A 115343-nucleotide genomic window follows, 5' to 3' on the forward strand; every position below is an offset into this window, starting at 1 on the left:
TCTGGGCCGTGTCTCAGTCCCAGTGTGGCCGATCACCCTCTCAGGTCGGCTACGCATCGTCGCCTTGGTGAGCCGTTACCTCACCAACTAGCTAATGCGCCGCGGGCCCATCTGTAAGTGACAGCTTGCGCCGCCTTTCATCTTCTTACCATGTGATAAAAAGTATTATCCGGTATTAGCTCGCGTTTCCGCGAGTTATCCCAGTCTTACAGGCAGGTTGCCCACGTGTTACTCACCCGTCCGCCGCTCGATCCACTAATTTCACCCCGAAGGGATCCGTTAGTTTCACGCGCTCGACTTGCATGTATTAGGCACGCCGCCAGCGTTCGTCCTGAGCCAAGATCAAACTCTCCAAAAAAAGTTTGTTTATCATAATTGAACGAGTCAATTACATTCTTAGCTACTAAAAGCACGCTAGCTTTTAGATTATTAATAGAAAAAACAGGGTATGTTTTTTCCTTACATACTGGTTGTTTTGTTCAGTTTTCAAGGAGCAAATAATTCATTGTCTTTTGTTTGCGACAACTTTTATAGTTTATCACATCGTAAATATGATGTCAATAACTTTTTTCATCTTTTTTAGATGATGGGCCTGAGTGGACTCGAACCACCGACCTCACGCTTATCAGGCGTGCGCTCTAACCAGCTGAGCTACAGGCCCATAATTATTGGAGCGGGTGAAGGGAATCGAACCCTCGACATCAGCTTGGAAGGCTGGAGTTTTACCATTAAACTACACCCGCATAAAAATCAAGATATTAATCTACTTATTGAAGTATCAACTTTTTAGCACTGGTCGGGAAGACAGGATTTGAACCTGCGACCCCATGGTCCCAAACCATGTGCTCTACCAAGCTGAGCTACTTCCCGAGACATATGGCGCGCCCGAGAGGAGTCGAACCCCTAACCTTTTGATCCGTAGTCAAACGCTCTATCCAATTGAGCTACGGGCGCAAAAAGCGACGTATTTAAATATAACACATCAGCTAAACTAAAGCAAGAGTTTTTTGTTCCAATTATCCGGAACTAAGTGCGGCCGAGAGGACTTGAACCTCCACGGGATTAACTCCCACTAGGCCCTCAACCTAGCGCGTCTGCCATTCCGCCACGACCGCATAAAGAATACAACGTATTACATTAATTGGTGCGGGTGAAGGGAGTCGAACCCCCACATCCGAAGATACTAGATCCTAAGTCTAGCGCGTCTGCCAATTCCGCCACACCCGCATTATCTAATGGTGAGCCATGCAGGATTCGAACCTGCGACCCTCTGATTAAAAGTCAGATGCTCTACCGACTGAGCTAATGGCTCATGATTGTTAGCGATACTAATTTCACATGATAGTTCATCAAGATGACCCCTGCATCTACAAGTATATCCAAAGAAGTTACATGCTTCGGGGTTACTCGTAGCAGATTCGGTGGAAGTAATGCTCGTTGCTCTACCGACTGAGCTAATGGCTCATGATTGTTAGCGATACTAATTTCACATGATAGTTCATGGAGGTTTACCAGCGAAAGTGCTCGTCGCTGAAGATAACTCGAAGTAGCAATGCTCCTCGCAAGCCTGTACATAGCTGCTCATTCAAAAATGATAACGGCTAGCTAATGGCTCATTTATAGTTTGTTAATCTTCTCACAAACAAAAAATTGGCTGGGCTACTAGGATTCGAACCTAGGAATGACGGGACCAAAACCCGTTGCCTTACCGCTTGGCTATAGCCCAACAAATTTAAATGGCGGTCCGGACGGGACTCGAACCCGCGACCTCCTGCGTGACAGGCAGGCATTCTAACCAACTGAACTACCGGACCTTTGCTATTTAATTTTTTTAAAAAAATGACCCGTACGGGATTCGAACCCGTGTTACCGCCGTGAAAGGGCGGTGTCTTAACCGCTTGACCAACGGGCCATAACAGAATGGCGGAGAAGGAGGGATTTGAACCCTCGCGCCGGTTACCCGACCTACACCCTTAGCAGGGGCGCCTCTTCAGCCACTTGAGTACTTCTCCATTTGGCTCCACAGGTAGGATTCGAACCTACGACCGATCGGTTAACAGCCGATTGCTCTACCACTGAGCTACTGTGGAATAATTAAGATTTAATAATCAACTGAGTTATTGCGTGTTAATTCAATAATGTTGACCCCTGCATCTTCAAGTTCAGGCAAAGATGTCTATTGCTTCGGGGTTACTCGTAGCGGATTCGGTAGAAGTAATGCTCGTTGCTCTACCACTGAGCTACTGTGGAATAATAATTTTTCAGTGACGAAAAATATCATACAACAAATTAGAATTGATGTCAAGATTTTTTTAACTTAACTTCAGATGATTCTTTATCCGTTTCTCTGAAACAAGTTTTTCTTAAGACTTTATATAATTTATCATGCTTAAGGCATTTCGTCAATCTATTTTCTAGGTCTAAATTTTTAAACTTTTTATCGCTATATCACTTCCTTAATTTCTTAATCTTTCTATCTTTAAGCGATTTATTTCGTTAATCTCTTTAACTCTCCCCTACAAATCCCACAACGAAACTTTCTTATATTAACCTTTCTAACTCTATTATAGATATGACCACATTGTTGACATTTGTATTGATGCTTTTTTTGATTTAAATTAGAAGGAAGTGGTTTACAGTGTCTTGGAGAACCTGTTTGTTTTAATAGAATTTTAAACTCTTTATCACCATGTTTATATCCTTTTCCTTCTATATGTAAATGATAGTGACATAGTTCATGCTTTATAATACCTATAAATTCACTGTGTTCCATTTCATAAAAATATTTTGGGTTCAATTCAATAAGTCTTTCCATTGGCAAATATCTCCCGCCAGTAGTACGAAGACGACTATTAAACACTACCCTATCAACAAAGGGTTTATTAAAGAATTGCAGCGATAGTTGGTTTACTAATTCCTCCAGCTCTTTCTCATTTAAAAGTTTCATTTGCGAAAATCACCCTCGACATTAACTGTTTTACAACCCCTATACCTACTAATTACCCATATGGACCAACATTCTACCATGTTATTTAAAATAATTATAATTAAAAATTGATTTTTATGTTTAATCCATTATAATATAAGTAGTGTGATTGATTAAATTACTTTCGAAAGGAGGAGAATCTAGTATATCTTTATCCTTTAGATAGGATTTTTTTAATCAAACTACCTATTTAGTAATCTCACTATAACTATGATACTATACTTTATGTATATTAAAACAGGAGGGACATATTCAATGAGTGAAAATAAGAAAAAAATGACCACTGCATTTGGAGCTCCAGTACCAAATGATGATGATGTTAAAACAGCAGGTCCAAGAGGTCCGCTATTAATGGAAGACTTCTGGTTCTTAGAGAAGCTTGCACATTTTGACCGTGAAGTTATTCCTGAGCGTCGTATGCACGCAAAAGGTTCTGGTGCGTACGGAACTTTTACTGTAACTCATGACATTACGAAATATACAAAAGCAGCTATGTTCTCAGAAGTAGGTAAGAAAACAGATATGTTCTTACGTTTCTCTACTGTTGCTGGTGAGCGTGGAGCAGCTGATGCTGAACGCGACATTCGTGGTACAGCACTTAAATTCTATACAGAGGAAGGTAACTGGGATTTAGTTGGTAACAACACACCTGTATTCTTCTTCAGAGATCCTAAACGCTTCCCTGATTTAAACCACGTAGTTAAACGTGATCCAAAAACAAACATGCATAGTGCACAAGCAAACTGGGATTTCTGGACTGGTATACCAGAAGCACTTCACCAAGTAACTATTGTTATGAGTGACCGTGGAATTCCTGCTACTTACAGACATATGCATTTATTCGGAAGTCATACTTACAGCTTAATTAATGCTGATAACGAACGCGTATGGGTAAAATTCCACTTCCGTACACAGCAAGGAATTAAAAACCTAACAGACCAAGAAGCAGAAGCTTTAATTGGTAAGGATCGCGAAAGCCACCAAAGAGATCTTTATGAATCAATTGAAAATGGAGACTTCCCTAAATGGACGCTTTACATTCAAGTAATGACAGAAGAAGAAGCGAAACAAGTACCATACAATCCATTTGATTTAACAAAAGTATGGCCTAAAGGTGATTTCCCTCTTATCGAGGTTGGTGAGCTTGAGCTTAACCGTAACCCTGAGAACTATTTTGAAGAGGTTGAGCAAGCAGCATTTGCTCCGACTAATATTGTTCCTGGCATTGGTTTCTCACCAGATAAAATGCTTCAAGGTCGTCTATTCTCATATGGTGATACACAACGCTATCGTTTAGGTGTAAACCACTGGCAAATTCCAGTTAACTACCCTAAAAATGCGAAGAACTTTAACCCATACCATCGTGATGGTGCTATGCGCGTAATTCCTCATGGAAACCAAGTTTCTTACAGCCCTAACAGTTACGGGGAATGGCAAGATAGCAAAGAACATCAAGAGCCTGCATTACAGCTTGGAGCAGATGTAGATTATTATGATTTCGATAAAGATGATGATAAATACTTCGAGCAACCAGGTAACCTATTCCGTTTAATGACTGCTGAAGAACAACAAAGATTGTTCGAAAATACAGCTCGTGCAATGGAAGGTACTACGAAAGAGGTTCAATTAAGACATATTAATCATTGCTATAAAGCAGACCCAGCTTATGGTGAAGGTGTTGCAAATGCACTTGGAATTTCTATGAGTGAAGTTGAAGCTGCTAGTGATGTAGAATAATAATTTCTCATATAAAAAGCACTGCGGAGGTAATACTCCGTAGTGCTTTTTAGCTTATTCCTTAATCATAGATAAAGCTACTCTACCTTTATTTAAATCAACACTCTCAACCCAAACTGTTACAACATCCCCAACAGAGGCAATATCCATTGGATGCTTCACAAAGGAATTAGACATTTTAGAGATATGGACTAAGCCATCTTGTTTCACTCCAACATCAACAAACACACCAAAATCTACTACATTTCTTACCGTTCCTTGGAGTTCCATTCCTGGCTTTAAGTCTTCTAGTGACAATACATTTTTCTTAAGTAAAGGCTGCGGGTATTCATCACGTGGATCTCTCTCCGGCTTACTAAGAGCTTGAATAATATCTTCTAGGGTTGGTTCACCAATATTCAATTGAACAGCTGTTTCCTTCTTATCAAGTGTTGCTAGTTTTTCCCCTAATTTATCAGATCCTATATCATTAATCGTACAATCTAGCATTTTTAGCAATTTTTCAGTATGACTATAGCTTTCTGGATGAATAGGAGTACGGTCAAGTGGATTATCACCATCAATTATTCTTAAAAAGCCAATCGCTTGTTCGTACGTCTTAGCTCCAAGGCGAGGAATTTTTTTAAGCTGATTACGATTTGTAAATTTACCATTCTCATTTCGCATCTTCACAACATTCCCGGCTACGGTTTTGCTTAAACCAGAAACATACTGTAACAATGATCTTGATGCCGTGTTAACATTAACCCCTACTTGGTTAACCGCTGTTTCCACAACAAATGATAATGATTCATTCAATGATTTTTGACTAACATCATGTTGGTACTGACCTACGCCAATTGATTTAGGATCAATTTTTACTAGCTCTGCTAATGGATCTTGAACCCTACGTGCGATGGATGCAGCACTTCTTTCTTCAACATGTAATTCTGGAAATTCTTCTCGTGCTAATTCAGAAGCAGAATACACACTCGCACCCGCTTCATTAACAATGATGTAAGGAATATCTAGATTGTTTTTAGTGATAACATCTGAGATAAACTGTTCCGTTTCCCTAGATGCGGTGCCATTTCCTATTGCGATTAATTCCACGGAATATTTACGAATAAACTCTAATACTAGCTTCTCCGCACCAACTACATCATTTTTTGGTGCTGTAGGATACATAACACCGACTTGAAGTAGTTTACCGGTTTCGTCGATAGCAGCTAATTTACAGCCTGTTCGATATGCAGGATCAACCCCTAATACAGTTCTTCCTTTTAATGGTGGCTGTAATAGCAGATTCTTAAGGTTTGTAGCAAAAACAGATATAGCTTGTTCTTCTGCTTTTTCCGTTAGTCCTGTTCTTATTTCCCGTTCAATGGAAGGTTCAATCAAACGTTTGTAACTATCTGCTATAGCGGCCTTCAATATTGCCGAAATCTCTTCAGTAGCTTTCGGTTGAATAATTTTCCTTTCTAAATAGGTAATAATCGTTTCAACTGGAGGATTAATCGATACCTTCAGTACCTCCTCTTTTTCACCACGATTGAGAGCCAGTATTCGGTGAGATACAATTGACCGTACGGCTTCACTATAGTCATAGTACATTTCATAAACACTTTTTTCATCTTTTTCTTTATTTTTGACTTCTGATTGGATTAACCCACGCTTAAAGGTCTCATTCCGAATATATTCACGGTATTCCGCTTCATCAGAAATCCACTCTGCAATAATATCATTAGCTCCTGCAAGAACTTCTTCCACCGTAAGTAATTCATGCTCTTCTGATATATATTTTTCCGCTTCCTGAGAAACAGCAAACGGATTCTGCTTCCATATTTCTATTGCAAGTGGCTCTAAACCCTTTTCTTTTGCAATTGTTGCTTTCGTTCTTCTTTTTTGTTTATATGGACGATATAAATCCTCCACCCGTTGAAGCTGAGTGGCTTTACGTATTTCGTCTTCTAATTCCGGTGTAAGCTTTCCTTGTTCATCTATTAACCGGATTACCTCTTCTTTTCGCTGTGATAAATTATAAGCGTACTGCCACTTATCCTGAATTGCCTTTATTTGCACTTCATCCAGTCCACCTGTTACCTCTTTACGGTAACGGGCAATAAATGGAACTGTATTTCCTTCATCCAATAACGCAATAACCTTGTTAACTATATTCGAATGAACTGCGGTTTCTTTTGCTACCCACTGGGATAATTCTTGTTTTAAATTATCTGACACTGTACTTCCTCCTTTACATCTCCCTTATTTTATCAAAATCACGTGTAGAACAACAAACATTCTCTTAAATTGAATCGCGATTGGGGCAGAATCATATGTGGTATTACCTAATGAATTTACAATATTAAAATAGGAAGTTTACTAGATTGATGATATAATAGCCTAAAAAATAGGGAGGAACAAAATGGAAGTTAAAAAACGAACCCCTTCAAGAGAGTTGCAAATCCTTAATAGTTTATCTTATCGAAGTAATCTTTCAGAATAGGAAAATTATCACTACCTCAATCTAAAAAAGGGATATGAAGGTGAGTTATTATTCGATCGAGTACTGGATCAACATCTCCACAGTGAATGCCTCATCATAAAAGATTTACTCCTAACTGTCTACAACACTACTTTTCAAATTGATACGCTGATTATTTTCCCTAATACGATTGAGCTCTTCGAAATTAAAAATTATCAGGGTGAATACACCTACGATAAAGACAAATTTTATAAAAATGCCGATTATAAAATAACAAATCCCGAGCATCAAACAGAACGTGCAGAGACCCTCTTACGTCAATTGCTTCAAAGCCATGGTTTTAGCTCCTCGATCAATGCAACAGTAGTTTTTATCAATCCCGAGTTCACTTTATTTAATGCCCCCACAGACAAACCATTCATCCTGCCATCTCAAATCAATACCTTATTAAATAAGTTAAATTCTAATCCATCAAAGTTATCTGCTCAAAACAAAAGACTAGCAGAAAAACTAATCGCTCTTCATCAGAAAACCTCTCCACGACAAATACTACCAAAATATAATTATGATCAGCTTCGAAAAGGTATAAGCTGCCATCATTGTAATTCATTTTCCCTAGTAGCAAAGGGACATTATTGTATCTGTAATAAATGTGGCGGGAGAGAAATATTGTCAAACGCGATTATTCGCAGCACTCGAGAATTAAAACTACTTTTTCCTGACATGCGGGTTACCACTAGTAACATATTTGATTGGTGCAGTATTATTCCTTCAAAGCAACGAATAAGAAGAATATTAATGAAGCATTTCAAGCTAATTAGTAACGGACGCTGGTCTTATTTTGAATGAGAAGAACCTGGTAAGGTAGTTCTTACCAGGTTCTTCTCATTGCACGGTATTCGAGAATATAACCTAACAAGCTGCACTATGCTTCATTTCGAACCTCAAACATAGCTCGAAATGATGTTTATACCCTCTCTATGATTCATTTCGTACACCCAACTTGGACCAAAATGATGTTTATACCTGCTCTACGCTTCATTTCACACCTCTGACTGGATTGAAATGATGTTTATACCTCATCTATGCTTCATTTTACATCCCTTACTAGGGCTGAAATGATGCTTATTCCCGTTCTATGCGTCATTTCACATCCCTTACTAGGACTGAAATGATGCTTACACCCGCTCTATGATTCATTTTAAACCCTTGACTCGGTTCAAATGATGCTTATTCCTGCTCTATGCTTCATTTCAAGCCCTGAGTCTGGCCAAATGATGCTTACACCCGCTCTACGCTTCATTTCGCACCTCTAACTAGATTGAAATGATGCTTATGCCTACTCTATGCTTCATTTCAAGCCCCTAGGCAAGACCAAATGATGCTTATTCCCGCTCTATGATTCATTTCACATCCCTAACTAGGACTGAAATGATGTTTATACCCACTCTTCCTCCAGCCCTCCTCAAACAAAATGATGTTTATCCCCTCTAATCAAAGCCACGTCCTTCTGAATCAACCACAATTCTATAGATAAAAAAATAAGACTAGCACTTTGCCAGCCTATTTATGCTCATATCGAATTGCAATTAAGGTCGTATCGTCTTTTCTTGGGCGGTTACTTTTTAATTCGAAAGTCTGTGTGATTCTTTCAACATCTTTATCAAAAAAGTAGCTTTCTGATAAATCTTTATTGGTTACTCCGTCCGTATAGAGTATAAAATTCATCTCGTCCTCAAGTGGTTCATGGATGAGTTTAATTTTTGTGTGATAGCCAGCTAAGTAACCTGCAGTTGGAATGCTGCGTTTCTTTTCATTTTCACCTGTAACAGTCATTACTCCTACATTTCCGATAGATGAAATAGAGTAGCTCTCCATCTCATAGTTAATTTTTAATAATGCTAGGACGGAGCCACGCTTTCCAAGTAGCTTCTCGTTACACTTTACTATGATTTGTTCAACAGAATCAGAGTTATTTTCCTTAATGGTATCTATGACAATTTTGGATGACTCTTTTGCAAATTCTCCACTACCTAAGCCATCTGCGAGCGCACAAATAAATCCATGTTTTGTTTCTAGATAGTAATAGCTATCTCCACATTCAGAATTCCCGTCCTTTGCTTGCTGAAAAACTGATACGTTAATACGGTTCATAATTATTACAATACCTCCGCACTATCTGAATTTATTGCTTCACGGAGTTTTTTTAAAGACCTACGCTGTAAACGTGAAACATGCATTTGTGAAATTCCTAATCGTTCACCTGTTTCTTTTTGACTCAAATTCTCGAAATAAGTATACCTAATAATCTGTTGTTCACGTTCCGTTAGAATAGGTAGTACTTTCTCGATAAGCATTTTATAATCAATTTGTGTGTAACCTGATTCATTAGCCCCAATCATATCGATTATCGCAACTGTACTACCGTCTGATGTACCTTCGATATTTTTATCTACTGATATGGCCTTGTAGCTCTTGTTCATTTCCATCGTCTCTAGTATTTCTTCCTCAGAGACCTCCAGATACTCAGCAATTTCTTGTACTGTCGGTGAGGTTTGCTTAATTGTAGTTAGTTCGTCAACGGCTTTCTTAATTTTCGGACCCAATTCCTTTATTCTTCTTGGTACGTGAACACTCCATGTTTTATCTCGAATAAACCGTTTTATTTCTCCGACTATCGTAGGGATTGCAAAGGATTCGAATGTTTTACCAAATGAGGCATCGAAGCGTTTAATAGCTGCCAAAAGCCCTATCATTCCGACTTGAACTAAATCTTCATGAATCATACTATTCTTAGAGTATTTTCTGGCAATGGATTCAACAAGATCTTGGTAGGTATGGATAATTTTCTGCTGTGTCACTTCATCAGAAGGGTTTTCTTGAAGATATTTAATCCACTCGTAAACCTCATCTCTTCCTTTATTGTCCGGTTGAGACGTGGTCGTCATTTAACCCCACCCCTAGTTTCTCAAGGTACTTTGTCATGAGGACAATAACACCAGAGTCATTTTTTATTTCAACCTTATCCATTAAAGCATTAATCAAAAATAATCCAAAACCTCCTTCTCGAAGGTTTTCAATTGATTCTTCGTTAGCCTGGGGACCAATATCTTCTTTTATATCTTGTAAGTCAAAGCTCCCTCCACGATCTGCAACCATTATTTCTAAACGATTATCATATACACCAAACCCAATCGTTACTTCACCTTGCTCTTCAGCGCGATATGCATGGTTAACCACGTTCGTCACCGCTTCTGAAATTGAAATCTTCAAGTCCTCAATATCTTCATATGTGAAGCCCATTCGATTTGCTATACCAGACAGGCTCAAACGTATAACACCTACATATTCTGGCTTTGCAGGAAACCTCATTTCAATAAAATCAAACGATTCCATTTATCCATCCACACCTCGAATCGTAGTGTTAATATCCATTACCTCATTTAATCCCGTTATTTGAAACAAACGATGCACCCTATCCTGCAAGTTTACTAGCTTTAGATTACTAGCATGCTCTTTTGCAGATTTTAGCGCATTAATAAATATTCCCAGACCCGTTGAGTCCATATAACTCACATTCTCTAAATTAATTTCTAGTAAATGTCCTTTTTTCATTGTTAGTGGGAGTAATGCTTCTTTTAACTCCGATGCTGTATAAACATCAATTTCACCGGATAAATGAACAAACGATTCATTGTTCTTTTCATCTATTTGAATTTGTAGATTCATAACTAACCCTCCATTACCCCAAATCAAATAGTATTATTTTAATCCATTTGTATATCCCTTACCCCTTGCAAACCTAAGCTAAACCTGTTTTTTTATCATAATCAGCGTAAAATCATCCCTTAGCTGAAAATTTTGCAAGCGTTCAAAATGGCGATATACATGATTAACAGCTTCCTGAGATGGTAGATGAATATATTTTTTGATTACATCAATCACTTCAGTTCTGTCAATAAATTGGTTATCCCTACGACATTCTGTTACTCCATCCGTAAGAAGTATAATAATGTCACCCTTTTCGAGATTCAGTTCGTCCTGGACATAACTAGCATCCGGATTGACACCGAGAACCAATCCTTTTGATTCAATATCCTTAAATTTTTGTAGCCTACTGCTGTAATAAAAGCCTGGTTCGTGCCCCGCCGAAGAATAGTACAACTTTCCTGTATCCGGTTTATATTGCGCATAGAACATCGTAATGAACATACTTGGATCGACATTTCTTTCTACAACACGATTTATGCTTGCAAGAACAGTATCAGTCGTCATAATATTCTCCGGAAAACTATCCATCGCATATTTTATCATAGACATAGAAAGGGCAGCCGGAATGCCTTTTCCGATTACATCCGCAATGGTAATACTAATTGTACCATCCTTCCCCTTCACAAAATGATGGTAATCTCCATTCATTTGATTGGCCGGCACACTTATTACACCGATATCCAATTCATCTGTCTCAGGTATTTTAGACTGTAGTAGCATTTTTTGCATTCGCGCTGCTACTAATATTTCTGATTTTATCGCTAGCTGTTTTTCTCGAAGATTTTGAAACTCCTGATGTGCAAGCCCATAGGAAATCATTGCCTCTAACAAAAAATGCATAGAAGGCTTAATTTTATCATGTAAATCTGGGTAAATTTCGAGTAGTGCCTGGATATGTAGATTAACAAACTCCTCTGGCAAAATATTTTTTTTTATAAAAGACTTAGAGATTTGTTCTGCGCCATATAGTGCCTGCTCGTCTTGTGTTTCAATATATTTTTTTAATAAAGCTGTATAATTCCGTGTATCTATTTCTCTTGTATCCATAGTGAACTCTCCTATTTTTATTAGGAATCTCATTAGACTATAAACAAACCTCTTTAGAAGTTCATAAAGCGTATCGTATAAGTCCCAGTTCTTATCTAAGCCATTTGACAGTGACAATGGTTGTTCCCTTATTCACCTCGGATATAATATCAAAATCATCCATTAATCTTCTAACACCTGGCAAACCTGCACCTAATCCACCAGAGGTTGAGAAACCGTCTTCCATTACTTGACTTAAATCTTTGATCCCAGGTCCCTTATCTTCTGCCTTAATGGAAATCCCTTTTGTATCTAGTGATTGCACTATATTAAAAGAAATTTTTCCTTCCCCGGCATATAAATAAATATTTCGAGCAAGTTCAGATATAGCTGTCGTAATACGTGCCTGATCGACAGTACCAAAGCCTATATTTTTGGCAATCTCGCGTCCCATTTGACGTGCTGCAACAATATCCCATTCTTTTAAAATGGTTACACAGGATTGGGAATTCATCATATTACTCCCCCAGTTCCTGATGTAATTTCAATAGGCCTTGTTCTAAATCCAATGCGGTAGGGACATTCTGTAAATGAATACCCAATTCAATTAGGGTCATCGCAACCGCTGGTTGAATTCCAGTTAAGACAACTTTCGCCCCCATAAGGTCTGACATCGACACTACATCTCCTAATACCTTCGCAATAAAAGAATCAATCACATCAACTGATGTTAAATCAATCACTACACCAGTTGCTTCTGTTTTATGAATTTCACCAAGTAAATCTTCTTGGAATTGAATCGCCGTATGATCGTCTAATTCTGTTTGAATTGATATTAACAAATAATTATGTAGTTTTAAAATAGGTATTCGCATCTAATTTAGTCCTCCTTACTAATCCCTAGAATTTCATTAAAATATTGGGATTTATTATCCATTTCCACTATCGACTTATTGGTAATTTCAAGCGCAAGCATAAAGCCTTTCTTCAATGTGCTTTTCGTAGGAAGTTGTGAGAAATTAATCCCCAAATTGACAATAGTTTGTGCAATCTCTGGACGTATCCCCACTAATATACACTTAGCCCCTAACAAACGAACCGCCTCGGTAGCCTGAAATAAATGATGTGCAACCATGGTATCTACTACTGGTACACCCGTTATATCAATAAGTACCACTTCTGCATTATGTCGCATAACACCTTCCAACAAATTTTCCATGATAAATTTGGCACGTTCTGTATCAATCGTACCAATTAAAGGCATGATGGTGATGTTATCCATTACTGGAATTAATGGAGCAGATAATTCTTGTAAGGCAATTCGTTGTAGGGACACGATATGTTCCCAGCTAACTGAATATTCATTAACTAAATGTCTAATGATAGGCTCTACCCATGAATCAACATTACTCAATACACTTGCTATAAACGCTGGATCAACTTCTTCCAATTTATTTAAAATAGTATTTAACGTCACTTTACGAAAAACTAATAATCCATCCGTAATATAGCTCAGTGGCCAGCCAAGATGGATGATTTTCTTTGAAAATTCCTCTACTACCATAGTCGAACCATTTTCTCTAATACTACTAAATATTACATTAACAAATTCCTTATTATTGCTTTCATATAATTTATCAGAGATATCCATCGTGTAATTTACATTTTTTAATAAATTTATTTCCTTTAACCATTCATGGATAATATCATCACTATTCTCAATGGCAATATTTCTCAGATCCCTGTTCATCCCCGTACATACCCCCAATAAAATAAATATTATAAATATTTTCACATGATGTGATGATTATTGCAAATATCTTTTGTAATGATTGTTTAATGATTGCCCTCGCCTAGAGTAACTTATAATTATGTTTTTTAATCACCAAAACATAAAAAAACTCATAGTTATAAATATCTAACTATGAGTCATTATTGTCCATACATGTCCTTAAGCCCAAGACTTATTTCCAATGCATGATTTATTTTCTGCATCATTTCATGATCTAATTTGGTTATTTTATCTGTTAGTCGCTGTTTATCCAGTGTTCGAATCTGTTCTAACAAAATAACAGAATCTCGATCAAACCCATATCGTTTGGCATCTATCTCTACATGCGTAGGTAATTTTGCTTTTTGAATTTGGGCTGTAATTGCAGCAACTATTACAGTTGGGCTAAATCGATTTCCAATATCATTTTGGAGGATCAATACAGGACGAACGCCCCCTTGTTCCGATCCAACTACAGGGGATAAGTCAGCGAAATAAACTTCGCCTCTCTGTACAATCAAAATCTACACCCCGATCACAGAGCGCTCTAAAGTTATTTCTGCCTCCTCTTCAGCTTGAAAAGCCTCTGAAGCAATAGAGAGATTGATTCTTGCCATTTCCTGATAGCCTTTTTGCATGGATTTATAAAAATTTTGGATGTATTCTTCTTTCTTAGCTTCTAGATATGCTCTAGTTGCCTGACTGATGATGTCACTTAAATCTCGATTCTCTTTTTTCACTAATCCATCCACCTCGTTTAGTAGGGTTTTAGGTAGTCGTACCATTACTTCTTGTAAACTCTCCGACAAAACCAAGCACCTCCGCCAACCGCCTGAACGTCCATTTTCTATTTTAATCAAATCTAATAATATCATTGTATTGCTCTAATTGCAAAGGCTTCTTTAAGAATTTATAGGCTTATAGTCCTTGTCTTAAGAAATCTTACGTTAGCTTCAATTTGAATCCACGTAGACCCTCGGTATTCGTTCGTTTATCATACAAGGTATTTCATAGGTTATCGTATCTAAATAGCGTGCGATTTCATCCATCTCGATACAATCATTACCCTCTGAACCAATTAGCGTTACTTTTGTCCCTACATCATAATATCCATCTAGCTTTATCATCGTTTGATCCATGCAAATTCTTCCGATAATTGGCATTCTCTTACCATTTACTAAAACGTTCATTCCCTGTAGTTTTCTATTCCAGCCATCGCCATAGCCAATGGGAATTGTCCCTATCCACTCATCATTTTTAGCAATATAGGTTTGCCCATAGCTAACCGATTCACCCTTGGCAATTTTTTTCACGTGAACTAGTCTACTATGAAGTGAAAAAGCTTGCTTCAGCTGGATAGCATGTTCTTCCCTCACTTCCTGAGATGGATACAACCCATACATGGATATGCCAAAACGCACACAATTATACATCTTTTCTGGAAATCTTATTGCCGCAGCACTATTTCCTATATGAATCATAACTGGCTTCTTCCAGAACTTTTTAAATACATGCAGGAATGCTTCGAACCTCTCCGTCTGTTCCCGATAGAAAGAAAGATCCTCCGCATCTGCCGTCGCAAAATGTGTAAAAATACCAGATAAGTGTATATTCTTATTCTTAGCTATTTCCTGTAAAATACTTACCATTTCTTCATCTGAACGTATTCCAATACGGCCCATCCCCGTATCTACTTTTAGATGGAGCTTTAAAGGATTTATTAAATCTTGTTTCCCTACTTCTTTAATCCAATCCAATTGAAAGAATGTTAAGGTTATATTATGTTCTGCTGCTACACTCGCATATTTGGCAGGAACAAACCCCAAGACAAGTATAGGTGCAGTAATTGCGGCTTCTCTTAAAGTCAACGCTTCCTCTAGTATGGCAACTGCGAGTCCGCTCGCACCAGATTCTAATGCTTTTTTGGCCACTGGGACAATCCCATGTCCATATGCGTTTGCCTTCACAACAGCTATAACGTTACTATCTTGCGGTAGTTTTTCCTTTATTTGCGTAATATTATACGCTATTGCATCAAGATTTATTTCAGCCCAAGTATCACGGTACATTTTCTCTACCACAAGTAATTACTCCCTTCGATTTTCACATAATCCTATTATATCAAAAATAAAAAGCAGACCCTTAACATGGAGCCTGCCAACTTTTACTTTTTTTACTTTACTTCTTGACCTTGAACAGATTGCGCAACTTCAATTAGTTCTTCTCGTGTCAACTGGTCACTTGCTAAATAAAAGCTCATCCCATCATAATCCCACTCTACAGCATTCTCAGAGAGTACCCCTACAGCAAATCCTAGGTTTACAATATCACCATCCACTTCAACTGGAGAGGATAAGGTCTCAACAGCATTACGCTTCTCTTGAACTAGAGTGAAATTTCGATCTCCAGTAAAAGTGGAAATAACACGCTTCCCATCTGCTAATTTTACTTCAACACGATCTGCTAACTCTGCACCAACTGTGTTAACTGGAATCATCACCCGCAAATCCTCAGGCATTCCAGCTCCCGATGTTGGAACATCTTCCTCTTCGCTTACCTTTGCCATATTTTGATCGATTGCAAAATCCCCATCTTTTAAGGTAGGGTTTATCTTAAAGCTAGTAAACTTAACCTCCACAGCAGTTTTATCATCTGTGTTTAATACTTTTACCATGACAGGTGTATAGCTTTCCTTATCAATATATATCACTTGATGTGGTAGGTTGTTGTTACTTTGGTAATTAGTTTTTGTTTTAAAAATATAGTACTTGTCATCTGTAGTAAATTCAGCCCCTTTATCATTCTTAATATCTTCTACTAAGGATTGATATAGATATGGCTGGCTACTATTGTTCGGCCAATCTGATTGAAATTTGAAGCTTTTCTTTAGCTCCGGTGTTAAGACAAATACACCATCCATATTTTTAAGAATTACTTGGCCACCCTTGTCCTCTTTATTACTAGAAAGAGCCACTCGATAAAAGTCCTTTTTCTTATGCCAGACATCAATTTTAAATACTTGTTCCTCTTGTCCAGTTGTCATTTTCATTTCAACATTCGTTTTATAACCTGTTAATCCATTTACACTTTCACCAAGCTTTTTCACGACATCCTCTTGTGACTTCTCACCACATGCAGCTAGGACCAACATAATGCCAAATACGAATATCATCCATATACGTGATTTTTTTATCATGGACATATCTCCCTTGTCTAAATTTACCAAGCCTAACAGTTAAGCTTTTACGATTTATACAAAGGGAACATTTCACCTAAGAAAGTACGAGCTGACCATTTCTCCAGCTACTTACAACACGAACATCCTCCATATTCCACCCTTTCAATGATTTTTCGGATTACGCTTTGAATATTCTTTTCCACTCCTAAATTGCCCTCGGTTGCACCTATGGTTTAATGGTCAATTTCGTATATTTCTTATGCGGTGTTTAAATAGCTTGTTCCCTCCTGCCCGCACTAAAATATATGAGACAACCTTAGCAATTATGCAGATGATATCCGTTAAACTATTAATTTATCCTTCTAAAACAACCTGTGCTACTGCATATTCCTTACTATGTGAAATGGAAACAAAAATATTCATCTTATCTGGTAAAGATACAGACAACATAGGCTTTCCTCTTTCATCATTCACAACCTCTATGTCTTGAAAGCTTAACTTTCCAATACCAGTTCCCATCGCCTTGGCAAACGCCTCTTTAGCAGCAAATCTCCCTGCAACAAATTCTGCTTTTCTAGCTTCTCCCTGAAGCCCCTTTAAATACATTCTTTCATTTGTCGTCAACACCCGCTCAAGAAAACGCTCATTCTCTATACTTTTTCGAATTCTATTTATTTCTATAATATCAATCCCAATGCCTTTTATCATTGTCGTACCCCTCGCTAACTAAATCAATCTACATTTTAATATCACTTCATTTATTATTATAGTAATCTAATATTGTACATACTATTATCATAGCCAAAAGAAATTAGTAAACAAACCCATTTTGAAAGAAGGGATAGCATGTTTCTACGAACGGAAAAAAGTGTAAAAGAATTTATCCAATCCTACCCTATTATTTCCACCTTAGTCATCATTAATATCAGTATATGGATATTAGGTCTATTACCAATTACTTTCTTTGACCGTCTTTATGATTTAGGTGTTGGGAGTCATTTCGATATCCAAAACGGTGAATATTGGCGTTTTCTAACCCCTATTTTTCTACATGGTGGGTTTACACATATGCTATTTAATTCATTTTCTCTCATTTTATTTGGACCAGCCCTTGAGCAAATGTTAGGCAGACTAAAATTTATCCTAGCCTATCTTGGAGCAGGAGTCTTAGCAAATATTGCTACATTCCTTCTAAATCCAGATCTAGGATTTGCTCATGTTGGTACTTCTGGTGCCATATACGGATTATTTGGTATCTATGTATTTATGGTCGTATTTCGCAAGCATTTAATTGATGCTCAAAGCGCACAAATTATTGTTATTATCTTTATTATTGGTCTAATCATGACCTTTATCAGACCTGGTATTAATGAATATGGCCATGTTTTAGGCTTTGTCTCTGGGTTTGTAATTGCCCCTCTTTTACTAACAAAAGCAAGACCATTTAACCCATGGAAGAACCCTCATTCCAACGGTCCGAAAGATATACAATTTAATCCTAACCGCTGGAAGAAAAAAAACTTCTTCCAGAGGCTAAGACTAAATCCTTTTTTCATTTTCTTTATTATTGTTCTAATAATCTTTATCGTACAGAATTTCTTTTAAAAACTAAATAGAATAGATCAGTGGCGTTCGTGTGTTGACCAATCCAATCCTCTTTTTTTCAGACATTTAACCCGATAATAGCCGACTTAATTAGAAGAAGGGCTGAACTTACATTCAGCCCTTCTTTCTATATGAATACCAATCTGACAAATCGTCTACATCAGTCACATCTAACTCTTTAATCGTATAATGTTTTCCTAGTCCCATTTTACCGATTATGGATAATTTTAATCTAGCAAGATTTTCCTTCCTATGGAACCAATTTTGTTTTTTATTGAATGCTTGTATTCGCTTATGATGTAGCACCATGGTCACTTTATTAATATTGCGGTAGCGAATAAGTAATTTTTGACCATTTATTAAATAACCAGCGTCCTTATGTTGCAACAAACTCAATCCCACACAAACCGCAAGAAGTATTAACGGAATCCAGCTAAGATGTGGAAATACAAAGAATACAACTCCAAGTAATAGCAATGCTGGGATTGTCATTCGAATTATATAATACTTTCTTGCTCGTTTTGGCAATGATTGCATATTATTCTGCTTGTTGACATACATCGGTAAAAACTTCTCTAAAAATGCCTCTACCTCTTCTACCTTCATAATAGGGAATAGCACCGTGGAGAAATCTTCCCCTTTTTCATTGGATCCGCCTGCTATTTCTGCAATTACTGTAGCATATCCAAAGGGTTGTCGAATAACACTTTCTGCATAACCAACAGCTTGTATTCGTTTTAAAGGTATAGTAATTTGCTTTTTTTCTAGAAGACCCCTAGTTATGACAATATCCTCATCAACCTTTGTTATGGTAAAATTCCAATATTTAATCATCGTGCCTATAATACCCAACAACCATAACAGCAATAATGTGCCGACTATAAACAAAACCATTATTAACAATCCTAGGCCAATTATCCATCGATATGCATCGTCATAAAAGTTAGATGGAATAAATCGCTCTATTTCAGAAAATGCAAACCCCGCAATAGCCAAAAGGACTCCAATACTACCAGATGTAGCCCCTGCTAGTAATAATTGTTTTCTAGTAATGGTTTGCGCTAAATACGCTTCTTCTTCTATTTCATTTTCATGTTGTTCTCTAGAAGAAATGGATTTTAGTTCCGCTCTTAGCGCCTCACCTTCTGTTAGCGTTACACAAATTAAGGATGCCTCCGCCTCTGCCCCTGTTCCAGCGGTCTCAATTTCTACTTTCGTTAGTTTGAATATTCGATGGAGAATATTTTGGGTTAAATCGATGGATTGAATTCTATGCTTAGAAATAAACCGCTTTTTTCGAATGATAATCCCATATTCTAATCGAAGCTCGTCCTCTTCCACACGGTATGTAAACCGTTGCCAAGTTAATACACTAGTAATAATGATTAACAATAACAAGGCTAACATCGCTAAAAAGGCATATAGTAACTTATCATCAAATAACGTTACAAACAGAAGAATGAAAAAAAATAGAGAATTCCTAATTCCTATCACAATGTGTAAAATCACAGCAGCGGGATGTAGTCGCTTAGGCTTAGACATCATCTTCATCCACCTTAGCTAGTGCTGATATTTTGTCCCTTAAATCAGAGGCTATTTCATTGGACAATGCGGGAATTTCATGCGTTGTCGCCGCTGTCGATATCGACACACTTGCTAATCCGAATTTTTTAAGGATTGGACCTTGCTGTGTTTCCACATGCTGTACTCGAATCATCGGTATTAACGTTCTTGAAACTACTAAAATACCATGCTGAATATATATTTCCTGTTCAAAAACTTCATAACGCCACCTTCTCCAACGTAATTTAGGCAGCATAAAAATAGAAAAATATGTACTTATAGCCGTTAATACAGCAACAATTAAAACAATCCACAATGGAAAATCAATCGTAATAAATAAAATAAACCCTACGATAGTTAGGACCCATGCTATCGCTTCATACAAAATTGCAGTGATTTTCCATGCTTTTATAGCATCTTTTGAAATGGTATGTTCTGGTGGTTTTCTCACAATCTCTCCCCCTTACCTAAGGAAAAAGCTCCCGCTTTTAGGAGCTTTCTTTAGGTGTTAATATCTAAAAGTCACGATTTCTCCGTTTTTGGAAATTTCCCTTTCGGTTGCGACCACCTTGGTTTCTCCCAGATTGATTACGACCGCTGCTCTGGTTTCGTTTTCCATAGAATCGCTTGTTGTTTCCTCTAGATTTTTCTTTTTCTGCCTTCTTAATACTTATCGGCGCAACAGATGAAATTTGTACTGGCACATCTCTTCTTTCTTTGGTCAGTAACTTTAATGCTGCTGCTATTAGCGTAACAGAATCATGCTCGTCAAGTAGCTGATTAGCTGTTTCGTGATAAGCCTCTAAATCATTGCTTTCAATTGTCTTTAGCATTTTTTCAACCGTAATCTGCTGTTGACCACGGCGAGCTTCCTTATTAGTTGGAGGAACCATCCGCTTCATTTTACTTCTCGTAATTTTTTCAATGAGGCGTAGATGGGCTATCTCTCTTGGTGTTATAAAGGAAATGGCTTCTCCTGTACGACCTGCACGACCAGTACGACCAATGCGATGGACATAGCTTTCTGGGTCCTGTGGAATATCGAAATTATACACATGAGTAACACCAGAAATATCAAGCCCTCTTGCCGCAACATCTGTCGCTACCAGTACATCAACACGTCCATTTTTAAATTTATTTAGTACGGACATCCGTTTACCTTGTGTTAAATCACCATGAATACCCTCTGCACGAAAGCCTCTTGCCTGCAATCCTTCCGTAATTTCATCGACACGTTTTTTCGTTCTGCTAAACACGATTGCAAGATCTGGATTTTGCATATCTAATAGGTTAGTTAGTGTATCAAACTTATATTTTTCAGGAACTTCCACAAAATGCTGTTCAATATTTTCAACAGTCATTTCCTTCGCTTTAACTTTAACTTCCTTCGGATCCTTCATCATCGTTGTTGCTATTTCACGAATTTCTTTAGGCATAGTTGCAGAGAACAGTAGGGTTTGTCTTTCTGCCGGAACCTGTTTAAGAATCTCACGAATATCATCGATAAAGCCCATATTAAGCATTTCGTCGGCTTCATCTAAAACAATCGTTTGGACTAAATCGGTTCTTACTGTTCTTCTTCTAAAATGGTCCAATAATCTTCCTGGTGTTGCCACTACTATGTGGGGACCGTCTTTTAGAGAACGAATTTGCCGGTCCATGTGTTGTCCCCCATAAACAGGCAGGACTCGAACACCTTTATTTTTACCTAAGCGATTCAGCTCTTCAGCCACCTGAATAGCCAATTCTCTTGTAGGTGCTACTACAAGGCTCTGAACCTTTCTTAGTTTTGTATCAATTCTTTCTATCATTGGGATTCCAAATGCTGCAGTTTTCCCAGTACCAGTTTGTGCCTGTCCAATCACATCATTTCCTTCCATTGCTAGTGGAATAGTTTGTGCTTGGATAGGTGTTGCTTCTTCAAACCCCATTCGTTCTAACGACTTCATTATCGGGCTTGAAATACCTAATTCATTGAATGTTGTCACGCTCTCTTTTTCTCCTTTTTGCAAATTATTTTGTATTAGCGCTTATACTTGCCGTGATGCTTTTTCCGTAAAAACATGAACTTATTTAGTATTTTATCCATTCTTTTTATCTTTAGTGTTTGATTAATGAATACTTTTTACAATTTAAGAAATGGAATTATTTCTTCATTTTTCAAAAGCTAAAAGCGGAAAAGAGGTTGTCCTTTTTGTTACAAGGGAAAAGCCCTATAATTATGGACAGCTCCACCGGAATGTATTTTGAATAAACGCATTCGTCCACCCTTATTGCTCAGCAACTACTTGTATTACATTGTAAATTTCCTGGAAGTACTACTTGTAGTTTTCTAAGGAGTATTCTATATAGGTACGACGAGTACATTTGTGTTAGATTTTATTATACAGTGGAAATTCCTTATACTTTCCTATCTGCCAAAAAGTCTATATAAATGACTTAATGTAGTCTAACTTCATAAGACCATAAAGCACCGTGGCAAATTAACCGTCATTTAATGATAACACATTAAGAATCATACAAGCTAGTTGCAATATGATTTTTCGATTTGAACATGGTATGATAAGTAAATATAGCTTATTACAATGATACATATTATTTTAGGAGGCTAGTAAGATGAGAGTCCCTCCATTTAACCCATATATAGCAGTTGTAATTGGAGTTATCTCGGTATCAACTTCAGCAATACTAGTGAAATTAGTTGGTAATGCACCTGCAGCTATTATTGCTTTTTATCGTCTGTTTTTTTCAGTCGTTCTAATGGCACCACTTATGTTACTAAAATATCGCCATGAATTTAAGGGTATTGAAAAAAAGGATTGGATACTTTCGATATTTGCTGGTATTTTCCTTGCCTTTCATTTTATACTTTGGTTTGAATCCTTAAATTATACATCGGTCGCTAGCTCCGTTGTATTAGTTACCCTACAGCCTATTTTTGCCTTTATCGGTACGTACCTATTCTTTAAAGAGCGATTTACACCAGGAGCAATAATTAGTATGGTGATTGCTCTCTTAGGAAGTGTAATCATCAGCTGGGGTGATTTTCAAATTAGTGGTATGGCATTATTCGGTGACATTTTAGCGTTTATTGGAGCGATTGCAATCACAGCATATTTTTTAGCCGGTCAAAATGCACGAAAACGCCTATCTCTGATGACATATACGTTTGTGGTTTATGGAGTAAGTTCCATTACCTTACTTCTATATAACCTACTATTAACAAATTCCTTTACAGGTTACTCTGTAGACTATTGGATTATTTTCTTGGCTTTAGCTATATTCCCTACCTTCCTAGGACATAGCTTGTTCAACTGGGCGATTAAATGGCTTAGTACATCTACCATTAGTATGGCGATAGTTTTTGAGCCCATTGGTGCTTCAATACTCGCTTATTTTATACTTGATGAAAAAATTACATGGTCTCAGTGGCTTGGCGGTACTATCGTTATTTTTGGTTTATTTTTATTTATTATGAGCACCACTAGAAAGGCAAATGTCACCCTGCATAAAAAAAATAACTAACTTGAAACTATTTTTACTATTCAATACACGTTATAATAAGGAGACAACTAATTTAGAAATAGGTGAGTCCATGACAATTCAATTAATGACCGATGGTGGAGCAGATATCCCGAAAGAGCTATCCGGAATTATTGATATAAAAACTATCCCACTATATTTAAATTTTAGAGATCAGCAGTATAAAAGCGGTGTCGATCTAGACCTAGCTACCTTTTACAAAAAAATCGAAGAGACAAAGGAATTGCCCCGATCTGCAGCACCGAGTCCAAATGATTTTTATGAAGCCTACAAGCAAGTAGATCCTTCTACACCTATTATTATGCTTAGTCTATCAGGCGGGTTAAGTAGCACATATGATAACGCTGTTGCAGGGAAAAAATTACTATTAGAAGAAGAGCCCAATCGAAAAATAGAAGTGATTAATACAAAAACAGCCTCCTGTGGCCAAGCATTAATGTTATTTGAAGCTTATCAAAAGATACAAGAAAATTACTCATTCGAAGAGATTGTCAGCCATTTAAATAAAATGGTTAAACATACTGCTACACTCTTCGTTTTAAAAACATTGGAAAATCTTGTGCTCGGTGGGAGACTGGATAAAGTAAAAGGAACGATTGCTAAAACTCTAAACATCAAGCTCTTGATGAAGGGAAGCGACGAGGGGACGATTGAAGTTTCCGAAAAAGTACGTGGTGATAAGAAATCAATTAGGCGATTTGTGGAACAAATAGGTGAATATGCCAAATCAGTCGAAGACAAAATTCTAGTCATGACACATTGTAATGCATCGGAACGAGCAAAAGCTGTTCTCTCAGAAATAAAGGAAAAGTATACGTTCAAAAGCACTTATTTAACCGAAATGGGTCCACTAATTTCCACCTATGGTGGAGAAGGTGCACTTGTTATTGCTTTCTTTAAAGATTAAATCGATAACGAAATCAAAGGGTCATCCCCAAATCTAATAACCGTAAAGGTTTAAAGAGACATAGGGAGGGCCCTTTCCTATACCATATCAAAATGCTTATTCTTTATCCCTATTGGCTTTTCCAAAAACTCATAAACCATTTTATTTAATGTGTCTTTGTCATTTCCGAGACAAATTAAATGTCTTGATCGCTCAAAAAATACAACTTCTTTCCGCTTTGAAGGTATCTCCTTATCTAAATAATAGGCAGTCTTATAAGGTACCATATTATCTTGCTGACCTTGAGCAATTAATACAGGAGATTCCACCTTACGTAAATACTTTCTTGTCAATCTCACTAGCTTTAGAAACTCCAAATTTGCCTTTAGTGGTACACTACTAAGTTTACGCCTATAATGCCGGTATAGCTTATTTTCGCTAAGCCTTCCCATTACTCCATCCTTGATTACCGTTCCAATATCCACACTAATTTGCTTCAATGATAAGTATTTACCTGCTGTAGCTAATAATACTAGCTTATCCACCTTATATTTTGCAGCTAAATAAGCTGCAATCATTCCCCCCATCGAGAACCCAATAATATAGATTTCATCGTATTTTTCCCTTAATTGTTGTAAGGAAGATTCAGCGGTTTCAATCCAGCTTTTATACGTAACATTTTCAAGAGCTAATTTAATTCCATGTCCTGGTAAAGTTGGAACTGCTATATGCCAATTCGTCTTCTCTCTTAAATACTCCGTCAGTGGTTCTAATTCATGAGGTCCTCCAGTGAAACCATGAATAATTAAGCAACCTATCATGTTGTAATCTCCTTTATGAAAATCTATCGTAAGAGCGTTGGGTACAATAGTCTTTTTTCTTTTTCCCTAATTTGCATGAAATATTACCTTAACTCTCCTATTCCCGCTTTTGCTATTTCTATACATAATCTGGACTTAACGGAATATTTTCATAAAGTCTCCAAACTGTTTAACAATTGGGGATACTTGATGATACGTATTTGCTAATTGACTCACCGTGGACAATACCTTATCTAAATTCAACTGACCATTTTGATCATGGAACTGCGACTTTTTAATTGGTTGAGGAAATCCTTGGGCTTGTTGAAGATTCCCTTGTAAAGCTTGATTATTAGCGTACCAATCTTGGGGTTGCTTCGGCTTAGAAAATTGTTCAAAAGGGGTTTTAGGCTGCTGGAGCATCGATTGAAAATGCATTTGTTGCGCTGGATGGAAAGGCTGCTGTAAATCCTGGTATGATTGCTGATAATTTTGATAAGGATATGGAGGTTGCCCAAATTGCCTCATATGACACACCCTTTCCTTTTACCTTTTTACTTCACTTTATGCAATTCCTAATTATTATGTGTTTAGTCCAAAAAAAGAAGTACGATTAAACACCGTACCTCTTTCGGACAAAGTATCGCTTCTCAAAATAGATCCAACTAAAAATCCCTATTGAAACCAGTGAAAAATATGGGTTGATCTCACACAATAAGATAAACCCTAATAATAGGAAAGATAAAAAGCCCTTTAATGAAGAATCGAGCTTTTTGTCTAATACCTTTGCAGCATTCTCCATCTTAACGATATAGTTAAATAAAAACAAACTAATTAGTAATAAAATAAATAAGCTTCCATGCCAGGAAAAACGAGCATAAGAATAAATAAAGATAGGAATAAACAGTGGAATACAGCCAATTAAAACCCAGCGATTTACTGTTCGTTTAAAACTATCTACATTCCACGGTAATACTTGAACAATTCCTGTATGGAATCTATCCACATAAAGGCTAGCGATAAAGGTTGTCAATACATGAATACTAATTGCAATTCCTATTAAAGCAGCTAGGTCATGGACAAAGAACAAGACGATGATTGCTAACAGTAAACCACCAATCACCTTCACCACTAGCTCTATATTTTCCCTAAAGTACTGTAGCCAAAGCCTTTTATAAATAGCGCTTTCTGTATAGGAGAAAGGCTTTTTCCTCGTAGCACTGTTCAGGAATATATTGTATCTTCTTTGCCTCTTAAACTTAGTTTTTGTTGCCCGAGCTACTAATGGCATACTCCATATAAGGTAGTCGTTGACCTCAGTCACTCTTCCCCAATTAATATTAGTAAATATTTTTCCATACCAATAGAAATTGCTTAGCAATACTACAATTAAAATAAGAACACTAAATAGAATAGTTGTGCCTGTTAAAGTCCCTACAATGTTTATTAGAAGCAGAGCGCTAATCACACATAACTTCACATACCATTTCATTTGGAATAGCTTCCACTGTGGGATAGTCATTAAAACTTCAATAAACCAAAATATAAAAAAGTATAACCAGATCAGAATTGGATTTATTGGTGTTAATAGTACGACAATTGCCCCAATCATTAAGTACCTTATAAACTGTTTCACCCACTTCTCCAAAGCAATATACAAGGTAATCCTTCTCATGGAAAATGGGAGCATTCCCAACTGGTATTCCGAGCTAGAAATGAAAAGCCCAGGAAATCGAAACGCTTGAAAAACATATCGTATAGGTACAATCATTAAGATTAGCCAGAACCGCATTTCTGCTTGCTGCTCAATAAAAAGAAATTCATCTTGATACATAGCTAAATAGTCATTGAAAATAAAAATACTTGCAAATAAATAGCCCCCAACAACCAATAAATAAAAGGCAGTTGTCTTATCAATGGACATGGCCACTAATCTTTTTTTAATTTCTTTTTTCTTTCGGAAACGATTTAAACGAATAAACCAGTAGGCATGCCAAGAAGAAAAACCTCTCATCGCTTTCCACTTCTCCTTGTTATTGTCTCAAATTCCTGTGCCTGCCCTTTATGTAATAACTTACCTTCCTGTAGCATGATAAATTGATTTGCAAGATTTTTGACTCGATCAAGCTGGTGAGTCGTAAGTAGTATACTGGCTCCGTTCTTCATTTTTTCCTCAATCATCGCTTCAAAAAAGTCAACCGCATATATATCAAGACCCATAAATGGTTCATCAATTAGTAATAAAGGAACATCAGGTAACATGGCACAAATTATTTGCACCTTTTGTCGCATTCCCTTTGAAAGAGATTCTGGGTATTCATTTAGCTTGTCTTGTAGCTCAAACCCTTTTACATATCGTTCAACACGCGCCATTAGCTCTTTTTCCTCAAGCTGATAGCTTTTTCCATATAGCTGAAAATGCTGCATTGCTGTAAGCTCAGACATCAGCATTGGTTCTTCAGGAATAAAAGCAATTTGTTTTTTGTAATTCAAAAAGTCGATATCCTGATTATATGCCTCTTGTACCACGATATCTCCCGCTGATTTTTCTTGTATTCCCATGATAGTTTTCATTAATGTTGATTTACCTGCACCGTTATGCCCAAGAAGTGCCACAACAGAACCGGCATCAATTGAAAATGTTATTTGTTCTAACAGTTTAGTAGTCTTCACTTGGACATCTAATTGATTAACCTCTAGTACCTTCATCCTAATCACCACCACCTTAATTACGTAATTTCCCCAAAAAAGGTTTCAAAATAGTAATTAGTATATACTAATTAAAGAAAAAACCGAATGATACATACTCAAAAAGAGTATATTTTTCTTCAAATAATGTAAAAAAGGTGTAAATTCATTAAAAAAAGTCTAGCATTTTCTAGCAATTTGTTATTTAATTATAGAGAAAGGTAAATATTATAACTTAATTATTCATAGGAGGGTCACAATGAAGAAACTTTATAGTCTAGTGCTTATCCTTGGTTTAGCACTTGTACTGGCAGCATGTGGAGGTGCTGATGATAACAAAAAATCATCAGACAAATCATCTAATGAAGACTCAAGTAAAGGAATGATTCCCGATACACTCGTAATCGGCTTTGTACCTTCTCAAGATTCTGATACAATTGCTGATACTGTAGCACCATTAGCAGACCGTTTAGGTGAAGAGCTAGGTATCAAGGTTAAGAGCCAAGTAATGACTGACTACAATGCTCTAGTTGAAGCAATGGGTGCCAATCAAGTACATATCGGTTTCATCCCTGCATTCGGTTATGTGCTTGCAAAAGAACAATACGATGTAGAAGTAATCTTAAAATCTATCCGTTACGGATCAGGTACATATAAAGCACAGTATCTAGTACGTGCTGATTCCGGTATCAACAGTCTAGAGGACCTAAAAGGTAAAATTTGGGCATATGCTGACCAAGGTTCAACTTCTGGTTATCTATTCCCTGCAAACCAGCTGATGGAAAAATTTGATCTTGCATCTGCAGCAGAATTAGAGTCAGATTTCTTTGGTGGTACAACTTCTACCGGTGGACACGATAATGCAGCAATCGCCGTTTATGAAGGTGATGCTGATGTTGCAACTACGTTTGACGATGTTCGTACTGAACTTGTGAAGGAATATCCAGACATCATGGATAAATTAAAAGTATTAGCTTATACCGATGATATTCCAAATGATACGATTTCTGTTACAAAAGAACTTGATAAAGACTTTGTTCAAAAAGTAAAGGATACTTTCCTATCTTTTAATGATGATCCTGATATGATTAAAATCATGAATGATGTATACAACTGGGACGGAATTGATGAAGCTTCTGACGAGGAGTATCAGGTTGTTAAAGATACGTATGCAAAATTCAAAGATTCTGTTGGACTAGACTAATATTCAAGATATATAGAATTAAAAGGGAAGGGTACGTAACTTCCCTTTTATCATGTTAGATAGCACTAAGAGATGATACAATAAAGAAAATTAACGCCTATAATGGAGGATTTGGAATGATAGAATTTAAGAATGTAGGCCTCGTCTATCCCAATGGAACAGAAGGTTTAAAAAATATAAATGTGAAAATCAATGACGGAGAATTTGTTGTTATAGTTGGATTATCCGGTGCAGGCAAGTCTACGTTTATCCGTAGTATTAACCGTTTAGTAACTCCTACCTCTGGCTCCCTTTTAGTAGATGGAGAAGATATCTTAAACTATCATAGTGGCAATCTTCGCAAGCTCCGCACAAAAGTCGGAATGATTTTCCAAAACTATAATCTAGTAAAGCGCTCGAATGTATTTAAAAACGTGCTAGCAGGTCGCTTAGGACATACAGGAACATTACGTTCGATCTTTAACTTGTACTCCAATGAGGATAAAGCGTTAGCATATGAAAGCTTAAAGCGTGTAAATATTGAAGAAAAAATTTATAATCGTGCGGATGAATTGAGTGGTGGTCAGCAGCAGCGTGTTAGTATCGCCCGAGTACTAACCCAAAAACCGAAATATATTTTAGCGGATGAACCTGTTGCATCACTTGACCCACCTACTTCCCATCAGGTAATGACTTATTTAAGAAAAATCAATAAGGAAGATAATATTACCACCATTGTAAACTTACACTTCATTGATATGGCCATGGAATATGCCGACCGTATTATCGGAATGCGTGCAGGTGAAGTTGTTTTCGATGGACCAGTTGCTGAAGTATCTGAAAAGACATTTGAAGAAATTTATGGCCGTTCTATTCGTGAGGATGACTTGCGTGGGGGGGCAGAGGAATAGTGACTAACGAAACACACTCCTTAACAAATAAATCCATACCGCTATACCCCGCTAAAACAAAGCTGCAAGTGACGATCATCTTTTTTGTTGTCCTAGGAATTTATATATTCAGTATGGCCTGGACACAAAGAGATATGGTTAGCGGATTGAGTGGTGCACTTGGAAATATGTATCGCGTAATTGAAAAGTTCTTCCCACCGAATTTTTCAATATTACCTGATATTTGGAATGCATTGGCCCAAACTATTCAAATGGCTATCATTGCAACAACCATTGCAGCTATTTTAACTGTTCCATTAGCCGTGCTTTCTGCGCAAAATATCACAACCTTTAAGCCATTGTATTATTTAACAAGAACTATTTTGAACCTATTGCGTACGATTCCTGATTTAGTATTAGCGGTTATTTTCGTTGGATTATTCGGTATTGGTATTTTTCCAGGAATATTGGCACTTACCGTTTTCTCACTTGGTATTCTTGCAAAGCTAATTAGTGAGACAATTGAATCAGTAGACATGAATCCTTTAGAGGCAATGCGCGCATCTGGTGGCAACGTATTTCAGGTGATTTGGTATGCGCTAGTTCCACAGGTTCTGCCACAATTTACATCCTTAGTACTTTATGTCTTTGAGATTAATATTCGTGCATCAGTTGTGCTTGGTATGGTTGGGGCAGGTGGAATTGGCTTAGTATTGAACCAACAGCTTAAATTCTATAACTATCCGAATGCAATGACGATTATCATTGTAATATTTGTGACCGTACTAATTATTGAATATATAAGCAATAAATTAAGGGAGGCATTGCTCTAATGGAAAAGCTTCAATTACCTCCAAAGCCGGAAAAGTCGTTATTCAAAAAAATTAGAGCAATTATAATTACCATCTTGGTAATTGCACTATATGTATGGACGTTTAAAAATATCGATATTGATTGGGGTCGTGCCATAGAGCGCTCAATTGACAACTTCCATCGTGTCATCCCGAAATTATTTAGTCCAGATTGGGCTGCTGCAGGTAAGGTTGGCCTTGCCATGCTAGAAACGGTATTTATCGCCTTTGCGGGATCATTGATGGCTGCTATCCTGGCTATTCCATTATCCTTCTTAGCAGCAAAAAATATGATGGGCGGTAAAGCAGTTTCAACGGTTGGCAAATGGATATTATCTGCAATCCGTGCTTTTCCGGATTTAATTTTGGCTATTCTATTTGTAGTTGCTGTAGGGCCAAATGCATTTGCTGGGGTCTTAGCTATTGCCATTGGTTCTACTGGTATGCTCGGAAAAATGTTCTCCGAGATTATTGAATCGATTGACATGGAAGTTGTTCAAGCAATGGAAGCAAACGGAGCAAATAAAATCCAAATACTCTTCTATGGTGTTTTACCACAAATCACTCCGGAATTTTTATCTTATGCGATTTATCGCTTTGAAGTAGATATTCGTGCTTCTTCCATTCTCGGTATTGTAGGTGCTGGGGGGATAGGAACCATGATTATATTCGCCTCTAGTAACCGTAATTGGAATGAGATGGGAATGATCTTATTAGCAATTGTCATTGTCGTGACGATTATTGACTTTGCATCTGCAAAAATTAGACGTAAAATAGTATAAGTACTTTACGGAAACGAAATTGAAGAAGGTACCCTCTTTAATTTCGTTTCTTCTATGTAGAAAGGGATGTACATGGTGAAAAATCAGACAACATTAAGAATCATCTATACGAGTGATATTCATGGAAATGCGATGCCACTATTATATGGGACAAATGCTCCTAGTAATCTGGGTCTGGCTAAATACGCTTCTATTGTGAAACAAGTGCGCGCGGAAAATCAACATGTCTTAGTTCTGGACAATGGTGATCTCATTCAAGGCACACCACTTATGACTCATTATGTAAAATCACATACTGATAAAGAAAATCCGATGATTGGAATCATGAATCGAATAGGAATTGATGCAGGTGTTATCGGAAACCACGAATTTAACTTTGGAAAGAAAGTTCTATTAGATGCGATTCATGAATCGAATTATCCATGGCTGTCAGCTAATTTGGTAAATGAAGATGATGAACCTTATTTCGGCAAGCCATATTGCATCAAAACACTTGAAAACGGGTTACGAATCGCAATTGTTGGCGTAACGACACATTATATTCCAAATTGGGAATCCCCCGCACATATCGAGGGAATACAATTTAAAGATGCACTTGAGACATTAAAGTATTGGGTTAAGCATATCCAACAGGTTGAAAAGCCACACTTAGTAATTGCGTCCTATCATGGGGGTTTCGAACGGGATATCGAATCTGGTGAACCAACGGAGGCATTAACAGGTGAAAATCAGGGCTATGCTATGTGCCAGGAAATAGAAGGAATCGACATTCTATTAACCGGCCACCAGCATCGTATTCTAACTGGTGAAATAAATGGCGTTCTCGTTGCTCAGCCTGGTAATAACGGAATTATGTATGGAGCAATCGACGTAGAGTTCGAGCAAGTAGATGGTACATGGAAGGTAATCAAAAAGATGGCAAATATTAATAAAGTTGGTGATGTTCCAGCAGATGAAGATATAATTTCCTATATGTCTGAGCTAGAGGCATCTACTCAGGAATGGCTAGATCAACCAACAGGATATGTGGATGGCGATATGACCATCAAGGATCCATTTAAAGCGAGAGTTGATAAGCATCCTTTCATCCAATTTATTCAAAACGTTCAGATGGAAGCAAGCGGTGCGGATATTTCAGTTACAGCCTTACTTAATAATGATTCCAAAGGCTTTCAACCGGTTGTGACCATGCGTGATATTGTATCTAATTATATGTATCCGAATACGTTAACCGTTTTGGAGCTAAGTGGTCAGGACATTAAATTAGCTCTAGAAAAGAGTGCCGATTATTTCATTTTGGATGAGGATGGAACCATTACAGTAAATCCAACCTATGTAACACCAAAGCCACAGCATTATAACTATGATATGTGGGAAGGAATAAACTACACTATCAATGTATCCAAACCACTAGGTTCCAGGATTGAGAATATCACATACAAGGGGGATGCTTTGAAGGAGGATGGCAGGTACCATGTCGTAATGAATAATTACCGCGCAAATGGTGGAGGAGACTATAATATGTTTAAGAATAGACCTATCATAAAGGAGATTCAACAAGACATGGTCGAATTAATTCTTGCTTATTTTGAGAAGCATCCAACAGTGAAGGCAGAAGTTATTCGTAATTTCTCGGTAAAAGCCTAATTTATAATAAATAAAAAGGGTCATCTTGGTACAACAGATACTCGTTGTACCAAGATGACCCTTTTTGTTTAGTTAAAAACCTCCATTAATCTAAATCATCGCTTTGACCATTTGAATTGCCATTTTTACCAATGTCCCCAAGCTCGGTATCAATGGAGATGGAGATGATTTCTCCAGTGTTAGCATCAATATCTAATTCCGCTTCACCAGTTGGTCCCTCAATTTCGACTTCATAAATATAACGACCATCATCTTCATCCAATTGCAGCTCCGTAATTATTCCATCGAACTCAGCAAGAGCAATTTTTTTGGCTGTTTGATAATCAATCGCCACTTTTATCCCGTTATCCTGCTGTTTTTCTTCGGATTTTGTATCATCCTGCTTCTGCTCTTCTGCTTTGGAATCATTCCCGTTTATCTTATCTTTATCTACATCCGTACTAGTTTCACCCTTTTCAGATTTACTATCTTCTGTATTTGCTTTATCCTTTATGGATAAGTCGGTTGAATTTTGTGTAGTTACTTTTAGCACTTCCTCTTCTAACTGAAGGATCTCACCTGTATTACCGTCTAATTTAATCTCGTATTTCTTACCATTTCCTTCTACTTCCACTTCATAAACTACACGATTAAAGCTTTTATCTAATTCAATTTCTGTAATTGTTCCAGGATACTGTGCAGAAACTAGTTCTTCAATCTCTACTCTTGTCAATTTCGGGTCAGCCTGCGCTGCATTTGTATGGTATAAACCAAAGCCTAATAAGGACGCAACCACAACACTTGCTATTGTTATTACTACTTTCTTTTTCATTGCCTTTACCTCCCGTTCTTTGTTATATCCATCATAACCAACTAGAATGAAATCCTTGTGAGAGAAAGATTAGAATTTGGTGAGAAAAAATTATTCATCAAAGGCCGGAAGTATAACTGAAAAAGTTGATCCCTCTCCTAGTTTACTTGTTACAGAGAGTGTTCCGCCGTGTGCTGTTATGATGGTATTAGCGATTGCAAGACCTAAGCCTGTTCCACCGGTATTGCGGCTTCTTGCCTTATCAACACGATAGAACCGTTCGAAAATCCGTTCTTGCTCTGAATTAGGTATTCCAGTACCATAGTCAATGACCTGTACGACAACATTATTTCCTATTTCATCTATACTTACATCTACTTGTTCTTCACTGTATTTAAGTGCGTTGTCTATCAAAATATAAAATACTTGCTTTAATTGGTCTCGATTGGCATTTACAAATAAAGCTTTTTCACGTTGAAATGGTATTTCACGATGATATGCTCTGGCAAAAACCCCAATTGTATCCTCTAACAGCTCTGACAAGTTAATTTTTTCTTGATGTAAGACTTCCTTATTTTTAGCTAATGCAAGTAATTGTTCAACTAGCTTTTGCATTCTATCTGCTTCTGTTCCAATCGCTTCAACCGATTCGTGTATAAGCTCAGGATTATCTTTACCTCTACGTGCTAATAATTGTGCATAGCTTTTAATAATCGAAATTGGGGTCTTTAATTCATGAGATGCATCGGAAACAAAAATTTCCTGCATTTCATAATTCTCTTTTAAGTAATCAATCATATCATTAAAGGTCTCTTCCATTTCATGTAGTTCATCTTTGGAGCGGTTCTTTACTTTAATTTTCTTCCACTTTCCATGTTTCATATTTTCCTTCATCGTACTGATAAGAGATTTGATAGGAAGTAGTAAAAATCTCGCTAAAATATTACCAGCAATCACTATTGGAATAATAATCATCACTGAAGCAATGCTAAGTACATAAATTAGGATTCTCATATTTTCGGACAACGATACTAATTCCTTCGTCATTTGTATGGTTACCACATCACCTGTATTCCATATGATTGGTTTAGACACAGTAGCAAACCTTTTTCCGTTAATGGTTATTACTTCCCTTTTCTCAGTTTTTGAATAGCTGCCTGGCAAATCAATATATTCCTTGGTTTTTGTGTGAACTAAAGGATCTCCTTCCTTAGGAAAAACCCGTATCATTCCATCGGCAGGCAGGAAAGCTTTTAGTAGCTCTGTTGGTGGAATATCTGGATTATTATTTATGGTTGATACAATTGTAACCGTTTGTTCTGCTAGCTCTTTGATTTCACTATCCACCGAGTTTTTATAAAACAGAAAATAAATGGATGTATTGATTAATAAGATTAATACTAGCATGAAAATACTAGTGAATAATTGAATTTTCGTCCGTAGTTTCATATTACTGATCCTTTATCGTATATCCAACGCCACGGACCGTTTGAATGTAGGATTTAGGATATCCTTTGTCAACCTTTTGTCTTAAATAACGAACATATACATCTACTACATTCGTTTCACCAAAATAGTCGTATCCCCAAACCTGTTCGATTAATTGGTCACGTGTAAGAACGATATTTTTATTTTTTAACAAACATACGAGTAAATCATATTCCCTAGGAGTCAGTTCTAATAGGTTGCCATCTCTTCTTACCTCATGCCCTGCAAGGTCAACCATCAAATCACCAACTGAAAGCATATCCTTCTGCATTTTCCTTTCAACCGGTTTTCTTAGATGAACACGAATTCTAGCAAGCAATTCCTCAATTTGAAATGGTTTCGTGACATAGTCATTCGCCCCTAAATCGAGTCCACTTACCTTATCATGAACGGCATCCCTTGCTGTTAATAAAATGATCGGAGTATTTTCATCCGTTCGTCTTATTCTCCGTAATACTTCTAGTCCACTCAATTCAGGAATCATAATATCTAAAAGCACCAAATCCCAGTCTTTTTCCTTCATTAAACGAAGAGCATCTTTTCCATTATTCGCAATTGCTGTATGATAATTCTCGTATTCTAACTCTAGCTGTAAGACTCGGCTTAGCTTTTCCTCATCTTCAACTATTAAAATTGTTGGTTGTCCCATATGCAACACCTACTTATCCGTTCTTTTGGTTTTACTATACCACCGAAACATTAAAAAGTAATGAGAAAAATACCTGCTCAATTAATTGCTTTTTCCAATGAATAAGTAAATAATGAAAGAAAAAAAATTGGGGTGGGATCAACATGCTAGCACTAGATCATATTGTTATTGCAGGAAGAAACGCCGAAAAAGATAGTGTTGCCTACAATAAACAATTTGCCATAAAAGCCGTTAAGGGTGGGGAACACGGAAATTGGGGAACCTATAATTATCTAGCATATTTTTCTAATGAAGCTTATATCGAATGGTTAGGTATTCGTGATTATGATAAGGCGAAGAAGAGTGATAACCCTTTAATACAACATTTAGTATATATGGTCGATAAGGGGCGACACGGACCTTTTCAATTTGCCCTTAGGACAAATCAGATGGATGATTATATTCAGCATTTCAACGATAATCAAATTCCGTTTTCTGGGCCTTTTCACGGTGAAAGGGAGAAACCCGATGGTAGTTTGCTGTCCTGGCGTATGCTGTTTCCTTCCTACAATGTAGAAGAAACAATGCTACCTTTTCTCATTGAATGGAATGGACCTGCTCCTACAGCAAATAGTCTAGCTAACCAGCAAGCTATCATGAATATAAATTATAGTGGAGTAGATAAAGCAACCTTCTCAACTATATATCAACTTAAAAATAGAAGGAGCTTTACCAATCAATTTACCTTACAAAATACAAAAATTGTTTTTCAAGAAAGTGGCCCATTATCCTTTCAGCTCATATAAAAAAGAGAATGTTCATGAACATTCTCTTTTTTAGTAAGTTAAATACTTAACCTAATTGTTGATGTAAGAATTCTGTTACTGATTCAGGAGTTTTCGTGTATGCACTATGTTGATGTGCAAGCTTTTCACCATTTTGGAAAATAAGAATACTCGGAATGCCCATTACTTCATATTTTTCTGCAATTCCCTTTAACTCATCTGTATTTACTTCATACCACTCATAATTCTTAAATTCTTCTAAAATCCCATCAATAAACATATCCATGCGCTTACAATCCGGGCACCAATCTGCAAAGAACTTAATAATAACTGGCTTATCACTACTAATTACTTCATTAAACTTGTCCATTGTTTGAATATATTCCATGTGTAACTCTCCTTTCTTCACTTAGCCTTATTGTATCCATAATACAAACGTTTGTCCTATAGTTTGCTTTCATCCGTATACTCTACTTTTCCTAAAATATATGCCACGAATAGGCCGATAGCAAACGAAGCAACACTTAAAAGTACAACGGAAGTACTTGATGGCCACCCTGGAAAAACTACGAAAATTGAACCAATGACTAGGCCAATAATGATTGCAAATGTTGCATTGCGATAATGCTCTAAAAAATAATTAATAATTTTACTCATTGTAAGAATCCCAATTACAATCCCTACACCAACAACAGCTAGAATATCAAGCTGTAAATTACTTATTGCACCAATTACAACTGGATATACTCCAATAACGAGCAAAATGAAGGAGCCACTTATCCCCGGTAATATCATAGCAGCACTCGCAATAAATGCTGAAAAAAACAATAGTAGATAGATCGGTAATGTCATCTCTTCAATTATTATACCTTCTCTTTCCTTAAGAAATAGCATCGAACCAACAGCTACAGCGCCCACAAGGAGTAATATGTAATGATTCACTTTGAAATTCAGCTTTACATCTGCTTGTCGAAACAAATATGGTAATATCCCAATAATAAGTCCTAGGAAGAAAAATTTCGTGGGATCTGGATAGTGTTCAAATAACCACTCAATTATTCTACTTAGCAACAGAACAGCTGTACCCATTCCAATGCCTAACGGAATAAGAAAACCAAAATGCTTCTTCCAATCCTTGCTAAATATTCCATTAATAGCAGCAATCAATCTGTCATATATTCCCAAAAGCACAGCGATAGTTCCACCACTCACTCCTGGTATCACGTCGCTAGCTCCCATAATCAATCCTCGGTAAATGTTTTTCCATTCCATAATTAAATTCTCCCATGTTTTTACGTTTTATTTATGCTTTACTAAATCACTTATTTATAAGCATACCAAAAAGTTCTTGCATTTTATAGAAAAAGCTTTATACTTTAAATATCGGCTACTTTGCATAGCAAGGTAGCAATATTATTTGATTAGTAACTTGCTTTACAAGGTAGGTGAGAAGTTTGTCATTAAGAAGTCAATTGCTTAAAGGAGTTTTGGAGGGTTGCATCCTAGCAATAATTCATCAACAACCAACTTATGGCTATGAGCTATCCGTTAAATTACAAGAATTCGGGCTATCCGATGTAAGTGAGGGTTCCATCTATCCATTGTTGTTGCGTTTGCAGAAAGAGCAGCTCATACAAGGCACGATGCAACATTCAGAAGTAGGACCAAAAAGAAAATATTATCACCTAACAGATGAAGGAAAAGGAGCTCTAAAACAGTTTATTATGCAATGGGAAAGTATCAAGCTTCCAGTTGATAGTATCTTAAAAAAAGGAGGAACATTATCATGAATGCGAAGGATATTTTAAAGATAAATAACCGATTACGAGAAAAATTAACCGAAGAAAACAAAAAAATATATGAGGACATGCTTGTTTATATTCGAACAAACACAAATAAATCTGAGCAACAAACCGAAGAGGTGTTACTGGAACTATTGGAGCATTTTGTAGCTGCACAATCTGAAGGCAAGTCGGCTCACGATATTTTCGGTGATAATATTAAACAATACTGCGATGAAATCATTGAAGAAATTCCGGGTGAAAAGAAATCCGTTTCATTGGTTTTTGGAGCTTATCTCCTAATAAATCTACTAGGAATAATGAGTTTAACTTATGGTACATTAGGATTCTTCTTTAATAATGTATTTCATATGGGTTCAAATGATGTAGAAATCTCTTTAGGCTCTGCCATTGTTAATATCCTAATTGACTTATTTCTCATCTATTGTTTTGTAAAACTTATATTAAAATGGATTAAATCTTCTACCTTTAATGAAAAAGTAAAAAAGAAATGGGTTGAATTCCTACAAATATGGATTGTTTGTACTCTCTTTATAGGGATAATGGTGATGATTAATGTCTTTATGCCTACTTTTGGCCTTGAGATGAGAATACCGGTCATACTATTCGCGGGTATCGGTTTTATCCTGCTTATCATCTCATGGGTGTTAAATAAAAAGTACCGAATTACAAAATAAAGGGAACTAATAAGTTAGCTCCCTTTATTCTACCCTTCCATATTTTATACTATTTTTCTATAAATTTTAGATCCGGTATCCACTGAGACATATGTGCTTTTATTTCTTTATATCTTTGATCTGCATTAGGTAAATCACTATCTGCCAATTGATACATTGGAATAACCTCAAAATCCTGCCAATTATTATATTTCACATAGGTTGGGAGAAATTTAGGTGTGTGTACCCTTACAGATGCTTCCCCATTCTCCATGGTTTTGGTAACAGTAAACTTTACGATTCCACCAACTTGGCGATAATATTCATTCTGACCAGATAGAAAATTACCTAAAGAATAAATGACTAAGGTCTTATTTCCTTGCTCACCGGTAACCCAATCGACTGGCTGTAGAACATGAGGATGGTGTCCTAATACGACATCTACCCCTAGATCTGCAACAAATTGGACAAGATCCTTTTGAGATTGGTTAGGCATTCGTTCATATTCATTTCCAAAGTGAAGACTAACAATGACTACATCTGCTTTTTCCTTTGCTTCCTCAATATCCATTTCGATTAGCTTTTGGTCAATTAAATTAACTAAATAATCCTTTCCGATTGGCACAGGAATCCCGTTCGTTCCGTAAGTATACGATAAGAAAGCAACCGAAATCCCTTCCTCTGTATCGTAAATTCTTATTGTTTTCTGATCTTCTTCATCCTTATAGGCACCTGTATACATCATATCAATTGTTTCCCAATGCTTAATGGCATTTTGGATTGCCGCTTCTCCTCTATCCAATGTATGATTATTCGCCAAAGTAACGACATCGATTCCAGCCCATTTCAGGGCATCACCTACCTCAATAGGACTATTAAAGGATGGATAGGAGGATAATCCTAGCTCCGTTCCTCCAATCATCGTTTCTTGATTAGCTATCGTGATGGTTGTATCACTTAGGAACGGCTTTACCCGCTCTAGCATAGGTTTAAAATCATATCCGCCATCATCATTTCTGGCATCATCATAAACACTGTTATGGATAAGAATATCTCCGATTGCCGAAATTGTTATCTCGTGTTTTATATTGATAGGTTCTTTTGGCTCTTCTACTTCCAATTTTTTCTTTGAATGGGAGCCTGCAGTTCTTCCATGGTCGTTATTCCCTTCAAGATCACCACAGGAAACCACAAATATACTTAAAAACAAAATTACAACTAGCCCTTTTATTTTCCCCCTGAACATAGGCAAAAGCTCCTCTTTCTTTTTTACTAAATCATACCATAGTATTGTAAGATAAAGTTCCTTATGTCTTAAAAATCCTCAAATTTCTACAGCAAGTCCAACACCAGTAATATTAATATGCATAAGTACCTTTTCTACATTCATTAGAAAACGACCACCCTTATCCTTGAGTGGTCGTTTATACTTAATTGATCCGTTCGATTATCGTCGCATTTGCCATTCCCATTCCCTCACATATAGCTAATAAACCATATCTCCCATTTATCCGTTCTAATTCATATAGCAAGGTCGTCATTAACTTTGTACCAGTCGCACCTAGTGGGTGCCCAAGTGCAATTGCTCCACCATTTACATTTAGCTTATCGGGGTCTGCCCCTATTTCTGTCAACCATGCCATCGGCACTGGTGCAAATGCTTCGTTTACTTCGTAGCAATCCATATCTGTAATCGTAAGCCCTGCTTTCCGTAACACTAGCTTTGTCGCCTCTATCGGTCCTGTTAGCATAAGAGTCGGATCCGAACCGATAACAGATCTTGCAACAATTCTTGCCTTTGGCTTTAAACCTAATTCCTTTGCCTTCTCTCTCGACATTAGCAATACCGCACTTGCACCGTCACTCATCTGACTCGAGTTTCCTGCTGTTATTTTTCCATTTTCCTGAAATACCGATTTTAACTGAGCGAGAGCATCGAAAGAAGTATTCATTCTAGGTCCCTCATCTTCTGAAAAAATAAGGTTAACACCCTCCTCATTGTCCATGCTTATAGGCACTATTTCAGCATTAAATCGCCCTTCCCTTAATGCTTTTAATGATTTTTCATGGCTTTTTAAGGAATACAAATCTAATTCCTCTCTTGTAAATCCCCATTTATCAGCAATCTTTTCAGCGGAAACACCTTGATTAACAATTTCATATTTACTCATAAGTCTCGGACTTGGTTTGCTTGTGCCCATGTTCGCAAACATCGGTGAGCGAGACATACTTTCTACACCACCAGCAATCACGACATCCATATCACCTGCCGCAATCGCTTGCGAACCAAAATGTATTGCCTGCTGACTTGAACCACATTGACGATCAATAGTAACACCAGGAACTGTTATTGGAAAACCTGCAATTAAAGCAGCTGTCCTTGCTATATTTCCTCCCTGCTCATTCATCTGTGTGACACACCCTAATATAACGTCCTCCACTTCACTTATATCTAAATTTGTTCGATCGATTAATGCCTCTAACGTAAGTGCTGCCAAGTCGTCTGAACGAACATTAGCTAGCGCACCTCCTTTACGACCCACCGCTGTACGAACGCCATCTATGATTACAACTTCTCGCATTTCATCACTCCTACCCTTTCCTCCCATTATACGAAGTATTTTCATACAATTCTATAAATTTGAGGGTTGGTGAAAATATACTTATAATTGAAACCAAAATAAGGTAAAATCGTATGTAAAGTATCAAAATAATTTAGGGGGAAATGGTATGAAACGAACAGCTGAAGTAACACTCGGTATTATCGGAACTGTTTTTTATGTATTCTCTGTCTTAATTGGAGCATTACGTCTTTGGATGGAGAATAACAAGGATTATCTTTATGATTTTATTACCGAAAACCAAAACGAGATGGAATTCACAGCGGATGATATGGATATCATCCAGGAAGCATTTAATTTAAATTTGGCAGGTGGCGGACCATTACTTGTTATCATGCCGATATTAGCAATCATTTTAGGTATTGTAGCCATGGTATTACTAAAGGGTAATAAAAATCCAATCGCTGCAGGTATTATTTTTATTGCAACTGGAGTCATTTATGTCATCGTAACACTTGGTGGAGGTATACTAAGTGGAATCTTATTCCTAATTGCCGGTATCCTATGCTTGGCTAGAAAGCCAAAGACACTAATCGAGGAGTAATAGGTCCAAAATGATAGGAAATACTACTCACACACGTTTGATAAAGTAGTATATAATAAAGTGAATCTATAATCTGTAGGATTCTTATTCCCATATTTTTCGTTTAAAGAGTATTATAAGGGATGTATTCTACATTAAAAATCAAAAGACAAGTAGCTATGTGGTATTCAAGCGAGATAAAATAAAGCTTCGTCCTATTTTACTTGTGAATCAAGATATCTCCTTTGAGGTGTTAACATGAAGCGATATTTAACGGCAGTTTTCATTGCCATAAGTGTAGTAATATTAGTCTTGGGATTACGAATTGATTCCCAATGGACTGGAGCTGCCTCATGGGGGCTAACTTTAATATGCCTCATCTTCGCAGCTTATTTTACGAAATATATTCCTGATGAGAAAACTCCGAAAAGAAGGAAGTAAACCTGAGAGGCTTACTTCCTTTTTTTGTTTGGTACTGATAAAGCTACTATTTAAGGCTATTTATCGGAATAAAAAGTAATATATCATCTTGATTAGTTGGATTTCCTCTTCCGTCCGTATTATTTGTGATTGCATAAAGTCCTTCTGGAGTAGATAGTACATCTCGAACTCGTCCTACATCGGAAATGATTAGTTGTTCTGTCTTCGCAATTGGATCAAATTCTCGAATCCCCTCTCCACGTAAAGAAGCAAAATAGAACTTCCCTGCTAAAAAGGTCATTCCTGATGGCGCCCATGTCGTCTCACCTGAATGAATAATAGGAGCCTCCATTCCTTCCCGTCGTTCATCACCTTGAATAGTTGGCCAACCGTAGTTTTTCCCTTTTTGTATCCGATTAATTTCGTCATGAGCACTGGCACCATGTTCCGTAGCATATAATTGGCCTTCATTATCCCAAGCTAGACCTTGTGGATTTCGGTGACCATAAGAATATACATAGCTGTTTTCAAATGGATTATCATCTGGAATACTACCATCAAGGTTCATTCTTAGAATTTTTCCAGCTAAACTATTTATATCCTGAGCTAATTCAGGAACAGTAGCATCACCAGTTGTAATGTAAAGTCTCTTGTCAGGTCCTATCTCTATTCTTCCACCTTGGTGAAACTTACCTCCTGGTATTTGATCAAGTAATGTTGCCGTTTCCTTCCACGAATCATTTGTTTGCTTTATTTCCACAACTCGTTGGAAATAATGACCACGTTCTACATAGGAGTAGTAGGCATATGCTGTATCAGTAAAGCCTTCTGGAAATGATATACCTAATAAACCTGCTTCAGGTTGATTAGATAAATCTTTCTCTAATTGAACCCGCTTTCGATTTATCTTTTGTTCTTCGATTTCCACAATAAAACCTGTTCGCTCACTAATATACAATTTCTCTCCAATCTTCACAATTTCCCAAGGCACTTGAAGATTTGTAGCAATTATCTCATATTTTATCTGCTCGCTATTATTCATTGCTTGTTCTTTGGAACCAGTAAGCGTATTTTGCGCCGGTGAGCAACCAGTTAGAATGAGGGTAACTAGGGCAATAAGGGGATAAAGAATTCGTATACAAATCAACTCCTAACAATTAGTTTATTATCTTCATTCTAATGCAATTTAGGAATTTTTATAAGTGAATAACCTATTGAATACAAAAAAAAATCTTGGAGGATACTTCCTCCAAGATCTTTCTAAATCATTTTAGCACGTTTTGCTGCTTTTTCACGTTCATTTTTATTTAAAATTTTCTTACGTAAGCGAATGGATTCTGGTGTTACTTCACAGTATTCATCTTCATTTAAATATTCGAGCGCTTCTTCCAACGACATGCTCCGTGTTTTGCGAATAACTGCTGTCTGGTCTTTCGTTGCAGAACGAACGTTTGTTAAATGCTTTTCCTTTGTAATATTAACTGTTAAGTCATTTTCACGGTTATGTTCACCAACAATCATACCTGCATAAACCTCAGTACCTGGTTCAACAAAAATAATACCGCGATCCTCTAGACCCATAATTCCATAAGTTGACGCTTTTCCATTTTCCAGTGCTACAAGTACACCCTGTCTTCTTCCACCAACTTGTCCCTTAATTACTGGCTCGTACGCTTCAAAAGTATGGTTTAAAATACCATATCCACGAGTTTCTGACATGAATTCAGTTGTATACCCAATTAATCCACGGGAAGGAACCTTGAATTCTAAGCGAACTTGTCCATTACCAAAGTTCACCATATCCAACATTTCACCTTTACGTTGACCAAGTGATTCCATGACAGCTCCAGTATGTTCCTCTGGTACATCAACTTGAACACGTTCAACCGGCTCACATAAAACACCATCAATTTCTTTTAGAATAACCTTTGGTTTGGAAAGCTGTAATTCATAGCCCTCTCTACGCATGTTTTCAATTAAAATGGATAAGTGTAATTCGCCACGTCCCGATACGACCCAAGCATCTGGTGATTCCGTTGGATCAACACGTAAACTTACATCTGTCTCTAACTGTTTCATTAGACGCTCTTCAATTTTACGAGAAGTAATGTACTTTCCTTCTCTGCCAGCAAAAGGACTATTATTAACAACAAAAGTCATTTGCAGGGTTGGCTCATCAATATGCAATAATGGTAATGCATCCGGATGATCCTGTGGACAGATTGTTTCTCCCACGTTAATATCATCTAGACCAGAAATAGCTACAATATCCCCAGCAGATGCTTCTTCAATTTCTAATCGCTTTAAGCCAAAGAAACCAAATAATTTACTAATTCGGAATGATTTTTGTGAGCCGTCCTTTTTGAGGACTACTACTTGTTGGCCAACATGGATCTTCCCACGAACAACACGCCCAATTCCAATACGCCCAACATAATCATTGTAATCAAGCAAAGTAACTTGAAATTGTAATGGTTCCTGACGGTTATCAATTGGTGCTGGAATATGTTTAATGATGGTTTCAAAGATAGGATCCATTGTTTCTTTTTGTTCATCTGGCTCATATCCAGAAGTACCATTTAATGCAGATGCATACACAACTGGAAACTCTAGCTGTTCATCATCTGCTCCTAGCTCAATAAATAAATCAAGTACTTCATCCACTACTTCCTCTGGTCTAGCATTTGGACGGTCTATTTTATTTAAAACGACTATTGGTGTTAATTTTTGCTCTAAGGCTTTTTTTAATACAAACCGTGTTTGTGGCATAGTCCCTTCATAGGAGTCAACCACTAGAGCAACACCATCAACCATTTTCATTATCCGTTCTACCTCACCGCCAAAATCAGCGTGTCCAGGTGTATCTAAAATATTTATTCTTGTATCGTTATAGCTAATGGCTGTGTTTTTTGCTAAAATGGTAATTCCTCGTTCACGCTCAATATCATTTGAGTCCATGGCACGCTCATCTACATGCTCATTTTCACGAAAAGTACCAGAGTATTTTAGTAATTGGTCCACTAAGGTAGTCTTTCCGTGGTCTACGTGAGCGATAATTGCGATATTACGAACATCTTCTCTAAATTGCATAAAGTACGCTCCTCTTATTTCCGAGTAGAATCAAACTAGACAATTATATCATAATATGTCTTTTTTGTCTTGTTTTTATTTACTGAGTGTGATTGGAAAAGTTAGCGTAAACTTCGCTCCACCTAACGTGGATTTTCCTGCTTCAATTTTTCCATCAAATTGCTCAACAATTGCTCTAGAAATTGCCAGTCCAAGACCTGTCTCCCCATTCTTACCTTTCACAAATCGATGAAAAATATGCGGTCTGAGCTCATCCTCAATCCCTTCTCCATCATCTTCAATAGTCATTATCACATGATTATCTTCCTGCCTAGCTGTCAAAAGAAGCTGTTTATTTCCATGTCGGAGTGCATTAAAGGTGAGATTTAATAGTGCTTGTAACAGCCTTTCCTCATCTCCATATATTTGTATCGTGTCATCTATATTCCGCTTCAAGTCCATTTCTTTTTCTGTAGCTAATGGTAATGCACGTTCCATTACCTTATCAAACAAAGAATTTACTCCGAATAATTCTTTTTGATAGGTGACCTCCTCACTCTCCAATTTAGCAAGTAAAATCATTTCATTAATGATTTTCTTTAAGCGGCTAACCTCCGTAACAATGACCTCAAGACCTTTTTCTTCTTCCTTCTCATCAAATACCTTCTCCCTAATTCCTTCTGCATATCCTTGAATAGTCATAAGAGGTGTTTTTAATTCATGACTAGCATTTTGAAAGAAGGTTTGCTGTGTGTTGATGTAGCGCTGTAGTTCATTTGCCATATCATAAAAGCTTTGCGCCACTTCCTTTATTTCACCAGTCGCTTGAATCGGTTCAATTTCGTCAAATTTCCGCTTTTCAATTTTCTTTAACTGATAGTTAAGCCTAGTTAGCGGGGTCACAAGCTTATTCGTTAAAAAATAGCTAAGAACAATAACCACTACTGCTCCAACAGCAAATACAATTAGCATTCGTTGAATAAAATTATGTTGAACCACCTGAAGATCGCCAAGTGGGGTTAAGAGAATTAATTCTAACCCAAGACTTTTCGGGACAAATAAAATTCTAGAAGTTACATACTTCTCCTTCCCATATTCCCAAAGCTCCTCATCGTTATTCGAAAAATCATTATTCATGAATAATCCGGTTACTATTTGCTTTGGTAAAGTGGAGTATAGTACTGTATTTTGTTCCCTATCATATAAAAACAATTGTAAATCCTGGTCCTGTAGAAACTCATTAAAGCCAATGAGATTCTGTCTTGAAATAAATGCATCGTCTAAAACGTTAACTAAAATCTCACCTTTTTGTTCCAGCTGTCTCTGTTCATCCTGAATTAATAAATTCAAAATTAGTGAGTATATCACATAGCCTGTGACAGCCATAATTATTAATAGTAAAGCAGTAAAGGCAGCATTTAATTGATATTGAAGTTTCATCATGATTCCTCTTTATCTCGTAAACGGTAACCATACCCCCATACCGTTTCTAGTGGTAATTCTTGAAATTTTTTTCGAATTCTTTTCACTAAATCATCTACCGCCCGGTCACTACCAAAGTAGTCTTCCCCCCAAACCTTCATCAATAATTCTTCACGGGAAAAAGCTCGATTTACATTTTCAGCAAACAGAATTAACATATCAAATTCTTTCGTGGTTACATCTTGTTCTATTCCATTCCAAAAGACCCTACGGTCACTCTTATTAATAACGAGTCCATCCACTACAACCTGTTCTGTAATTTCCTGTTTCACTTCGTCTGGACGATATCGTTTAAATACTCTTTTCACTCTGGCGATAAGCTCCCGAGGACTAAATGGTTTCGTTAAGTAATCATCTCCACCTAATTCAAGCCCTAGAATCTTATCAATCTCTTCATCCTTAGCAGATACAATAATGATTGGAACATCACTTTCATTTCGTACCAGCCTACAAAATTCATAACCGTCTATACCGGGAAGCATTATATCTACAATCCACATATCAGGTGGATTCGTTTTCCAAAGTGATAGACCTTTTTCAGCACTTTCTACTACAGAAACCTGATAGCCCTCTTTTTTTAAGAAGGCAGAAATAATATTTTGAATGTTAGGGTCATCCTCAATAACAGCAATATGATAATTCATACATCTCACCGCTTTGCTATTTTCTTTGCTTCTATTTTCACAAAAAATAAGTTAGGAAACAATATATTTCCCTTAATTCCACACTTATTCCACATTTATACCAAAGCTATTCCGAGGCTTTAGGATATGCTATAAATAACCTTTTATGAAAGGAAGAATCGTATGGAATATAATGAGCGAAACGACGATACAATGGAAACAACTCAAAATGATAGTACTTCAACTTCTGAAGCAATAACCAATCTTTCAGAAGAAAGTGAGGATCCTGGCTTAACAAAACCAAATAAAGTCGTTAAAGAGAAAAGAGTTAAAGGAAAAAGCCCATCAAGCATACGGGCATTTTTTGCCGGTATGTTAGGGGGGCTAATACCTGCAGTAATTGTGTTAATACTAATCATGAATAATCTCATCCCAACTTTCGAGAATGATACATCAGGAGGAGCTATAGCTGATAAAAGTGATACGAATAAGCAAAATGTAGTGACAACAATGGCTACAGATGATGCAGATGCATCTACTAATTTGGCCGAGGTTTCCGAAGCAGTTGTTGGTGTTTCAAATATGAAGAGACAAAGTATTTGGACGCAAAGTGAGGAGACCGGAACTGGTTCGGGTATTATTTATAAAAAAGAAAATGGCAAGGCTTATGTCATTACAAATCATCATGTTGTAGCAGGAGCAGAAGAGGTTGAGGTTGTCTTATCCAATGATGAACGAATGAAAGCAAAGGTTCTTGGCTCTGATGACTTATCTGATTTAGCAGTACTTGAAATTGACGGTAGCAAAATCGACCGAGTTGCAACACTTGGCACGACAGATGGAAAACAAGTTGGAGAAACCGTGTATGCCATCGGAAACCCACTTGGTATGGAGTTTGCTAATTCCTTAACAAAAGGTATTATAAGCGGATTAAATCGCTCTGTATCAATGGATACGGATGGAGATGGTGCAGAAGATTGGGTTACTGAGGTTATTCAAACAGACGCCGCTATTAATCCTGGTAACAGCGGTGGTGCCCTAGTAGATTCTAGTGGTAAGGTTATTGGAATCAACTCTATGAAAATTGCTATGACACAGGTAGAAGGAATTGGGTTTGCAATCCCGATAGACGCAGCACTTCCTATTATTGAACAATTAGAATCAAATGGCAAAGTAGAGCGACCATTTATCGGAATTAGCATGGCCTCCATTAATCAAGTACCAATGCAATACCGTCACAACATCATCCTCCCTGAAGAAGTAGAGGATGGTATGGTGGTTGCAAGTGTAGAGGCAGGCTCACCAGCTGATAAGGCAGGCTTACAGCAATTTGATGTCATTACTAAAATAGACGGTCATGATACTCCTTCAGCATTAGAGCTAAGAAAATATATGTATACAAAAACGCAAGTAGGAGATTCCATAAAACTAGAGATCTATCGTAATGGTAAAAAACAGATTATTGAACTTAAGCTGACACAAAGAAACGATTAATCTAAATAGGAAGGGACATCCCCCCCTTCCTATTTTTTATTCATTGCTCTTTTTTATCGATATTATATATAATATGATTTAACTGTATGATTTAAAGGAGTGTTAGTATGAAATGTCAGCATTGTGGCCATGAATCAGAGAGCGGCAGGTTCTGTTCCAACTGTGGGGGATTGCTGGAGCATAGCGAACTGGTACAAGAACAGCCGAAAGTTGAAGAAACGGTTCCATATGAATCAATGGAGATAGAGCAGACTGAAAGTGTTAACGAACAAGTTGAATTAAATGATTCAACGGGTTTCCTAACTGCTCTCCATACGAATTCTAATCAATCTCAAAAAGAACAAACGAAGAAGCAAGAGAACAAATCGGATTTCACAGATCAGCTTACTTTAGTTTTTGCTAACTTTGGACACTTTTTCCTTACATTAGTAAAGCAACCAACTATGGCGCGAAAGGCAAACCATAAAGATTTATTTTCATCACTTATTACAATTGTTGCTTTCGCATTAATTGTTGCATTTACACTCTTCTTACCACATGCTTTTATTGCAAGAAGTACATGGTTCATGCCTGCACCATCTATATTTTATGAATTATTTATGCCATTATTATTAGTTATCATTTTATTAGCCGGCATTGCTTCATTAACCTATGTAGCAGCTAAAATTACTAAAGTAGATTTTACATATTTAGACGTAATTGGTAAGTACGGAGCGTATTTATTACCATATGCCCTTCTATATTTAGTAGGTGCTGTACTGTCGATTGGACATTTACCATTTTTACCTACAATTCTCTTTACCATTAGTATTATGGGACCTATATTTGCAATACCAGCTTGTATATTATATGAAAAAGAGGCTACTGGATTAGATCGAATTTATACATTACTTGGTCAGTATTTTGTATCCTTCTTATTTATCTTCCTTGTGGCAAATTCTTTAATCGGTGCATTTATGAGAGATGTCTTCTACTTTCTAAGATAAGTAAATTATTACAGAAGCGGGACCAAACTTAATTCGTTTACGGGTTCCCGCTTTTTTATTAACCTAAAAATAAATCAAGTATATTCATTCCGGCTGAGCTATTTTTATTATAGAACTCGGAATATCCACAGTTATTACAATAGACAACAACAAATTGATTATGCTGGATATCAAACATTTTTGATAGCCCTGTTCCTGTCATCGCTACTTCTTTCTTTGAAGCATCCATACTACCACATTTCATACAGCCTCTATTCTCACTCATCTTCATCACGCTCCTTCATTTTATTACGGTTTACCTAACTATAATGTTTCAAAAAATAACACAGCCATAGCTAAAATGGCTGTGTACAATTTATTCCTCTAACTCATTCTCATAGCGGTTATGATTTGGTGTTACTCCAGTAAAATACCCCCGTTCATCAGCAGCAACAAATTCCTCTATATCCTCTACACTGTTAATATTTTCGTCGCTGTTTGGGTACATCTCATCATAATTTTCCTGATCTCCATATAGGTCTGAACCTGTTTCAGAAGTACCATACCTACTTACTTCCTGCCAAGCATCTTCTGCATCGTAGCCTACCTGAGTCTCATCGGTAGCCTCATCAGGGTTAATATTCGGACTGAATACTTCCTCTTCAACCGTTCTATTTCGCTCAAACGTAATATTGTTTGCGTGGTTTATACAACGATCAGTCGTAGGCACTGCTTGTAGTCGCTCAAAAGGAATGTCCATTCCACACTCCTTACAAATCCCATACGTTCCTTCCTCAATGGCGTGCAATGCTTTATTTATTTCTTCTAATTCCTTTTCAGCATGCTCATTAAGTGCTATATCCTTCTCTCGTTCATAAAGCTCGGTTCCATGGTCAGCTGGATGATTATCGTAATTGGATAGCTCACTCATCGATTCCTTTATTAATTCATAATTTAGACCAAAATGATCCTGAACGTGTTCAATTAATTCATTTTGCCTCAGTAGCAATGCATTTTTACACTCACTTTTCTGTTCATTCGATAACATGTATTAGCCTCCTTATTCGTTGGGGTTTTACTTCCCCTGAACCTGTGATAAAAGGTAGCTAATCTTACTATGTGTAATAGAATTATATTGATTCTTTAATTTCCTTCTAACAACATGTCAATATGTGGAATACCATCCTCCAAATATTCGGAAGAGATTTGCTGAAACCCCAAGGATTCATAAAATCCTTTTAAATAAGCCTGTGCTTGAATTCTAACACTGCTTTCTTGCCACTTTTCATCAATAATATGGAGTGCATTTTCCATGATTTCTCGAGCATAGCCACGTGATCTAAACTTTTCTACTACCAGGACCCTCCCAATGGCTGGAGTCTCCTTATAGACAAGTCCTTTAGGGAGAAGTCGAACATATGCAGCAATCTCCCCCTCAACCGTTAAATAATAATGTAATGATTTTTGGTCATAATTATCTAACTCTGGATATGGACATTCTTGTTCAACAACAAATATATCTGTTCTAGCCTTTAAAATTCCGTATAATTCTTGGACGGTCAATTCATTAAAGCTTTTCAACTGCCAATGCATGCACTATCACTCCAATTGCAAATTTGCTTTTATAATGTTGAAAATAATTATATAGTAGAATCAGGAAGGAAGTGCTACATAATGCTAACACAAAATACAAAAATCGGCTTTATAGGAACAGGTGTAATGGGAAAAAGTATGGCCCTGAATTTGCTAAAGGCTGGTTATTCTGTTCATGTTTTTAATCGTACAAAAGAAAAAGCTCAGGAATTATTGAACAATGGAGCGGTATGGAAGGATAGCATTAAAGAGCTTTCTCAAGAAGCGAATGTTATTATTTCCATTGTTGGATATCCAAAGGATGTAGAGGAAGTATATCTAGGAAGCGGTGGAATTATTGAAAACGCGAAAAAGGGTGCATACCTAATAGATATGACAACCTCAAAGCCGTCTTTAGCAATGCAGATTTTTAAGAAAGCAAAAGAAAAGGGCTTATACTCGCTAGATGCTCCCGTTTCAGGAGGAGACATTGGTGCGAAAAATGGTACACTTGCCATTATGGTTGGAGGAGAACAGGAAGCCTTTGATACAGTTTTCCCGATATTTGAAGTGATGGGTAGCAACATTATCCTTCAAGGAAAGGCTGGTGCAGGACAACATACAAAGCTAAGTAACCAGATAGCAATTGCCTCCAATATGATTGGTGTCTGTGAAGCTATTGCCTATGCGAAAAAAGCTGGACTTGACCCAGTAAGAGTTTTAGACAGTATTACGACTGGCGCAGCTGGGAGCTTCTCTTTATCCAAGCTTGCACCCCGTATGATTGAGGGAGATTTTGCACCTGGCTTTTATGTGAAGCATTTCATCAAGGATATGACCATTGCAATTGAATCAGCAAAGGAACTAGGATTATCAACTCCAGGCTTAGAATTATCACTTAAGCTCTACCAAGAGCTTGCCGAGAAAGGTGAAGCTGATAGTGGAACACAAGCATTGATTAAATTATTTGCAGCTACACTTTAATTATTCTTCTGGTTATCAATTATTTGTTGAACGACAAATGCTAGGCTATCGTTCCCGAAAAGCTGAAGTACCGCTAACACTGTCTCATCTGCTATTTCTTCAGAATCCTTTTTGGGAACGGTTAATTCCATCATTTCTTCCAACACCTTATTTTTTCCCTGACTAGGATATGCAGCGTGATATAGTTCCATTGGGTCTAAATCACGATTGATACACCACTGTGCAAAAACTAATATCATCATTTTTTCATCGTGCTGATATTTTTCAATAATATAATCTTCCATTGCTTTTTTATCCATTTTAGTCACCTACTTTTTGAAGTAAAAAAATCCACATGAAGCTCAACGCTTGTTTTAATTCTTGTGATAATCCTTCATGATGTTGTTTTTTAACTCCTTCTTTATACACTCCGAAGCCATCAACCACTTGAAAATCCATTTCCTTAGCAAGCTGAAGAAACTCCCAAGGCATCATCGAATTACAAATTGTATGTTCACCGTACACCTTTCGATAGTCATTACCTCTTGGCCCGGCAGTTGGACCTAAAATTCCAACACAAAGTAATCCACTGGGTTTCAATATCCTACGAATTTCCGTTAGGGCAAGTGATGGCACTTCCACCCATTCAAGAACATTGATACATAAGACACCATCAAAGGAATGCGATTCTATTGGTAAATCGACTACATCTGCCTGCTGAAATGGAATGGCTTGTAATCGTTCCTTTGCCTTTACAATCATTTCCTCTGATAAATCAATTCCCATAACCTGATAGCCTAGTGAGTGTAATTTATATGTACCATAACCATCACCACAGCCAACATCCAATATTTTTGCGCCTTGATTTAGATGTTTATCTAAAAAAGGAATAATTTCTTTCCGGCTTCCCTTATCCCACATCTGTTTACTGCGTTCACTCCAGAACTCCGCTGTTTGATCCCATTGCGTTTTTGCTTTCTTTACCCAATCAAACTTACTCATGAAACTACCTCCTAATATAAGATAAAGTAAAACTTCACAAGAATCGTAAAAATATGGTGTGTAAGACATAAAAAGGCTTATCTCAGATGAGATAAGCCTTGTGGTTGTGGTTTAATTATAGTTTAACAACGTTAGCTGCTTGTGGTCCACGGTTACCTTCAACGATTTCAAATTCAACGTCTTGACCTTCTTCAAGAGTTTTGAAACCATCAGTTTGGATTGCTGAGAAGTGTACGAATACATCGTCACCGTCTTCGCGCTCGATGAAACCGAAACCTTTTTCTGCGTTAAACCATTTTACTTTACCAGTCATTTATATGACCTCCTTATCAATAGCTTGCAAAGTATAATTGAATCATTAATACTTTTACCCAAACTCTGATAAAGAGATCGTAAAGTATTACAAACTTCAATTTCCTTTTGCTATTTATAATGTACCTGTTTAAGAAGAAAAAAGCAAGTATCTCAGATATATTTAAGAAAAAAATTAAATTCCGTGTTACAAATATAACTTATTTGTAATATTCTGCTTTACTTTTGGAAATGACAGGTAATCTCCAGTAGGGTAAACTAAACTAATAACAATTATTGGTTTTTATAAGGGGGAACTGACATGCAAACCTTTACTGACAACCTCGGAAGAACAATTCAATTCGATTATCCACCTAAACGAATTGTCTCTCTTGTTCCAGCAATCACTGAAACCATGTATTATTTGGGACTTGAAGATGAGATTGTCGGAAGAACAAGGTTTTGTATTCACCCTAAAGATAAAGTGCTCCTTGCTAAAAATATTGGCGGCACAAAGGATATTAATATTGATCGTATCCATGAAGTAAAACCAGATCTTATTATTGCTGAGAAAGAGGAAAATACAAAAGAAATCGTAGAGACACTGGAAAGGTATTATCCAGTTTTTGTATTTGAGGTACAAAATACGTTAGATGTTTTTCGTATGATCGAAGATTTAGGGTTGTTAACGGACACAAAGATTAAAGCTAATAATTTAACTAAACAAATCCAAAACGTATTACAAAATTTACCTCATGTTCATAACAAACGGGCCGCATACGTTATTTGGAAAAATCCCTATATGGTCGTCGGCAGAGATACATATATTCAATCCTTACTCGACAAAATGGGCCTTATTAACCCATTTACTTTATATGACGGACGATATCCAACCGTCTTTGAACAGGACTTTCTAAAGGAAAATCTAGACTACGTCCTGTTAGCTACAGAACCGTATCCGTTTCGTGAAAAACACCTGAAGGAATGGTTAGAGTTACTACCGAATGTTACACCTTTATTAGTTGATGGGGAAATGTTTTGGTACGGGGCTAAGATGCTGCAAAGCGGGAAATATTTTAATAATCTCTTCCAGAAGCTTTAATATTGCTTGGTCTTCGTAGAGTGACCAAGCAACTTTATTTTTTTTCCTTGTGATTAACTGGGGTACCTCTCATTAGCTTTTCAAAACGCATTAACTGATCATCTTTTGTTTTCTGATGAGAGGAAGAGTTCTCATCATGCTGTACGTTAGATTTTATACCAAATTGAACTCCTGCAGAAGAATTAATAATGCTTTCCCGTTTTCCATCAGAATGGGGAGTCGTTTCCCTTCCAGTATTACGCTGAGTCACGGCTGCTGCCTCCTCTTTTTCATGATATCCTACCCTCTTAATATACCCGAAAGCAAAATGTCCTATTATCGTTTCTTTCCCTTCTAAAACACTTCGAAAAGTTACTATTCTCTTCCTATCTACTAACATTATCCTGTTGAATTTTTGGTAAAAACTTGTTAAACTATACTCTTGCAAGATTATAAAAAAGTAAATAACGACTACCAACATTTATATCTTGCAAATATGAATGATAGGTGGTAATGAAATGGAAAAATATCGAGTATTATTGTACTACAAGTATGTAGACATCGAGGATCCTGAAATCTTTGCAAAAGAGCATTTAGCTTTTTGTAAAGACGCTGGTTTAAAGGGTAGAATTCTAGTAGCGAAAGAGGGAATCAATGGTACTGTTTCTGGTACTGTCGAGGCTACCACGAAGTATATGGAAATGATGCACAACGACCCTCGCTTTGCTGATTTAGTTTTCAAGGTAGATGAAAGTGATGGTCATGCATTTAAGAAAATGCATGTTAGACCACGTAAAGAGCTTGTAACCCTTCGTTTGGATGAAGAAGAGAATGTTGATCCTAAGGAATTAACTGGTGAGTTTTTATCTCCGAAGGAATGGTATGAAGCAATGCAACGTGATGACGTCGTTATTTTTGATACACGTAACGACTATGAATATGAATTAGGACATTTCCGTGGCGCACTTAACCCGGATATTGATAATTTCCGTGATTTACCAGAATGGGTACAAAAAAACAAACATTTGATTGAAGGTAAAAAGATTTTGATGTACTGTACTGGTGGAATTCGCTGTGAGAAATTCACTGGCTGGATGATTAAGCAAGGATTTGAAGATGTTGCACAGCTTCATGGGGGAATTGTAACCTATGGTAAAGACCCAGAAGTACAGGGTGAGCTATGGGATGGACAATGTTATGTATTTGATGAGCGCATCTCTGTACCAATAAATCGTAAGGAACATGTTGTTGTAGGGAAAGACTTCTTTGATGGCAAACCTTGCGAGCGTTATGTAAATTGTGCAAATCCAGAATGTAATCGACAAATACTCTGCTCAGAAGAGAATGAACATAAATATATGCGCGGATGCTCACACGAATGTCGTGTACACCCACGTAACTTATATATTAAAGAACACAACCTTTCACAAGAAGAAATTCAACATCGATTAGATGTTATTGCTAAAGAAAATCAAGTTGCTCAAGAAGCGTAAGAAAAAAAAGACGATCATCATTGAACTGCACCCCAATTGTTAGACAAAAATAACAATTGGAGGTGCAGTTTTTTATGGCCATTTTCGTATGATTGTTTCCGAGTAGACATTTGAGCATTTAATAGTTTCCTGTGATAATTTATGCTATTCTCAAGTGGAAAGGGGGAATTATTAATGAATGTACATGATTTTTCCGTTGGATCAATTAAAGGAGAAACCATTCATCTATCCCAATACAAGGGAAAGGTACTATTAATTGTAAATACAGCAAGTAAATGTGGGTTTACACCCCAATTAGATGGTTTACAAAAGCTATATGAAACATATCATGGTAAAGAATTTGAAGTCCTTGGTTTCCCTTGTAATCAATTTGGGAATCAGGACCCTGGAACGAATGAAGAGATTGATGGCTTCTGTAAAGTAAATTATGGTGTTACCTTTCAGATGTTCCAAAAGATAGACGTGAAGGGGTCAAATGCACATCCCCTATTCAAATTTCTAACAGAAGAAGCAAAAGGGTTTGTAACGAAGGAAATCAAATGGAATTTCACGAAGTTTCTGGTTGACCAAAACGGAAGTGTAATAAAACGGTATTCACCACAAACCACTCCAGACAAAATTGAAAAGGATATTGAACACCTTCTCCAATAAAAAAAACTCGATGGAAAGCCATCGAGTTTTTTTATCAAAGAACCTTTGCTAAGAAGTCTCCTGCTCGCTTTGTTTGTGGATTATCGAAAAAGGATATTGGCTCTCCTTCTTCAATCAGTTGTCCACCATCCATAAAGATAATTCTATCTGCCACTTCCTTTGCAAAATTCATCTCATGAGTCACAACAACCATAGTCATTCCACTTTTAGCCAGATCCTTCATTACATCCAAGACTTCCTTAACCATCTCTGGATCTAGTGCAGAAGTCGGCTCATCAAATAACATGATTTCTGGTTCCATGGCAAGTGCCCTAGCAATCGCCACACGCTGTTTCTGACCACCGGATAAGCGGTTTGGATAGGTGTCCATTTTCTCTGTTAAACCAACTTTAATCAATAATTCCTTTGCAATTTTCTCTGCTTCCCCTCTCTTCTGATGCTTTACCTTCATTGGAGCGTACATAACATTTTCAAATGCTGTCATGTGGGGAAACAAATGAAAATGTTGAAAAACCATTCCAATATTCTTCCGGATCTCAAGTTTATTTATCTTGGGTTTGGTAATGTCCATTTCATGTAATAAAATTTGACCACTTGACGGGGATTCCAGTAAATTTATACAGCGCAGAAAGGTAGATTTCCCTGAACCTGATGGACCAATCACTGCCACAACTTCTCCATGTTCAATCGTTGTTGTAATATTTTCTAAAACTAAGTTATCACTAAAGCTTTTAGAAAGATTATTTATCTTAATCACTATGCCTCATCCTCCGTTCAACCCATCTACCAATAGTAGATAGAATAAAAACCATCACCCAATAAATTAGACCGGCAAACAGTAACGGTTCGAAATTACGATATAATTGCGAACCAACTATCTCTGCTCTTCGCATAATGTCTAGATAGCCGATTGTTGAAACTAATGCCGACTCCTTTGTTAAGGAAATAAATTCATTCATCAATGCAGGCAAGATGTTCTTAATTGCCTGGGGCAGAATAATATTCAGCATCATTGGTCTATAAGCAACCCCTAATGCTTCAGCCGCTTCAACCTGTCCTTTATCGACAGCCATAATTCCCGCACGAATGATCTCCGATACATAAGCAGCCGAATTCAAGCCAAAAGCTAATACAGCACTTAAAAACACTGGAATATCATATTGAAATAGCTGTGGCACTGCATAATGAATAATCATCAATTGTAAGATTAATGGTGTACCACGAAAGATCGAAGTATAAGCATCTGCAGGCCACTTTAACCATTTTTTATTACTAATTTTACATAATGCAAATATTGTTCCTAAAATTAAACCTAATAGGATGGATACACTGACAAATTTTAACGTTGCTCCAATTCCTTCTAAAATAAAAGGAATTGAAGGCACGATTTGGCTAAAGTCCAAATTCATGCCCTCACACCTCACCTTCTAGCAATAGAGTTATTCATATTCTGATAACCATTTATCCTTTAGTTCCTGTATAGTTCCATCTTCTTCAAGCTTCTTCAGTATTTTGTTAACATCAGCAGCTAATTCACTTCCCTTTGGAAACGCTATTGCCATACCTGGTGAGCTAGTTGTTGGATCATCAAAGCCAACAAAGCCTTGTGATTTGATATAACCTATCGCAACAGTCTTATCCATATAAGCAACATCAATACGATTCGTATTTAGTTCCTGAATAAGAATACTAGCATTATCTATTTTCTTTATTTCAAAATCATACTCTGCGGCTAATTTCTCTGCACCTTCCTCTTGAATTGTTCCAAGCTGTACACCAACTATTTTCCCTCTTAAGCTTTCTAAATCCTGAAACGCGTCCTCAGCCTTCGTAATAAACATTTCTCCTGAATGATGATATGACTCAGAAAAGTCTACATTCTTGCGTCTATCCTTTGTTGCACTCATACCAGAAAGCACCATATCTACTCTCTTAGACTGTAAGGAACCTATCAAACCATCAAATTCCATATCTTCAATCTTTATTTCATAACCTAATTCATCAGCAATTTTCTTTGCTAAATCGGCGTCAAAGCCAATAATATTACCCTTGTCATCAAAGGATTCAAAGGGTGGGAAGTCAGCTGAGGTTGCAACCTTTAATATTTTTTTTCCTTCTTTATCCATTGAATTTGCCTCTCCAGAGCTACAGGCAGCTAATAGACTCAGTAATAAGATAAATAAAATTCCTATTTTCGCTTTTTTCATGTTGAACTCTCCCTTATAAATATAATTGCAATTAAATAAATATTCATTTTTGTGTATAAAAATTACTTCTTACCTTTAAATTCAGCTTGTATCGATTCATATAACTTCGTATCTGTAATCACATCAAAGCCTGTATATGCTAATGCGAGGGCACCTGACCTCAATGCCTCAAAGCCATCTTCTGTTATCGTTTGATTGGCAAACTCCTTTGTATGTGCAATTAGTCCTGGTTTATTCATTCCAATATACGGATGAATTGCTGGAACAACTTGACTGACATTTCCCATATCAATTGATCCATAGGATTCTTTTGCAGACAATATTGGTAGTTTACTAGTCTGTTCTAAGTTATTAGTAAAAGCAGCTGATAATGCTTGATTCGTTTTCATTTCATCATAGCTTAGCTCATAATTGGAAATTTCTAGTGTTGCACCAGTCATACATGCTGCACCTTCAGCAATAGCTTTCACTTTTTCTACTACTTGGTTTAAATAGAAACGTTCTCTTGCACGTATATAAAATTGTCCAACTGCATAATCTGGTACAACATTAGCAGCTTTCCCACCCTCAGAGATAATTCCATGAATTCGTACATCAGGTAATAGGTGCTGCCTTAATGCATTGATACCATTAAATAATTGAATAACACTATCAAGTGCATTAATTCCTTCCTCAGGTGAAGCAGCAGCATGTGAGGTTTTTCCAGTATAAGCAAATTGAATAGCATCCATTGCTAAGGAATCTCCACTAATATGGGATTGATCACCCGGATGAAGTATCATAGCAACATCGATATCATTAAATATCCCCTTTTCACTCATAGGCACCTTTGCACCATTTGTTTCCTCTGCCGGGGTTCCTAGTACGACAACACTCCCACCAATTTCCTGGATTATTTTACTCAAGGTTATCCCTGCACCGGCGCTTATCGTGCCAATCAAATTGTGTCCACATCCATGACCTACAACCGGTAAGGCATCATATTCGGCTAGAAAGGCTACCTTTGGGCCAGGCTTATCACTATGGTATTCTGCTCGAAATGCTGTAGGTCTTCCTACTATGCCCACCTCTACTTCAAATTCATGCTTACTTAATAAATCAACAAGTAGTTTCATAGATTCAAATTCCTGGTCACCTAATTCTGGATTTTCATACATCTTGTTAGCAATTGACCATAAATCATTTTCTATTTTATGTAATTCCTTTTTCAACAAATTTTTCATAGTATACTCCTTTTATGCATATTTATTAACTCATGTGTATATTTATAACATTATTTCAATAAATATTCAACATTTTTTTTTGAAAAAATATCGAATTCACCCGACAGCTCTAATTCCATAAAAAAGAGGGCCCTAGTAAAAAAACTAGGCCCTCATCTATCCACGAATTAATATGCTCTTGCCCAATACACCATCTCTTTTGCTTCTTTTCCACAGCAGACACAGCTATTAGCAATCTTTTCTTGTTCGAACGGTATGCAACGAGAGGTTGCAGTTGTTTCTTCTTTAATTTTTTCCTCACATGCAAGGTCACCACACCACATTGCCTTGATAAATCCACCTTTTTCGACTGCCTGTTTGAATTCATCCATATTCTTAGCTTCTCTAGTCATTTCATTGCGGTGTGTCAATGCTTTATCATAAAGATTTTGCTGAACTTCCTCAAGTAAAGCTGGTAATCGTTCTTGTAAGTCATCTAGTGCAACAAATTCTTTTTCGCCAGTATCCCTGCGAACTAATACAACCTGCTTATTTTCAATATCTTTTGGTCCCATTTCAATACGAACTGGAATACCTTTCATTTCATACTCATTAAATTTCCATCCTGGCATCTTATCACTTGCATCAATATCAACCCGTACCAGGGATTTCAACTGGTCACGTAATTCATATGCCTTATCGAGAACTCCCTCTTTGTGCTGTGCAATAGGTACAATCATAGCTTGAATTGGTGCAATTCTTGGTGGCACTACCAAGCCACGATTATCACCGTGTACCATAATTAACGCACCCATGATTCTAGTAGAAACTCCCCAAGAGGTTTGATGAACAAATTGGCTCTTTCCATTTTCATCAAGGTACGTAATATTAAATGCTTCTGCAAAACCTGTTCCAAAATGATGGGATGTTCCAGATTGTAGCGCTTTTCCATCATGCATTAGTGCTTCAATTGTTAAAGTATACTTAGCGCCAGCGAATTTCTCTTTATCGGTTTTACGACCACGAAGTACTGGAATAGCTAAGTAGTGCTCAACTAAATCGGCATAAACATTCAACATACGATCTGTTTCCTGTTTCGCATCCTCATCTGTTGCATGTGCTGTATGTCCTTCCTGCCAATGGAACTCAGAAGAACGTAAAAATGGACGGGTCGTCTTTTCCCAACGGACTACATTTGCCCATTGGTTGTATAGCTTCGGTAAGTCACGATAAGAATGAATGTTTTTGGAATAATAATCACAGAAAAGAACCTCTGATGTAGGACGAACTGCAATTCTTTCCACTAATTCTTCATTGCCACCATGAGTAACCCAAGCTACTTCAGGTGCGAATCCTTCTACGTGATCTGCCTCCTTTTGTAGTAGGCTCTCTGGAATAAATAATGGAAACGCAACATTGGAGTGACCGGTTTCCTTAATCATACGATCTAACTCATTTTTAATATTTTCCCAGATAGCATAGCCATATGGCTTAATAATCATGGTTCCTCTTACTTGACCATATTCTACTAATTCTGCTTGCTTCACCACATCGGTATACCACTGGGCAAAGTCATCCTCCATGGCTGTAATTTTTTCAACAAACTCCTTATTTTTCTTGCTCATGAACAGCACCTCTTTAAATAAATTTATTTTTGAGAACACAAAAAAACCTCGGAATCCACATAAGGGACCGAGGATTGGTGGTACCACCCTTGTTTACTACCGATAGACCGGTAGTACACTTGACTTGATAACGGTCAATGACCGCGCACATCTTCATGACGTATCATCCGATGGCGAACTCCAAGGCAGGTTCCAATTCTTGTCTATGGAAATTCTCACCAACCATTTCCTCTCTGAATAGACTGTTTAAATTGTACTAATCCTTTTCAACGTTTCCATATTTCTTATATTAAACTTAAATATAAAGTGCTTCCTTACGAATGTCAAGTATCCCCAATACGAATCGCGTCTTCCCAACTATTTATTCCTTTTTTAGCTTATAAATATCGGGTTCATCTGCAATTTCAGTCTGTAGTTGATTTAATGTTCGGTGATCCCTCCTAACTGCTGGGGGGATTTTATTCACTATATATCCATGTAAAAAAGGCTCACAACAAGAGATAAAAAAAGAACCTAATAATGCCAATGTAATCAATGGAATATCATATCCTATGAACACATAGCTGAAAATAAGTAATAGCACAAAGGCTAACCCAAAGTCTGATATCGTCGCATTAATATTTCCTGCATATCTTAAAATAAATAAATCTCCAATGAGATAAGAAACAATTGTAGTAAATAGGCTAATCAGAATAATATCCATAAGACTCGTCTCTTGAAATACACTGTAGAGAGCAAAGACAGTAAAAAGTACCGCACCAAATTTAATTCCAAGGATTTTTAAATGATTCAAATTCCATACACCCCTTCTTTACATCATTACCTATATTTTGACCTAATTTGTGTTATTTACTTATAAGGTAATGTTACATACACATAAATAGGGGTAAAACAGAAGGCAGCTTTTGTCATTTATAAAGCTGCCTTGTCTCTTAAAATATTATATTGATAATAAACAAAATAATCATGACGATTTGCACGAAAACCTTAGCAAATGTTCCACTTAAAAATCCTAACAACGAGCCAATAGATGCCTTAAAAGCTTCCTGAAAGGTTCGCTTCTGAAGCATTTCAATGATTAGAACAGCGACAAAAGGTATAATAATTATCCCGAATGGTGGTATAACAAATGAGCCAATAATGACAGCAATAGCAGCACCACGTTCGCCCCACTTACTACCCCCAAACTTCTTCACAAAGTAGCTGTTTGCTACAATATCCGCCACAATAAGGATAATGGTAAAAATAACCATTATCGTCCAAAAGATGAAGCCTAATTCGTCCCCATTAATACCGAATTGATACAATAAGAAGCCAATCCAAATGAGTAGTACAGATGGAATAATTGGATAAATTACTCCAACAAAGCTTAGGATAAATAATGCTACAATTAAAATCCAAATAATGATCTCAATCATCAGTTACTCCTTTACTCTTTTCTGAAACATACTAGAAAGCTTTCTTTCCTCTTTCGTAATAATACGTTTATAATTCTCTAAATGTTTCACAACACTTAAGACAGATAGAAGAACTACAATCATTGTTGGCTCTTCTCCGAAAAAATAATACGTTGTTACTAAAAAAGAAATATACATCATCAAGACACCAATAACAAGATAATCTGTTGCGAAAGTAAAAATGAATAGAATGGCAATACCGATCAGTGCAATTTTCCAATCTATTGCTAGTAAAATTCCGACAAGTGATGCTGTTCCCTTTCCTCCATTAAACTTCATTGTAATTGGAAAATTGTGACCAAGTATAACTGTCATCGCCGTAACATACACTAATAAAATTTGAGTATCACCTGTTATACTGTTTTCATTTAAAATGTAAAGCATGATTAAGATAGCAAGGGTACCTTTAAAAATATCAATAAGTGCAACTAAAATTCCATATTTCCATCCTAATAGAATAGTAGTATTGGAAGCCCCAGCATTTTTAACACCTGAATTTTTTATATCTATTTTTTTATATTTACCAACTAATTGAGAACCATGTATATATCCAAACGCATAACCAATTAGAATACTGATAAGGAAATACATGTTTTTCCCCCTTCATGTTCTTCATTTGTTATTTTTATTCTAATATAAGACAGTGGTGTTGGATACAGTATTTTTAGAAAAAAGGGCCCTGAATGAAGAACTAGATTAATATCTTTAAATACAAAAAGCCCGCATAATTTCATGCGAGCTTCCGTTCACTTATCTAAATTCCAACAGCTACTCATTAACTTTGATTCCGATTACTTCCCTTATCACTTTCCGATGGTAGTGGATCTATTGTATGTTTATACCCATACCCTTTGTCCAGTGTTAAGATTGATAAGGCAACGACGATAATCGTAATAACTATACATACAATCGCAACTACCCAAATCATCGTAATAATCTTTCTCCCCTCCTACCATAGAAAAAGCCCTCGTTAGTATATTAACTATATTCTAACACGAAACAGATATATTGCTAGCCAAATAATTATAGGATGTTTTTAAAAAATCTTTCGCTTTACACATATACGACTTTCTTTTCATCCTAACAGTATTAATGTTAAAATAGTGCTGATAATTATTTAGTACATCTTTGCACCGGTAATAGCTATCCTTCCGCAATTTCAATCAAGAAAAAAACGATAAATCGTCGTTATGATAATAGCCCATAGCTACAGGAATATAAAGGAGCTGTCATGTAATGGTATCGGTAACGGAGAAAGAACATATCCACTCGTTGAAATCAAAAAAGAAGCCCATTGTGTCTTACAAAAATATATGTAAATCCTATGGTGATACAGAAGTATTAAGAGGGATTAATCTTGCTATTCACCCAGGAGAAAAGGTTGCCCTCATCGGACCAAGTGGCTCAGGAAAAACAACAATAATACGAATGCTAATGACGCTAGAGCAACCAACTTCCGGAGAGATTATCGTTGATGGTAAGAACCTTTGGCAGATGGAGAAGAATGGTAGACTTGTCAAAGCAAATGAAAAACATTTACGAGCGATTCGTGGAGATATCGGAATGGTGTTTCAACATTTTAACCTTTTCCCGCATATGACGATATTACAAAACTGTATGACTGCTCCAGTTCATGTAAAAAAGGAAGAAAGATCCAGTGTCAAAAGACGTGCCATACAAATGCTCGAAAAGGTAGGACTTGGCGATAAGCTAGATAGCTATCCTAGCCAATTATCTGGTGGACAAAAGCAACGCGTCGCTATGGCAAGAGCACTTGTAATGCGACCAAAAATTATGCTCTTCGATGAGGTTACATCTGCCCTTGACCCAGAACTAGTTGGAGAAGTACTAGAGGTTATTCGTGATATTGCTAAAGAGGGCGAAATGGCAATGGTGCTCGTAACGCACGAAATGGATTTCGCACTTGATGTGGCTGATCGTGTTATATTCTTAGATAATGGTGTTATTGCAGAAGAAGGAACACCAAGTGAAGTACTTGAGGAATCGAATAATGAACGATTACAACAATTTTTACATCGTTTTCGGAGCTAGTTGACCTGTTTGTTATGGGATTAATGAAGAATGAATTAATTATAGAGGATATTACTTTTAAGAGAACACCACCGCTTGGTGGTGTTTTCTGTATAGATAGATAAAAAATGAAGATACTTATTCCAATATCAGACTGATTATACTATAATTTTGGAAATATTTAAAAAGGGTGATGCATAAATGGAAGATTGCTTTATTTGTAATAAACACGCAGGGAATATTCAGACTTCTGGTGCAGTGATTTATGAGGATGAATATGTATATGTTGGCCATATTGATAGAAATGGAAACCCAAACTATTTGGGCCATATCATGATTGATTTAAAGAGACATGTTCCAACACTTGGGGATATGAATATGGAAGAAGCAATGGCATTTGGCAAAGCAATGGCTAGAATGAGTAGAGCGTTAATGGAAGTTGAAAAGGCAGAACATATCTATTCCTATGTCACAGGGCACGCAGTCCCCCATCTTCACATGCACTTAGTTCCTCGGTATCCAAATACTCCTAAAGAATTTTGGGGACCATTTGCTGTATATGATTGGAGCGATGCGCCATTTGGAGATAACAACGAAGTCATTACTCTTTGCAATCGTATAAAATCACACCTTGAGAATAATCAAAGTGAGTAACCTTTTCGACGATTTCAGTTGGGCTGGCAGCCAGACTATAAATAAAAATAAAAGAGATGCATTGGTACTGCACCTCTTTTGTTTTTATTTGACTTCCATTAAACAACGCGGTTTTTCTATTCTAGATCCTCGCCAATAATTCGTACTTCTCGCTCTAAAGCAACACCAAATTTTTCCTTAACAGTTGCTTGGACATGATGAATCAGACTTATATACTCTTCTGCAGTTGCATTGTCTTTATTCACAATAAATCCTGCATGTTTTAAGGATACTTGTGCCCCACCAATTTGCGTTCCTTGTAAACCACTATCCTGGATTAACTTACCTGCAAAGTATCCGGGCGGTCGTTTAAACACACTTCCACAGGAAGGGTACTCAAGAGGTTGCTTGGACTCTCGTTTAAATGTCAAATCATCCATAACAGCTTTTATTTCGTCATAATTGCCTTCCTTTAATGCAAACGTTCCTTCTAAAACAATATATCCTTTATCCGGAATATTACTTCTTCGGTATTCTAAATCTAACTCCTCCGCACGTAACGTTAATAAATTTCCATTTGGTCCTACAACGATTGCGCTTTCTAAAACATCCTTAATCTCTCCACCATAAGCACCTGCATTCATATAGAGGGCTCCACCAACTGAGCCAGGAATCCCACAAGCAAATTCAAGGCCAGTAAGTTTTACGTCTAAGGCAGCCCTTGATACATCAATAATACGGGCACCACTTTGGGCAGTGATTTTAGTATCTGTTGTTCGAATGTCATTTAATTTATTCAAATTCATGATGATTCCGCGAATACCGCCGTCTTTAACTATTAAATTGGATCCATTACCTAGCAAGGTAAAAGGAATCTCTTCTCGATTCGCCAGTTTAACAATGAGTTGAACTTGTTCATAAGTCTCTGGAGTTACAAGAAAATCTGCATTTCCACCAAGACGTGTATACGTATGATTCTTCAAAGGCTCATTAACCATTACATTTTCCTTTGATGTAATGTTAATTAGTTCCTCGAATACATGATGATTGTTCACTTAAATCATTCCCTTAATCAAATTCCTATACATCGTTCCCATCTGTTTCATTTTAAGTTATTTTCCACTTTCTTGCCACTTATTAAGAATATAATAATCTAAATAAATCCATACCTTTTTATTCCAGCGTTTTTATCATTGTATATACTTTCGGACAAAACATATAAGATGTGCTACCGGGTAACAGTTATTTTAATTTAGTCTTCCAGAGTCGTCTATTGGACTCGTTGCCGTGTTTTTCTTTGGTTTAGTCTTTTAGAAACGTTCTATTTGACTGGATGCTGCAGTTTTCTGCAACTAAGTCTATTAGATGCGTTCTATTAGACTGAATGCTGCAGTTTTCTGCAACTTAGTCCATTAGATACGTTCTATTAGACTAAATGCTGCGGTTTTCTGCAACTGAGTCCATTAGAAGCATTCTATTAGACTAAGTGCTCCGATTTTCTTTAACTAAGTCTATTAGATGCGTTCTATTAGACTGAACACTACGATTTTCTGCAACTGAGTCCATTAGATGCGTTCTATTAGACTGAACACTACGATTTTCTGCAACTGAGTCCATTAGATGCGTTCTATTAGACTGAATACTGCGGTTTTCTGCAACTGAGTCCATTAGATGCGTTCTATTAGACTGAATACTGCGGTTTTCTGCAACTGAGTCCATTAGATGCGTTCTATTAGACTGAATGCTGCGGTTTTCTTTAACCGTGTCTATTAGAGCACTATGCTTCAGCATAAATTCACCAACTTGTATCGAAACAACGAAAAATAGTGCATATAGAAGCAGACCACAACAAAACTACACCAATTACTTTTGCAGACAATCGAATTCCTTTACCATAAACACGTATATGAGCGATTCTAGTCAACCAAAAAACAAAATAGAAGCACATGATTTCACTGTCATGTGCTCCTTTGACCTATAGGAAAATTATATATGTTTTTCGATAGTTGCCGTCTTTTTTAATTCTTCCACTTTCACCTGTAAAGCATCCGCTTCACGTTGTTGTTTAAGATTAGCTTTTATAGTGGATTCTGCATCCTCATACTTTGGAATATCATCCATTTCTTTTTTCAGCTTGTCATAGGCTTCTTTTGCGTCTTCCTCCGTTACCTCATCAATTTGGATTTCCTTATCCACATATTGATTAAGGATATGAGTAAACAGTATTTGTTCCTTGACAATTTTCTCTGTTAATTTATATTGCTTTAAATACTCTTTAAACTTCTTTTCGTCCTCTGACTTTAATTCATCATATTCCTTCTGAATATCTTCCTCTGAGACTTTTATACCTTGCTTATTGGCATCTTGTTTAATCAACTCTTGAGCAATTATTTCGTTCAATGCTAATTCCTTCATCTTTTCCTTATCACTTATGTCTTGTCCAAATTGTACAGCGCGTAGCTTACCTTGTAGGTAGACGGCATTGTATAAATCTCCAGTTATATCCTTGTCATTTATACGAACAACTACTTTATTGTTATCTACAACCTCGTCTTTATCCATTGTTACTTCTTCTGGCTTTACTTCTTTATTTGCATTTTCTTCCTTATCTTCTTTTCCACACGCAGCAACAAGTAAGAGAAGGGCTATTGCAAGGATGGCTATTACTTTTTTCATGTTATTCCTCATTTCCTAACGTAGTATTTCTATTCAAACATAATTGATACTGCCAATGCAAGAATAGGGTACATGTCTATATCGAGACTCGGGCATTTCCATTGAAAAAAGAGCAATTCACACCAATGCGAATTGCTCCCAACTAACGATATGATTACTTTAGACTTGCATCAATCTCATCAATCATTTCTTGGACTGACTCAAGTCCACCACCAGAAAGATACCAGTAATCTGGGTTTAAATAAACAATATTATCATTTTTATAGGCTTTTGTATTTTCCATTAGCTTATTTTCAACTAATTGTTTGGCAGAAGATTCTCCTCCCACAACTGCACCACGGTCAATAACATATAATAGATCTGGATCATTTTCCAATACGTATTCGAAGGACACATTATTACCATGGGTTGAAGCTTCGATGTTCGGATCCACTGGTGTTACTCCAAATACATCATGAATAATACCGAATCGAGAATTAGGGCCATACGCACTAATTTTGTCATCATTAGCTAAGATGATTAAAGAATTTTTCCCACTAGCTTCTGCTTTTTCTTTTAAGTTAGCAATAGACTCTTCAATTGTAGAAAGCACTGTTTTGATTTCATCTTCTTTATTGAAAATTTTACCAATTACATCCAAGTTTTCTTTAAAAGAATCCATATATCTTGTAGTATCTACGCCAAGGTAAATAGTCGGTGCTAACTCAGTGAATTGATCATAAAGCTGTGATTGTCTTCCAGAAATGATAATTAAATCTGGATCAATCTCTGCTAGCTTGTCAAAGTCTGGCTCCTTTAGTGAACCAACATTCTCGTATTTATCACTTTCATATTTCTCAAGATATGAAGGGATATTATCTTGCGGTAGACCAGTTACCTCAATCCCTAATTTATCCAAAGTATCTAATGTACCAAAGTCGAACACAACTACTTTTTTAGGATTTACAGGGACATTGTCAGTAGTCCCTAGTTCATGCTTAACTGAAATTGTCTTTGATTCTTCAGAAGATGACTTATCGGATGAAGCATTGTCTGTGGAATTCTCATTATCAGAGTTACCACAAGCTGCAAGAAATAGCAGTAACATGGCTATACTAAAAAACAGTGTAAATTTCTTCATATGATAGTACTCCTTTATAGATGATATATTTTAAGCTAGTGTTATCTTTCATCGATATAGTCGTTAACTACTTTCCCCTCAATATGTAATCGAGTTCATTCCTTTCCATCAACCAGCAAATGAGCTGTTCTATTGGTTTGAGCGCTCCAAAACCATGTCGAATATACAAGCTTGAATGAACATAAAAAATGGGCATAATCATTTACCTACCAAACGTTATAAGGTAAGATAAGAATGTGAGTACCCTTTATAATGGTTTGGTAATGTAATTATTGCCCCATTATGAAGGGGTTTTTTTATGGTGTTTTTATTTATTTAAACCGCCATAATATTGGGTATCTAAGACTATATCTGCTCATGACACCACTAGTTCTTAAACAATTAGTAATAGACACAGATACGTTTATCGCCAACTTCTTGAATTTCAATATCCATGTCATATAATTCCTTCAGGACACATGCATCTATAACATCACAAGCGCGTCCTTGTTTTACAATCTTTCCATCCTTTAATGCAACAATATTATCGGAATAGCAGGATGCAAAGTTGATATCATGAATAACGATTAGAATAGTTTTTCCTAATTCATCCACTAATCGTCGCAATATCTTCATGATTTGTGTGGAATGCCGCATATCTAAGTTGTTAAGCGGTTCATCCAGGAAAATATACTCGGTATCCTGAGCGATTACCATTGCAATATGTGCTCGTTGCTTTTGACCACCACTAAGCTCATCAAGGAACTTATTCTCCATATCCTTTAGTTCCATATATTCCAAAGCTTCATCTATTTTCTTCTCATCTTCCTTTGAAAGCTTCCCTTTTGAATAAGGAAAACGTCCAAAGGAAACTAATTCGCGAACCGTTAGCTTCAGATTGATTGTATTTGACTGTTTTAGTACAGATATTTTTTTAGCCAATTCATTGCTATCTGTTTTCAACATATCTTGCCCATCAATTTGAATTTCTCCGGAATCTTTTGCTATTAATCGAGTGATTATAGAGATTAACGTACTCTTTCCAGCACCATTGGGGCCGATAAATGATGTCATGGTTCCTTTTTCAATTTTTAAGGTAACGTCATCAACGACATTTTTATGGTTGTATGTCTTTAACAGGTTTTTTACCTCTACCATGATCGATTCTCCTTTAACAAAAGATATAAAAAGTAAGCACCACCGATGAAGTTGATGATAACACTAATAGTAGTTTGAAATGTAAATATCTTTTCCACTATAAACTGCCCACCAACTAGTGCAATAATACTTATAAATACTGACGCTAGCAGTACATATAAGTGGCGGTAAGTCTTCATAAATTCATACGTTATGTTCACAACCAACAAGCCTAGGAAGGTTATTGGACCTATTAGAGCTGTCGCAACGGCAGTTAAAATAGAGACAATGATTAGTAATCGTTTGACCACATAATCATAGTTTACCCCTAAATTAATAGCGTCATCTTTTCCTAGAGCTAAGACATCAAGATATTTGTAAAAACGCATAAAGTAAATAAATACAATTGCGATTACTCCTAAGGATAGATAAACAAGATTCTTGTTAACATTATTAATACTTGCAAAGCTTCTATCCTGGGCAACCATAAACTCATTTGGATCAATTAGTACCTCCATAAAAGAGGTAAAGCTATTAAAGAATGTACCTAAAATCATTCCTATAAGTAATAGAAAATAAATATTATTTTTCTCTCCCTTAAAGAGGAAACGGTACAGAATTAATGAAAATAAGACCATTGCTCCAATGGAAAGCAAATAATTTATACTACTGTTCATCATTACAATAGATGTTGAGCCGAAAATAAAAATGATAAACGTTTGGATCAACATATATAAAGAATCAAGTCCTAAAACACTAGGAGTTAGGATACGGTTATTGGTTATCGTCATAAATACCGTAGTCGAGAAGGCTATAGCCCCACCTGTTAATATAATGGCAAGAACCTTAATTATTCTTCTAGGCAGAATATAACCGATATTTCCCTTTAAATCATATAACAGATACAGTAATGTAAGAGCGACTGCAACACTAGCAAGAATGATTGTTTTTTTCTTATAGCCCATATTTCTTTCTCCTTAATAATAGGTAGATAAAGATAGCACTACCTATTACACCAACCGTTAAGCTAATCGGGATTTCATATGGATAGATAATCGTTCTGCCGATAATATCACATAACAGGACAAACACCGCGCCAAGCATGGCTGTATGCATAAGCGTTTTCTTCAAATGATCTCCCTGATAGATGGTTACAATATTTGGAATAATTAATCCTAAAAACGGAATCATACCAACGGTTAGTACGACAGAGGCAGTCACTAGTGCTACGATAACAAGCCCTAAATTGACAACCTGCCGATAATTTAGTCCCAAGTTCTTAGAAAAATCTTCTCCCATTCCTGCAATTGTAAATTTATTCGCATAAAGAAATGCAATTGCTAGTATTGGTATACTAAGATAAATTAATTCGTAGTTGCCACTCATAATCATGGAAAAATCGCCCTGCATAAAAGAAGACATATTTTGAATTAAATCTTCTTTATACGCTATAAAGGTAGCCATGGAGCTGATAATATTCCCAAACATTAGACCTACTAAAGGGATAAATATAGCATCTTTAAATTTAATGCGATCTAGTACTTTCATAAAGACCATTGTACCTGCTAAGGCAAATAGAAAAGCAATCACAATTCGTAAAAGTGGACTTGCTGCAGTAAAAAACAATAAGGACACCAATACACCTAATCTAGCAGAATCTAATGTACCTGCTGTTGTTGGTGACACGAATTTATTTCTGCTTAGTTGCTGCATAATCAATCCAGCAACACTCATGCTCATACCCGCTACCAAAATACTAATTAATCTTGGAATTCTACTAATAAACAGAATCTGCGCCTGTTCTTCGGTAAGATTGAAAATATCAAGAGGAGAGACATTGGAAACCCCAATAAAAACCGAAACAAATGATAGAATTACAAGGACGATTACCATATAACGTAATTTCATTATGAAAATTCCCTTTTTACTATTAATAATAATCATTATTAACTTTAATTTATTCTAAATAAGAATGAGATTCATTATCAATTAACTTTCTAACACGAGTATAGCATATTTGACAGTCTCGTCAATATAAATAAGTATACAATTTTCAACAATTTATTAGCTGCAAAAGAAAAAGCTTGCACGGAATTCTACTTTCCTAGCAAGCTTTCATTCATATTATTCATTCATTTCACAGCCTTCACCCGTGCAATAGGATGTTTTAGCCTTGGATTTAGAAGGGTTCTTAGAATTGCCACATTCTTCTTTCCATACTTTATTTAATATGCTTATAAAGACCTCTTTAGGTTGTGCACCAGATATGGCATGTTTTTCATTGAAAACGAAAAAGGGCACAGCTTCTATCCCTATTTGCATTGCAATTTCCTCATCTTCTCTAACGCGCTTACCATATCTGTTTGTAGTTAATAGTTCCTCAACGTCCTCTTTCATTAGACCAATCTCAGTAGCTATATTCAATAACGTATGAAAATCACTAATTAACATTGAATCAGTGAAATAAGCCTGTAAGAGTCTTTCTGTTATTTCCAATCCAAGCTGCTGTGTTTCTGCATATTTCGCTAGTCGATGAGCATCGAAAGTATTCGTATGCTGCATTGTATTAAAATTAAAAATTAATCCAATTTCGTTTGCTTGGCTTTTCAGTTTTTCATTCATTTGTCTCGCATATTCTATCGGTATTCCATTTTTGGTAGCGAGATATTCATGAATATCTTGATTAGGATCCTTTTTAGCTTTTGGATCAAGTTCATAGCTTTTATAGACAATTTGCACATAATCCTTGTGTTCAAATTCATCTAGTGCCAACTCTAACCTACGTTTTCCGATATAGCAATATGGACAAACAAAGTCAGACCACACTTCTATCTTCATGTAGTTGCACCCCACTATCTTATAAATATTTTAGCACAACATTAGATTGCCGAGGTAATGTTGTGCTTTAGATAGACTTAATGCTTACACGTATTTTCCATAGTCTGGTACTGCAACTTCATCGAAATGATCTACTAAGTGGGAGAGACCGTGTTCCAATTCGTCCCCTTCCATATAAATGCCATGACCTGATATCATGGTCTTAGGGCGGAGCTCATAGAGAGCAATAACCGATTGCCTTGCTGCATTCCAGTCCGGGGTTAAGTATCGTGGTGGTCCACATACCTCTGGTTTCTGAGTAAGGACTTTGTAAAAAGAATCTTGCTTTACAGTAATAACTGCGTCTCCTGAAATTAGAAGCCCATCCTTTTCCCGATAAAAGGAAACATGACCTTCAGAATGCCCTGGGGTATGGATCCACTTCCATTCTTCTAATCCTGGTACTTGGTGATCCTTTGGAAGTGCCTTTAAATACCTTCCAATAGTAATGGGTTCATTTGGGTAGATGGAAGAAATCTTGGCTAGTATTCCCCCTTCTACTGTTATATCTGGCTCTGGATAACTCTTTTCACCTGTTAAATATGGAAATTCTGCTTCATGAGCAAATACCGGAACATCCCAGTCAACGAGTAAATCAACAAGTCCTCCTACATGATCGAAATGACCGTGGGTTAAAATAATTGCTTCTGGCTTTGCACCTTGGCCAAAACGTTCTTCAGCCTGTCGTCTTATCTCAGAAGCAGAATTAGGCATCCCAGCGTCAATTAAATACCATTTATCATCTCCGGCTTTACCAATGAAAATGATATTTACTATTTGAGTAGTATAATAATACACATCCTCTGCTACTTCCTGACCCATCATGTTTTGAATAGATGTCATCGGAATAAACCGTGAATCCTTCATATCATGTATTTCCTTATCCATGCAATAGCCCCTTTCTAATTTGTTATGTTTATTATTGGTTAAAGAAATCTATCTAATGATGGAAATTTTTATGTCATAGGAAAATATTCTACGTTTCCATATAAAAAAGAACAAGGCTAAGCTTTTTGCTTTAGCCCTGTTCTTCTAATAAAGACCTACCCATAATGGTTACTCGGTTTGTATTCTTTAATGCTTTTAAGTCCTTTACCCCTATACCGAACATTGTGATTTTCAATTCGAATTCAATTTGTTCCATTACTTGTAGCACAGCTTCTACAGAATCGGTTGCTGCCTTTAATAAAGAGCGAGCAAAACCAATAATATCAGCACCTATCGTAATGGCTTTTGCAGCATCTAATCCTGTCTTCATTCCACCACTTGCAACTAATGGAACTTCTGGCAATTCACTTCGTACGGAGACGATACAATCCTTTGTCGGGATGCCCCAGCTATTAAATGCTTCTGCTGCTGCTTTGCGTAGTGGGTCTTTGGAGCGTAGCTTTTCCACTTGACTCCAGGATGTTCCCCCTGCCCCAGCAACATCGATAAAGGCTACACCGGCTTCAGATAATTTTTTCGCAACAGTTCCATCAATCCCAAAGCCCACTTCCTTAACACCAACTGGTACCGTTAATGCTTTACAAACAGCCTCTATCTTAGGGAGCAGCTGGTCGAAATTTAAGTCCCCCTCATCTTGAATAACTTCTTGAAGGGTATTTAAATGAAGATAAAGTGCATCTGCTTCTGTTAAATCAACAATTCTTTGTGCATGCTCTGGACCATAGCCATAATTTAATTGAACTGCACCAAGATTTGCAATTAAGGGGACTGTCGGTGCTTGATTTCGGATTAAGAATGATTCCTGATGTTTGTCACCTTCAAGCAATGCTCTAGTTGATCCTAAGGCTATCGCCCAGCCTCTCTGTTCAGCAGCCTCTGCTAAATTTTGATTAATCTCTGTTGCTAATTCTGAGCCACCAGTCATGGAGCTTACAAGAAATGGAGCTTTTAAAGGTTTCTTAAGAAAGCTTGTATCAATCGTAATATCATTAAAATTAATTTCTGGTAGTGCATTATGAATAAAGGAAATTCCTTCTAAACCAGTACTCTTATTGACACCCTCTACTTGGTCTGTCAAACATAAGCGAATATGCTCTGTCTTGCGTTTATTAATTCCTTGCTCAGCCATGTTCACACTTCCAATCCTTATGTCCTACCTATAGTTTACTTGTTTCCCTTATCAAATGAAAGTAAAGTGATAGGTTTTCACTATGTATTCAATTCTATATAATAAAGTAAAAATAAGTGTAGAAGGAGAGAGCTATTCTTGAAAACAGAAGCCAAAGAATTTGCCACGAAGGCACATACAGGTCAAAAGAGAAAAAATTCTAATGATGAATATATTACACACCCGATTCGTGTTGCTGAACGACTTGAAAGAGAAGGGTTCTCAGAGGAGTTAGTCTGTGCAGGCTACTTACATGACGTAGTAGAGGATACGATATATGAATTAGAGGATATTAAAGAGAGGTTTGGAGAAAGAGTAGCTTTTCTTGTTGCTGCGCATACGGAGGATAAATCAAAGTCATGGAAGGAGCGTAAACAACATACCATTGATACTATCAAACATGCTGACAAAGAGGTAAAATATTTAATCGTTGCAGACAAGCTCGATAATTTATTAGGACTCGAATTAGATTTGAAGCTTCATGGTGACTCTGTTTGGAACAACTTCAATGCTGGTAAAGAAGATCAAAAATGGTATAACACATCTATTGTCGAGAACATGAAAGTTGGATTACAAAAGCAAGAGGTTCCAATGTATTTTGATGAATACGAGAATTTAGTGAAGCGAATTTTTAACTGATTTCTCTATAGAAAGTATATTACTTATAAAGCCAAAATAGTGATGTAGGTAGTTTTTGGTAACAATCTGGCTATTATTAATGATCCCCATTGAAAAAGGCACGTACATCCTATACGTGCCTCGCCTTTTATTATACTCTATATTTATAATTTTCCTTTTGTTGCTTTGAAATCTTTTTCCATTTGTTTTTCTCTTCCATTTTTGCTTTCAAATTTTGTTTGCGCTCTTCATAAGCTAATTCTTTCTGAAGCTTTAAATAGCTTTGGAATCTTTCTTCGGATAATTCTCCAGTTGAAAGCGCCTCTTGCACGCGACATCCAGGTTCTGTAGTATGGCGACAATCCGAGAATCGACAATCCTTTTCAAGTAATTCGATATCCTGAAAGGTTGTTTCTATGGCAGTTCCCCCATCCCATAATTGAATCTCCCTCATCCCAGGAGTATCAATAAGCATGGAGCCGTTTGGCATCATGAACATTTCACGATGTGTGGTTGTGTGTCGACCTTTACTATCATCTTCTCGGATATCTTTTGTTTCCTGAACCTCCTGGCCTAATAGGGAATTTATTAGTGTAGATTTCCCCACGCCAGAAGAACCTAATAGTGCAGCAGTCTTTCCATCTGACAAATAGCCTAACAATTCCTCTATTCCCTCTCCATTCAAGCTACTGATAGGAATAATCGGAACACCGATTGCTACTTCACTGACAGATGCTATAGCATCTTCTATCTCATCGATAGTGGATTGATCTCTTTTTGTTAATAAAATAATCGGTGTCGCACCACTTTCATATGCCAATATCATGTAACGCTCTATTCGTCTCAGATTTAAATCATGATTAAGTGAGTTAACGATAAAAACTATATCAATATTTGCTGCAACTATTTGTGCTTCTGTTCGGTTCCCTGCTGCTTGTCTGACAAATTGACTTCTTCTTGGTAAAACACGTTTAATAACTGCTTTGTTCTCCTCAGGTAGCTTTTGCACCTCAACCCAATCCCCAACAGAAGGGAAATCTAGCGGGCTGTTGGATTCATTTAAGAACTTGCCACTTAAGTGGGCTAAATACTCCAAATCACCGTCTGATATACGGTAGCTATTTTTCTGCACACTAATAACTCGTGCAACATTATCTTCTAAAACATCATATTCCTTTTTCCAACCTAATTTTTCTAAATTATGCAAGTATTTTCCTCCTTGATATTAGCGGAGGAAACGCTCTATTATGCCGACCGTTCCTCCATTTTAACTGTTTTATACGGATTAACTGAATTTGTTTTCATTTCTCTCATAAAACATCACTCCTTTAAAATGGATGAACCATATATTTTCTTTTATAGTTTACTACAATTTTTCTGAAAAGCTACACTTATTTTAAAGAATCGGAAATTTTTAGAGCCTTTTTAATTGTAATAGATGAAAAATGCTTAAAGAAGAATATTCCAAGTACTATTCCCTAAATTAAAAAATATAAACCAGTAGGTACAGAAGTTATCATAGATTGTCATAAAATTTTTGAAGTATCCGGTAAAAGATACGTATGTTATTACAAGGATATAGACTCAAAAGGGAAAGAATAGGATAGTAGTTTTTAAACCAATAAATGGACGAATGAAAAGTAAAGGACTCATTCAATATTTTGGTTAAATAATTGATCAAGCAAAGTTTGATAATCTTGTTCCTCAAATGAAATAGTAATTCTATCTACTTTTCCTGAGCTTGGGATTAAAAATGGTGTTTGACTAAATTTAACTCCTATAGAACCAATTACATTATAAATTAGGTTCATAACTCTAAAGCAATTTGTATCTAATCCATCTTCTGATTCGTTTTTAATATTTACCGTTATATAGTTATTATGTTTTGTAAATCTTACTTTTCTTGGCGGAGTATTTTCTACTCTACAAAATGTCCGAATAATTTGTTTAAAATAGTCTTTTTCCGATTTCATAGATTATACGCCCTCTTTGTAAATTTATGTTTATCGATTATAGTATAAACAAAAAAGGGATAATAGGTTGTTTTTTATCTACCTCTGTTCCGCAAATGAAGCTTTAGAGTCAATAAAAAGAGATGCAAGGAATCCTTCCCTTACATCTCTTCTATTATTAACGCATATGAAATTCATTTGGATCGGCATTAATTCTTCTATTTTCGTTAAGGCCCTCAATTTTCTTCATATCATCGGCACTTAATTCAAAATCAAATATGTTGAAGTTCTCTTCCATTCTAGAAGGAGTTACTGTTTTTGGAATGACGATATTATCGTACTGTAGATGCCAACGAAGGATTACCTGTGCTGGTGTTTTACCATGCGCTTCAGCAATCGTTTGAATAACTGCGTTATTTAGTATATCGCCCCCATTAAGTAACGGGCTGTATGCCTCTAACCAAATATCATGCTCTTTACAGAATGCTTTCAGTTCTGCTTGTTGTAAAAATGGGTGACATTCAACTTGGTTTAAAACAGGTACAACATCACATTCATTTAAAAGGCGCTCTAGGTGCTCAACATTAAAGTTACATACACCGATAGCCTTGACACGACCATCATGATAAAGCTTTTCAAGTGCCTTATAGGTTTCGATATATAAATCAAAGTTTGGTGTTGGCCAGTGAATCAAGTATAAATCTACATAGTCGAGACCTAACTTCTTAAGACTTTCATCAAATGCCTTTAATGTATTTTCATACCCTTGATCAGAGTTCCAAACCTTTGTGGTAATAAATAGTTCCTCTCTTGGTACATCCGTTGCAGCAATTGCACGGCCAACTCCCTCTTCATTGCCATAAATTTTTGCAGTATCGATGGAGCGATATCCAACCTCAATTGCTTTTTTCACAGCTGTTTCAGCTTCATCATCTTTTACCTTCCATACACCAAAACCTAATTTAGGCATTTCCAAACCATTATTCAATGTTACAAATTCCATATTATCGGCTCCTTCTATGTAAATTTTATATCATTTTACCATATGAAACCTGGAAGAAAAAATTTTCAGCTCTATTCTTTAAAAGAGGAATCTTACTATAAATGTCGAATTGTATACTCTACAAATACTATAGATCATAGGGTGTTTACCATGCAAAACGAAAAGGAAAAAATTATTATTCAGGCAATTGAATACATGAAACACCATTTAGATGAAGACATAACATCTGAATCATTGGCACAGTATGTTGGTTATAGTCCATTTCATTTTAGTCGGATGTTTAAAGATGTTACAGGGGTTTCACCTCGACTTTATTTATCTGCATTACGAATTGAAGCAGGTAAACAGATTTTAATTGACTCCTCTGATTCTATTTTAAAAACATTATTAAATGTTGGCTTTCGGAGTGTTGGGACATTTAGTTCAAAGTTTAAGCAATTTGTGGGACTTCCACCTAAACAGTTCCAGCGCAATATCCACTCGCTACATACCTATTTGAACGAATATGACTTTTCAAAAGAACTGGAACCACTCGAAGTATTAGCACCCTCTGTCACTTGTCATATCATCAAGCCACAGCAGTTTAAAGGAATGATCTTTGTTGGGCTGTTTCCCAGAGCCATTCCAGATCAAGCACCAATTGTTGGAACTGCCATTCATCACAAAAAGACAAGCTGTACATTTTCTAAAGTTCCGTTAGGCACGTACTACTTGCTTACTGCAGCCATCCCTAGGAGCATAAATCCTAGAACCTATTTTGTACTAGACGAGGCATATAGAGGAAGGGTTGAGCAACCTATTCTTATAGAGAAAAACACCATGATTGATGTTGAAGTAACGTTAAGGGAACCTCTACCATATGATCCCCCAATTTTAATTAATCTACCAAAGCTTTTATTTGAAAGAGAAAATCGCAAACAAGAAGAAAAATAAATGTTATCTCTTTGATAAAGTAATTTTAAAAATAATTGGAGGATTCACTAATGAAAACTGTAAAAATATTATCTGAAATAGAAGCATTAGAGCAGGAAATACATGAAAAGAAAAAATTACTAATGGAATTACGAAAGTCTGTTCCACGAACAGAAATGAAAAACTATCTTTTTCGTGATCAAAATAATCATGAAGCAAATTTATTCGATTTGTTCGGTGATAAAGATGAATTAATTGTCGTCCAAAACATGGGAAAATCCTGTTCCTTCTGTACAATGTGGGCAGATGGGTTCAATGGTGTTTATCACCATATCATCGAAAAAGCTGCGTTTGTTGTGGCAACTCCTGATACACCAGCAGTCATGAATGCATTTGCTGCGGAGAGAAAATGGCAATTCCCAATGATTTCGACCCTTGAAACTAGTTTCAAAGAGGATTTAGGTTTTGTGAAAGATGGCTATCTTTTCCCAGGTGTTTCAACCTTCATTAGAGAGGGAGAACAAGTATTTCATGTCGCAAATGCTCCTTTTGGTCCCGGGGATGAATTTTGTTCTGTATGGTACTTCTTTGATTTACTTCCATCAGGGCGAAAAGGCTATCTTCCTCAAAGAAAAATTAATAAAGCTTCCGATTTTGAAATTACGAATAATATTGCTATCAACATCAAAAACCTTCCAGAAGCTGTGGAATTCTATACGAATAGTTTAGGAATGAAAAAATCCTGGTCGAATGATACAGAAACAAAGCTTTTATTCGGTGGGTATAATTTCTATTTGGAGGAAGGGAGCGAGAATAAGGTGTATTTCGAATTTGCTGTGGAAGACTTTCATGTGGCAAAGGATATTCTAGTACAACACGGCTGTCAAGTGACACATATTTTTAAAGATAAGAGTGTAATAATAGCTGACCCGTTTGGTTTGAACTTCCATTTATTTGAGCGTGCATAACTTAGTTTAACTATAGGCTCGACTGTGTATATGCACAAACAACATAGGAGTGTAAAACTCTATACTTAATATGGAAGCAATCCTGTATAGGGTTGCTTTTTTTATCGTAAAGTAGAAAAAAAAAAATAAGACCGCTCTTATCATAAAAAGCAGTCTTATCCATCAATCGCCTTTCCAGATGATTTCTCCACATTTTTCGTCATGGTCTATCGTTACATCAAAATCATGTTTTTGATAGAAATGCTGTAGTCTATCAACATGTCCATAGTCTCTCTTTACTAGATCACCGGTAATATATTGCACATTTTCCTCTTGAGCAATTTCCTTTAAATGTTTCATTAGCACAGATCCGTAGCCCTTATTTTCTTCACCCTTAATAGCAGCAATATGAATCGTGCTATCATCCTTCATTTCTGCTTGAAGTGCTGAATCCCATGTTCCACGATAGGTTCTCATACAACTATGGAGCATAATTTGCCACGCATTCTTTCCCTTATCTGCGTAAACAACTACCCATTCTTCATCCGGTGTCTGGTCAATACTGATTACCTCAGATTTTTTAGCAATCTCTTTGATATTACTTTGCATCCGAAATAACTGTGTTTCAATCGAATCTAATTCTTGCTGTAGCTCTTCCTTGTTTTTTTCTTCCTGTAAAAATGCTGATTGATACATCTTTCCACCTCCTTTTTTAGAACGTCCCTAAAGAAACACACAGTTTGCTATTTTACTAGAAGAGAAGGATTCCATCAACCTTTCATTATTTATTTTCTGAAAATACTTAATGAATTTTAAAAATTGCCGATATATAGAGAAAAATGTTCATTTTAATAATTGGGGGATCGCAATGAAGGATAAAAAAATTAAAATACCTAAAATGAAAAAAGTGAAGAAAAATATGCGGAAGAAAATTACCCTTCAATCACTTTTAGACTGGAACAATACCAAAATTAGCCGAAAGTATTTATTTGTTTTTTTATTCACAGCGGTTCTTTTTCTTATTGCAGGCGGTGTTGTTTTTCTTCAACTAACGAAGGGACAAAAGGACGTTCAGGCAATAGACCAATATAGCTCTCGAGTAAATGATATGGCGGATATGGCTGCCTTAATACAAACGAAGGATGTGCAGATAGCAGATTATCTACTAACAAAGAAAAGCCGTTTTGTAGATTCATTTGAAGAATACCAGGCTCAGTTCGATGAATTAAAGGAAAAAATAGAGCCCTCTTTAACAACAGATGAGCAAAGGGAAATTTTCAATAAAATAGTAGAAAACGATGCAAAAGTAAATGAAATGTTCTATGGAGAGATTAGTGATGCAGTAAACAATAATCAAGAATATATGGCCATGTCCATACGGGCACAATCCTCTGAGCTTCGTTCATATACAATAGAACTCGTCACAGAACTAATGGACATTGTCAAGAAAGATCAAAAGAAAGTAGTGTTACAATCAAAAAGCAGCTTACAAGCTGGAATTACAACACTAAGTGTTGTTAACATCGCAGCTATTATATTAGGTGTTATTCTTTTATTATTAGTTAGCAAACGAATTTCAATAAGTTTAACAAAAGTGGTCGATATGACAAAAGAAGTAGCAAATGGAAACCTGAGAGTTCATTCTATAGACTACAAAGGGAAAGACGAGATTGGTCAGCTTGCAGATGCAGTTAACCAAATGAAGGATAATATTCAAGGAATTCTGTACAAGGTTGCCTCTGCTGCCAATACACTTTCAAAACGCAGTGAGCAATTAACTCAATCTGCAGTTGAAGTTCGTGAAGGAAATGAGCAAATTGCTTCCACCATGGAGGAGCTATCCTCCGGTTCAGAAAACCAGGCAAATAGTGCTACAGATTTAGCAGAGCGAATGAATAGCTTCGTACAGAAGGTTCATCATTCCGAGGAGGATGGACTAGAGATTGCAGGTACATCCAATAATGTCCTTTCATTAACAAATGAAGGACAAGTACTAATGAAGTCTTCGGTTGTTCAAATGGAACAAATTGATACCATTGTTTCCGAGGCAGTTGAGAGAGTACAAGGGCTTGATAAACAATCTCTCGAGATCTCTAAACTCGTATCAGTAATTAAAGACATAGCAGATCAAACAAATCTCCTATCACTGAATGCTGCTATTGAGGCCGCTAGAGCAGGTGAACACGGAAAGGGATTTGCCGTTGTAGCTGAAGAGGTAAGAAAACTTTCCGATCAAGTATCAGCGTCCGTTGGAGAAATTACCACCATTGTAAACAGTATTCAAAATGAAACAGGTCATGTAGTAAATTCTTTAAATAAAGGTTATACAGAAGTAAAAGAAGGAACAGCGCAAATTGAGGAAACTGGAAGAAACTTTGCTTCTATTCATAATTCCGTTAGCGAAATGGTTACAAAGATAGAAACAATTTCTAAAAACTTGAGAAATATAGCAGATAACACCAACGATATGAATAATTTAATCGAAGATATTGCAGCAATTTCAGAGGAATCAGCTGCAGGCGTTGAGCAGGCTGCTGCTTCAGCACAGCAAACATCAAGCTCCATGGAAGAAGTATCAATGAGTGCTGCAGAGCTTGAGAAGCTTGCAGAACAACTGAATAACGAATTAAAAGTATTTAAACTATAGGTCCCCTAAAGAAAAAAAGCTACTTTCTCAATGGAAAGTAGCTTTTATTTTGCGTGGTATAAAAAACAATCTACTGTATGATCATTCACCATTCCAGTAGCTTGCATAAAGGCATAGCAAATGGTTGGACCGACAAAGCTAAATCCACGCTTTTTTAAATCCTTACTCATTTTTTGAGATTCCTCTGTTTGTACAGGTACTTCGTTCGCGCTTTTCCAATGATTGATTATGGGCTTTCCACCAACAAATTGCCATATATAATGTTCAAAGCTACCAAATTTTCTTTGAATCTCCAAAAATGCCTTTGCATTTGTGATAACAGATTCTATTTTTCGCTTATTCCGTATAATTCCTTCATTCATCATTAGGGTTTTAATCTCTTTTTCATCGTAGTGCTGAATAATATTTGGATCAAATCCATCAAATGCCTTACGATAATTCTCTCTTCTTTTTAAAATCGTTATCCAGCTAAGACCAGCCTGCGCTCCCTCTAAGATTAACATTTCAAATAGCTTTTGATCTTCATGGACTGGTCTTCCCCACTCCTTATCATGATAATCACGATAAAGCGAATCTTCCTCTGGTACCCAAGCACATCTAGTTATTTCCATTAGTTTTCATCCTTTGTTTCTACTTGATTCTCATCATACGAAATCCAATCACTAAAGCTACCAGGATATAGTTTTACATTTTGATAACCTGCCATTTTCAATGCAAGAATATTAGGGCATGCTGAAACGCCTGATCCACAAGAAACTATGATGTCTACATCTTTATCTAATTTAGAAAAGTGCTGTTGTAGTTCCTTTTTACTTTTCCAGCTCCCATCCTTATTCAAAACGTCCATCCAAAAATAATTCTTTGCCCCTGGAATATGGCCCGCTTTTTTATATAATGGCTCCGCTTTACCCAGATATCGGTCATAGCTTCTCGAATCAATTAAAGTAGCACTGTTCGCCACGATATTATTCTTAATCATTTCGATATCTACTACTTCTTTACGGCGTATTTCTGGCTGAAAGGATTTTGTGTTTCTAATCGGTATTTCATTTGTTACAGCATATCCTGCTCGTACCCAAGCATCATAACCGCCATCTAAAATAAATACCCTGTCATGGCCAAGAAAATGTAGTAACCACCAAAATCTTGCTGCGAACATATCATTTTGCTGATCATACACCACAACCTCAGTATCTCGGTCAATACCTGCTTGTCCTAATTTTTCTGCTAATACATCTGGTTCGGGTAATGGATGATTGCCTCCATGCTCACCTATATCTCCTGACAAGTCATTTTCTAAATCAAAAAAAACGGCGTTTGGAAGATGTGATTTCTCATATGCCTTTCTTCCCGCTTGCGGATCATTCAACTGAAAACGTGTATCAACAATAATAACTTCTTGTCCACTCTCTATCTTTTCTTTCAATTCTCTTACACTAATTAAAAATGACATGCTTAAATATCCTCCTTACAAATAGTATTCGCTATCAACTACTCTATTTCCTTCAATCTTATCACTAAAATTTCCTAATTATTTCGAAATACGGTATAATTATTTGCATATTATAAACAAATTTCCTACATAAGGAGAGAATTAAGTTGAAAAAGGACATCATTAAACGCTTTACAACCTATGTTAAAGTGGATACACAGTCAAACGAAGATAGTCAAACTACCCCATCCACTCCTGGTCAGTTGGAATTAGCCAATTTATTAGTAGATGAATTAAAGACTATTGGTATGGATGAAGTAACCATTGATGAAAATGGGTATGTCTTTGCAACTTTAGCATCGAATACAGACAAACAGGTGCCTACCATTGGATTCCTAGCTCATGTTGATACAGCAACTGATTTCACAGGGAAGAATGTTAATCCACAAATTATTGAAAACTATGATGGTAAAGATATTGTCCTAAATAAGGATTTAAATGTCGTACTTTCAAGCAAAGATTTCCCAGAACTGCCAAGCTATAAGGGACATACGTTAATTACCACAGACGGCACCACCTTACTTGGTGCAGACAACAAAGCAGGTATAGCGGAAATAATGACAGCTATGGATTATCTGATTAAGCATCCAGAAATAAAGCATGGGAACATTCGTGTCGCCTTTACACCAGATGAGGAAATTGGCCGCGGACCACATAAATTTGATGTAAAACGATTCAATGCTGATTTCGCATATACGATTGATGGCGGCCCACTTGGAGAGTTACAATATGAGAGCTTTAATGCTGCCGCTGCGAAAGTAACATTTAAAGGGAATAGTGTCCATCCAGGAACAGCGAAAAATAAAATGGTAAACGCCGGAAAAATGGCTGCTGAGTTTGTAAGTAAGTTTCCAGAGAATGAGTCTCCTGAACAAACAGAGGGCTATGAGGGATTCTATCACCTAATTTCTATCAATGGTGATGTGGAAAGAACTCGTGTTTACTATATTATTCGCGACTTTGACCGTGATAGCTTTGAAAATAAAAAAGCGACCTTAACACGGTTTGTTGATGAAATAAAAACAAAATACGGTGAAGACAGTGTTGAGTTGGAATTGAATGATCAATACTACAATATGCGGGAGAAAATTGAACCAGTAATGGAAATCGTTAATGTGGCAAAACAAGCAATGAAAAATCTCAATATTGAACCCGTAATTGAACCAGTTCGTGGAGGTACAGATGGATCGCAGCTATCCTATATGGGATTGCCAACACCAAACATTTTCACTGGCGGGGAGAACTTCCACGGTAAATTTGAGTACATTTCGGTTGATAACATGGAAAAGGCAACAAATGTAATTATTGAAATTTGTAAGCTATTTGAAGCTAGATAAGGGGGAGGAATGTCCCCCTATATTTTTATTTTTAATGACAGCAAAAAGCTTCCTACTAGGAGCAGAGATAAAATTAAAAACGTAGTAAAGTATGTTCCAATCGATAAAAGTGAGATAGCAATAATAGGACCAAGCATAGCACCAATGAACAAAATAAAAGCGTAGTACGTATTCACTAAAGCCCTTATGTTCCCACCTAATTCTCCTATTAATACCATAATAGAAGGGAATGTGATAGATATTCCCATGACATAGACAATACTCATTCCAACTAGAAATAGAATGTGATTTCCTCCCCCTAGTAGAAACAACCCTAAAGCAGAAAGTCCAATACCAGTCCTCAACGTAACGAGAACTCCTAGCTTATTCACGATTTTACCTGCAAATGGCGAAATAATCATACCTACTATCCCTAGCGCACGAACACCTAGGATTTGTTTTTCATTTAGTTGGAAAGGTTCATGACTAAAGAAGTCCCCTAGTAAGGTGTACATTCCCATGAAGGTTAAAAGAAGTGTGATCGTAATGAAGTAAATTAAGATAAAGTTCCGTTCGCTAAAAATTTTTTTACTATTGATTACATAATAGCGAATCCCCTCCTTTTCTCCCGATTTAGCTGGTGTCGGAAAATAAATGGATGCAGCTATAAAGGTCATGAAGTATAAAAAACCAAAAAGGAAAAAGACTGTCTTCCAGCTCGCCCATTGATATAACAAATCCGCAAGCACTTGACCGAAAATACCAGACGTCACATAGCCAAAGCTGATAAAACCAATTGTAGTAATGAGCCGATTAGACGGAAAAACATCAAAGACATATGCTAGTGCCGAGGGAGCAAAGGTTGAAGCAACAAAACCTTGTAATCCTCTTAAGATTACAAGTACTGAAAAACTTGTACTAAGTCCAATTAATGGAGTTGTTATTGCTAGCGAAAGGAGACCAATTAAGATTACTGTTTTTCTACCAATACGATCTGACAAAGGACCAAATAGCAAAAATCCTATCGCATAAAAAAAAGAAAACGAGCTGCTCGTCCAAGCAGACATCGTTTTCGAGACTTGAAACTCCGACTCAAATACATGAAGAAGTGGTGTTGTAACATATGCACCGGATACAACAATTAATGCACACCAGAAAAGCATAAAAGTAAGCCAGCTATACGGGGGCCTTTTCCATTCATTCGATAAACTAATTGTCTCAGCCATATGTCCTACTCCTCCATTATTATCTCTTAGTTAACGATATGAAATATTGGAGAAATATGTGCCTATCCTACAGGCTATCCTCAATTGCACGCATAATAGTAAATGCGCCATCATTTTGATTAGATAGGATGACTATTTGTAGCCCATTGTCATAGACAGCAGAACGGAAATTAACTCCTGGGTCATAACCCATCAAATGATGCTTATGAATGCTATCGCCCTGTTTCTTAATCCAAACACCATAGCCATAATAATCTTGCTCATCGATGTGAATGTGGGGCGTCATTAGAATCTGAGTAGTAGCTTGGGATAAAAGCTCGTTTGCAAATAGTGCATCCCAAAATTTCACCATATCACTTGCAGTAACAAATGCCCCACCGTCAGCTCCACCTGTAATTGGCATAGAGTATATATTCGTTTTCCAGCGTCCGGTTTGTTCATCATCGATATAGCCAATAGCTGTACGCTCTGGTAAGCTATCTAATGAGAAATAACCTGATTCCATCATCCCTGCCTTCTTATACACTTTAGCTTCTATGAACTCTGTAAACTTCATTCCAGATATATGCTCGATAATGAGACCTAATACGATATAACCTGCATTATTATAGTGGAACTTTTCTCCAGGCTTAAATAGCATCTGTTGATCCTGAAACAATGGTAAAAAGTCTGCTAATTCTCTCATTTTATACATCGGTCTGTTTTCCCAAAGCTCCTCAAAATCGCCCATAATGTCTTCGTTAAAATAATCTGGTATTCCAGAGCTATGGGTTAATAGTTGATGAACTGTGACCTCCTCTGCAAAATGAGGAAATGAAATATCCAAACAATCCTTTAATTTTGTCTGAAATGTTAGCTTCCCTTCATCAACTAGGACACTAATCCCCACTGCTGTAAAGACTTTGCATCCTGAGGCAATGCCGAATCTAGTGTGAATGGTGTTGCCTATCCCGTCTGACCGATTAGCATATCCAAAAGCAGATTCATAAATAACCTTGGCATTTTTTCGAATGGTTACTATTCCGGAAAAGTCCACCTCCGAAATTGCCTTCATTAGCTTTTCTTTTACATGTTGATACATATACGTTTCTTCCTTTCTATACTGAAAAAACACAATTAATACCTGCGGAATAAGTATAGCATGTATACCAGAATAAAAGTTGCTGTATTTTACCAATTTAGGAAATATTTTTTCAAATGTTGTTTTAGATGTGAAATCAACTTCATAGTATAATAGATTAATATGTCTATATACCCTAAAGGGAGAGAAGCTTTTATGCTGAAGAACAAAATTTTATATGTATTTGTTGCTTGTAGTTTCATACTAATGCTGGGTGCGTGCAATACCTCCAAGCAAGATACAAATACAATCAATCAAGAAGAGCCTAAAACCGACGTAAATGGTAAAAATCCAGACCAAGAAGAAAATATTGATAAAGCAGAACAAGAACTAGCTCTACCAACGGTGAGTTTACAGAAAGGTGACAAGGGGGAAGATGTTCTTAAACTACAAAAGGCACTACATCAACTAGGTTACCCGATTACTGAATCTAGCCAATATGATCGAAAAACGGTTTGGGCAATTACAGATATTCAGATACAGACTGATGTTTCTGCAATTACTGGAATATATGATGAAGAAACCATGCATATCCTTGAAAAAGCATTTACTAAGGAGCGAAGTATTACTCCGGAAGAGGGATTACCCTTACAAGAAGATAAGAAGATAGATGATGATACCGTAACAATTGCTAACCCATATGAAATTCTAGCACTTGTCAATAAACAAAATGCCTTACCACAAGACTATGAACCTACTGATTTGGTCACTCCAAATGTTCGTTTTCCATTTGTCGAAGATTTACCAAAGAAGAAGATGAGAAAGATTGCAGCTGATGCACTAGAAAAAATGTTCGCAGCTGCTGACTTAGAAGGACTTGATCTATTTGCCCAATCTGGTTATCGGTCCTATGAAAGACAAGTTTCACTGTTTGCAGTATATGTTACCAAGTACGGGGAAAAAGAAGCTAATAACTTTAGTGCAAGACCTGGGGAAAGTGAACACCAATCTGGCCTAACAATGGATGTCACAAGCCCACACGTAAACTATGATTTAGTAATAGAATTCGGAGAGACCGAGGAAGGTAAATGGTTACAGGAGCATGCAGCAGAATACGGCTTTATCATACGATATCCGAAGGGCAAAGAAGAAATTACACAATATCAATATGAGCCTTGGCATTTACGTTATGTAGGAATAAAAGCAGCAAAAGAAATAATGGACCGTGGAATAACATTAGAGGAATATTTAGAAAAGATACTTCCAGAATAAAAAGATGCCTCTCATAGGATTTATGCTTACCTATGAGAGACATCTTTTTTCTCATTCCAGAGATGGTCAACAGTACTCTTTTTTGAATCTATTTCAATAAGGTACACATCGGGATTTTGCAGGGTCTTCCAGCCATCAAAGCCAAATCCAGGTGAAAAATGGCTTATCATTAATGCCATTAAATTTCCATGCGTAGCAATTAATATGTTCTTAGAAGAACCTTGACATACCTCTTCAATGACATGCAAGCCTCGTGCCATCGCCTCTCTGCTTGATTCTCCACCTTGATAGGTGACATCAAGGTCTTGAAAAGATGTCTCAAGCTTATCCTGCCAATCATCTAAATTTATGGCGCTTAAAACTCGTTCAGAAAGTCTATCATCAAGCTTTAGTTCCAACTCTTTTTGGCGAGTAAGCAGAGTAACCGATTGAATAGCACGATGATATGGGCTAGAGATGACAGAATCAAGATCAATCGTAGAAAAGAATTTTGCTAGTTTCTCGGCCTGTTTCTTCCCCGTTTCCGTCAACGGAGCATCAAATTCCTGGCCTTCTGCTTGGCAATGTCGAACCAAATAAATTCGCTTCCCCATTATAACCTCCCATTAAGTATGCCTTACACTACTATTTTTTTAGTTAAATATATATTAGCACAATAGCAAAAAGTCACCCAATTACTAGGCAATTTTTTAGAAGGGCTTTAAAATCATTAGTGCAATAATCACTAGGAAGATGAGATTCTCCAATCGCTCAAAAAAGAATAGTTTCTTAGACATTTCTTCGTACTCTGCCGGAATTTCTTCTCCTTCTGCACTCTTTAGTAGCTGTTTAATCGGTTTTGACCGTGGAGATAGTAGGAGTGGTCCAAAAGCTAAAGCAATAAGGAATAGTACCAAGCTTGTAACATACCATCCCTGATGGAATAAACTGTTATTAATAGCCCCCATTAATAATCCGGTGATTAAAAGCAAAGTGCCACCAACCATCGTAAAAATATGTAGCTGATTTCGTATCCGATATGAATGTTTCAGTTCGGTCAAGTTGGAAGCTTTAGAAACCGTTAATATCATCATAAATCCAGGGCCCATTCCAACTATCGCTGAAAAAATATGAATAAAAATAAGCAGCTCATAAAATGACATTGATAAACCTCCCTTACCACTTTCCTATTTTCATCATACACCTTTTTAACAAGAAATGAACGTGATAAACATCACATAATGTATTGCAATATCAACAAAAATCCTTATTTATTTGGCATGGAGGATTTATGATGAACCTATGGCAATGTCTTTTAATCATTATTTCGACAATATTTGCTTTTCTGTTGCCATTCCTTTACTATATTGATTGAAAATGATTATCAATCGCAATTTTGAACGTAATTACAAACAAAGAGGGTGAGATATTTTGCAGGTCATTAAGCAGAACACTCAATTAGCAAAATTAATACGGGAACGCCGTTCAATAAAAAAAGGCTACAATAATCAAGCTGTATCAGAGGAACTAATTATTGAGCTATTAGAGGATGCCATTTGGGCTCCTACTCATGGTATGAGACAGCCATGGAGATTTCTATTTGTTGGGGCAGAACAAAAGAAGAATTTCGCTAAAACAATTGCAAGTACCTATCCAGAAGAAAGAAAGCAGAATAGAGAAGACTATTTAAATGTTCCAAGCGCAATCCTTGTCGTCATTATGGAAGAGGGAGAAAACCAAAAGCAGCAGGATGAGAACTTCGGTGCTACCGCCTGTATGATTCAAAACTTTCAATTACTTGCATGGGAGCAAGGACTCGGTGTTGTCTGGAAAACTAATCCACATATTTATGATCCACAGGTAGAAAAAATGCTCCATGTTGGAGAAAAAGAACGTATTATCGGGTTCTTACACATGGGGTACTTTGATGAAGCACCAGAGAAAAAGGAACGCATTCCTGTTCGGGATAAATTTTCAACATATAAATAGCACCTTACAAATGTCCTTCTAGAATTAATCAGCTATTCAGTAAGTCGTTTTATATAGAAAGCTGCAATGAAATGCTGGCATCCTAGGTATTTAGAATAGTTCTATTGGACTAGCTTTTAGACTTTTGCCTAATTGGGCTAATAGGGCGGTTCTATTAGACAGGTTTTTGGGATTTTTGCTAATTTAGTCCATTAGGACAGTTCTATTAGACAGGTTTTTGGCGTTCTTGCCTTTTCAGTCCTTTAGAACACTTCTATTAGACTAAGCTCGGGAGTTCTCACTATTTAAGTCCATTAGGACGGTTCTATTAGACTAAAATCAGGAGTTCTCATCATTTCAGTCCTTTAGAACACTTCTATTAGACTAAAATCGGGAGTTCTCATCATTTCAGTCCTTTAGAGCAGTTCTATTAGACTAAAATCGGGAGTTCTCACTATTTCAGTCCTTTAGAACGCTACTTTTAGACTGTTTATACGGTAATAAAGACTTTGTCCCTTAACCATTCTTTGATATACCATCTAAAATAAAGGAGTCTGCCTATTTGGCCAGACTCCCTTTTTGCTATTCCCATACGTTGCTTTTTAGTTTGGAATCATTTTGGTGACGTTCAATTGCTAAATCAATTAGTCGACTGATTAACTCTGAATAAGGAATGCCACTTATTTCCCAAAGCTTTGGATACATACTAATCTTCGTGAATCCAGGTAATGTGTTCACTTCGTTTACATAAAGCTCATCATTTTCGGTTAAGAAAAAGTCAACTCGTGCAAGTCCTTCACACTCTAAAGTTTGAAAAGCCTTAACAGCTGTCTTTTTAACCTTTTCGATTTGTTCATCTGTTAGATTAGCTGGAATCGCTAGATCGGCACCCTTTTCATCAATGTATTTCGATTCATAGGAATAGAAATCCGTATTAGGTAGAACCTCCCCTGGGATTGAAGCGATTGGATTGTCATTTCCTAAGACAGCACATTCTATTTCACGACCAACAATGCTTTCTTCAATGACAACTTTATGATCATATTGAAAGGCAGTTTCCAAAGCAGCATCAAATTCTTCTTTTGTCTTCACTTTACTCACACCAACAGAAGAACCTTGGTTAGCTGGTTTGATAAACATTGGAGTTCCTACAATCTCACTCGCTGTTTCAAAATTAATTCGTTCTTTGTTAGCTCGCTTAACCGTAATACCATTAGCAACATTTATACCAGCTGCCTTTAATAACCGCTTTGCAATATCCTTATCCATACAAACTGCAGAACCTAGAACATTAGGACCTACAAAAGGTAGATTTGCTAATCGTAGCATCCCCTGTAGGCTTCCATCCTCTCCTAGTGTCCCGTGCACAATTGGAAATACAACATCAAGCTGCTCTAAATTAACTGCGTTGTCTGCATGTATTAGCTGATTAGTTGATGTACCTGGCACAATCGCGATATTATCCTCTGACTTGTTTAGTGCGATTAGTTTAGGATTTTCTGCGTTTAATAAATAGGTTGACTGGTCATTTAAATGCCACTTACCTTCTTTATCAATACCAACTAGAACCACTTCATATTTTTCTTTATCAATTGCATCAACAATATTTTTGGCTGACTGTAAAGAGACCTCATGTTCTGCAGATTTTCCACCAAAAATAATACCTACTTTAATTTTTTTCAATTTGGAACGTCCTTTCATTCACGATCTCATACAAATAATTTTAAACTTCCATATCATTAAAATAGCACAGTTTTGCCTGTCATTCATAGTACTATCACAAAAATTTCCGTTTTACCCTGTTTATAAAGGAACTATCTAACACAAGAAAGATGAAATAGCATATTTTTAATAAAATGCAAATATAGTTAAACATGGACAAACCAATGTTTGGCGGGAGTTGAAAAGATGTCATTTCCATTGATTGTTATTCTTACTATATGCATTATGCAAATTATTGGGATTATATCCCTCAATACGTTATACCGAAAACAGCTTTCCACCATGATTGGGATGGTGGTTTCGATGGCACTTGCAATGATGGGCGGGGTTTTTTTTGGACTATTAATTGGCTTATTTCTTCACGGAAATCTATTTGCCTCTACCACGATTTCGATTCTTATTGGAGTCACAATTGGACTTCTTGCAGGGCTACCATATGGAATGGTTGCCGTACTTGATGGTAGTATATCTGGACTAATGGGAGGCATGATGGGTGCAATGATCGGAGAAATGATTCCCATGTCCGATCCAGACTCTATGGTAAAATTATTGGCTTACTTTTTCATTATGCTATTACTCCTAGTTTCCTATTTAGTAGAAAGCTCCATTACATCCAAAGGTGAGAAAGCTATATTATTCGTAAAAAAATACCCCTTCCTATATCTATTCGGAATCACCATTATTTTTTATATCCTAAAAAATATAAAAATGATATCCATGCATCATTAACCAAAAAAAGGAAGCTAGTAATTATCACCTAGCTTCCTTTTCATAGGTTGTGAAGGGCTTCTATCTAGTAAAAACCCTTGTGGTAGTAGTAATACATATTATGCATTCAATCCTTATCCATGCTGGCTTTTGACTTGATATAACTACACATTTTTCTAGTATTCATAGGATATATTACTTAATTTTGCTAGAAAATAGACTAGTAAACAACCATGATATTTACTCCAACATAGATTGTAGTGTAAGTAAAAATCATATGATAAGGAGAGATAGCATGAGTTGTTCACATGGCAAACAATCTGGTGAATGTGTTTGTGATGTTGTTCGAAAAATAGTCCGAGCACAAAACGAAGTAGCCGAAGCTCAAGATGATTGCTGCACTACCGGATGCGAACAATCAATTGAACAATTACTTGCTCCGACTACTGCAAATGGGCCAACAACCATTCCATTCCTTCTATACTGTAAAGGTGATTGTGATCTATTCTTCGCAACAGGAGTAAGACCTGACAACAGTACTTTTGATTGTATCGAAACACCAGTCTTTAAAGCTAAGAAGTTCAAAAAGAATTGTTGTGTTGAACTAGAGCTGTTAGAGTTTGAGACAAATGGATCGGGAGGCTTACTATCGTCACATCAACATAATAAGGATTGTAATTTCATTCCACCTAATACAACTGGTAATTTCGTAGAAACTGGCGTCTGTATTACTGTAGATTTACATTGCTTCTGTGCAATCCAGTGTCTAAATCCAGTAACCCCTGTAGCCCCAGGAGGCTGCTAATAACAAATAACCTCAGTTATTTGATAGCTGAGGTTATTTGTTTTATGTCCTAGTAGCAAACAAATGGATACCACACTTCACTCTAGGTTATAGTATCAATAGGAGGAGTTGCAATGAGAGAATTTATAGAATTAAAGACACTCCAAGAAATTGATACATTCATTACGGAGAAAAAATTAGCCTTCTTATATATTTCACGTCCAAATTGTAGCGTCTGTCATGGCCTTTTTCCTCAAGTAAAGGAATTAATGGTAAAGTATCCTAAAATAAGTCTTGGTCATATTGATGCATCAGTAGTCGAAGCTGTGGCTGGACGTTTTTCTATTTTTACTGTACCCGTCCTTTTATTGTTTGTAGAAGGTAAAGAGTATATCCGTGAGGCGCGAATTGTACATTTAGATTTAATGGAGGATAAAATCAAAAAAATATATAATAATGTGGTTGGATGATAACCAACCACATTATTTTCCCTATATTTCTCTTCGCATTGCTTTTAAAACATCTATCTGTGTTGCCCTTTTCGCTGGTCTCATTCCAGAAATAACTGTGACTATTAAACAGATTACAACTGAAATCAGTACGAGACTCCATGGAATAGCGGAGAATTGTAGCCCTTCAGGCATTTCTTCATCAAAGGCCATTTCTAGTATTACTGGTAAACCAAGATTTACTACTACACTTATTACATATGCTACTAGCGTTCCAATGAATGCACCAATAATACCAATATAGCAACTTTCTAATAGAAAGATTTGCTTGATGGTTTTCGGATTAGCCCCAATAGCTTTCATTATCCCTATATCTGGAGCCCTTTCGGTTACGGCCATTGTCATTGTATTATAAATACCAATCGAGGCTATGATTAATGCAATTGTTCCAACAAAAATTAACCCCGCTTTTGCAATTGTAAATAGCGTATTAATTTGTTTCATCTCACTTACTACAGAATATGTCGCATAATCTTCTTCCTCTAACGTATCGACAATACCTTGAACCGCTTCTAAATTGTCGGCATATACATAAACCTCGTCGTATGATTCAGATTGAGTTGTTTCCAATCCCTCTGGGTCTAATCCAAGCTCTCCACTAGGAGTGCCCGTATACGCTTCTACCTCCTGAAAAACCTCCTGAGAAATATATACATTTTGATTAACCATCCATTCTCTAGTCGGCTTCTCTAAAACACCGACAATTGTTAAGGGAATCTCCATCGTTTCATCCGACTCTACGTCCTTTTGTATGGTCATAGAAATTGTCTTACCTATTAAACTATCCTTATAGCGATATTCATCCTTAACCTTACCAGATTCTTCATCAAATGCATCCTTTTCAGAACCTAGCATTAGCGTATCAATAAATTGATAACCAACGACTACTTCATTCGCATTCTCCGGCAATTTACCTTCTTCCAGCTTCAGCCCTGCTTTAACTTCAGAAGGAAAATGTGTTGAAACAGCAACTGATTCTGTTTGATACTTATCCAAATGAAACATCGGTATTTGAGCTAGTTGTTTTTTTCTAGTAACTGCTTTTACGTGGTCTACCTTCTCTAGAAAAGTAATTTCATCATTCGTAATCGGATAATAATTATCATCTTTTATCTTGCCATGTACATTGATTTCGGTAACAACCTGATCCTCTAACGTCTCTTTTACAACACTTTGTTGTAAACCATAACCAACAGAGGCTAATACAATTAGAAATGCACAGCCCATTGCTGTTGCTAGAATCGTCATAAAGGTACGTGCTTTATTCTTCTTAATATTTTGTCGTATAAAACGGTATTTATCTTTTAGCTTCAAACTGCAACCCCGCCTTCCATTAGGCGTCCATCTTTAATTACTATTGTTCGATGACCGATTCTGGCTACTTCCTCATCATGAGTAATAATTAAGAATGTAATTCCTAATTCCTTATTTAATTTTTGGATTATCTGTAAAATCTCTTGCTCTGTTTCACTATCTAAACTACCAGTTGGTTCATCAGCAAGGATTAGTGTCGGTTCTAACACTAATGCCCTTGCTATACTAACTCGCTGCTGCTGTCCACCAGACAATTCACTAGGATAATGATCCTTATATGTGACCAGACCTACCTTTTCTAATAACTGATTGACAATTTGTTTTCGCTTTGATTCACCTTCACCTTTTAAGATTAAAGGTAGTTCAATATTTTGGTAGGCAGTCATCGTTGGAATTAGCTGAAAGCTTTGAAATATAAAGCCAATATGTTGAAGGCGAAAATCTGCAAACCTCGCTTCCGAGAATTCTGTTACTTCCTGACCATCAATCCAAATTGTTCCTTCAGTTGGTCGAATAAATCCACTAATTAGATTCAATAATGTTGACTTGCCTGAGCCACTTTTTCCAACAACGGAGACAATTTCCCCTTTTTTGACCTCCATCGTAATGTCTTTTAATACTGGTAAAACTGTCTTTTGGCCTTTTTTTCCTAATTCAAAATGATGATTTAGTTTTTTAATTTCTATCAAAAAAACTCCTCCAATTACTGTACGATAAGATCATACATTTCTAAATGATAGGTATCTTCGTTGTCTTTTGTGTTCTTAGCTTCTATTTCACCTTGATACAAGACCTTACCAGAGGTCACGTCACCAACAAATACATTTGCTGTGGTTAGATTATCTTTATATAATCCCAGCGCATAGACCTTGTCGTTCTTCAATGTGACATCACTTATATTTTCTACTCCCATTTCTTGTACGTCGAAGCTGACTTTCGATTCTTCCTTATAAGTTTCTAGATTAAATCCTAGCACTGTCAGTTTTCCATCTAGTAAATACGCCAAATATACCTGATTGTCGCTTATCATTACATCAGAGTATAAATTTGCATTAATTAATTCTTCCTTTAAAGTCTCTGACACCTTAAGCTCTTTCATCTCCAGAGAATCGAGATTAAATATATATAAAGAACGATTAATTATTTCAGACGCAGTATCATCTTGAGCAATGTTTTCATCCACAGATGCCTTTGATTCCTCTAATTCTTCCTTCATTACAAGTAGATTTTTTTCTTCATGCATATCATTTAAATTATTTAACAATTCAATGTTGTGCCAGCGATTGACATTTTCTTGATTTTCTTCCTCAGTGCTTCCAATCGTTTCATCACCAATAAGTTTCTTTGAGGAAGGATCAATTGTATAGACATTTAGCTTAGCGAAATTCTGACCACCATCAACGTAGGATTGTATCTTGATAATCACTTTTAATAATTCATCTGTCATTTGAACATCTACTAAATCGAAGTACTCAGACCCTTCTTGTCCAGGTATCGTAACTTTAAATTCACTAGAGTCATTCGTAGATTTGTTTAATACATCAACATATAGTGAATAATCTTGATGATAATTTGTTTGCAATACTCTCGTTGAGAATTGTAAATCAACATATGCAAGGAACTTTTCATTCTCGAAGTAAGAAGTAGGATAATCCCACTTTCCTCTCATAAAGCCCCGATATTTTTCTTTTAACTTTGAAACTTCATTTCGTGGGAAACTTGATTCTAATCTTTGAAAATAAGACTGCTCTGCAAAATAGAATGATCCAGTATTAGAGATTGTTACCGGGCTAGAATATTGGTCATTACGATAATAGTCTCCGTATATTTCTACATTCTTTATTACCGATTCATCACCTTCTACAGTCTTTATGATAAACTCTGGAAATTGACCAGCTACTACTAATCCCGTGTGAACAAAGTACGTCACAAGAACAACGACAATAACAATGATTAACGAAATAAGTCTCCAAAATTGCTTGACCAACATCCTATCACACCCTTATCTTCTTATTTAGTAGATAATTACTCATCAGAATCGACCCTGTCATCACTATTAATCCTGTTAGAACCATTAGAAAGAAAAGCTCAGTAGGATAAAAGAATTGCACCAACACAAATTCTTGGATAATTACTGGCAAGAAAAATACAATTAGGCTAATCCCTGCAAACAATACGCCTAGAAGTATCCCCTTCCAACGGAAACATCTTTCAAATAGAACCCCCGTAAATACTACTAGTACAGCCATTAACCCTACTCCATAATGGGTTAAGTATTCAATAAATGTTGTAGGGTATAGAATTCTTAGCGAATCAAAACTACTAATCATTTGATTTATGCCTTGCTCCTCTAAATACGGAGCTGGAACGATAGACTGTAATAAATGACTTTCAATCGGTAGAAATGCAATCTGTAGTGATATAAGTCCCAGAACCATCAGAAAGATTGCTGTCGCTTTTGCAAAGTAAACATTGATTCTCGCTGTAGGTAGCATTAATAATCGATAGGCAAAGGTATTTTTACCAAACCAATCTCGATACCAGATAAATAACACATAAATTATTAAGCTAGCCGCGCATAATGCTACCGGTGCGAAAAACCAAAAGGAACTTGTTACATTATAAAAAGAGAATGGCCCCCATTGCTTAAGCGCCTCCTCTTGTGTCATACCACTTTCTAATAACTCCTTAATTGCACTTAAATATTTATTTGAGGTAAAAACAACACCCAGCAATTGCATGACGAATGTAACCCCAATTAACACCAAATAAATTTTAAAGAAACGACTTAACTCAAAGTTTGTCAGTTTTAAATAACGCATCATTTTAGGTACACCTCTCTCATCACATCAATTACTGATTTCCCTTCACTTTCACGTATTTCCTCAGCGTTAAATTCCTTTAAAACGACTCCTTCATTTAGAAGAACAGCTTTATCGATTAAATGTTCAATGTCATTAATTTCGTGTGTTGTGATAATTACTCCACGATCCTCCACTAAATGGCTTGTAAAGACATCTGCAATTTGCTCCCGACTAAAAATGTCAATACCAGAGAATGGTTCATCCATTAAAATATAGTTAACATCCATTGCTAGACCAAGCAGCATATTAACCTTTGCTGTATTCCCTTTTGATAGTGTTGAGATACGGTCATTCGGATTAAGCTTGAAAAAACCAATCATTTCATCTGCTCTTTTCTGGTTCCAGCATTGATAGTAATCAGCCATAAACCGCATTGCATCCGATATTTTCATGTTTGGAAGCATTGTAATAGCATCTGGGATGAAGGCTATTTTTTCGTAGCTGTGCTTATTAATTCTTTCTCCATCAATCAATATTTCACCACTATTGAGCGGTGTAAGGTTCATAATCGCATTAAGAATGGTCGTCTTTCCAACTCCGTTAATCCCAATAAGACAAGTAATTTCACCCTTATTTGCTGTAAAAGAAACCCCTTTTAATACAGGTTTTCTTCCAAATTTTTTTGTAACATCTTTAACTTCAATCACAGGCTCTCCTCCTGTTCATTCTTGTTTCTTTGATAATTTTCCTTCACCAAATGTAGTGCCTCTTCCAGTGGCACATTTATGGATTGTACGGAAGCAACAAATGAATGGACTGCTTCGAGTATCAATTCTTTTCGTACATTTCGAATTACTTCCGGATCATTTGTAATGCGACTTGGTAAATTCCCTTCTGTAAATATCAAGCCCTCTTCCTCCATTTCTTTATAAGCTCTTTGCGCTGTATTTGGATTTATTTTTAAATTATTTGCCAGTTCTCGTCTGGATGGAATCTCTTGACCTGGCTCATAGCCACCGGTAGCAATCTTCTCTTTGAAGTGCCGAATCACTTGGATATACACCGGGTCTCTGTTATTAAACTTTACATCCATATCCACAACTCCCATTTTCAAGATGAAACTCACTTGTCTACAGTGTATTAATCACTTAATACGCATCTTGCAAAAAAATATGTATTAACCTCTTAATACACACCACTTGACTGTATTATATGATTAATACACTTCATCGTCAACATATTTTGGAAAATTTTTTTAAAAACGCTATTCATGACCGATTTTTCATTAGGTGTTATGATAAATAGTATAAAAATAGACGTTTGAATATACGATAGAGAAGGAGAACCAATGAAACTAGTATCATGGAATGTGAATGGTTTACGCGCTTGTGTGCGTAAAGGATTTTTAGATTATTTTCAGGATATTGATGCAGATATATTTTGTGTTCAAGAAACAAAGCTTCAGGAAGGTCAGATTGAGCTGGATTTAGATGGCTATTATCAATACTGGAATTATGCTCTTCGAAAAGGGTACTCCGGAACCGCCATTTTCACTAAACAAAAACCACTATCCGTGAAATATGGCTTAGGTGACAACCCAGCACAGCCAGAAGGAAGAATTATTACATTAGAATTTCAAGACTTTTTCTTAATGAATGTGTATACACCAAATTCCCAACGCGATTTAGCCAGATTAGATGTACGTTTAGAGTGGGAAGATGCATTATTAGAACATGTTTTAGCACATGATAAGCTAAAGCCTGTCGTGCTATGTGGGGATTTAAATGTTGCCCACCAGGAAATTGACATTAAGAACTATAAGTCCAATTATGGGAATTCTGGTTTTACTGATGAAGAACGCGGTAAAATGACTCGCTTCCTAGAGGCTGGATTTATTGATACCTTAAGATACTTTTATCCTAATGAGGAAGGAATCTATACGTGGTGGTCCTATATGAAAACGGTACGTGAACGGAATATCGGCTGGAGAATCGATTATTTCATCGTGTCGGAAAGACTTAAGGATCTTTTAATTGATTCCCATGCACAGCCCACTATTCTTGGCAGTGACCACTGTCCAATAGCTCTTGAAATTAATATTTAAGTATATTTATCAAATAGAAAGGTTGATAAACATGGACGATAATCAAATTAAGCTTACTTCGTTAACGACTAAAGGAGGCTGCGGCTGTAAAATTGGCCCCGCTGACCTTGCTCAAGTATTACGCAACATCCCTGCGCCAGTTGCAAGTCCGAATTTATTAGTTGGACTTGATACTAGTGATGATGCAGGCGTATACAAATTAACTGATGATATTGCACTCGTTCAGACACTTGATTTCTTTACACCAATCGTGGACAATCCCTACGACTTTGGACAAATCGCTGCAACGAATGCCATTAGTGATGTGTATGCGATGGGTGGAACGCCATTAACAGCATTAAATATTGTTGCATTTCCAATCTCTACATTAGATAAAAATATTTTATCTGAAATACTTCGAGGTGCAGGAGATAAGCTGAGAGAAGCGAATGTTACACTCGTTGGTGGTCACTCCATTGATGATAAAGAGCCTAAATTTGGATTAGCTGTTACTGGAATTGTCCATCCTAATAAAGTAAGAAGCAATGCAGGAGCTAAGCCTGGAGATAAGCTCATCCTAACCAAACCAATAGGTGTTGGCATTCTCACTACTTCCATTAAAAAAGATTTACTAACCGAAGATGAAATCAAGCGCGTCACATCTGTTATGACGACCTTAAACAAAACGGCAGCCGAAGTGATGGAGATCTATGATGTCCATGCAGCAACTGATGTAACAGGCTTCGGTTTACTTGGTCATGGTTCAGAAATGGCTACTGGCAGTAATGTTGGCTTAGTCATCTATGCTGACCAAGTGCCAATTCTCCCTCGAGTTCGTGAGCTAGCAGAAGCTGGTTCGATACCAGGCGGTACAAAAAACAACTACAAACATATTGAAAATATAGTCATCTATCCAGAATCCATGGATTCGATAGACCGACATATCCTTTGTGATGCGGTGACCTCAGGGGGCTTGTTAATCTCTGTCAACGGCAATGAAGCAGATCAATTACTCTCCGAACTGCAGAAGAAAGGTGTCGAAGCAAGCATGATTGGAGAAGTTATAGCAGAAAATCCAGGAAAAATTATAGTTCGTTAGGATGAAGGTGTAAGAATGTTTCAGGATATTTCCTTACCTGAGTTATTGGAAAAACGAAATACTCAAAATCATACATTAGTTGATGTTCGATCTCCAAAGGAGTTTGAGGAGGGGACCATCCCAGGCAGTATTAATATTCCCATTTTTAATGATGAGGAGCGGGCTGAGGTTGGTACACTTTACAAACAAGTCGGTCCAGATGAGGCCAAACAACGGGGGCTAGAGATCTTTTCAAAGAAACTGCCTGCATTTATAAGTGCATTTAAAAAAATCGATACCCCTATAACTGTTTTTTGCTGGCGTGGTGGGATGAGAAGTAAAACAGCGGCAACAGTACTTGAATTGATGGACATTCATGCTACACGTTTGTCTGGTGGAATAAGATCCTATCGACATTATGTGGTCGATGTCCTTGCTATGGCAGAATTCAAACCAGAATTCCTAGTATTGAACGGCTTTACTGGTACAGGAAAGACTGCCATTTTAAAAAAACTAGCAGACAACGGCTACCCTGTTCTTGACTTTGAGCGGATGGCCAAACATCGTGGTTCTATTTTTGGTCATATCGGTTTAAACCCTAGCAACCAAAAGCGCTTTGAATCCCTACTAGTAGAAAAAATGAAGGAAATGGAAGATGAATCCTATATCTTTGTTGAAGGGGAAAGTAAAAGAATAGGAAAGGTCGTAATTCCAGATTTTATTTATGAAAAAAAAGAGCGGGGCTTACAGTTTGTCATCCAAATGCCTGTGGATGAGCGAGTACGAAATATTTTGGATGATTATCAGCCATGGAGCAACCCTGAAAAGTTTGTAGAAGCATTCCGAATCATCCAAAAGCGAATTCATGTTCCAATTGCAAAGGAAATCGATGTTTTTCTTCAAGAACAGAACTTCAGTGAAGCAACGAAATTATTATTAAGCCATTATTATGACCCTCGTTATGCGTATGCTACAAAGGATTTTAAAGGGGAAAAAGTAATCATTGAAGCAGAAAACGTTGAGGATGCTTATGGAAAAATTCTATCCTTTTTACAAGCAAAGGGGATTGAGTTTCAAAACCAAATAATCAGCCATTAATAAATAAGCGGTGTTCCCAAGAAATGAAGGAATGCCGCTTATCTATTATATTAATGCTTCAGCTTTTGAAAATAATCAATTATTCCAAGTGAACTTATCTGCATATCTAAATTAATCAAAATATAAACTTGATGATCATCTGGCACATGAAGGGATCGTAAATGCTCCCTTACTCGATTCAGCAATCGTTGCGCAAGCACATCGTAGCCCTTACCTTCCGCAATAACCCTTTCCCCTTCTGCTACAAAAATGTCTAGCCATTCCGATACCTGGTGCAATGCAGCAGTAGTCTTCATCGTCATACCAAAATGACCGTAAAAAATGAAATCTAAATTCATATCTAACATACGATTAATTGATTCATGCATGGCATCTGGATCAAAATGATTAGGAGAAGTAGACGGTAAAAACAGGTCCAGTCCAAGCGAATCTAATTGATCGTAACGAACTCCGACAGTATCTCCGGTAAACATTCCATTACTTACTGGGTCATAGATACTTAAATGGTGTCTAGCATGACCTGGTGTATCCAAAAACTGTAATGTACAGCTTGATCCTATAGAAAGAGTGTCCCCATCACCTTTAACAATTAACTTATCCTCTGGTACGGCCTCTACTGGATCAAAAAACTCTGAAAAGCTCTCTCCATATATCGCCCTAGCTGCACCAGTTAATCTTAGAGGATCCATGAGGTGACGTTTTCCACGGGGATGAACCACTACCTTTGCATGTGGACAAAGCTTTAAGAGAACGCCTGCACCACCAGCATGATCTAAATGAATATGTGTAACAATTATGTACTTTACTTCATTCAAGGTATGTCCTAATGCTTCCAAGCCCTTTTTAATATACTTAATGGAAGGACTAGGGCCAGTTTCTACGATGGTTAACTCCTCTTCATCAATAACATAAGTACCGGTTCTAGAAGGAATCCCCATATCAAATCCATCGATTAAATGAATACGATCGGTTAACTGGATTGGCAATCTTCCTATCATTTTTTTCTCTCCCTCCAACGTAATTATCACCATCGTAGCATTGATGCTAAAAAAATTCACGAACAAACCTCTATAATATTGTGTGTAAAATTGTAGATAAAAGACTGGCAATCATACACATTTTGACTAATTTATGACTGGGAATATTTCTGCCAGAATAGACAATAATATACGTGATTCTTACTAAGGAGGGATTTGTATGAACATGAATATGAACCAACCACAAAACCAAAACTTAACAGGTACTTCAGCAATGCCTGCCAAAATGAGTCATGGTGGACACGAGTTATTGGATGCACATGAGGCTATAGGGGGATTAGTTGGGGGATTAGAGCAATATATGATTTATGAACAGCATGTTCAAGACCAACAGTTAAAAACAATTATGCAGCAACATAAAACATTTTTAACCCAAATGTATAACACACTTGTGGAAACACTTAAAACTGGTAATGAACCGTCTGTTAAAACACAAACATACAATATGACAACAAGTAACGATGTCGTGTATGGCATGACCCCATCTCAACCGAAGAAACCTGCACAATCTATTAATGAAATAAATGATGAGTGTATTACAAGCTTCATGATGGGCTGCTTAAAATCAAGTGCATCTGCATTTACAATGGCTGCTCTTGAATCCACGAATCCAGTAATGAGAAGAGTATTTGCTGACAGTATTCCAAACCTTATTGAAATGGCGTATGAAGTATTCTTGTATCAAAATAAACATCAATACTATCAGGTGCCTCAGCTAAATGAAGCAGATATGCAAAATTATTTAAACGGGTTTGCACCTATACAGGGAAAAATGCCACATTAAATTGTAAGAAGGTGTTCGACTTCGAACACCTTCTTTCTCAATCTAATAATCGATTATTTTCATCCACTTCCATGATTTTAGTTGTGCCATTTTCTGCGACACTACCAGCTCCTCCACACACTGGACAACTATACTGCCAACCCTCATCATCTGCTAGCATCCCTTCACCTTCACAAGCTTTACAGTGCTGATTTCGATCCGCCATATACTCCCTACTCCTTTCCTAATTAACAGAAATATTTCTTGCTTTAACCCAGTTAATAATTCCACCTTTAAGCATAATTTCAATTTGTCTGTCTGATAAAGCATGCTTGACCTTTATATCGATATTCTTTCCTTTTACAGATAAACTAAACTCCTTACCTTGCTTGATTTTATTTCGTAACCCTTCACCAATCAGTACATCACCCTTCTCTAATTTGTCATAGTCAGACTCTTCAATGAAAGTCAAAGGAAGAACGCCAAAATTAACAAGGTTTTGCCAGTGAATCCTTGCAAAGTCTTTAACTAGCGCAATGCGTAGACCTAAGTATCGCGGGGCTAATGCTGCATGCTCACGGCTTGAACCCTGTCCATAGTTAAATCCTCCAACAATGGCATGGCCCCCCTTCTCAGCTATTTCTTTAGCACGTTCATAATACTTCTCATCAACTATTTCAAAGGTAAATTTGCTGATTTCTGGAAGGTTACTACGATATGGTAAGACTCTAGCACCCCCAGCTAAAATTTCATCTGTCGAAATATTATCCCCCATCTTTAACAAGATAGGGACCTCTATATTGTCTGGCATATTATCCATATCCGGTATAGAGGCAATATTTGGACCTTTGTGTAGCTCTACTTTTTTTGCTTCTTCTAGAGGTAACGGTGCATCCAATAAATTCATATCAATAGTAGGCTCTTTTGGTTCCTTTAGCTTAGGATATTCCATTTTTAATGTCCTAGGATCTGTAATTTGACCAGTCAAAGCAGAAGCAGCAGCTGTTTCGGGGCTACATAAAAAGACACTATCCTCCCGCGTTCCAGATCGACCAGGAAAGTTTCTCGGTGTTGTTCGTAAGCTATTTCGTCCCGTTGCAGGTGCCTGACCCATTCCAATACAACCATTACAACCAGCTTGATGAAGCCTAGCACCTGATTGTAAAAGGCTTGCAATATGACTTTCCTTCACTAAGTCAGTCAGCATTTGCCTTGATGTTGGATTAATATCAAATGAAATACCTTCTGCAATTCGTTGACCTTTTACAATTTCTGCAGCGATGGCAAAGTCCCGAAAGCCAGGATTTGCGGAGGAACCTATATACGATTGGTAAATCGGTGTCCCTGCGACTTCAGTAACAGGAACTACATTACCCGGACTTGACGGTTTTGCAATGAGTGGCTCTAATTCGGATAAATTAATCTCCTCATTTAAATCATAGGTTGCTCCAGGATCTGCTACTAGTTCAATCCAGTCATCTTCCCTCCCCTGTTCCTTTAAGAAGCGTCTAATCTCTTTATCCGATGGAAAAACTGTACCCGTTGCACCTAGCTCTGCACCCATATTCGCAATCACATGACGATCCATTGCACTTAAGGAATGTAAACCAGGACCATAATACTCAATAACCTTCCCTACACCACCCTTTACATCGTATCTCCTAAGTAATTCTAAAATAACATCTTTGGCACTAACCCAATCTGGTAAGGTACCAGTAAGTTTAATTCCCCAAACCTGTGGCATCTTTACATAAAAAGGTTCACCAGCAATAGCCATCGCAACATCAATTCCACCAGCACCCATCGCAAGCATACCCATACAACCATTTGCACAGGTATGGCTATCGGATCCTAATAACGTTTTCCCTGGTTTTGCAAGCCGCTGCATATGTACAGGATGACTAACACCGTTGCCTGGTCTGGAATAATATATGCCGAACCTTTTTGTTGCACTTAGTAAAAATAAATGATCATCAGGGTTTTTACTGTCTTCTTGAATGAGGTTGTGATCCACATATTGTGCCGATGCCTCCGTTTTTGCACGTTCCAGATTCATCGCCTCTAACTCAAGCATAACAAGTGTACCAGTTGCATCCTGGGTAAGTGTTTGATCTATTCTTAACCCAATTTCAGTGCCAGGCACCATTTCGCCAGATACTAAATGGTCTTTGATCAATTTCTGAGTGATATTGTATGGCATCCATAACCCTCCTACTTTCTTACACATTTACAATCCTCTATCATAGTTTGTAATCAATAACAAAAATTATTATAAAAGCTCCGGAAATAATTGAATCCTAATGCTAGTAATTTCGTATAATTAAAGAGAAACATACATTTTTGGGGGGATTATCTTGAATAATCACGAAATTGATTACAAGATTTATGGGGATGACATGCAGTTTGTGGAGGTAGAGTTAGACCCACAGGAGACTGTCATTGCAGAAGCAGGTAGCTTAATGATGATGGATGATAAAATCCGCATGGAAACTATATTTGGTGATGGTACTGACGAACAAAATGGATTTATGGGTAAATTACTTGGAGCTGGAAAACGGGTACTGACTGGAGAAAGCTTATTTATGACTACGTTTACCAATGAAGGTACTGGAAAGAAGCATGTTTCCTTTGCAGCACCTTATCCAGGCAAGATTTTGCCGATGGATTTAAGTGAGCTCGGTGGAAAACTAATCTGTCAAAAGGACTCCTTTCTCGCTGCAGCAAAAGGAGTTACAGTCGGTATTGAATTTCAGCGAAAAATAGGTACAGGCTTTTTTGGTGGTGAGGGCTTTATTATGCAGAAGCTTGAAGGTGATGGTATGACTTTTGTTCATGCAGGTGGTACCATGCATAAAAAAGAACTCCAACAAGGAGAATTACTTCGAATTGATACAGGCTGTTTAGTCGCAATGACGAAGGATATTGATTACAGTATCGAATTTGTTGGAGGGATAAAAACTGCCTTATTTGGTGGTGAAGGCCTATTTTTTGCTACATTACGTGGGCCAGGAACAGTCTGGATTCAATCTCTTCCATTCTCAAGACTGGCAAGCAGGGTATTTGCAGCAGCACCCGAAAGAGGTGGATCAAAAGGAGAAGGAAGTATAGCAGGTGGATTATTTGATTTACTAGGTGGAGACAGAAAGTAAAAAATTAGGGAGATGTTAAGACTAAAAGTCCATAACATCTCCTTCTTATAACTTTTGGCCATAATATTTATCCAATGAAAAACCTCGACCTAATATTTCTGAGGCATTTAAAAAAATAACAAATGCAGTTGGGACTTCCTGTAGGAGCAGCCCTTTCAATTTCACTGCTTCCTGTTGCTCTGCAACACATAAAATTAATGTTTTATCGTGGTTTGAATATCCGCCAACTGACCTTACTTTTGTTAAGCCTCGATCAATCCCATTTCGAATTAACTCTTGTACCTTCCATTCATCCTCTGTGATGATGACGATTAGTTTCGAAGCAGAAGTCCGTAGTTGTACAAAGTCTATTGTCTTACTTGAAATATAAATTGCCATTAATGCAAAAAGGGTCAACTCTAAGCTAAACACAAATAGTGAAGATATCACAACAATTCCATCGACGACTAATTGCGTATATCCACTAGATTTACCGGTGAATTTTTTTAGAATCTGTGCTATGGATGCAGTTCCACCTGTTGAACCCTTTCCTATATAAACAATTCCGAGACCAATTCCTAAGACGATTCCACCATACAATGCTCCAAGAAGAGGATTAGTTACTGTAATCGGTGTGTTAGAGGTTATTCCAATCATAAAAGGTACCCAGAACGTTCCAACTAACGTCTTACCTCCAAAATCTTTTCCAAGAACCATCCAGCCAATGAAAAAGATTGGAATATTAATAACAAACTGAGTAAGCGCAGGACTGAATCCGAATAATTCATGTAAAACTGTACTCACTCCGGAAATACCACCTGCAGCAAGTTTTGAGGGTAATAAAAAAGTATTGTACGATAACGCTACTAATGTTGCACCAAAAATTACTAGAATATACTCTTTGATTAATGTTCTATGATGTTGTTTCATCTCTTAGTCTATTCCTTTCTTTAGCTTGCCAATTATCAATTCTATCATAGATTTCTATCTAATTGAATACAATCTATAATGCCTTGTTTTATCGTTAATTGACCCGGTGACCAAACTTTCCCATAGAAATTTTTGACAATTCACTTGATTCATAGACTAATTTACGATAAAATCGTATCTTGATGATTTTCCTTTTTGAAAATTATCGTAGCGAAAAAAGATGGGGTGAAAACGATGAAAAAAATCTTAACATCTAAAATGGCCTTCTTTTTCATTGCAGTTGTATTACTCTGGTTAAAATCGTATCTAATCTATATAAATGAATTTAATTTGGACATCAAAAACGGCATGCAGGAGTTCTTACTATTTTTTAACTCCTTGAGCTCAGCACTATTCTTTTTAGGCTTAGGATTATTTGCAAAAGGAAGACGTGCTGGAATATGGATTATTATTATTGATTCGTTAATGAGCTTTCTTTTATACGCAAATGTTGTGTTTTACCGTTTCAATAATGACTATATTACATGGCCAACGCTTACCCAGACTGATAACTTTGGAAGTCTAGGAAGTAGTATTGCAAGTCTAATGCAATGGACAGATATTGTCTATCTCTTAGACATAGTTGTTCTAATCGCCCTATTCATTTGGTTTAAAAAAGATTGGAGTACTGAGAAAATCAGTCGCAGAAAGCCAATACTAGTTCTTCTTTTAGGATTAATAGCTTTTTCGATTAATTTAGGTCTTGCAGAAGCAGACCGACCAGAATTACTAAAAAGGACATTTGACCGAAACTATATTGTTAAGTATTTGGGAATTTACAATTTTACAATGTATGATGCTGTACAAAACATCAAGTCATCTTCACAACGCGTGTTAGCGGACAGTGATGATATAACAGAAGTTGAAAACTATACGAAGAATAAATTTGCAGAACCAAATCCAGAATTATTCGGTGTAGCTAAAGGGAAAAATATTATTAAAATTCACTTGGAATCCTTCCAATCATTCTTAATCAACTACAAGTTACGAGGAGAGGAAGTCACACCTTTCTTAAACTCACTTGTTAATGATCCAGAGCAGGATTTTACGTATTTTGATAACTTCTTCCACCAAACGGAACAAGGAAAAACTGCTGACGCCGAATTAATAATGGATAACTCTATTTATGGATTGCCACAAGGCTCTGCTTTCGTAACAAGAGGCTCTAATACGTATCAAGCATTACCTGCAATTTTACATCAACAAGGTGGATATACAACAGCTGTATTTCATGGTGACTATAAATCCTTCTGGAACCGTGATGAAATATATAAGCAATTCGGTGTAGATACCTATTTTGATGCAAGCTACTATAATATGAGTGAAGATAATATTATCAACTATGGTTTAAAGGATAAGCCATTCTTTGAGGAATCTATGCCTCTTTTAAAATCGCTAAATCAGCCATTTTATGCGCATATGATGACCTTAACACATCACCATCCATATTTAATTGGGGAAGATGAAGCATCTATTGCCCCTGCAGAAACTGGAGATAAGTCAGTTGATACCTATTTCCAAACTGCTCGTTATTTGGACGAAGCTTTAGAGCAATTTTTCAATGACCTTAAAGATGCCGGTCTATATGACAACTCGGTTATTTTACTTTATGGTGACCACTACGGTATCTCTAAGAATCATAATCGCGCCATGGGTGAATTACTTGATGAGGAAATCACACCATTTAAGAGTACACAATTACAACGTGTGCCATTGCTAATTAAAGTACCTGGTGTCGATGGAATGGGAACTGTTCATGAATATTCTGGTCAAATGGATGTAATGCCAACATTACTTCACTTACAAGGTATTAATGCACAAGACTATATTTTATTTGGAACAGATTTATTCTCCAAAGATCACAAGGAAGTTATACCTTTCCGGAATGGAGACTTAGTAACTCCTGAATATACAGAGGTTTCCGGAACATTTTATGATAATAATACTGGTGAAGAAATCGAACCAACCGATGAAATGCTTCAGGTAAAACAAGAGGCATTACATGAATTAGAGCTTTCCGATAAGCTGCTAAACGGCGATTTATTACGATTCTATAAACCTAATGCTGATTGGTCACCTGTCGATCCAACGAAGTATCGATACGGAAATGAGTCAGGTGTTATTCCGTCTGATGTACAGCAAGAGCCTGAAAAACCACTTGACCCACGTCAGCCACATATTCTTAGGTAATCGCAAGGTGACTACAATTTAAGCTAAACATCTTTAAAGAGTAATCTTAAGGAAAAACTTCCTTTTGATTACTCTTTTTGTTTCTCATGAAAATATTTGTTCCGTTTATACTAATACGGAATACTCTAGAAATGAGGTGAAATTATGGGACGTGGTGACCATAATCGAGCAACTGGAAAAAACTTTCTAGCTCAGACTCCAAAAAATCAATTAAGTGATGGAATTGATGTCGAGTATTCAGAAGAACTTGCCGATCACGATGATAAAGTAGCTCAATCTAGAAGTAGAGAAGCTGATAGGCGAGCAAAAGGGAAATAGAGAGGGGCACTCCCCTCTCTATTTTTTATTCGTATAGTTAGGAGAAGCTTAATCTGTAAGTTAAGTGGCTAAATATGATATAGTGAACTTAAAGAGATAATCATTATTATCTTCGTGTACACCTTAAATAACTTTATATACTATCTTAGGTCCTCTAACATCATTTTCAAAGTGAGGGTGACAAATGGCTAAAAAAGAAGTTGAAGATTACTTAACTGAAGGAATGTATGGTATAAAATTACCAAAGCAAGGAGAACGTAATTATTTTCTCGGAACCTTAAGGGAAAGAATCGTTATTGCCCTAACCATTGGTCAAGTCATGTCAGACAAGGGACTGCATGCGCTAGAGCAAGAAATTCAGGCAAATAAGGGAGCAACACTTTTATTTAATGGTAAAATATCTTCAAGGTTTCTAAAGGAAGAGAAGAGCCTTGCAAATAAATACAATATTCCTTTTACAGTAGTTACAAATGAAGAAGCTGATACCGATATTGGTGCTGTCTTAACCTATGATTATGCTATAGATAAAGAAGATATTTTCATGCAGGAAGAACTAGAAACAGTGGAGAAAAAAGAACCAAACAAAACCTCTTTTAAAGATAAATTAAAGAAACTCTTACGATAACGAATACCTCCTCTCCCGTATAAAAATATTACACCGTTTTATACTAAGGATGGAGGTGTGTATGATGGCACAAAAATATCGTTGCCCAAATTGCAAGACGAACCGTTCCCGTTTTAATATTATCGAACAGGTTGCAAAACCAGTTAAATTAGATCCACAAACCGGGGACATTGTAAACGATTATTCTGAAAGCCAAGTAGAACCATTTCATACACTGTATAATGGTCCGAGATACCGTATCCAATGTGGCTCATGTGGCCTTGTTGAGGATGAAAATACGTTTATAAAATTTGGTGAAAGACCGATGTGAAACCACAGAATCCTGTGGTTTTTCTAATGGTTTGCCAAAAATCCGGGTAATCTTTACACAAAGAAACCGTTTACACTATAATGAAACTAAGGCAAATTCTTAGGGGGAGGAGTTAGATTGAAACAAGTAGAAGAGGGTTCACTACTTTGGGAGCCAAGTCAAGAGCGAATAAACCAAGCCAATATTAGTACCTTTATGAATTGGTTAAAAGAAAATAAAGGACTACAATTTAAAGATTATCAATCTCTTTGGAATTGGTCTGTAAATGAAATAGAAGATTTCTGGAAAACTATTTGGGAGTATTTTAATATCCAATCACCAAATGGTTATACAAATGTACTGTCCACTCACCAAATGCCTGGAGCGAAGTGGTTTGAAAATGCCAAAGTAAATTATATTGAACACATTTTTAGAAACTACAAAAAGGAAAAAACCGCTATTTTTCACACATCTGAGCTACGTCCTGAATTATCAGAAATAAGCTGGGAAAAAGTTTATCAAGATACCGCGGCTCTTCAGCAAACCTTAAAGGACCTAGGGGTTCAAAAAGGAGATAGGGTTGTTGCATTTATCCCAAATATCTATGAATCTGTCATCGCACTCTTTGCTACGGCAAGTTTAGGGGCAATATGGTCCAGTGCTTCTCCCGACTTTGGAAAACAAAGTGTAATTGATCGTTTT

At 36.7% G+C, this 115343-nt stretch carries 123 protein-coding genes, 12 tRNA genes, 1 rRNA gene, 1 pseudogene and 1 other annotated feature (1 of these 138 running past the window's edge); of the genes and pseudogenes, 44 read left to right on the forward strand and 93 right to left on the reverse strand.

What is annotated here, in order from left to right; all coding sequences use genetic code 11:
• From KI338_RS08570 to KI338_RS08640, 15 genes are all read right to left on the reverse strand, one after another.
• A 16S ribosomal RNA gene (locus tag KI338_RS08570) occupies positions 1-358 on the reverse strand; the annotation flags it as partial.
• Positions 359-587: 229 nt separating this feature from the next.
• Positions 588-661 (reverse strand) — tRNA-Ile (locus KI338_RS08575).
• Between the two features lie 8 nt (positions 662-669).
• Positions 670-743: transfer RNA gene (locus tag KI338_RS08580), tRNA-Gly, on the reverse strand.
• A 50-nt stretch (positions 744-793) separates the two neighbouring features.
• Positions 794-870: transfer RNA gene (locus KI338_RS08585), tRNA-Pro, on the reverse strand.
• A gap of 7 nt (positions 871-877) precedes the next feature.
• A tRNA-Arg gene (locus tag KI338_RS08590) sits at positions 878-954 on the reverse strand.
• Positions 955-1031: 77 nt separating this feature from the next.
• Positions 1032-1115 (reverse strand) — tRNA-Leu (locus KI338_RS08595).
• 27 nt (positions 1116-1142) lie between these two features.
• Positions 1143-1227 (reverse strand) — tRNA-Leu (locus KI338_RS08600).
• Between the two features lie 9 nt (positions 1228-1236).
• Positions 1237-1312: transfer RNA gene (locus KI338_RS08605), tRNA-Lys, on the reverse strand.
• Complete coding sequence (locus tag KI338_RS08610; RefSeq protein WP_212920616.1) at positions 1303-1575, reverse strand: hypothetical protein; 273 nt, start codon at positions 1573-1575, stop codon at positions 1303-1305. Before KI338_RS08610 ends, KI338_RS08605 begins: the two co-directional genes overlap by 10 nt.
• A gap of 76 nt (positions 1576-1651) precedes the next feature.
• A tRNA-Gln gene (locus KI338_RS08615) sits at positions 1652-1726 on the reverse strand.
• Positions 1727-1737: 11 nt separating this feature from the next.
• A tRNA-Asp gene (locus KI338_RS08620) sits at positions 1738-1814 on the reverse strand.
• 26 nt (positions 1815-1840) lie between these two features.
• Positions 1841-1912, reverse strand: a tRNA-Glu gene (locus KI338_RS08625).
• A 9-nt stretch (positions 1913-1921) separates the two neighbouring features.
• Positions 1922-2012, reverse strand: a tRNA-Ser gene (locus KI338_RS08630).
• A 3-nt stretch (positions 2013-2015) separates the two neighbouring features.
• Positions 2016-2090, reverse strand: a tRNA-Asn gene (locus KI338_RS08635).
• Positions 2091-2488: 398 nt separating this feature from the next.
• Entirely contained in the window at positions 2489-2947 is a 459-nt protein-coding gene (locus KI338_RS08640) for a SprT family protein (protein WP_212920617.1), read from the reverse strand.
• 294 nt (positions 2948-3241) lie between these two features.
• Here KI338_RS08640 and KI338_RS08645 point away from each other — a divergent pair, with 294 nt between their 5' ends.
• Positions 3242-4723, forward strand: a complete 1482-nt coding sequence (locus tag KI338_RS08645; RefSeq protein WP_212920618.1) for a catalase — start codon at positions 3242-3244, stop codon at positions 4721-4723.
• Positions 4724-4777: 54 nt separating this feature from the next.
• Here the strand turns inward: KI338_RS08645 and KI338_RS08650 are convergent, their stop codons facing one another.
• Complete coding sequence (locus tag KI338_RS08650; protein WP_212920619.1) at positions 4778-6943, reverse strand: Tex family protein; 2166 nt, start codon at positions 6941-6943, stop codon at positions 4778-4780.
• 304 nt (positions 6944-7247) lie between these two features.
• Here KI338_RS08650 and KI338_RS17740 point away from each other — a divergent pair.
• A pseudogene (locus tag KI338_RS17740) lies at positions 7248-7550 on the forward strand (nuclease-related domain-containing protein); the annotation flags it as partial.
• A gap of 306 nt (positions 7551-7856) precedes the next feature.
• A complete protein-coding gene (locus tag KI338_RS17745) occupies positions 7857-8036 on the forward strand; it encodes a hypothetical protein (protein ID WP_244853503.1) in 180 nt (59 codons plus the stop codon).
• A 714-nt stretch (positions 8037-8750) separates the two neighbouring features.
• On the opposite strand, the gene KI338_RS08660 is transcribed toward KI338_RS17745, so the two are convergent.
• The 13 genes from KI338_RS08660 to acpS form a co-directional block, all read right to left on the reverse strand.
• Positions 8751-9341 carry a PP2C family serine/threonine-protein phosphatase gene (locus tag KI338_RS08660; protein WP_212920620.1) on the reverse strand — a complete coding sequence of 197 codons (591 nt, stop codon included), beginning with the start codon at positions 9339-9341 and terminating at the stop codon, positions 8751-8753.
• A 5-nt stretch (positions 9342-9346) separates the two neighbouring features.
• The gene (gene sigB, locus KI338_RS08665) at positions 9347-10135 is read right to left on the reverse strand and encodes an RNA polymerase sigma factor SigB (protein ID WP_212920621.1); all 789 of its coding nucleotides are present in this window, start codon (positions 10133-10135) and stop codon (positions 9347-9349) included.
• Complete coding sequence (gene rsbW, locus KI338_RS08670; protein ID WP_212920622.1) at positions 10107-10583, reverse strand: anti-sigma B factor RsbW; 477 nt, start codon at positions 10581-10583, stop codon at positions 10107-10109. The genes sigB and rsbW overlap by 29 nt, the downstream gene beginning before the upstream one ends.
• Positions 10584-10916, reverse strand: a complete 333-nt coding sequence (locus KI338_RS08675; protein ID WP_212920623.1) for an anti-sigma factor antagonist — start codon at positions 10914-10916, stop codon at positions 10584-10586.
• 78 nt (positions 10917-10994) lie between these two features.
• Positions 10995-12005: a PP2C family protein-serine/threonine phosphatase gene (locus KI338_RS08680; RefSeq protein ID WP_212920624.1), complete on the reverse strand. Its 1011-nt coding sequence runs from the start codon at positions 12003-12005 to the stop codon at positions 10995-10997.
• A gap of 91 nt (positions 12006-12096) precedes the next feature.
• The gene (locus KI338_RS08685) at positions 12097-12498 is read right to left on the reverse strand and encodes an anti-sigma regulatory factor (RefSeq protein WP_212920952.1); all 402 of its coding nucleotides are present in this window, start codon (positions 12496-12498) and stop codon (positions 12097-12099) included.
• Between the two features lie 4 nt (positions 12499-12502).
• Positions 12503-12859 (reverse strand): STAS domain-containing protein, encoded by a 357-nt coding sequence (locus KI338_RS08690; RefSeq protein WP_212920625.1) that lies wholly within the window; start codon positions 12857-12859, stop codon positions 12503-12505.
• Between the two features lie 5 nt (positions 12860-12864).
• Positions 12865-13734 carry an RsbT co-antagonist protein RsbRA gene (gene rsbRA, locus KI338_RS08695; RefSeq protein WP_212920626.1) on the reverse strand — a complete coding sequence of 290 codons (870 nt, stop codon included), beginning with the start codon at positions 13732-13734 and terminating at the stop codon, positions 12865-12867.
• A 182-nt stretch (positions 13735-13916) separates the two neighbouring features.
• Positions 13917-14276, reverse strand: coding sequence for a type II toxin-antitoxin system PemK/MazF family toxin (locus KI338_RS08700; RefSeq protein ID WP_212920627.1), 360 nt, complete (start codon positions 14274-14276; stop codon positions 13917-13919).
• Positions 14277-14279: 3 nt separating this feature from the next.
• Positions 14280-14564, reverse strand: a complete 285-nt coding sequence (locus KI338_RS08705; RefSeq protein ID WP_212920628.1) for a CopG family ribbon-helix-helix protein — start codon at positions 14562-14564, stop codon at positions 14280-14282.
• 144 nt (positions 14565-14708) lie between these two features.
• Positions 14709-15836 carry an alanine racemase gene (gene alr, locus KI338_RS08710; RefSeq protein WP_212920629.1) on the reverse strand — a complete coding sequence of 376 codons (1128 nt, stop codon included), beginning with the start codon at positions 15834-15836 and terminating at the stop codon, positions 14709-14711.
• 92 nt (positions 15837-15928) lie between these two features.
• Entirely contained in the window at positions 15929-16951 is a 1023-nt protein-coding gene (locus KI338_RS08715) for a LolA family protein (RefSeq protein WP_212920630.1), read from the reverse strand.
• A 336-nt stretch (positions 16952-17287) separates the two neighbouring features.
• Entirely contained in the window at positions 17288-17641 is a 354-nt protein-coding gene (gene acpS, locus KI338_RS08720) for a holo-ACP synthase (protein WP_212920631.1), read from the reverse strand.
• 138 nt (positions 17642-17779) lie between these two features.
• On the opposite strand from acpS, the gene KI338_RS08725 reads away from it, so the two are divergent.
• Positions 17780-18538 carry a rhomboid family intramembrane serine protease gene (locus KI338_RS08725; protein ID WP_212920632.1) on the forward strand — a complete coding sequence of 253 codons (759 nt, stop codon included), beginning with the start codon at positions 17780-17782 and terminating at the stop codon, positions 18536-18538.
• Between the two features lie 114 nt (positions 18539-18652).
• Here the strand turns inward: KI338_RS08725 and KI338_RS08730 are convergent, their stop codons facing one another.
• The 3 genes from KI338_RS08730 to cshA form a co-directional block, all read right to left on the reverse strand.
• The gene (locus tag KI338_RS08730; RefSeq protein WP_244853505.1) at positions 18653-20083 is read right to left on the reverse strand and encodes a PH domain-containing protein; all 1431 of its coding nucleotides are present in this window, start codon (positions 20081-20083) and stop codon (positions 18653-18655) included.
• The gene (locus KI338_RS08735) at positions 20073-20552 is read right to left on the reverse strand and encodes a PH domain-containing protein (RefSeq protein ID WP_212920633.1); all 480 of its coding nucleotides are present in this window, start codon (positions 20550-20552) and stop codon (positions 20073-20075) included. Before KI338_RS08735 ends, KI338_RS08730 begins: the two co-directional genes overlap by 11 nt.
• 64 nt (positions 20553-20616) lie before the next feature.
• Positions 20617-22089 (reverse strand): degradosome RNA helicase CshA, encoded by a 1473-nt coding sequence (gene cshA / locus KI338_RS08740; RefSeq protein WP_244853508.1) that lies wholly within the window; start codon positions 22087-22089, stop codon positions 20617-20619.
• 628 nt (positions 22090-22717) lie between these two features.
• Here cshA and KI338_RS08745 point away from each other — a divergent pair.
• Both KI338_RS08745 and KI338_RS08750 read left to right on the forward strand, forming a co-directional pair.
• Positions 22718-23626: a DMT family transporter gene (locus tag KI338_RS08745; RefSeq protein ID WP_212920634.1), complete on the forward strand. Its 909-nt coding sequence runs from the start codon at positions 22718-22720 to the stop codon at positions 23624-23626.
• 70 nt (positions 23627-23696) lie between these two features.
• Positions 23697-24551 carry a DegV family protein gene (locus KI338_RS08750; protein WP_212920635.1) on the forward strand — a complete coding sequence of 285 codons (855 nt, stop codon included), beginning with the start codon at positions 23697-23699 and terminating at the stop codon, positions 24549-24551.
• 77 nt (positions 24552-24628) lie between these two features.
• Here KI338_RS08750 and KI338_RS08755 read toward each other — a convergent pair whose 3' ends face one another.
• From KI338_RS08755 to KI338_RS08770, 4 genes are all read right to left on the reverse strand, one after another.
• Positions 24629-25351 carry an alpha/beta hydrolase gene (locus KI338_RS08755; RefSeq protein ID WP_212920636.1) on the reverse strand — a complete coding sequence of 241 codons (723 nt, stop codon included), beginning with the start codon at positions 25349-25351 and terminating at the stop codon, positions 24629-24631.
• A gap of 135 nt (positions 25352-25486) precedes the next feature.
• On the reverse strand, positions 25487-25858 hold the full coding sequence (locus KI338_RS08760; RefSeq protein ID WP_212920637.1) for a YppG family protein: 372 nt from the start codon (positions 25856-25858) through the stop codon (positions 25487-25489).
• A gap of 85 nt (positions 25859-25943) precedes the next feature.
• Positions 25944-27344: a hypothetical protein gene (locus KI338_RS08765; RefSeq protein ID WP_212920638.1), complete on the reverse strand. Its 1401-nt coding sequence runs from the start codon at positions 27342-27344 to the stop codon at positions 25944-25946.
• The gene (locus tag KI338_RS08770) at positions 27341-28039 is read right to left on the reverse strand and encodes an ABC transporter ATP-binding protein (RefSeq protein WP_212920639.1); all 699 of its coding nucleotides are present in this window, start codon (positions 28037-28039) and stop codon (positions 27341-27343) included. Before KI338_RS08770 ends, KI338_RS08765 begins: the two co-directional genes overlap by 4 nt.
• 238 nt (positions 28040-28277) lie before the next feature.
• Between KI338_RS08770 and KI338_RS08775 the strand changes: the two genes are divergently transcribed.
• The 5 genes from KI338_RS08775 to KI338_RS08795 all read left to right on the forward strand — a co-directional run bounded on the left by KI338_RS08775 (position 28278) and on the right by KI338_RS08795 (position 33371).
• Complete coding sequence (locus tag KI338_RS08775) at positions 28278-29222, forward strand: phosphate/phosphite/phosphonate ABC transporter substrate-binding protein (protein ID WP_212920640.1); 945 nt, start codon at positions 28278-28280, stop codon at positions 29220-29222.
• A gap of 116 nt (positions 29223-29338) precedes the next feature.
• The gene (phnC, locus tag KI338_RS08780; RefSeq protein ID WP_212920641.1) at positions 29339-30112 is read left to right on the forward strand and encodes a phosphonate ABC transporter ATP-binding protein; all 774 of its coding nucleotides are present in this window, start codon (positions 29339-29341) and stop codon (positions 30110-30112) included.
• On the forward strand, positions 30112-30924 hold the full coding sequence (gene phnE / locus KI338_RS08785; RefSeq protein WP_212920642.1) for a phosphonate ABC transporter, permease protein PhnE: 813 nt from the start codon (positions 30112-30114) through the stop codon (positions 30922-30924). Before phnC ends, phnE (KI338_RS08785) begins: the two co-directional genes overlap by 1 nt.
• Positions 30924-31724 carry a phosphonate ABC transporter, permease protein PhnE gene (gene phnE / locus KI338_RS08790; protein WP_212920643.1) on the forward strand — a complete coding sequence of 267 codons (801 nt, stop codon included), beginning with the start codon at positions 30924-30926 and terminating at the stop codon, positions 31722-31724. Before phnE (KI338_RS08785) ends, phnE (KI338_RS08790) begins: the two co-directional genes overlap by 1 nt.
• A 72-nt stretch (positions 31725-31796) precedes the next feature.
• A complete protein-coding gene (locus tag KI338_RS08795) occupies positions 31797-33371 on the forward strand; it encodes a bifunctional metallophosphatase/5'-nucleotidase (protein WP_373306335.1) in 1575 nt (524 codons plus the stop codon).
• Between the two features lie 85 nt (positions 33372-33456).
• Here KI338_RS08795 and KI338_RS08800 read toward each other — a convergent pair whose 3' ends face one another.
• From KI338_RS08800 to KI338_RS08810, 3 genes are all read right to left on the reverse strand, one after another.
• Positions 33457-34182, reverse strand: a complete 726-nt coding sequence (locus KI338_RS08800; protein ID WP_212920645.1) for a PepSY domain-containing protein — start codon at positions 34180-34182, stop codon at positions 33457-33459.
• A 90-nt stretch (positions 34183-34272) separates the two neighbouring features.
• Entirely contained in the window at positions 34273-35610 is a 1338-nt protein-coding gene (locus KI338_RS08805; RefSeq protein WP_212920646.1) for a sensor histidine kinase, read from the reverse strand.
• 1 nt (position 35611) lies between these two features.
• Entirely contained in the window at positions 35612-36298 is a 687-nt protein-coding gene (locus KI338_RS08810; RefSeq protein ID WP_212920647.1) for a response regulator transcription factor, read from the reverse strand.
• A 143-nt stretch (positions 36299-36441) separates the two neighbouring features.
• On the opposite strand from KI338_RS08810, the gene KI338_RS08815 reads away from it, so the two are divergent.
• On the forward strand, positions 36442-37083 hold the full coding sequence (locus KI338_RS08815) for a VOC family protein (RefSeq protein ID WP_212920648.1): 642 nt from the start codon (positions 36442-36444) through the stop codon (positions 37081-37083).
• Between the two features lie 46 nt (positions 37084-37129).
• On the opposite strand, the gene KI338_RS08820 is transcribed toward KI338_RS08815, so the two are convergent.
• Together KI338_RS08820 and KI338_RS08825 are read right to left on the reverse strand one after the other, a co-directional pair.
• Positions 37130-37450 (reverse strand): thioredoxin family protein, encoded by a 321-nt coding sequence (locus KI338_RS08820; protein WP_212920649.1) that lies wholly within the window; start codon positions 37448-37450, stop codon positions 37130-37132.
• A 56-nt stretch (positions 37451-37506) separates the two neighbouring features.
• The gene (locus KI338_RS08825; protein WP_212920650.1) at positions 37507-38334 is read right to left on the reverse strand and encodes a DUF368 domain-containing protein; all 828 of its coding nucleotides are present in this window, start codon (positions 38332-38334) and stop codon (positions 37507-37509) included.
• A gap of 182 nt (positions 38335-38516) precedes the next feature.
• Here KI338_RS08825 and KI338_RS08830 point away from each other — a divergent pair, with 182 nt between their 5' ends.
• Both KI338_RS08830 and KI338_RS08835 read left to right on the forward strand, forming a co-directional pair.
• Complete coding sequence (locus KI338_RS08830) at positions 38517-38852, forward strand: PadR family transcriptional regulator (protein WP_212920651.1); 336 nt, start codon at positions 38517-38519, stop codon at positions 38850-38852.
• Positions 38849-39541: a DUF1129 family protein gene (locus KI338_RS08835; RefSeq protein ID WP_212920652.1), complete on the forward strand. Its 693-nt coding sequence runs from the start codon at positions 38849-38851 to the stop codon at positions 39539-39541. Before KI338_RS08830 ends, KI338_RS08835 begins: the two co-directional genes overlap by 4 nt.
• A 49-nt stretch (positions 39542-39590) precedes the next feature.
• Here the strand turns inward: KI338_RS08835 and KI338_RS08840 are convergent, their stop codons facing one another.
• Together KI338_RS08840 and KI338_RS08845 are read right to left on the reverse strand one after the other, a co-directional pair.
• Positions 39591-40766: a CapA family protein gene (locus KI338_RS08840; RefSeq protein WP_212920653.1), complete on the reverse strand. Its 1176-nt coding sequence runs from the start codon at positions 40764-40766 to the stop codon at positions 39591-39593.
• Between the two features lie 184 nt (positions 40767-40950).
• On the reverse strand, positions 40951-42102 hold the full coding sequence (locus tag KI338_RS08845) for a thiolase family protein (RefSeq protein WP_212920654.1): 1152 nt from the start codon (positions 42100-42102) through the stop codon (positions 40951-40953).
• A gap of 148 nt (positions 42103-42250) precedes the next feature.
• Between KI338_RS08845 and KI338_RS08850 the strand changes: the two genes are divergently transcribed.
• Positions 42251-42685 (forward strand): DUF4064 domain-containing protein, encoded by a 435-nt coding sequence (locus KI338_RS08850; protein ID WP_212920655.1) that lies wholly within the window; start codon positions 42251-42253, stop codon positions 42683-42685.
• 237 nt (positions 42686-42922) lie between these two features.
• Positions 42923-43105 (forward strand): hypothetical protein, encoded by a 183-nt coding sequence (locus KI338_RS08855; RefSeq protein ID WP_212920656.1) that lies wholly within the window; start codon positions 42923-42925, stop codon positions 43103-43105.
• A gap of 46 nt (positions 43106-43151) precedes the next feature.
• Here the strand turns inward: KI338_RS08855 and KI338_RS08860 are convergent, their stop codons facing one another.
• From KI338_RS08860 to KI338_RS08875, 4 genes are all read right to left on the reverse strand, one after another.
• Positions 43152-44222 (reverse strand): PQQ-dependent sugar dehydrogenase, encoded by a 1071-nt coding sequence (locus tag KI338_RS08860; protein WP_212920955.1) that lies wholly within the window; start codon positions 44220-44222, stop codon positions 43152-43154.
• A gap of 122 nt (positions 44223-44344) precedes the next feature.
• The gene (typA, locus tag KI338_RS08865) at positions 44345-46174 is read right to left on the reverse strand and encodes a translational GTPase TypA (protein ID WP_212920657.1); all 1830 of its coding nucleotides are present in this window, start codon (positions 46172-46174) and stop codon (positions 44345-44347) included.
• 75 nt (positions 46175-46249) lie between these two features.
• Positions 46250-47596: a sensor histidine kinase gene (locus KI338_RS08870; RefSeq protein ID WP_306345305.1), complete on the reverse strand. Its 1347-nt coding sequence runs from the start codon at positions 47594-47596 to the stop codon at positions 46250-46252.
• The gene (locus KI338_RS08875) at positions 47593-48279 is read right to left on the reverse strand and encodes a response regulator transcription factor (RefSeq protein ID WP_212920658.1); all 687 of its coding nucleotides are present in this window, start codon (positions 48277-48279) and stop codon (positions 47593-47595) included. The genes KI338_RS08870 and KI338_RS08875 overlap by 4 nt, the downstream gene beginning before the upstream one ends.
• Positions 48280-48441: 162 nt before the next feature.
• On the opposite strand from KI338_RS08875, the gene KI338_RS08880 reads away from it, so the two are divergent.
• Both KI338_RS08880 and KI338_RS08885 read left to right on the forward strand, forming a co-directional pair.
• On the forward strand, positions 48442-49752 hold the full coding sequence (locus KI338_RS08880) for a S1C family serine protease (RefSeq protein ID WP_244853512.1): 1311 nt from the start codon (positions 48442-48444) through the stop codon (positions 49750-49752).
• A 107-nt stretch (positions 49753-49859) separates the two neighbouring features.
• Positions 49860-50738, forward strand: coding sequence for a zinc ribbon domain-containing protein (locus tag KI338_RS08885; RefSeq protein WP_212920659.1), 879 nt, complete (start codon positions 49860-49862; stop codon positions 50736-50738).
• Positions 50739-50796: 58 nt separating this feature from the next.
• Here the strand turns inward: KI338_RS08885 and KI338_RS08890 are convergent, their stop codons facing one another.
• From KI338_RS08890 to KI338_RS08900, 3 genes are all read right to left on the reverse strand, one after another.
• Positions 50797-51003, reverse strand: coding sequence for a zinc ribbon domain-containing protein (locus tag KI338_RS08890; protein ID WP_212920660.1), 207 nt, complete (start codon positions 51001-51003; stop codon positions 50797-50799).
• A 90-nt stretch (positions 51004-51093) separates the two neighbouring features.
• Positions 51094-51765 (reverse strand): TraR/DksA C4-type zinc finger protein, encoded by a 672-nt coding sequence (locus KI338_RS08895; protein WP_212920661.1) that lies wholly within the window; start codon positions 51763-51765, stop codon positions 51094-51096.
• A gap of 95 nt (positions 51766-51860) precedes the next feature.
• Entirely contained in the window at positions 51861-52310 is a 450-nt protein-coding gene (locus KI338_RS08900) for a GNAT family N-acetyltransferase (protein ID WP_212920662.1), read from the reverse strand.
• Here KI338_RS08900 and KI338_RS08905 point away from each other — a divergent pair.
• Positions 52305-53273: an NAD(P)-dependent oxidoreductase gene (locus tag KI338_RS08905; RefSeq protein WP_212920663.1), complete on the forward strand. Its 969-nt coding sequence runs from the start codon at positions 52305-52307 to the stop codon at positions 53271-53273. The genes KI338_RS08900 and KI338_RS08905 overlap by 6 nt on opposite strands.
• On the opposite strand, the gene yxiS is transcribed toward KI338_RS08905, so the two are convergent.
• The 3 genes from yxiS to cspD all read right to left on the reverse strand — a co-directional run bounded on the left by yxiS (position 53270) and on the right by cspD (position 54567).
• Complete coding sequence (gene yxiS, locus KI338_RS08910; RefSeq protein WP_212920664.1) at positions 53270-53572, reverse strand: protein YxiS; 303 nt, start codon at positions 53570-53572, stop codon at positions 53270-53272. The genes KI338_RS08905 and yxiS overlap by 4 nt on opposite strands.
• A 1-nt stretch (position 53573) precedes the next feature.
• A complete protein-coding gene (locus tag KI338_RS08915; protein WP_212920665.1) occupies positions 53574-54254 on the reverse strand; it encodes a class I SAM-dependent methyltransferase in 681 nt (226 codons plus the stop codon).
• A gap of 115 nt (positions 54255-54369) precedes the next feature.
• Positions 54370-54567, reverse strand: coding sequence for a cold-shock protein CspD (gene cspD, locus KI338_RS08920; protein ID WP_188385451.1), 198 nt, complete (start codon positions 54565-54567; stop codon positions 54370-54372).
• Positions 54568-54867: 300 nt separating this feature from the next.
• Between cspD and KI338_RS08925 the strand changes: the two genes are divergently transcribed.
• Complete coding sequence (locus KI338_RS08925; RefSeq protein ID WP_212920666.1) at positions 54868-55647, forward strand: helical backbone metal receptor; 780 nt, start codon at positions 54868-54870, stop codon at positions 55645-55647.
• Positions 55648-55681: 34 nt separating this feature from the next.
• On the opposite strand, the gene KI338_RS08930 is transcribed toward KI338_RS08925, so the two are convergent.
• Complete coding sequence (locus KI338_RS08930) at positions 55682-55897, reverse strand: hypothetical protein (RefSeq protein WP_212920667.1); 216 nt, start codon at positions 55895-55897, stop codon at positions 55682-55684.
• A gap of 247 nt (positions 55898-56144) precedes the next feature.
• Between KI338_RS08930 and trhO the strand changes: the two genes are divergently transcribed.
• Together trhO and KI338_RS08940 are read left to right on the forward strand one after the other, a co-directional pair.
• A complete protein-coding gene (gene trhO, locus KI338_RS08935) occupies positions 56145-57119 on the forward strand; it encodes an oxygen-dependent tRNA uridine(34) hydroxylase TrhO (RefSeq protein WP_212920668.1) in 975 nt (324 codons plus the stop codon).
• A gap of 174 nt (positions 57120-57293) precedes the next feature.
• A complete protein-coding gene (locus KI338_RS08940) occupies positions 57294-57770 on the forward strand; it encodes a glutathione peroxidase (protein WP_212920669.1) in 477 nt (158 codons plus the stop codon).
• A 34-nt stretch (positions 57771-57804) separates the two neighbouring features.
• Here the strand turns inward: KI338_RS08940 and KI338_RS08945 are convergent, their stop codons facing one another.
• The 9 genes from KI338_RS08945 to ytzI all read right to left on the reverse strand — a co-directional run bounded on the left by KI338_RS08945 (position 57805) and on the right by ytzI (position 65189).
• On the reverse strand, positions 57805-58527 hold the full coding sequence (locus tag KI338_RS08945; RefSeq protein ID WP_212920670.1) for an amino acid ABC transporter ATP-binding protein: 723 nt from the start codon (positions 58525-58527) through the stop codon (positions 57805-57807).
• A complete protein-coding gene (locus KI338_RS08950; protein ID WP_212920671.1) occupies positions 58520-59179 on the reverse strand; it encodes an amino acid ABC transporter permease in 660 nt (219 codons plus the stop codon). Before KI338_RS08950 ends, KI338_RS08945 begins: the two co-directional genes overlap by 8 nt.
• Before the next feature lie 30 nt (positions 59180-59209).
• Positions 59210-59977: a substrate-binding periplasmic protein gene (locus tag KI338_RS08955; RefSeq protein WP_212920672.1), complete on the reverse strand. Its 768-nt coding sequence runs from the start codon at positions 59975-59977 to the stop codon at positions 59210-59212.
• Between the two features lie 62 nt (positions 59978-60039).
• Positions 60040-61200, reverse strand: coding sequence for a M20 family metallopeptidase (locus KI338_RS08960; RefSeq protein ID WP_212920673.1), 1161 nt, complete (start codon positions 61198-61200; stop codon positions 60040-60042).
• 167 nt (positions 61201-61367) lie between these two features.
• Positions 61368-62804, reverse strand: a complete 1437-nt coding sequence (gene proS, locus KI338_RS08965) for a proline--tRNA ligase (protein WP_212920674.1) — start codon at positions 62802-62804, stop codon at positions 61368-61370.
• A 59-nt stretch (positions 62805-62863) separates the two neighbouring features.
• Positions 62864-63083: a binding site (T-box leader), on the reverse strand.
• Positions 63084-63165: 82 nt separating this feature from the next.
• Entirely contained in the window at positions 63166-63597 is a 432-nt protein-coding gene (locus tag KI338_RS08970) for a DUF2512 family protein (RefSeq protein ID WP_212920675.1), read from the reverse strand.
• A gap of 139 nt (positions 63598-63736) precedes the next feature.
• Entirely contained in the window at positions 63737-64222 is a 486-nt protein-coding gene (locus KI338_RS08975) for a DUF456 domain-containing protein (protein WP_212920676.1), read from the reverse strand.
• Between the two features lie 3 nt (positions 64223-64225).
• Positions 64226-64852, reverse strand: a complete 627-nt coding sequence (locus tag KI338_RS08980; RefSeq protein WP_212920677.1) for a glycerol-3-phosphate acyltransferase — start codon at positions 64850-64852, stop codon at positions 64226-64228.
• Positions 64853-65036: 184 nt separating this feature from the next.
• Positions 65037-65189 (reverse strand): YtzI protein, encoded by a 153-nt coding sequence (ytzI, locus tag KI338_RS08985; RefSeq protein WP_212920678.1) that lies wholly within the window; start codon positions 65187-65189, stop codon positions 65037-65039.
• A 308-nt stretch (positions 65190-65497) separates the two neighbouring features.
• Here ytzI and ehuA point away from each other — a divergent pair, with 308 nt between their 5' ends.
• Together ehuA and KI338_RS08995 are read left to right on the forward strand one after the other, a co-directional pair.
• Positions 65498-66313 (forward strand): ectoine/hydroxyectoine ABC transporter ATP-binding protein EhuA, encoded by an 816-nt coding sequence (ehuA, locus tag KI338_RS08990; RefSeq protein WP_280530742.1) that lies wholly within the window; start codon positions 65498-65500, stop codon positions 66311-66313.
• A 180-nt stretch (positions 66314-66493) separates the two neighbouring features.
• Positions 66494-66946 (forward strand): HIT family protein, encoded by a 453-nt coding sequence (locus KI338_RS08995; protein ID WP_212920679.1) that lies wholly within the window; start codon positions 66494-66496, stop codon positions 66944-66946.
• Positions 66947-67062: 116 nt separating this feature from the next.
• On the opposite strand, the gene murB is transcribed toward KI338_RS08995, so the two are convergent.
• The 9 genes from murB to fni form a co-directional block, all read right to left on the reverse strand.
• Entirely contained in the window at positions 67063-67980 is a 918-nt protein-coding gene (gene murB, locus KI338_RS09000; protein ID WP_280530743.1) for a UDP-N-acetylmuramate dehydrogenase, read from the reverse strand.
• Positions 67981-68911: 931 nt separating this feature from the next.
• Positions 68912-69601, reverse strand: a complete 690-nt coding sequence (locus KI338_RS09005) for a SurA N-terminal domain-containing protein (protein WP_212920680.1) — start codon at positions 69599-69601, stop codon at positions 68912-68914.
• Positions 69602-69755: 154 nt separating this feature from the next.
• Positions 69756-70721 carry a siderophore ABC transporter substrate-binding protein gene (locus KI338_RS09010; protein WP_212920681.1) on the reverse strand — a complete coding sequence of 322 codons (966 nt, stop codon included), beginning with the start codon at positions 70719-70721 and terminating at the stop codon, positions 69756-69758.
• Between the two features lie 381 nt (positions 70722-71102).
• Positions 71103-71858, reverse strand: coding sequence for an iron ABC transporter ATP-binding protein (locus KI338_RS09015; RefSeq protein WP_212920682.1), 756 nt, complete (start codon positions 71856-71858; stop codon positions 71103-71105).
• Entirely contained in the window at positions 71852-72802 is a 951-nt protein-coding gene (locus tag KI338_RS09020) for an iron chelate uptake ABC transporter family permease subunit (protein ID WP_212920683.1), read from the reverse strand. The genes KI338_RS09015 and KI338_RS09020 overlap by 7 nt, the downstream gene beginning before the upstream one ends.
• Positions 72792-73745 carry an ABC transporter permease gene (locus KI338_RS09025; RefSeq protein ID WP_212920684.1) on the reverse strand — a complete coding sequence of 318 codons (954 nt, stop codon included), beginning with the start codon at positions 73743-73745 and terminating at the stop codon, positions 72792-72794. Before KI338_RS09025 ends, KI338_RS09020 begins: the two co-directional genes overlap by 11 nt.
• Before the next feature lie 216 nt (positions 73746-73961).
• Positions 73962-74675 (reverse strand): DsbA family oxidoreductase, encoded by a 714-nt coding sequence (locus KI338_RS09030; protein WP_212920685.1) that lies wholly within the window; start codon positions 74673-74675, stop codon positions 73962-73964.
• Between the two features lie 84 nt (positions 74676-74759).
• The gene (locus KI338_RS09035; protein ID WP_212920686.1) at positions 74760-75602 is read right to left on the reverse strand and encodes an MBL fold metallo-hydrolase; all 843 of its coding nucleotides are present in this window, start codon (positions 75600-75602) and stop codon (positions 74760-74762) included.
• Positions 75603-75732: 130 nt separating this feature from the next.
• On the reverse strand, positions 75733-76791 hold the full coding sequence (fni, locus tag KI338_RS09040) for a type 2 isopentenyl-diphosphate Delta-isomerase (RefSeq protein ID WP_212920687.1): 1059 nt from the start codon (positions 76789-76791) through the stop codon (positions 75733-75735).
• A gap of 138 nt (positions 76792-76929) precedes the next feature.
• Between fni and KI338_RS09045 the strand changes: the two genes are divergently transcribed.
• Positions 76930-77469 carry an HD domain-containing protein gene (locus KI338_RS09045; RefSeq protein WP_212920688.1) on the forward strand — a complete coding sequence of 180 codons (540 nt, stop codon included), beginning with the start codon at positions 76930-76932 and terminating at the stop codon, positions 77467-77469.
• Positions 77470-77599: 130 nt separating this feature from the next.
• Here KI338_RS09045 and rsgA read toward each other — a convergent pair whose 3' ends face one another.
• From rsgA to KI338_RS09060, 3 genes are all read right to left on the reverse strand, one after another.
• Positions 77600-78655, reverse strand: coding sequence for a ribosome small subunit-dependent GTPase A (gene rsgA / locus KI338_RS09050; protein WP_212920689.1), 1056 nt, complete (start codon positions 78653-78655; stop codon positions 77600-77602).
• 442 nt (positions 78656-79097) lie between these two features.
• Positions 79098-79421, reverse strand: coding sequence for a hypothetical protein (locus KI338_RS09055; protein ID WP_212920690.1), 324 nt, complete (start codon positions 79419-79421; stop codon positions 79098-79100).
• A gap of 157 nt (positions 79422-79578) precedes the next feature.
• Entirely contained in the window at positions 79579-80403 is an 825-nt protein-coding gene (locus tag KI338_RS09060; protein WP_212920691.1) for an aldo/keto reductase, read from the reverse strand.
• Positions 80404-80553: 150 nt separating this feature from the next.
• On the opposite strand from KI338_RS09060, the gene KI338_RS09065 reads away from it, so the two are divergent.
• Positions 80554-81336, forward strand: coding sequence for a helix-turn-helix domain-containing protein (locus KI338_RS09065; RefSeq protein ID WP_212920692.1), 783 nt, complete (start codon positions 80554-80556; stop codon positions 81334-81336).
• Positions 81337-81386: 50 nt separating this feature from the next.
• Positions 81387-82283 carry a DUF899 family protein gene (locus tag KI338_RS09070; protein ID WP_212920693.1) on the forward strand — a complete coding sequence of 299 codons (897 nt, stop codon included), beginning with the start codon at positions 81387-81389 and terminating at the stop codon, positions 82281-82283.
• Positions 82284-82445: 162 nt separating this feature from the next.
• On the opposite strand, the gene KI338_RS09075 is transcribed toward KI338_RS09070, so the two are convergent.
• Positions 82446-82958 carry a GNAT family protein gene (locus tag KI338_RS09075; protein WP_212920694.1) on the reverse strand — a complete coding sequence of 171 codons (513 nt, stop codon included), beginning with the start codon at positions 82956-82958 and terminating at the stop codon, positions 82446-82448.
• Positions 82959-83130: 172 nt separating this feature from the next.
• On the opposite strand from KI338_RS09075, the gene KI338_RS09080 reads away from it, so the two are divergent.
• A complete protein-coding gene (locus KI338_RS09080; RefSeq protein ID WP_212920695.1) occupies positions 83131-84909 on the forward strand; it encodes a methyl-accepting chemotaxis protein in 1779 nt (592 codons plus the stop codon).
• A gap of 44 nt (positions 84910-84953) precedes the next feature.
• Here the strand turns inward: KI338_RS09080 and KI338_RS09085 are convergent, their stop codons facing one another.
• The gene (locus KI338_RS09085; RefSeq protein ID WP_212920696.1) at positions 84954-85520 is read right to left on the reverse strand and encodes a DNA-3-methyladenine glycosylase I; all 567 of its coding nucleotides are present in this window, start codon (positions 85518-85520) and stop codon (positions 84954-84956) included.
• Positions 85520-86362 carry a sulfurtransferase gene (locus tag KI338_RS09090; RefSeq protein WP_212920697.1) on the reverse strand — a complete coding sequence of 281 codons (843 nt, stop codon included), beginning with the start codon at positions 86360-86362 and terminating at the stop codon, positions 85520-85522. The genes KI338_RS09085 and KI338_RS09090 overlap by 1 nt, the downstream gene beginning before the upstream one ends.
• Positions 86363-86508: 146 nt before the next feature.
• Between KI338_RS09090 and pepT the strand changes: the two genes are divergently transcribed.
• Entirely contained in the window at positions 86509-87738 is a 1230-nt protein-coding gene (pepT, locus tag KI338_RS09095) for a peptidase T (protein ID WP_212920698.1), read from the forward strand.
• Between the two features lie 17 nt (positions 87739-87755).
• Here pepT and KI338_RS09100 read toward each other — a convergent pair whose 3' ends face one another.
• Complete coding sequence (locus tag KI338_RS09100) at positions 87756-88943, reverse strand: MFS transporter (RefSeq protein ID WP_244853517.1); 1188 nt, start codon at positions 88941-88943, stop codon at positions 87756-87758.
• A gap of 67 nt (positions 88944-89010) precedes the next feature.
• The gene (locus tag KI338_RS09105) at positions 89011-90024 is read right to left on the reverse strand and encodes a serine hydrolase domain-containing protein (RefSeq protein WP_212920699.1); all 1014 of its coding nucleotides are present in this window, start codon (positions 90022-90024) and stop codon (positions 89011-89013) included.
• 195 nt (positions 90025-90219) lie between these two features.
• Here KI338_RS09105 and KI338_RS09110 point away from each other — a divergent pair, with 195 nt between their 5' ends.
• A complete protein-coding gene (locus tag KI338_RS09110; RefSeq protein WP_212920700.1) occupies positions 90220-91275 on the forward strand; it encodes a D-alanyl-D-alanine carboxypeptidase family protein in 1056 nt (351 codons plus the stop codon).
• Between the two features lie 26 nt (positions 91276-91301).
• Here the strand turns inward: KI338_RS09110 and KI338_RS09115 are convergent, their stop codons facing one another.
• Both KI338_RS09115 and KI338_RS09120 read right to left on the reverse strand, forming a co-directional pair.
• Positions 91302-91868, reverse strand: a complete 567-nt coding sequence (locus KI338_RS09115) for a histidine phosphatase family protein (RefSeq protein ID WP_212920701.1) — start codon at positions 91866-91868, stop codon at positions 91302-91304.
• 96 nt (positions 91869-91964) lie between these two features.
• Entirely contained in the window at positions 91965-92417 is a 453-nt protein-coding gene (locus KI338_RS09120) for a DUF2269 family protein (RefSeq protein ID WP_212920702.1), read from the reverse strand.
• A 268-nt stretch (positions 92418-92685) separates the two neighbouring features.
• On the opposite strand from KI338_RS09120, the gene KI338_RS09125 reads away from it, so the two are divergent.
• Positions 92686-93243, forward strand: coding sequence for a nitroreductase family protein (locus KI338_RS09125; RefSeq protein WP_212920703.1), 558 nt, complete (start codon positions 92686-92688; stop codon positions 93241-93243).
• Between the two features lie 561 nt (positions 93244-93804).
• On the opposite strand, the gene ddlA is transcribed toward KI338_RS09125, so the two are convergent.
• Positions 93805-94905 carry a D-alanine--D-alanine ligase gene (ddlA, locus tag KI338_RS09130; RefSeq protein ID WP_212920704.1) on the reverse strand — a complete coding sequence of 367 codons (1101 nt, stop codon included), beginning with the start codon at positions 94903-94905 and terminating at the stop codon, positions 93805-93807.
• A gap of 225 nt (positions 94906-95130) precedes the next feature.
• Here ddlA and KI338_RS09135 point away from each other — a divergent pair, with 225 nt between their 5' ends.
• The 3 genes from KI338_RS09135 (at position 95131) to KI338_RS09145 (ending at position 96906) form a co-directional block, all read left to right on the forward strand.
• Complete coding sequence (locus KI338_RS09135; protein WP_212920705.1) at positions 95131-95673, forward strand: hypothetical protein; 543 nt, start codon at positions 95131-95133, stop codon at positions 95671-95673.
• Positions 95674-95947: 274 nt separating this feature from the next.
• Entirely contained in the window at positions 95948-96457 is a 510-nt protein-coding gene (locus tag KI338_RS09140) for a CotY/CotZ family spore coat protein (RefSeq protein WP_212920706.1), read from the forward strand.
• A gap of 113 nt (positions 96458-96570) precedes the next feature.
• On the forward strand, positions 96571-96906 hold the full coding sequence (locus KI338_RS09145; RefSeq protein ID WP_212920707.1) for a thioredoxin family protein: 336 nt from the start codon (positions 96571-96573) through the stop codon (positions 96904-96906).
• 21 nt (positions 96907-96927) lie between these two features.
• Here KI338_RS09145 and KI338_RS09150 read toward each other — a convergent pair whose 3' ends face one another.
• From KI338_RS09150 to KI338_RS09175, 6 genes are read right to left on the reverse strand one after another with little or no spacing between them, the layout of a single operon-like run.
• Positions 96928-98259: an ABC transporter permease gene (locus KI338_RS09150; protein ID WP_212920708.1), complete on the reverse strand. Its 1332-nt coding sequence runs from the start codon at positions 98257-98259 to the stop codon at positions 96928-96930.
• Complete coding sequence (locus KI338_RS09155; RefSeq protein WP_212920709.1) at positions 98256-98948, reverse strand: ABC transporter ATP-binding protein; 693 nt, start codon at positions 98946-98948, stop codon at positions 98256-98258. Before KI338_RS09155 ends, KI338_RS09150 begins: the two co-directional genes overlap by 4 nt.
• 14 nt (positions 98949-98962) lie before the next feature.
• Positions 98963-100249, reverse strand: coding sequence for a hypothetical protein (locus KI338_RS09160; protein WP_212920710.1), 1287 nt, complete (start codon positions 100247-100249; stop codon positions 98963-98965).
• Between the two features lie 4 nt (positions 100250-100253).
• The gene (locus KI338_RS09165) at positions 100254-101084 is read right to left on the reverse strand and encodes a hypothetical protein (protein ID WP_212920711.1); all 831 of its coding nucleotides are present in this window, start codon (positions 101082-101084) and stop codon (positions 100254-100256) included.
• On the reverse strand, positions 101081-101770 hold the full coding sequence (locus tag KI338_RS09170) for an ABC transporter ATP-binding protein (RefSeq protein WP_212920712.1): 690 nt from the start codon (positions 101768-101770) through the stop codon (positions 101081-101083). The genes KI338_RS09165 and KI338_RS09170 overlap by 4 nt, the downstream gene beginning before the upstream one ends.
• The gene (locus tag KI338_RS09175; protein WP_212920713.1) at positions 101767-102156 is read right to left on the reverse strand and encodes a GntR family transcriptional regulator; all 390 of its coding nucleotides are present in this window, start codon (positions 102154-102156) and stop codon (positions 101767-101769) included. Before KI338_RS09175 ends, KI338_RS09170 begins: the two co-directional genes overlap by 4 nt.
• 255 nt (positions 102157-102411) lie before the next feature.
• Between KI338_RS09175 and KI338_RS09180 the strand changes: the two genes are divergently transcribed.
• From KI338_RS09180 to mnmH, 3 genes are read left to right on the forward strand one after another with little or no spacing between them, the layout of a single operon-like run.
• Positions 102412-103167, forward strand: a complete 756-nt coding sequence (locus KI338_RS09180; RefSeq protein ID WP_212920714.1) for an exodeoxyribonuclease III — start codon at positions 102412-102414, stop codon at positions 103165-103167.
• 31 nt (positions 103168-103198) lie between these two features.
• On the forward strand, positions 103199-104245 hold the full coding sequence (selD, locus tag KI338_RS09185) for a selenide, water dikinase SelD (RefSeq protein ID WP_212920715.1): 1047 nt from the start codon (positions 103199-103201) through the stop codon (positions 104243-104245).
• Positions 104246-104260: 15 nt separating this feature from the next.
• Complete coding sequence (gene mnmH, locus KI338_RS09190; protein WP_212920716.1) at positions 104261-105322, forward strand: tRNA 2-selenouridine(34) synthase MnmH; 1062 nt, start codon at positions 104261-104263, stop codon at positions 105320-105322.
• Between the two features lie 50 nt (positions 105323-105372).
• Here the strand turns inward: mnmH and KI338_RS09195 are convergent, their stop codons facing one another.
• Positions 105373-106320: an MBL fold metallo-hydrolase gene (locus KI338_RS09195; protein ID WP_212920717.1), complete on the reverse strand. Its 948-nt coding sequence runs from the start codon at positions 106318-106320 to the stop codon at positions 105373-105375.
• Between the two features lie 199 nt (positions 106321-106519).
• Here KI338_RS09195 and KI338_RS09200 point away from each other — a divergent pair, with 199 nt between their 5' ends.
• Positions 106520-107143: a spore coat protein gene (locus KI338_RS09200; protein WP_212920718.1), complete on the forward strand. Its 624-nt coding sequence runs from the start codon at positions 106520-106522 to the stop codon at positions 107141-107143.
• A 37-nt stretch (positions 107144-107180) separates the two neighbouring features.
• Here the strand turns inward: KI338_RS09200 and KI338_RS09205 are convergent, their stop codons facing one another.
• The gene (locus tag KI338_RS09205; protein WP_212920719.1) at positions 107181-107348 is read right to left on the reverse strand and encodes a hypothetical protein; all 168 of its coding nucleotides are present in this window, start codon (positions 107346-107348) and stop codon (positions 107181-107183) included.
• An 18-nt stretch (positions 107349-107366) separates the two neighbouring features.
• Positions 107367-109322, reverse strand: a complete 1956-nt coding sequence (locus KI338_RS09210) for an aconitate hydratase (RefSeq protein ID WP_212920720.1) — start codon at positions 109320-109322, stop codon at positions 107367-107369.
• A 154-nt stretch (positions 109323-109476) separates the two neighbouring features.
• Between KI338_RS09210 and KI338_RS09215 the strand changes: the two genes are divergently transcribed.
• The gene (locus KI338_RS09215) at positions 109477-110271 is read left to right on the forward strand and encodes a TIGR00266 family protein (protein ID WP_212920721.1); all 795 of its coding nucleotides are present in this window, start codon (positions 109477-109479) and stop codon (positions 110269-110271) included.
• A gap of 45 nt (positions 110272-110316) precedes the next feature.
• Here KI338_RS09215 and KI338_RS09220 read toward each other — a convergent pair whose 3' ends face one another.
• Positions 110317-111180: a YitT family protein gene (locus KI338_RS09220; protein WP_212920722.1), complete on the reverse strand. Its 864-nt coding sequence runs from the start codon at positions 111178-111180 to the stop codon at positions 110317-110319.
• A gap of 234 nt (positions 111181-111414) precedes the next feature.
• On the opposite strand from KI338_RS09220, the gene ltaS reads away from it, so the two are divergent.
• The 5 genes from ltaS to KI338_RS09245 form a co-directional block, all read left to right on the forward strand.
• On the forward strand, positions 111415-113409 hold the full coding sequence (gene ltaS / locus KI338_RS09225) for a lipoteichoic acid synthase (protein WP_212920723.1): 1995 nt from the start codon (positions 111415-111417) through the stop codon (positions 113407-113409).
• Between the two features lie 144 nt (positions 113410-113553).
• A complete protein-coding gene (locus tag KI338_RS09230; RefSeq protein ID WP_212920724.1) occupies positions 113554-113727 on the forward strand; it encodes a YfhD family protein in 174 nt (57 codons plus the stop codon).
• 184 nt (positions 113728-113911) lie between these two features.
• On the forward strand, positions 113912-114352 hold the full coding sequence (locus KI338_RS09235) for a YueI family protein (protein WP_212920725.1): 441 nt from the start codon (positions 113912-113914) through the stop codon (positions 114350-114352).
• Positions 114353-114416: 64 nt separating this feature from the next.
• Complete coding sequence (locus tag KI338_RS09240; protein ID WP_212920961.1) at positions 114417-114662, forward strand: DNA alkylation repair protein; 246 nt, start codon at positions 114417-114419, stop codon at positions 114660-114662.
• Between the two features lie 117 nt (positions 114663-114779).
• Positions 114780-115343 carry the start of an acetoacetate--CoA ligase gene (locus tag KI338_RS09245; protein ID WP_212920726.1) on the forward strand. Its footprint extends 1422 nt past the window's final position, so only the first 564 of its 1986 coding nucleotides appear in the window; it begins with the start codon at positions 114780-114782; its stop codon lies off the right edge, out of view.

Origin of the sequence: Ornithinibacillus bavariensis (assembly GCF_018333235.1) — a bacterium.
Taxonomy (GTDB): domain Bacteria; phylum Bacillota; class Bacilli; order Bacillales; family Amphibacillaceae; genus Ornithinibacillus; species Ornithinibacillus bavariensis.

Excerpts from the sequence above, each read along its gene's own strand:
- KI338_RS08610 (WP_212920616.1), bottom strand. The coding sequence starts at position 1,575 with ATGTACAGGCTTGCGAGGAGCATTGCTACTTCGAGTTATCTTCAGCGA.
- KI338_RS08640 (WP_212920617.1), bottom strand. The coding sequence starts at position 2,947 with ATGAAACTTTTAAATGAGAAAGAGCTGGAGGAATTAGTAAACCAACTA.
- KI338_RS08645 (WP_212920618.1), top strand. The coding sequence starts at position 3,242 with ATGAGTGAAAATAAGAAAAAAATGACCACTGCATTTGGAGCTCCAGTA.
- KI338_RS08660 (WP_212920620.1), bottom strand. The coding sequence starts at position 9,341 with ATGAACCGTATTAACGTATCAGTTTTTCAGCAAGCAAAGGACGGGAAT.
- sigB (WP_212920621.1), bottom strand. The coding sequence starts at position 10,135 with ATGACGACCACGTCTCAACCGGACAATAAAGGAAGAGATGAGGTTTAC.
- rsbW (WP_212920622.1), bottom strand. The coding sequence starts at position 10,583 with ATGGAATCGTTTGATTTTATTGAAATGAGGTTTCCTGCAAAGCCAGAA.
- KI338_RS08675 (WP_212920623.1), bottom strand. The coding sequence starts at position 10,916 with ATGAATCTACAAATTCAAATAGATGAAAAGAACAATGAATCGTTTGTT.
- KI338_RS08680 (WP_212920624.1), bottom strand. The coding sequence starts at position 12,005 with ATGGATACAAGAGAAATAGATACACGGAATTATACAGCTTTATTAAAA.
- KI338_RS08685 (WP_212920952.1), bottom strand. The coding sequence starts at position 12,498 with ATGAATTCCCAATCCTGTGTAACCATTTTAAAAGAATGGGATATTGTT.
- KI338_RS08690 (WP_212920625.1), bottom strand. The coding sequence starts at position 12,859 with ATGCGAATACCTATTTTAAAACTACATAATTATTTGTTAATATCAATT.
- rsbRA (WP_212920626.1), bottom strand. The coding sequence starts at position 13,734 with ATGAACAGGGATCTGAGAAATATTGCCATTGAGAATAGTGATGATATT.
- KI338_RS08715 (WP_212920630.1), bottom strand. The coding sequence starts at position 16,951 with ATGATAAAAAAATCACGTATATGGATGATATTCGTATTTGGCATTATG.
- acpS (WP_212920631.1), bottom strand. The coding sequence starts at position 17,641 with ATGATAAAAGGCATTGGGATTGATATTATAGAAATAAATAGAATTCGA.
- KI338_RS08725 (WP_212920632.1), top strand. The coding sequence starts at position 17,780 with ATGTTTCTACGAACGGAAAAAAGTGTAAAAGAATTTATCCAATCCTAC.
- KI338_RS08730 (WP_244853505.1), bottom strand. The coding sequence starts at position 20,083 with ATGATGTCTAAGCCTAAGCGACTACATCCCGCTGCTGTGATTTTACAC.
- KI338_RS08745 (WP_212920634.1), top strand. The coding sequence starts at position 22,718 with ATGAGAGTCCCTCCATTTAACCCATATATAGCAGTTGTAATTGGAGTT.
- KI338_RS08750 (WP_212920635.1), top strand. The coding sequence starts at position 23,697 with ATGACAATTCAATTAATGACCGATGGTGGAGCAGATATCCCGAAAGAG.
- KI338_RS08755 (WP_212920636.1), bottom strand. The coding sequence starts at position 25,351 with ATGATAGGTTGCTTAATTATTCATGGTTTCACTGGAGGACCTCATGAA.
- KI338_RS08760 (WP_212920637.1), bottom strand. The coding sequence starts at position 25,858 with ATGAGGCAATTTGGGCAACCTCCATATCCTTATCAAAATTATCAGCAA.
- KI338_RS08765 (WP_212920638.1), bottom strand. The coding sequence starts at position 27,344 with ATGAGAGGTTTTTCTTCTTGGCATGCCTACTGGTTTATTCGTTTAAAT.
- KI338_RS08770 (WP_212920639.1), bottom strand. The coding sequence starts at position 28,039 with ATGAAGGTACTAGAGGTTAATCAATTAGATGTCCAAGTGAAGACTACT.
- KI338_RS08775 (WP_212920640.1), top strand. The coding sequence starts at position 28,278 with ATGAAGAAACTTTATAGTCTAGTGCTTATCCTTGGTTTAGCACTTGTA.
- phnC (WP_212920641.1), top strand. The coding sequence starts at position 29,339 with ATGATAGAATTTAAGAATGTAGGCCTCGTCTATCCCAATGGAACAGAA.
- phnE (WP_212920643.1), top strand. The coding sequence starts at position 30,924 with ATGGAAAAGCTTCAATTACCTCCAAAGCCGGAAAAGTCGTTATTCAAA.
- KI338_RS08795 (WP_373306335.1), top strand. The coding sequence starts at position 31,797 with ATGGTGAAAAATCAGACAACATTAAGAATCATCTATACGAGTGATATT.
- KI338_RS08800 (WP_212920645.1), bottom strand. The coding sequence starts at position 34,182 with ATGAAAAAGAAAGTAGTAATAACAATAGCAAGTGTTGTGGTTGCGTCC.
- KI338_RS08805 (WP_212920646.1), bottom strand. The coding sequence starts at position 35,610 with ATGAAACTACGGACGAAAATTCAATTATTCACTAGTATTTTCATGCTA.
- KI338_RS08810 (WP_212920647.1), bottom strand. The coding sequence starts at position 36,298 with ATGGGACAACCAACAATTTTAATAGTTGAAGATGAGGAAAAGCTAAGC.
- KI338_RS08815 (WP_212920648.1), top strand. The coding sequence starts at position 36,442 with ATGCTAGCACTAGATCATATTGTTATTGCAGGAAGAAACGCCGAAAAA.
- KI338_RS08820 (WP_212920649.1), bottom strand. The coding sequence starts at position 37,450 with ATGGAATATATTCAAACAATGGACAAGTTTAATGAAGTAATTAGTAGT.
- KI338_RS08825 (WP_212920650.1), bottom strand. The coding sequence starts at position 38,334 with ATGGAATGGAAAAACATTTACCGAGGATTGATTATGGGAGCTAGCGAC.
- KI338_RS08835 (WP_212920652.1), top strand. The coding sequence starts at position 38,849 with ATGAATGCGAAGGATATTTTAAAGATAAATAACCGATTACGAGAAAAA.
- KI338_RS08840 (WP_212920653.1), bottom strand. The coding sequence starts at position 40,766 with ATGTTCAGGGGGAAAATAAAAGGGCTAGTTGTAATTTTGTTTTTAAGT.
- KI338_RS08845 (WP_212920654.1), bottom strand. The coding sequence starts at position 42,102 with ATGCGAGAAGTTGTAATCATAGATGGCGTTCGTACAGCGGTGGGTCGT.
- KI338_RS08850 (WP_212920655.1), top strand. The coding sequence starts at position 42,251 with ATGAAACGAACAGCTGAAGTAACACTCGGTATTATCGGAACTGTTTTT.
- KI338_RS08855 (WP_212920656.1), top strand. The coding sequence starts at position 42,923 with ATGAAGCGATATTTAACGGCAGTTTTCATTGCCATAAGTGTAGTAATA.
- typA (WP_212920657.1), bottom strand. The coding sequence starts at position 46,174 with ATGCAATTTAGAGAAGATGTTCGTAATATCGCAATTATCGCTCACGTA.
- KI338_RS08870 (WP_306345305.1), bottom strand. The coding sequence starts at position 47,596 with ATGATGAAACTTCAATATCAATTAAATGCTGCCTTTACTGCTTTACTA.
- KI338_RS08875 (WP_212920658.1), bottom strand. The coding sequence starts at position 48,279 with ATGAATTATCATATTGCTGTTATTGAGGATGACCCTAACATTCAAAAT.
- KI338_RS08880 (WP_244853512.1), top strand. The coding sequence starts at position 48,442 with ATGGAATATAATGAGCGAAACGACGATACAATGGAAACAACTCAAAAT.
- KI338_RS08885 (WP_212920659.1), top strand. The coding sequence starts at position 49,860 with ATGAAATGTCAGCATTGTGGCCATGAATCAGAGAGCGGCAGGTTCTGT.
- KI338_RS08890 (WP_212920660.1), bottom strand. The coding sequence starts at position 51,003 with ATGAGTGAGAATAGAGGCTGTATGAAATGTGGTAGTATGGATGCTTCA.
- KI338_RS08895 (WP_212920661.1), bottom strand. The coding sequence starts at position 51,765 with ATGTTATCGAATGAACAGAAAAGTGAGTGTAAAAATGCATTGCTACTG.
- KI338_RS08905 (WP_212920663.1), top strand. The coding sequence starts at position 52,305 with ATGCATGCACTATCACTCCAATTGCAAATTTGCTTTTATAATGTTGAA.
- KI338_RS08900 (WP_212920662.1), bottom strand. The coding sequence starts at position 52,310 with ATGCATTGGCAGTTGAAAAGCTTTAATGAATTGACCGTCCAAGAATTA.
- yxiS (WP_212920664.1), bottom strand. The coding sequence starts at position 53,572 with ATGGATAAAAAAGCAATGGAAGATTATATTATTGAAAAATATCAGCAC.
- KI338_RS08915 (WP_212920665.1), bottom strand. The coding sequence starts at position 54,254 with ATGAGTAAGTTTGATTGGGTAAAGAAAGCAAAAACGCAATGGGATCAA.
- cspD (WP_188385451.1), bottom strand. The coding sequence starts at position 54,567 with ATGACTGGTAAAGTAAAATGGTTTAACGCAGAAAAAGGTTTCGGTTTC.
- KI338_RS08925 (WP_212920666.1), top strand. The coding sequence starts at position 54,868 with ATGCAAACCTTTACTGACAACCTCGGAAGAACAATTCAATTCGATTAT.
- trhO (WP_212920668.1), top strand. The coding sequence starts at position 56,145 with ATGGAAAAATATCGAGTATTATTGTACTACAAGTATGTAGACATCGAG.
- KI338_RS08940 (WP_212920669.1), top strand. The coding sequence starts at position 57,294 with ATGAATGTACATGATTTTTCCGTTGGATCAATTAAAGGAGAAACCATT.
- KI338_RS08950 (WP_212920671.1), bottom strand. The coding sequence starts at position 59,179 with ATGAATTTGGACTTTAGCCAAATCGTGCCTTCAATTCCTTTTATTTTA.
- KI338_RS08955 (WP_212920672.1), bottom strand. The coding sequence starts at position 59,977 with ATGAAAAAAGCGAAAATAGGAATTTTATTTATCTTATTACTGAGTCTA.
- KI338_RS08960 (WP_212920673.1), bottom strand. The coding sequence starts at position 61,200 with ATGAAAAATTTGTTGAAAAAGGAATTACATAAAATAGAAAATGATTTA.
- proS (WP_212920674.1), bottom strand. The coding sequence starts at position 62,804 with ATGAGCAAGAAAAATAAGGAGTTTGTTGAAAAAATTACAGCCATGGAG.
- KI338_RS08975 (WP_212920676.1), bottom strand. The coding sequence starts at position 64,222 with ATGATTGAGATCATTATTTGGATTTTAATTGTAGCATTATTTATCCTA.
- KI338_RS08980 (WP_212920677.1), bottom strand. The coding sequence starts at position 64,852 with ATGTATTTCCTTATCAGTATTCTAATTGGTTATGCGTTTGGATATATA.
- ytzI (WP_212920678.1), bottom strand. The coding sequence starts at position 65,189 with ATGATTTGGGTAGTTGCGATTGTATGTATAGTTATTACGATTATCGTC.
- ehuA (WP_280530742.1), top strand. The coding sequence starts at position 65,498 with ATGGTATCGGTAACGGAGAAAGAACATATCCACTCGTTGAAATCAAAA.
- KI338_RS08995 (WP_212920679.1), top strand. The coding sequence starts at position 66,494 with ATGGAAGATTGCTTTATTTGTAATAAACACGCAGGGAATATTCAGACT.
- KI338_RS09005 (WP_212920680.1), bottom strand. The coding sequence starts at position 69,601 with ATGAAAAAAGTAATAGCCATCCTTGCAATAGCCCTTCTCTTACTTGTT.
- KI338_RS09010 (WP_212920681.1), bottom strand. The coding sequence starts at position 70,721 with ATGAAGAAATTTACACTGTTTTTTAGTATAGCCATGTTACTGCTATTT.
- KI338_RS09015 (WP_212920682.1), bottom strand. The coding sequence starts at position 71,858 with ATGGTAGAGGTAAAAAACCTGTTAAAGACATACAACCATAAAAATGTC.
- KI338_RS09020 (WP_212920683.1), bottom strand. The coding sequence starts at position 72,802 with ATGGGCTATAAGAAAAAAACAATCATTCTTGCTAGTGTTGCAGTCGCT.
- KI338_RS09025 (WP_212920684.1), bottom strand. The coding sequence starts at position 73,745 with ATGAAATTACGTTATATGGTAATCGTCCTTGTAATTCTATCATTTGTT.
- KI338_RS09030 (WP_212920685.1), bottom strand. The coding sequence starts at position 74,675 with ATGAAGATAGAAGTGTGGTCTGACTTTGTTTGTCCATATTGCTATATC.
- KI338_RS09035 (WP_212920686.1), bottom strand. The coding sequence starts at position 75,602 with ATGGATAAGGAAATACATGATATGAAGGATTCACGGTTTATTCCGATG.
- fni (WP_212920687.1), bottom strand. The coding sequence starts at position 76,791 with ATGGCTGAGCAAGGAATTAATAAACGCAAGACAGAGCATATTCGCTTA.
- KI338_RS09055 (WP_212920690.1), bottom strand. The coding sequence starts at position 79,421 with ATGAAATCGGAAAAAGACTATTTTAAACAAATTATTCGGACATTTTGT.
- KI338_RS09060 (WP_212920691.1), bottom strand. The coding sequence starts at position 80,403 with ATGGAATTTGTAACATTGAATAATGGTTTGGAAATGCCTAAATTAGGT.
- KI338_RS09065 (WP_212920692.1), top strand. The coding sequence starts at position 80,554 with ATGCAAAACGAAAAGGAAAAAATTATTATTCAGGCAATTGAATACATG.
- KI338_RS09070 (WP_212920693.1), top strand. The coding sequence starts at position 81,387 with ATGAAAACTGTAAAAATATTATCTGAAATAGAAGCATTAGAGCAGGAA.
- KI338_RS09075 (WP_212920694.1), bottom strand. The coding sequence starts at position 82,958 with ATGTATCAATCAGCATTTTTACAGGAAGAAAAAAACAAGGAAGAGCTA.
- KI338_RS09080 (WP_212920695.1), top strand. The coding sequence starts at position 83,131 with ATGAAGGATAAAAAAATTAAAATACCTAAAATGAAAAAAGTGAAGAAA.
- KI338_RS09085 (WP_212920696.1), bottom strand. The coding sequence starts at position 85,520 with ATGGAAATAACTAGATGTGCTTGGGTACCAGAGGAAGATTCGCTTTAT.
- KI338_RS09090 (WP_212920697.1), bottom strand. The coding sequence starts at position 86,362 with ATGTCATTTTTAATTAGTGTAAGAGAATTGAAAGAAAAGATAGAGAGT.
- KI338_RS09100 (WP_244853517.1), bottom strand. The coding sequence starts at position 88,943 with ATGGCTGAGACAATTAGTTTATCGAATGAATGGAAAAGGCCCCCGTAT.
- KI338_RS09105 (WP_212920699.1), bottom strand. The coding sequence starts at position 90,024 with ATGTATCAACATGTAAAAGAAAAGCTAATGAAGGCAATTTCGGAGGTG.
- KI338_RS09110 (WP_212920700.1), top strand. The coding sequence starts at position 90,220 with ATGCTGAAGAACAAAATTTTATATGTATTTGTTGCTTGTAGTTTCATA.
- KI338_RS09115 (WP_212920701.1), bottom strand. The coding sequence starts at position 91,868 with ATGGGGAAGCGAATTTATTTGGTTCGACATTGCCAAGCAGAAGGCCAG.
- KI338_RS09120 (WP_212920702.1), bottom strand. The coding sequence starts at position 92,417 with ATGTCATTTTATGAGCTGCTTATTTTTATTCATATTTTTTCAGCGATA.
- KI338_RS09135 (WP_212920705.1), top strand. The coding sequence starts at position 95,131 with ATGTCATTTCCATTGATTGTTATTCTTACTATATGCATTATGCAAATT.
- KI338_RS09140 (WP_212920706.1), top strand. The coding sequence starts at position 95,948 with ATGAGTTGTTCACATGGCAAACAATCTGGTGAATGTGTTTGTGATGTT.
- KI338_RS09145 (WP_212920707.1), top strand. The coding sequence starts at position 96,571 with ATGAGAGAATTTATAGAATTAAAGACACTCCAAGAAATTGATACATTC.
- KI338_RS09160 (WP_212920710.1), bottom strand. The coding sequence starts at position 100,249 with ATGTTGGTCAAGCAATTTTGGAGACTTATTTCGTTAATCATTGTTATT.
- KI338_RS09165 (WP_212920711.1), bottom strand. The coding sequence starts at position 101,084 with ATGATGCGTTATTTAAAACTGACAAACTTTGAGTTAAGTCGTTTCTTT.
- KI338_RS09175 (WP_212920713.1), bottom strand. The coding sequence starts at position 102,156 with ATGGATGTAAAGTTTAATAACAGAGACCCGGTGTATATCCAAGTGATT.
- KI338_RS09180 (WP_212920714.1), top strand. The coding sequence starts at position 102,412 with ATGAAACTAGTATCATGGAATGTGAATGGTTTACGCGCTTGTGTGCGT.
- selD (WP_212920715.1), top strand. The coding sequence starts at position 103,199 with ATGGACGATAATCAAATTAAGCTTACTTCGTTAACGACTAAAGGAGGC.
- mnmH (WP_212920716.1), top strand. The coding sequence starts at position 104,261 with ATGTTTCAGGATATTTCCTTACCTGAGTTATTGGAAAAACGAAATACT.
- KI338_RS09195 (WP_212920717.1), bottom strand. The coding sequence starts at position 106,320 with ATGATAGGAAGATTGCCAATCCAGTTAACCGATCGTATTCATTTAATC.
- KI338_RS09200 (WP_212920718.1), top strand. The coding sequence starts at position 106,520 with ATGAACATGAATATGAACCAACCACAAAACCAAAACTTAACAGGTACT.
- KI338_RS09205 (WP_212920719.1), bottom strand. The coding sequence starts at position 107,348 with ATGGCGGATCGAAATCAGCACTGTAAAGCTTGTGAAGGTGAAGGGATG.
- KI338_RS09210 (WP_212920720.1), bottom strand. The coding sequence starts at position 109,322 with ATGCCATACAATATCACTCAGAAATTGATCAAAGACCATTTAGTATCT.
- KI338_RS09220 (WP_212920722.1), bottom strand. The coding sequence starts at position 111,180 with ATGAAACAACATCATAGAACATTAATCAAAGAGTATATTCTAGTAATT.
- ltaS (WP_212920723.1), top strand. The coding sequence starts at position 111,415 with ATGAAAAAAATCTTAACATCTAAAATGGCCTTCTTTTTCATTGCAGTT.
- KI338_RS09230 (WP_212920724.1), top strand. The coding sequence starts at position 113,554 with ATGGGACGTGGTGACCATAATCGAGCAACTGGAAAAAACTTTCTAGCT.
- KI338_RS09235 (WP_212920725.1), top strand. The coding sequence starts at position 113,912 with ATGGCTAAAAAAGAAGTTGAAGATTACTTAACTGAAGGAATGTATGGT.
- KI338_RS09240 (WP_212920961.1), top strand. The coding sequence starts at position 114,417 with ATGGCACAAAAATATCGTTGCCCAAATTGCAAGACGAACCGTTCCCGT.